Raw genomic sequence first — 115,343 nt, 5'->3', positions numbered from 1 at the left:
ACCGTTTTCTTTGTTGTCTTTAAATTGGATGTCGTATTCTTTATTTCCATTAGGATAAAAGGTAGTAGCTTGGATGTGTTCACCTTGTTTATATAGATGAATAGCCGCTATTTGTTTACCCAAGTAATTGAGGGCCTCTCCGGTATAGGGTTTGTTGGTGTCTTTGCAATAGAATATCCCTTTGATTTCAACCAAATCGTCTAGGGTATATTCTTTTTTATGGCATCCTAGTACAAGGGGTAAACCCATAATAAATAAAGCTATTTTTCTCATTTTTAACGAGTGATAGGGTATAGTTGGTAAAAAATCAAGAGTTATACTGTGCTTTGTAGTTTTGTTCTACTTCTTCATAGGGAACCTCTTTTCTCTCTTCGTTGTAAAAAGTTTCTTTTCCTCCTTGATGTCGGTAGCGATGGAGCTTGCCGTCTTTGTAGTACGTCCATTCATTGCCTAGGGAATCGCCTTTTGAATTGAGCGAACCATCTTCATAATAGCTGATGTATGTATTCAACTGGATGTTGTCTTTGTAATTCGATTCCGTTTGCAATTGTCCATTCTCATAATAAAACCTCGCTTTTCCTTGGCGTTGACCTTCTACGTAATAATATTCATAGTTTAATTGTCCATTGTAAAAATAATACCTCCAAAAACCGTTTTCTTTGTTGTCTTTAAATTGGATGTCGTATTCTTTATTTCCATTAGGATAAAAGGTAGTAGCTTGGATGTGTTCACCTTGTTTATATAGATGAATAGCCGCTATTTGTTTACCCAAGTAATTGAGGGCCTCTCCGGTATAGGGTTTGTTGGTGTCTTTGCAATAGAATATCCCTTTGATTTCAACCAAATCGTCTAGGGTATATTCTTTTTTATGGCATCCTAGTACAAGGGGTAAACCCATAATAAATAAAGCTATTTTTCTCATTTTTAACGAGTGATAGGGTATAGTTGGTAAAAAATCAAGAGTTATACTGTGCTTTGTAGTTTTGTTCTACTTCTTCATAGGGAACCTCTTTTCTCTCTTCGTTGTAAAAAGTTTCTTTTCCTCCTTGATGTCGGTAGCGATGGAGCTTGCCGTCTTTGTAGTACGTCCATTCATTGCCTAGGGAATCGCCTTTTGAATTGAGCGAACCATCTTCATAATAGCTGATGTATGTATTCAACAGGATGTTGTCTTTGTAATTCGATTCCGTTTGCAATTGTCCATTCTCATAATAAAACCTTGCTTTTCCTTGGCGTTGACCTTCTACGTAATAATATTCATATTTCAATTGACCAGAAAAATAATATTCTCTCCAGTATCCGTGTTCCTCATTGTTTCTCAAGCTAAAATCAATTAAGGGTAAACCATTGGAGTAGAATTCCCTTACGCGGATATGTTGTCCCTGTTCAAAACTGTTAATAATTAAATTGACACTGTAATCTGTGGTTTCTCCTGTAAATAGTGTTTGGGTATTCGGAAGATAAAATAAGCCCTTGTTTTTAACCAAATCCTCCATGGTATACTCTTTCTTTTGACAGCTGTGAATTAGCAGTAGGCACAGGAAAAATGCAATAGTATGCTTCATCTTCTTTGTAGAGAAATTTTGTGTTGCGTTTGTACAAAACTGTTTCCTGCACTGGAAAGAAGAGGCAAGGTAACGTAAATATAGAGCTTGCTGTCCTGGCTAATTTTGAAATTAGACAATTTAAACGATTTCATTACTGAAATTCCCTGTTCTACAATCGTTGGTTCAACTAAAGAGTAATCGTTATATAGGTTGTTGTTCATATTGGGATTGAGTAGTAGTACTCTTTTACCATTAGATTGTATATTTTCTTGATACAAATAGCTCAATGTATATCCTTTGAGGTCATTGTTGCCTTTTACAGATACTTGTGCTCGAATATCAACGGTATCATCGTCGTACACGTCGTAGAAGCCATGAACATAAGACGTAAACATTGTTGTTTTAACTCCGCGCTCGGTAGTAGGATTGGGATATTGAAGGTTGAGGGAACCTGCAGGAGATAGTTTAGCAGATCCTTCTTCGGAATGGATAAATCCACTGTGAACGATTCTCTTGGCATCTAGATAGCCAAACTTCGTATTGTACGAAGGCATTTTGTAGGGTAAAGACATTACTTAGTTAGTTAAAGATTTGGATACTAGTGAAGTAGCTTTTTCTAGTAAAAAAACTAGGCTAAGTCACTCTTTTTAGGAGTGTAATTCCTAAAAAGAGTACTACCATTTACCATGCCAAAAAGCATTTATTCTTTCGTTACCATTTGCATGGTTTCTCTGTTGACTTGTTTTAATAAGAGCGTTCGATTGTTTAGAACGCGATTTGCTGAGGTTTCGTCAAAGTGGCGAATCGTATAGAGGGAAACATTCTCGTTATAACTCACGCGGTATTGATCATTTAGTTTTTGACGCAATGCTTCGAAGTGATTGAACTTGTCTTCCACACAAACTGAGAAACTAATTGCCGAGTTTTGAATGACATTAACCTTGATGTTGTATTCACAAAACAATTGAAAGATATCACTGATATTTTGTTCCATGATGAAGGAGAAGTCTTTAGAAGATAGTGAAATCAACAGCTGGTTTTTCTTGACAATGAAGCAAGGAATAGCGGGTTTTAAATCCGCTCCTTTAGAAACTGAAGTTCCCGCAAGAGTAGGGTTGACAAATGATTTTACATAAAGTGGAATTTCCTTTTGACGAAGCGGTTGTAAGGTTTTCGGATGGATAACAGATGCTCCGTAAAAGGCTAATTCAATCGCCTCTTGATAGGAAATTTGCTCTAAGAGTGTTGTATCTTCAAAATAGCGAGGATCTGCATTGAGCACCCCCGGTACATCTTTCCAGATGGTTACGCTTTCTGCATGTAAAGCATAAGCGAAGATAGCTGCTGAATAATCTGATCCCTCTCTTCCTAACGTAGTGGAGAAGCCATTGTAGTCTGACCCTATAAATCCTTGGGTTATATACAATTCTTTTTTGTCTATAGCCTGTGTAATGGCAGCACAAGTGGTGTCCCATTGTACGTTGGCATCGCGGTAGGTTGTGTCTGTTTTGATTAAGTTTCGAGCGTCAATCCATGTATTGTCGATGGCGCAAAATTGTAAATAATGGTGTAAAATTGTGGTAGATAACAGCTCGCCATAGCTTACAATTTGATCATATACAAAATTGTAGTTTGGGGATTTGTTGTTTAATAAAAAAGAAGTTAGCGATTCAAACAAGGCATCCACCGCACCGTATACTGCGTGATTTAAATCGGTGAACAGCCCGTGTAGAATATCAAGGTGATAGGTTTTGACCAGTTCTACAGATTCTGCCAAATCAAATCGATTCTGAAAGTAATTGTGTACGACTACTTCTAACGCATTTGTTGTTTTACCCATCGCTGAGGCAATGAGTAAACTGTCTGCATAGCCCACGGTTCGCAGTACTTGGGCAACGTTTTTTACATTGTCCGCATCTTTAACTGATGCACCTCCAAATTTATATATTTTCATGTCCAACTAATTTGTTATAAAGGCGTGAATCCCTTGCTCATCCATTTGTACGGTGTACCAATCTTCCAATACAGTAGCTCCCGTTTTTTTATAGAAATCAATGGCGGGTGTATTCCAGTTTAAAACGACCCATTCTACGCGTTTGACTTGTTCTTCTTTTGCTATCTCTATTACTTTTTTATACAAGGCTAAGCCTGCACCTGTTCCTCTTGCTTGTTCTGTGACAATCAAATCTTCTAAATGAATGGTTTTTCCTTTCCATGTAGAATAACGGTAGTAAAAAAGTGCCATACCGATAAGTACGTGGTCCTGTTCTGCAACCCATACTTGAAAAAGGGGATGTGGACCAAAACCATCGCGAACAAGATCCTCAACCGTTATAATTACTGCATCGGGCTCTTTTTCAAAGGTGGCTAATTCTTGAATTAATTGTAGTACAGCTGGCATATCAGCTGGAGTAGCTGTTCTAACATTCATCTCTTTTGTTGGATTTATGGTTAATAACTTCGTTTGAATGACAAAATTAACGATATTTGCACAGCAAAATACACAACTAAAGAATCATTTTTCCATGACAACAAAAAGACACCAAACACTAGGGGAGTTTATTATTGACAAACAAGAGGATTTTAAATTCTCATCGGGAGAGCTCTCTCGTTTAATTAACTCTTTACGACTGGCTGCGAAGGTAGTTAGTCATCAAGTAAACCAAGCAGGTTTAGTTGATATTGTGGGGGCTTTTGGTACGGAAAACGTACAAGGAGAACAACAACAAAAACTAGATGTTTACGCGAATGAAGTTTTTATCAACACCTTAGTTAATCGCGAAATTGTATGTGGAATTGCTTCGGAAGAAGAAGATGATTTTATTACTATTCAAGGTAAAAAAGGAGATAACGACAGCAAATATGTAGTGTTGATTGATCCGTTAGATGGATCTTCGAATATAGATGTGAACGTATCAGTAGGAACAATTTTCTCTATTTATCGCCGTGTGACACCTGCAGGAACACCCGTACAAATAGAAGATTTCTTACAAAAAGGTGAAAACCAAGTAGCAGCGGGGTATATTGTATATGGGTCTTCAACAATGTTGGTTTATACAACAGGAGCAGGTGTAAATGGGTTTACGTTAAATCCTGCAATTGGAACGTTCTATTTGTCTCATCCGAATATGAAGATCAAAGAGGACGGAAGTATCTATTCCATCAACGAAGGGAACTATATTCAATTCCCACAAGGTGTAAAAGATTATTTAAAATACTGCCAAGAAGAACAAGGAGATCGTCCGTATTCTGCTCGTTATATCGGTAGTTTAGTTTCCGATATTCACCGCAATATTTTAAAAGGGGGTATTTATATTTATCCAACAAGTACAAAGGCACCAAAAGGAAAATTGAGATTGTTGTACGAATGTAATCCAATTGCATTTATCATGGAACAAGCAGGGGGAAGAGCTTCAGATGGATACCAACGTATCATGGAGATTGAACCAACGGCTTTGCATCAGCGCGTTCCCTTTTTCTGTGGAAGTAAAAATATGGTGGAGAAAGCAGAAGAATTTATGGCTTTGCACCAATAAGATATAGGATACGAAAAAGGGGTTTTACACGTGTAAAACCCCTTTTTTTAATGTTTAAGTTGTTGAATTTCTAGAATAAACTTGTCGATATCGACACCTAAAACTAGAAGAGATAAGGCTTTATTGACAATTAGATCAATATCTCCTGTAAAGCCTAATGCGGCAGTAAACTTGCGTAAAATGTCTTTCTGTTTGGGACCTAAGATATGATTGACATACACCATACGCGCTAAATCATATAAACGCTCGATTCGGTTAATCTCTAAATACGGAGGATTAACGGGGTATTTTTCGGGATTGGCCATGATTTTCTCATAGTCTTCAGCTGAAATATCTAATTTATCCGCTAATTCGTTTAAGAACTTAAGTTCTTCTTGACTGATATCTCCGTCAGCTAAAGCAACGCGTACAATGGAAGCGAAATGCCCTTTGTTACGCTCTTTAAAGTCACTGTCATATAAATCTAAATAAGCCATAATGAGTTCTTTTTTTGTTGTTAATTGGTTTAAGGTGTTAATTAGAAGTAATGTACAAAATTTCTTTAGATAAATGCGTGTATTGATTAAAAAAATAATAGCCCAAAACACAGGTATAAAGAGGGGTTATCACGCTTTTTTATCGGTAGTAATGAATCAATTGAACAACGATTGTGTATTATTTCAAAAGAGGATAGAGAGCCAAGTGAAACTTATGCGTATTTTTGTCGTATATTAAGAGTTATAAAATAGAGGTTTATGTCAAATCCTAAAGTAACTAAGTACGATAAAGCCTATTTGCGTATTGCACGTGAATGGGGACAATTATCGTACTGTAAGCGCAAAAAAGTAGGAGCAATTATAGTCAAAGACCGTATGATTATATCTGATGGATATAATGGAACCCCTACGGGGTTTGACAATTGTTGTGAAGATGAAAACGATCAAACCCATTGGTATGTTTTACACGCAGAAGCAAATGCTATCCTCAAAGTAGCTAGCTCAACTCAAAGTTGTCAAGATGCTACCTTGTATATTACTATGTCTCCTTGTCGAGATTGTAGTAAATTGATTCATCAAGCGGGAATTAAACGCGTGGTTTATGTAGAAGGTTATAAAGATAAGGCAGGAATTGATTTTCTTACGAAGGCAGGCGTTGAGGTTGTTCATATGGAAGATTTAGAGTAGTAAAGGATATGAGAAGAATTTTTTGGCCCCTGATTATTGCAATATCTATTTCACTAGGCGTACTCTTAGGTGGTTTTTTGGTATCCGCCTCTCAACGTACGCAAGGTAATTTTTTTACCAATCACAATAAGTTAAAACTAAATCGATTGCTCGATTTTATTGAGCAAGAATACGTGGACCAAGTGGATACGGATTCTATTGTCGACCGCACGGTTACTACAATCTTGGAACAATTAGATCCTCACTCCGTTTATATTGGAAAAGACCTAATGAAGGAGGTGACGGAATCCATGCAAGGGAGTTTTGTAGGGATTGGGGTGCAATACTATATGTATCAGGATTCGTTAGCGGTGATTAAACCCCTGGAAGGCGGACCTTCCATTCAATCGGGTATTTTAGCAGGAGATCGCATTCTCCATGCTGATCAACATCCGTTATATGGCAAAGAAGTTTCTTCAGACACCGTATCCTCGATACTTCGAGGAGAGAAAGGAACGGCTGTTACACTAGAGATTTACCGTAAAACGACCAAGGAAAGAAAAAATATCGTAGTAAAACGAGAGCCTATTCCCCTAAAAAGCGTGGATATCGCGATAAAATTAGGGAATCAGTATGGCTATATCAAAATCAATCGATTTGCCAGTACAACTTATGAAGAATTTCAAGCAGGGCTACTGCAGCTAATTGAAGAGGGAATTGAAGGACTGATTATTGATCTACGCGATAATAGCGGGGGATATATGGATCAGTCAAGCAAGATCTTAAATGACTTTTTGTCGACGGATCAAACCATAGTTAAAACAATCAATCGAGGAGGACAAGAAAAAGTTACGAAAGCAAAGAGTACTAATTTGTTTACAACAAAGCCACTTTATGTGCTCGTGAATGAAAATAGCGCTTCAGCGAGTGAGATTATTGCAGGAGCTATTCAAGATAATGATCGAGGTACAATTGTCGGTAGACGTACGTTCGGAAAGGGATTAGTTCAACGCGAATTGATGCTAGGAGACGGTTCTGCCATCCGATTGACCACTGCTCGTTATTATACTCCTTCAGGTAGGTCTATTCAAAAGAACTACAAAAATGGTATCGAAGATTATAACAACGATTTCCGTTCTCGTTATGAACACGGTGAGCTGTACGCCGCCGATAGTATTAAAGTTGCCGATAGTCTTCAATTTAAAACACGAGAAGGTCGCATTGTTTATGGGGGAGGTGGAATTGTACCAGACGTATTTGTACCCATTGCCAGAAAACACGGGGAAGAAGCTATTGTAATGATGATGAAATCAGGGATTGTTAGCTACTATGTCTTCCAAGAAATAGATAAAGAACGGCAAAGATATGATACGATGACGGCAGATGAACTCATCGAATACTTACAGGCGGATCAAAAGGAATATAGTGCTTTTAAAGGGTATTTAGAACGCAATAAGCTGTTCTTTAAATTAGATCGCCATAAAGATTTAGTGATGCATTTCCTTATCGCGGAATACCTAAATCAATTGAAAGAACAAAAGGATTATTATGAATGGCTGTTGAAGATTGATCCAATGGTTTTGAAAATTAGCAGTTAGCAGTTAACAGTTAACAGTTAGCAGTTATCGGAAGTTTGTCGGCTAAAACCTATTTTTTCATTTTCTAGAAAAATAATATATTTCAGTAAACTTTACCCATAACAGATAACAGATAACACATAACAGATCATAACAAAAAAAGGGGGAATTTCGAAAAGAAATTCCCCCTTTTTTATATTACCAAATTTTCACTCGATCTTCTGGTTTGATGTAAAGCTTGTTTGTATCTTTAATATCAAATGCTTCGTAGAAAGCATCAACATTTTGCAAAGGAACAAAGGCTCTATAATAACCTGGTGCGTGTGGATCTGTTTTTACTTGATTCTTAACAGCTTCATCACGTGCTTTCGTTCTCCAGATTGTCCCCCAAGAGATAAAGAAACGTTGTTCTGGTGTATATCCGTCGATTAATCCTGGATCACCGTTTTCTTTTAAGTAGATTTTCAATCCGTCGTAAGCTGCGTTAACACCGCCTAAATCTCCAATATTTTCACCTAAGGTAAATTTACCGTCTACAAAAACACCTGGAAGTGGCTCTAAAGCGCTGTATTGAGCAGCTAATTTATCCCCTAAAGTAGTGAAACGCTCTAAGTCAGCATCTGTCCACCAGTTGTTTAAGTTACCATTTTTGTCGTAACGAGCACCAGAGTCGTCAAAGCTATGAGAGATTTCGTGTCCGATAACCGCACCGATACCTCCGTAGTTGATTGCCTCATCTGCTTTATAGTCATAGAATGGTGGTTGTAAGATAGCCGCAGGAAATACGATTTCGTTGTATAAGGGGTTGAAATAGGCATTTACCGTTTGCGGAGACATTCCCCAACGCGATTTATCTACTGGTTTTCCGTAGTCTTCTCTATTTTTTGCTACTTCCCATTTTGATGCATTTCTACTGTTTTCGAAATAGTTTCCTTTATCAGCTGGAGATTTGATATCCATTTTAGAATAATCTTCCCATTTGTCAGGATAACCAATTTTAACGGTAGTAGTTGCTAATTTTTCTAAGGCTCCTTTTTTAGTTTCTTCAGCCATCCAAGGTAAGTTTTTGATGCGCTCACCGAATGCTGTTAATACGTTTTTGATCATCGCCTGTGCCTTGGCTTTCGCTTCAGCTGGGAATTTTTTCTCCACGTATAATTGGCCTAAAGCTTCTCCAATAGTACTGTTTACAACAGCAAGAGCTCTTTCTTCTGCAGGTCTTTGCTCTTTAGCACCTTCTAAAGTTTTAGAATAAAACTCCCAGTTTGCCGTTTCCATGTCTGTAGACAATGTACTAGCATACCCGTTTACTAATGTCCATTTTAAATACGCTTTTACATCATCGATGTTTTTAGCTGATAAAATGTCATTTAAGGCTTTCATGTATTTCGGTTGATCCACAACAACTTTGTCGATGTTTTTCAATCCTGTAGCTGCAAAGTAAGCTGTCCAATCTACTACAGGAGCAATTTTTTGCAACTCTGCAATTGTCATTGGATTGTATGTTAAACGGCTATCACGGCGTTCTACTCTTGTTAAACGAGGTTCAGCCATTTTTGTTTCAATTGCCAATACGCGTTTTGAATCAGCAGTTGCTTCTTCTTTTGACTCACCAGCCATCTCTAACATACGAGCGATGTGAGCAACATATTGTTCGCGTTTTTCTTTCATGTCTGCCTCTTGCAATACATAGTAATCGCGATCAGGTAACCCTAGTGAACCTGCACTCAAATAAATCGTGTTTTCATTTGAGTTTTTCATATCTGCGTATACATACGAAGAGTATAAACCTAGACCACCTTCATCCGCTAAATCGTTGATCAATTTAGTAACGTCATCCGAATTTTGAATCGCGTTGATTTGATCCAAGTATGGTTTTAAAGGAGTTACCCCTACACTGTTACGTGTAGCATCGTCTAAGTACGATTCAAATAAAGCAACCGCTTTGGCTTGATCTGATTTTGCATCTAGATTATGAGCCGCAGCTGCTTCTTTTAAAATAGCTAAAGCGTCTTTATCTGTGTTCTGTCTCAATTCGTCGAAACTTCCCCAACGGGTTCTGTCGTTTGGAATTTCGGTGTTATCATACCACGTACCGTTTACAAAACGGAAAAAGTCATCACCAGGATTTACACTTAGATCCATATACTCCAAGTTAATTCCGTGATTTTCTTGATCTGCAACTTCTTCCGTTTTCTTGCCATCTTTACAAGCAACTAATGAAGCTAGAGCTAGACCAGAGGTTAATAATACTCGTTTTTTCATTTTTATTTCAGTTTTTACTTTAATTCTAGTTTAAACAAAAATAGAAAATATCTTTAGAGTAATTTCCATTTGAGCCTATAAATTGAATTTTTGGAAATAAATCTTCCTTTTTCTTTTGAATTAGCGTGTTTCAATACCTAAATAGCGATGGAGTAGTTCTATTTTTAAAGTGGTGGTTTTAAGCTTGCTTTAACGTATTTATAGGTTTGAATTTGTAAGTTTGTAGGAAACTCAAAAGTATCATGTTTCAATTTTTTAAACGCTATAGATATTTCTTTCTATTTTTCTTTTTGATGAGTTGTGGAATTCTCGTTTTGTTTTACAATGCATTAAAGTATAGAAAGAGTTTGCCCGTGTATACCCCTTCCATGGTTAACCCAGAAATGGTGGATAGTTTAATACAACACGAGGCAAATAAGCAAAAGCATCGCATTGCTCCATTTACTTTTATCAATCAAAATGGAGACACCGTGACCAATAAAGATTACGAAGGTCATATTTATGTCGCTGATTTCTTTTTTACTACTTGTCCAACCATTTGTCCCATCATGGGAGATAATATGGAATGGTTACAAGAAAAGATCAAGGCAGTACCAGGAGTGAAGTTACTATCCCATACCGTAACACCAGATATAGATAGTGTACCTGTGTTAAAAGAATATGCGTTGAAAAGAGGAGTGGATGATGCGGTTTGGAATTTGGTAACGGGTGATAAGCGCGATATCTACTTTATGGCTAGGAATTCTTATTTAGCAGTTAAGACAGGTTCACCGGATGAAATGTACGATATGGTACACACAGAAAATTTTATTTTGGTAGATAGTGAAGGGCGAATTCGAGGGTTTTACGATGGGACGAATCTCGATACCAAAGATCCTGAAAATAAAAATATGCACCAATTATGGGAAGACATTCAATGGTTGTATGAACACGAGAAAAAATCGAAGTAAAAAATCAATAATAGAATAGAAAAAGCCAGGTCGATCTTACACCTGGCTTTTTTTGTATGCTGGCAAAAAAGCTTGAAATAGCAGGTAAATACAAGACATTGATTTAGTAGTATTTGGACTAATTAATCTCAAAATAGTATTCAAATTCTTTTTTTATTCCTTATTTTTGCAATGTGAATTAAATCTAAATAAGGTGAATACAACGTTAGACTTATTGAAAAGAAATGAAAAGGGCGTTATTGCTGATTTTGATATGCATAAAGTACCTTTAAAACTATTAGAAATGGGATGCTTACCTGGTAATCAGGTTGAATTATTAGAGATAGCTCCCTTAGGTGATCCAATCTATTTTTGTATTAATGACACGCATTTGTCTATTCGCAAAGAATTGGCAAGAGAAATTGTGGTTAACTTAGAAGGTAATTTCAAATAGTAGTAGAACGAGTAGATGAAAAAAGATATTAAAGTTGCTCTGATTGGTAATCCTAACGTAGGCAAAACTTCTGTATTCAACGCCTTAACGGGTTTAAATCACAAAATCGGTAATTACCCTGGTATTACCGTTGATAAAAAATCAGGTACAACTAAATTAAACGATGAGGTAACTGCTACGATCATCGATTTACCTGGAACCTATAGCATCAACGCAAGTTCAGAAGACGAGCGTATTGTATTGGATTTATTGTTTGATCCGACCAATGAGGATTATCCTGATGTAGCCGTTGTTGTAGCCGAAATCGAAAACTTAAAGCGAAATTTATTGCTGTTCACCCAAGTGAAAGAACTGGGCTTTCCGACAGTTTTAGCTATTAATATGGCGGATCACCTGGATGAAAAAGGAATTAGCATTCAAGTCGCTGCTTTAGAAAAGAAACTAAACACCAAAATTGTTTTAATGAGTGCCAAAAAGAAATTAGGCATTCAAGAATTAAAACAAGCGGTAGTTGATTATAAGAATTACTCCATTGAACCTTGTTTAAATGCAACGGATGTTGACCCGGATTTCTTTGGAAAATTAGCCTTGACTTTCTCCAACCTTTCTGTATTTAAATTGTGGATGATTTATTCCCAAGATATCACCATTGGAAACATTGGAAAGAAAGATATAGAAGCCAAGGGCATTCACTTATCTGACAGTGAAATCAAAAAATTACAACATAAAAAAACCATCAAGCGCTATCAGTTTATCAATGATACACTGAAAGAAACGTATACGCGAGATACCTCCAAAGCAACTGGATTCCGCACCAAAGTAGATCGTATCTTAACACATAAAGTGTATGGATATTTGATTTTCTTCGGAATCATGATGTTGGTGTTCCAAGCGATTTTCGAATGGTCGAGTATCCCGATGGATTGGATTGATGAGCAATTCTCAAATTTAGGTTCATGGGTACATGAAGTAATGGAACCTGGTAAACTAACGGATTTAATAGCCGATGGTATTGTGCCAGGGATTGGGGGAGTGATGCCGTTTATTCCGCAGATCGCCATCTTATTTATGTTTATCTCCATATTGGAAGAAACAGGCTATATGAGTCGCGTAGTTTTCTTGATGGACAAATTAATGCGTCCGTTTGGTTTGAGTGGAAAATCGGTAGTGCCCTTAATTTCGGGTAATGCCTGTGCAATTCCTGCTATTATGTCGGCGCGTAATATTGAAAACCCCAAAGAGCGATTGATTACGATCTTAGTAACGCCGTTTACGACTTGTTCTGCTCGTATTCCTGTGTATATTATTATCATTGCCTTAGTTATTCCAGAAACGCGTTTATTTGGTTTCTTAAGCTTGCAAGGATTGACGTTGACGTTGTTTTACTTCATCGGATTCCTAGCGGCTTTAGTGTCGTCATGGGCATTGAGTAAGTACATTAAAAGCGAACGCAAGTCGTATTTTGTGATTGAAATGCCGAATTACCGCACGCCAATTATCAAAAACGTCGTAGCGAATATGTACGAAAAGACCAAAGCTTTCGTAGTAGGAGCAGGAAAGATCATCTTCGTCTTATCGATTATCATTTGGTTTTTAGGGGCACATGGTCCTGGAGATAAGTTTGAAAATGCAGAAGAACACATGGCTGAAGTGTATCAAGATAAAGAGGTGTCTGAAGAGGAAATGAGCGAATATGTAGCAAGTTACCGTTTAGAAAACTCGTATATCGGAATATTAGGTAAATCCATCGAACCTGTAATCAAGCCGTTGGGCTATGATTGGAAGGTTGGGATTGCTGTATTGTCTTCTTTTGTAGGGCGTGAAATTTTTGTCGGAGTTTTAGGAACGATCTACAATGTAGGATCAGGAGATGAAAATGACGAAGATGGGCGTATCAAACAAAAAATGGCAGCTGAAGTCTGGCCAGATACAGGAGAAAAGGTATTTACCTTAGCCAGTGGAGTTTCTCTGATGTTTTTCTATGCTTTCGCCATGCAGTGTACCGCTACAGTAGCGATTGTACGAAGAGAAACAAAATCGTGGAAATGGACCATCTATCAGTTGGTCTTTATGACGGTTCTCGCTTATGTGGCGGCGTTTATAGCCTATCAACTCTTAAAGTAAAGCGATATGAATTATCAAGAAATTATCGTTTACGCCTTATTGCTTTTTGCCATCGGTTATTTTGTCAAAAAGAGTTTTGGTAAAAAGAACAACAAAAAAGGTGGAGGTTCTTGTGGGAGCGGAAACTGTGGATGTTCGTAAGGAATATATAGCTTGAGGTTAGCCTCATTAAAAAATAAAAAAGCAGCAATAGACTTGGGTTTATTGCTGCTTTTTACGTTGTAAGGTAATGTGCCATGGGGAAAATTAGTTTTTAGGTTTCTTTAGTTTTTGTAGCGTATGGACAATTTCTAATACCTGATGTACTTCGGAGGAATCCAAAAAGAATTCATCTGCATGTTCTGTACAATGTTGAACGTAGTAGTAAAAGAGTGCGTTGATGCTTTGCGCATAAGAGGCAAAATTGGGGTTGAGGTCATACAACTCTTGCAGTAGTGCTAAGTTGTGGCTATCGTTTTTGGATAGCATGCAGGGTTGAGGTTTTGTGCTCATACTGTTAATAAATAGGAATATTAAAACCCATATGGAGTAGGTGTCCTACGCTATTAACAGCGTTACGGTTGTTTCCAATTCCGTCACCCTACCACATGGGTAGAATCTTGTTCAAATGTCATAGAGTTAATATTTAGGAATACTAAAGGTAACTTTTTTAGCCTATTTATTGGTTTGTAACTTGTTGTTTTTTAGTTTGTTATTTGATTTTTGAACGAGATTTTAGGTTTGGATTTGTTTTGTTAATCTTTTAGTTTTAAGTTGTTCAATGGCTTGTGAAATTAAGTGTAGTATGGTTTGCTGATTTTTAGAGTCTATACTTCTGATAAACAATATTGTATTTGTTGCTTAGCTGATTTTATACTTGTAGCTTTGAAATGAGGGTTTAGTAGAAGGGAATAGGAAGCAATTGATAGTCGAACTTTGGAAGCCTCGAATGGTATGATATGAAAAAAGTAATTTTTATTTTCGGATGTTTTTTCTTCATCAGTTGTTCAACAACTGTAAAAAGAGAACAAGAGCTCATTAATCAAAAAATAGAAGGTTTGTTAGCAATCCATCGGCAATATGCTTTTATGGATTTATACAATAGAGCATTAAAGAAAGAGAAAGAACAGTTTAAGATTCCGTATGATTCCTTATTAGATATATCAAGTATGGAATTGATTTATGATGTCTGTTTAATGGTTGATTTTTATTCTGAGGATCATCCTTCGTATATAGATGAAAACTACAACCGGATAAGAGATAAATGGTTAAAGAAGGATTATAAACCCTATATGCCTTTAGATGATAAAAACCTAAGACCGCATATGACGTTTAGGCGAGCTTTTGATTTTTATGAAAGTGAAGACTTAGCCCAATATATTGATTCATTGCGAACTTTGTTTCGAGAAAAACAGCGAAACAATACGTTGAGAAGCCTTGAGTGTTATGAATCAACCATGAAGTATTGGGAGCAAATGAAAACAGAACGTTGAGATTCTAAAATGATGAAAATAAAAAAGCAGCAATAGACTTGGGTTTATTGCTGCTTTTTACGTTAGTAGAGAATGCATCATAAGAGAAAATTAGTTTTTAGGTTTCTTTAGTTTTTGTAGTGTATGGACTACTTCTAATACCTGATGTACTTCGGAGGAGTTCAGAAAGAATTCATCCGCGTTTTCTGTACAATGTTGAACGTAGTAGCAAAAGAGGGCATTGATACTTTGCGCATAAGAGGCAAAATTGGGGTTGAGGTCATACAACTCTTGCAGTAGTGCTAAGTTGTGGCTATCGTTTTTGGATAGCATGCAGGGTTGAGGTTTTGTGCTCATACTGTTAATAAATAGGAATATTAAAACCCATATGGAGTAGGTGTCCTACGCTATTAACAGCGTTACGGTTGTTTCCAATTCCGTCACCCTACCACATGGGTAGAATCTTGTTCAAATGTCATAGAGTTAATATTTAGGAATACTAAAGGTAACTTTTTTAGCCTACTTATGAGTGTGTAAGTTGTTGTTTTTTAGTGGGTTATTTGAATTTTGAACAAGATTTTAAGGTTTGATTTCTTTTTTTTAAGTAATAGGTGTAGTTTAGACATTAAATAGAAACTGATGCAGAAGATTCTAACCCTATTTTTTTTATTTGTTTTTGCACTCGGGATGGCCCAGAGTAAAAAGGCTGATGTGTATTTTGAAATTCAACAAATAGAAGTTCGCGATAGCACGCTATTACAAGTGAAATTAGTGAACCATTCAAATCAAAATATTTGGCTTGCATTAGATACAATTGTTGAGAATCAAGAAAAGAACTTCTTATCCTATCATGCTTTTTTTAAAGGAAGAAGGATGGGTGAACATTTTCAAGAAGAGACGATTGGTGAAAAATATACAGTTGTTATAACTAATAGAACTAGTTGTGATGATGAAGCATTAAATGTAATGTCTAAAATAGATTCACCTAATTCACTCATCTTATTGGAAAAAGGAAGAAGTATGTTTTTTTCTTATCTTTTTGTTTTAAAAAAAGGGGGAAATTCCAACTATTCGGATTCAAAAGAATATGTTGTGGATACGAATAATAAAAACAAGTACTCGTTTTTTATGTCGTATATTATGGATGATACTTGGATATCTTCTAATGTTGAACCTAATGTAGTAGAGGCGCTTGAGAAGGCCAATTTTGTTCCGTACAACGTGGTTATAAAATCGAATTCGATTCCATATATTTCAAAAAAATAAAAAAGCAGTAGCAAACCTAGGTTTGTTACTGCTTTTACGTTAGAAAAAGATGCATCATAAGAGAAAATTAGTTTTTAAGTTTCTTTAGTTTTTGTAGCGTGTGAACGATTTCCAGAACTTGATGAACATCAGATGCATTCAGAAAGAATTCATCTGCATTTTCTGTACAATGTTGAACATAGTAGTTAAAGAAGGCATTGATACTTTGCAATAAGAGGCAAAATTGGGGTTGAGGTCATACAACTCTTGCAATAGGACTAAGTTGTGGCTATCGTTTTTTGATAGCATGCAGGGTTGAGGTTTTGTGCTCATACTACTTGAATTAGGGAATAAAAGCCTGTAAAGTTTAAGTGTCCTACGCTTCAAGTAGCGTCGCTATTGTTTCCAATATCGCCACCATACAATTACAGGTAAAATCTTTTTTTGTGGTGTAAAACTTGAAATTCAGGAGTACTAAAAGTAGAATAAATTTTATTTTTTTAAAATTGTAACTGTTTGTTTTTTAAGTGGTTATTTGGTTTTTGAGTGAAATTGTTGTTTTAGATATGTTTTGTTGAACTTATTCGAATCTCTGGAATCTATATTAAAAAGAAACTGTATTATAAAATTCATTTTGTTTGTGTAGAATTCATTTTTCATATCAAGACGTTCAAATCAAATGTTCAGATAAAATTCGCAATATGATTTATTTGAATTTCGTTAGAGATTGATTGAGAATATTTGTTTTCATTTAGTAAAATTTTGTGTATAATTTAATGTTATTTGTAATTTTGGGTATTATTAATAGTTTTAATGCCGTTATAGATGATAAAAAATATTTTATATTTCTTATTGCTCATTCTTTTCTCTCATGATCTACTGGGACAAGTGTTTTCTTTAAAGGGAAAAGTTCACAATATGAATGGTTTTCCCCTGTCATATGTTACGGTATATTTATTGTCAAAGGATAGCATTTCTGTAGGACAAACTTATACAGATAGCTTGGGAGAGTTTTCACTGAATCAAGAAAAAGGGAGTTACACATTAAAGGTTTTGTGGTTTAATTCTCCTCCAGTTAGTAGAGACATTGAGTTAAATCAAAATCTTGATTTGGGGGAATTGACTGTAAACGAATCGACTAACCTTGATGAAATAGCAATAATAGTAAAGAAAAAAGTTCTAGAAAGAAAAACAGATCGAATTGTTTTTAATGTTTCTCAATCTATTTATTCAAGTGGATCTAGTGCCTTAGAATTATTAGCAATCACTCCTTTAGTTTCAGTCGATGGGCAGGGAAATGTTTCTATTGTTGGAAAGAACAAGGTTGGAATCTTGGTTGACGATGCAATCCTCTATTTAACTGGAACGGAACTCAATGCATATTTGAAAATGATTCGCACTGAGAATATAGAACGTATAGAGCTAATTACTTCTCCTACTTCTAAGTATGATGCGCAAGGTAATAGTGGGTTAATCAATATTGTATTGAAAAAGAATGCTGAGAAAGGATTTAGTGGTAATATAACTAGCTCGCTTCAACAAGCAACCTATCCTAGTTTTTCGAATGGTTTAACGCTTAATTATCAAGGAAAAAAAATTGGTTCTTCGTTTTCAATAAGACAGTATTATACATCTATTAAAGCACAAGAACGTTATGCTATTATGGCTCAGCAATCTTTGTGGTCTGATGATAGACGCAGAGATTATTACAAGGGGATTGGTGTAGATTTTAGCTTGAGATATGCATTATCTACTAGTACGAAGATTGGAGTTATATATAATTATGGAAAAGCTATTAATACGAAAGATGTTTTTAATCATTCTGTCTTTTATGAAGGTATTGTACCATTAAAGGACCTAACTACTTTGGCTCATCACAGGAATACTAATCCTACACATACATTAAATCTATATTCACAAAGTAAACTATCTGACCGCGATGATTTAGTTGATTTCGGATTTAATTATTTTGAAAGTAATTCGAAATCAACCATTAATCTTACTACGGGTGATTCTTATAAATCGTTAAATAACGATATCATCAAGACTAATTCTGATATTGATTACCAGATTCTTTCAGCTACTGCCGATTTTGTTTTGAATACTAATTGGAGTTTGTGTTCATTTGGTGTGAAATACGCAGTGATGCGCAATAATTCAACTGTTGGATATTTTAATTTGACGGATCAAGGATATCTTATAGATTCATCTAAATCAGCTGTGTTTTCTTATGACGAAAATATTTATGCCGCTTATTTAGATTTCACTAAGACGTTTATTAAATCTTGGGAACTCAAGTTAGGATTGCGGTATGAATATACAATTAATCAAGGTGTTTCAAGATCTGCGGATAAAACAAATAAATCCAACTATTATAATTTTTTTCCTTCCATTTATTTAAAGTATAATGCGAGTGAGTCAGATGTTCTGTATATGTCCTATGCTAAGCGTATTAATAGGCCTAGTTTTAGAGAAGTAGATCCATTTAGATGGTACAGTACACCGACTTCATATTCAACTGGAAATCCGCTACTATTACCGTCTTATAATAACAATTTTGAGTTAGGATATTTGATGCATGATTTTTTATCATTTGACCTTTATTATCAGCAGGTCGTTAACGAGTTTGGTCAAATATCAAATTTTGAAAACAGTGTAGAAGTTTCAACCTATTTTAATTATTACAATCAAGAAAGTATTGGTTTCAATGCGATGTATACCAAATCATGGGTGTATTTTTTGGAACATAATGTTTCTTTTAATTTAGCCTATGTCCGTGCTAATTCGAAGATGAATACTATTATTGGGGAAAAAGGTATTGCTTCGAGCTACTATCTCAATAATACAATAATTCTTAAACCAGAACAAAGGTTTCTATTTGTCAATTATTGGCATAGACTTCCTTCAAAAAAAGGAAATAGTTCACTTCGTAATATGGCTTCATTTGATATAGGAATGAAATTTCTGTTTTTTGAAAAAAAACTTGCTCTAAATATCGCGGTTAATGATCTATTTCAACAGCTTAGAGCTAAAGGCGAAAAAAAATTCAGTGCAAATCAGCAACAGTTTGATAATTATTATGATAGTAGAAATATCACTTTTTCTGCTACCTATACTTTTGGTAAGTCAAAGAATTCCCTAAAAGATAAGACAATAGACTTTGAAGAAACTTCAAGGGCAAGTTGAGAGTGAATGTTTGCAAACCCAATACCAATTAGGATCTTAGTGTTTAAGAATAAAGGCGGTGGATCTTGTGGGAGCGGAAACTGTGGATGTTCATAAAGAAGATATAGCTTGAGGACATCCTCATTTTAAAAAAGATAAAAAAGCAGCAATAGACTTGGGTTTATTGCTGCTTTTTACGTTGTAAGGTGATGTGTCATGGGAAAATTAGTTTTTAGGTTTCTTTAGTTTTTGTAGCGTATGGACAATTTCTAATACCTGATGTACTTCGGAGGAATCCAAAAAGAATTCATCTGCATGTTCTGTACAATGTTGAACGTAGTAGTAAAAGAGTGCGTTGATGCTTTGCGCATAAGAGGCAAAATTGGGGTTGAGGTCATACAACTCTTGCAGTAGTGCTAAGTTGTGGCTATCGTTTTTGGATAGCATGCAGGGTTGAGGTTTTGTGCTCATACTGTTAATAAATAGGAATATTAAAACCCATATGGAGTAGGTGTCCTACGCTATTAACAGCGTTACGGTTGTTTCCAATTCCGTCACCCTACCACATGGGTAGAATCTTGTTCAAATGTCATAGAGTTAATATTTAGGAATACTAAAGGTAATGTCTTTAAGCTGTTTTTTGATTTGTAATTCCTTGTGTTTTAGTTGGTTATTTGAATTTTTAATAATGGTTTGAATAGTTTAAAAAGATACGAAGGTAGTGAAAGGGTGAGATGTAAGTTGTTTGTTGTACAGTTGATACAAACAACGGTCAACCATATTTAGGGATTACCCCATACCTCATAACCGATCACTCATAACCAAAAAAAAGGCTAAGTGATGTTGTCGCATCCTTAGCCTTTGAGTAATTTATTGAATTGTTATTTATTTGTTCTTAGTTGAAAAGTCCTAAAACAAGTGAAGGACATAATCCGAATACCACTACTGCAGCTACTGCGAGTAAACCTACGATAGTGTAGGATAGGGGTACTTGGATTGGTGTTGTTTCTGTTTCTTCCTCTTGCTTAGCAAACATCAAAATGATTACTTTTAAGTAGTAGTAGATACTGATAAACGAGTTGATTACCCCGAAGATCACTAAAGTGATAAATCCGTTTTTCACTGCTTCTGTAAACAAGAAGAATTTTCCGAAGAAACCAGCGAAGATTGGAATCCCTCCCATAGATAATAAGGCAACCGATAAGATAATCGCTAAAAGGGGGTTAGATTTACCTAATCCTTTAAAGTTATTGATATGTTCGTTGTCTTTTCCTTTGGTTACAATTGTTAGTACCGTAAAAGCAGCGATACCTGCAAAAGCGTACGATGTTGCGTAATAGAAAAGATTTGGAGTTGCGCTACCTAAAGCTGTTAGTGCCATCATCATAAATCCGGCATGTGAAATACCTGAGTAAGCTAATAGGCGTTTCATATTATCCTGACGCAACGCCATGATATTACCTACCGTCATGGTTAAGATTGCAATCACAACAATAGCCGTTGTATACTGTGATGGCATTTGGTGTAACAAGTTGATCGATACCTTGTACAACGTAGCAACAGCCGTTACTTTTACCAATGTACTCATCATAGCCGTTGTCAAGTTTGGTGCTCCTTGGTACACATCTGGTGCCCAGAAGTGGAAAGGTACAGCTGCTATTTTGAACAACATACCGATAATCACCATCGTTACCCCTAAAGCATACCAAACAGGCATAGGGTTACTTGTTGTTAACTGTGTAATTTGTGCCAAGTCAAAAGAGCCTGTAGCACCATAGATCAAGGCAATTCCGAATAGAACGACACCAGAAGCGAAAGATCCCAACAAGAAATATTTCATGGCTGATTCGTTACTCTTGATATTGGTACGATCTGATCCACAAAGAATGTATAAGGTAATAGAAAGAATTTCTAATCCCACGAAAAACATCGCCATATTGCCGAAGCTTACCATGGAAATAGCCCCCATGAGTAAGAATAATTTCAACGAAATATAGTCTGATATTTTAGAAAATTGCGTTTGATAAAAATCTTTACTCAAGGCAACTAACAAGATGGTTAGGGCAATAAATAAAGAAGAAAATGCGCTTGAAAATTTCGTCGTTACAATCATATTGTTGTAGTGACCTTCCACCACGTCAATATTGCAAAGCGTGTAACCCAGAATTCCCACGAGTCCTACAATTGTTACAGGGATGATTAATTTTCTCAAATTAATGATCTCTGCTAGTAGAACGATAACCGCTAATACTCCAACTGCTATTAATGTATTCATCTTTTATATTTTGGAATGATGGTTTCAGAATAAGCTGAATCTCAATTGTTATTTAATATAGGATACGATTTCAACCAAACTTGGCGTAATTAAATCGGTAATTGGTTTAGGGTAAACACCAAGGAAAATCACTGTGATGACTAATACACCTAAAACAATTTTTTCGTTTAACGTTACGTCTGTAAAAACTTTGGCATTCGTTTCCCCTAGCATAGATCTTTGGAACATGCGCAACATATAGAAGGCACCGAAAATAATACTTGTTCCTCCGATGATCGCATACCATATATTGATTTGCGATAGACCGAAAAGCAAACTAAACTCACCGATAAAGCTAAATGTTCCTGGTAGACCAATAGAAGCAAAAAGCAAGATCATGAACAGCGAAGCGAATTGAGGTGCTTGTTGGCGAATTCCTCCCATTTCGTTGATTGCTCTAGTTTCAAATCTGTTGTATAAGATCTCAGCAACGTAGAATAAACCTACGATAACGAAACCATGCGCTAACATTTGATATACTGCACCTAGTAAACCATCTAAGGTTAGGGTATACGCACCAGCAGCAATTAAACCAACGTGAGCTAAAGAGGAATAAGCGAAGAAACGCTTGATATTCACCTGTTTTAAAGCAACGATTGATCCGTATACTACGCCGATGATACACAACACTAAAATTGTCGGCATCAAGTCTTTCGCCGCTGAAGGCGTGATAGGCAATTGCCAACGGATAATGGAGTACAATCCCATCTTCAACATAATCCCCGATAAAAGCATCGTTCCAACTGTAGGTGCTTTCTCGTAAGTAGAAGCCTGCCAAGTATGGAAAGGGAAAACGGGAATTTTAATCGCATAAGCTAAGAAGAACGCTAAGAAAATCCAGTATTGCTCTTGGCTTGTTAAGCTTACGTTGTATAAATCTGCTAATAAGAAGCTACCTGCTTTTTGGTATAAGTAAATAAACCCAACCAACATGAATAACGATCCTGCGAAGGTGTAAATAAAGAATTTAAAAATTGCTTTTTTACGTGCTTCGAAGGTATCATTCCCCCATAGTAAAGCGATGAAGTAGATTGGAATTAAAGATAACTCCCAGAAAATATAGTATAAGAATCCATCTGCAGCTAAGAATGTTCCTGTCATAGCAAATGACATAAACATCACTAGTCCGTAGAATAGATTTGATTTTTCAATGTGATTTCCAAAAGAAGATAAAATGATTAGCGGTGTTAACATCGTTGTTAATAAAACAAGGGCTAAAGCTAATCCATCTGCTTTTAGGGCAATGTGAATGTTGGGATTCAAGATCCATTGCGTGGTAAAACCGGCATTTACTCCTGAATTGTGTTGGCAAATGAGGGCAATTGTTTCTACAAATGCGACTAACCCGAATAGCAAAGCAATTTTAGGGGCAAGTGTTTTATTTGCTAAAAACGTAGCAAATGCTCCAACTAATAACGTTAATAATAATATAGTTACGTTCATCTCTCTAAATTATCTTGCAATGAATAAATAATACAACATCAAACAGATTCCAAATACAAAGGCGAATAAGTACAATCCGATATTTCCGTTTTGTGCCTTTTTTCCCTGTAAAGACAATCCGTCTGCTATTTTTCCTAAACCATAAATGGTTTCAGACAATACAACTTCGACAACATCTCTGAAGAATACAGAAAGGGTGTAAATTGGTTTTACAATTACTTTCGTGTAGATTTCGTCAATGTAGTATTTGTTGTATAGTACTTTGTGGAATCCTGTCATTTGTTCATCTGCAGGAGGTAGTTCTCCTTTTTTGATGTATTTGCTATAGGCAATAAACAAACCAATACACGCACCAAGAACAGCAATAGCCATTAGGATGTATTCCGTCGTACCTAAAACGTGTGGATGTGCATTGGCACTGTTCACGATGATGGGCTCTAGATAGCTATTTAACCAACTGTTTCCAGGTAAGCTAATAACTCCACCTACAACAGATAAAATACCCAAGATCCATAACGGAACCGTAATAGCTGCAGGGCTTTCGTGTACGTGATTTTTTTGTTCTTGTGTTCCTCTGAAATTTTTGAAGAAAGTAAGGTATAACAATCTGAACATATAGAACGCAGTCAAGATAGACGCAATAGATCCGATAACGTAGAGTACAGGGTTATGACTGAAAGCCGTCAATAAGATTTCGTCTTTGGAGAAGAATCCTGAGAAAGGAGGGAATCCTGAAATAGCAATCGTTGCTAAAAGGAAGGTCGCATAGGTGGCAGGCATAAATTTCCTTAGTCCCCCCATGTTACGCATATCTTGTTCTCCGCCCATCGCATGGATAACTGATCCAGACCCTAAGAATAAACAAGCTTTGAAGAAAGCGTGTGTTACTACGTGGAAAACGGCGATTTCGTATGCACCAAATCCCACAGCCATAAACATTAATCCCAATTGAGATACCGTTGAGTAAGCCAATACCTTTTTGATGTCCGTTTGCACTAATCCAATAGTAGCTGCAAATAGCGATGTACAAGCACCCACAATAGCAATGATGTTTTGGATATGTGGCGCTAAGTCAAAAACAAAGTTTAATCTTGTGATTAAGAAGATACCAGCAGTTACCATGGTTGCCGCGTGAATTAACGCAGAAACAGGTGTTGGTCCCGCCATCGCATCAGGTAACCACGTGTACAATGGAATTTGAGCACTTTTCCCTACAGCTCCAATAAATAGCGCTAAAGCAGCCCATCCGATCCACGTATTGATTTGGTGGTTTGTACCACTCATCAACGCTTCTTTAATGGTCATATAGTCTAGCGATTGGAATAAGAAAGCCAAGATAAAGACCCCAACTAAAAAGCCCAAATCCCCGATGCGGTTCATGATGAATGCTTTTTTAGCAGCGTCGTTATACGATTGGTTTTTATGCCAAAATCCGATTAGTAAATAAGAACACAATCCAACACCTTCCCATCCGATGAACGTGATTAATAAGTTACTTCCCGTAACTAACACAATCATAAAGAAGATAAATAGATTTAAATAGGCGAAAAACTTCGCGTAGTTCTCGTCATTTTTCATGTAGTTCGTCGAATACCAGTGAATCAAGGTTCCGATTCCGGTAACGAATAACAACCACAACAGCGAAAGTTGATCGAGTAAGAAGCCAAAAGTAACGTTGAAGTTAGCTAAAGCCATCCATTCGAATAGTTCAATTTCAATGGGTTGTTTGGAATTGTTTACTTGAATAAAAGCAAGTAATGAGAGGATAAAAGAAATTAAAACGGCTACCGTTGCGATAATTCCAGAACCATTACCTAATTTTTTCCCGAAGAAAACATTAACCAAAGACCCTAGTAAAGGGACTAATAATAAAAGTAAAATTACGTTTGTATCCATAAGGAATTATCCTTTTAAGTTCTTTAATTTGTCAATATCAATTGCGCCAATATTTCTGTATATCGATACTAAAATCGCTAATCCAACAGCAACTTCTGCTGCAGCAACAGCCATAGTAAAGAAAACAAAAACTTGTCCTTGTGCATCTTGGTGATAGGTTGAAAAAGCGACCATCAACATATTCGCTGAGTTCAACATAATCTCAATACACATGAACATAACGATTGCGTTTCTTCTGTATAATATTCCGAATACTCCGATGCAGAATAATAAAATTGATAAGTAGATGTATTTATCAATACCGATGATTTCAATTACATTTTCCATACTTAGGCTACTTTTTCAGATTTATCTTTTTTAGAAATCAATACCGCTCCAATCATCGCAAGTAATAACAAGACAGCGATCATTTCGAAAGGAACTACATATTCATTCAATAATACTTTTCCTAACACGTGAACGGACTGAAAGTCTTGACCGTGGTTAGCATATTGAAGCTCATAGGCTTGATTTCCTCTTAAAGTGATCGATAACAATAATAAGCCCACTAAACAGAAGGCAATTGTTGCAACAACTTTAGAGACTAAAGGTTTTGATACTTCGTGGCTGATATTTAAATTCATTAACATGATTGTAAATAGCATTAAAATCATAATTGCCCCGGAGTAAACCATAATATGGATCATACCTAAAAACTGGGAGTTTAATAGGATGTAATGACCTGCTATTGAGAAGAAACTAACAACCAACCACAAAGCGCTGTGGATAGGGTTTTTACTCAACAACGTTAACGCTGCACTTCCGAGTGTGATTGTCGAAAGGATGTAAAATAAAATTTCTATCATAATTACGCTTGATTCTGTTTGTTCGTATTAGCAATAGCTGCCTCTAAAGGCATAACCAATTTATCTTTTCCGTAGATAAAGTTTTCACGAGTGATATCTGCTTTGGTAATCTCTCCTGATTTTGTTAAGTAAATGGCTTGTTTAGGGCAAGATTCTTCACATAAACCACAGAAGATACAACGCAGCATATTGATTTCGTAGATTTCAGCATACTTTTCCTCGCGGTATAAGTGTTTTTCTTCCGGTTTGCGTTCCGCTGCTTTCATTGTGATCGCTTCTGCCGGACAGGATAAAGCACATAAACCACAAGCGGTACAGCGCTCTCTTCCTTCATCGTCGCGCATTAGGGTATGTCTACCGCGGTAAACAGGACTGAATGGACGTGTTTGTTCTGGATAAGAGATTGTCACCTTTTTCTTAAACATGTGTTTTAAGGTAACCATCATTCCTTTGAAAATCGCAACCAAATAGATGCGCTCACTCCAAGTTAGTTTCTTGTTCGAAACCATCTTCTTTCTTCCTGATAAAGAATATGTATTAGTTGATGACATGTTTAATTAGTTTAATAGTAAGATTACAACTGCTGTAACGATTAAGTTCAATAATGCCAATGGTATTAAGGTTTTCCATCCTAAGTTCATCAATTGGTCATAACGGAAACGCGGTAAGGTCCAACGCACCCACATATAAACAAAGATGAAGAAAAATATCTTGATGAATAAGGCGAAAATACCCAATACGTTAGCAATATTAACGCCCCAATTTTCTACTGCCCAAGCCATACCTGGATAGTTAAATGCGCCGAAGTATAGCACAGAAATGATCGCAGAAGAGATGAATAAGTTAGAGTATTCCGCGAATAAATAGAATCCCATTTTCATCGAAGAATATTCCGTGTGGAATCCACCGATTAACTCTTGCTCACATTCTGCTAAGTCGAAAGGTGCACGATTGGTTTCAGCGAACGAACAGATTAAGAAGATTAAAAACCCAATTGGTTGATAAAATACGTTCCAGTTCATTCCTGTTTGCTGTAAGGCAATCTCTCTCATACTCATACTTTGTGTTAATAACAACAAAGAAATAAGAGAAAGACCCATGGCAATTTCGTACGAGATCATTTGTGATGCCGCGCGAATACCACTCATTAAGGAGTACTTGTTATTAGAAGCCCAAGCTCCAATCATAATACCATATACACCCACAGATAATACCGCTAGGATATACAATAACCCGACGTTAATATCCGCAGCTTGTAAGATAATTTCTCTGCCAAAGAGCACAAATTTATCCCCCCAAGGTAATACGGCACTGGTCATTAAAGCCAATGTCATTGCCAAGAAAGGACCAAATTTGAATAAAAATCGGTTAGGAGTTGTTGGTTCGTACTCTTCTTTAGCGAATAGTTTTAAACCATCGGCTAAAGGTTGTAACATCCCCCCTTTACCTGCACGGTTTGGACCTAAACGATCTTGTATCCACGCTGCAATTTTTCGTTCTGCTAACGTTGCATACATCGCCATAAGCATGGTGATTGCAAATACAACCACAATAATAACTGCTTTATCAATAATAATTGCTGTATCCATTCTTTACCGTTTTATTCTTTAGATTCGTCCTTTGTCAAAGGAATCGCTTTCATACTGATCTTTTTGCGATCTTGTTCACGTCCTTCTAAAATATGTTTTTCTGTTTTGATCACCACATGATCTAACTTCTTCGTATAGTTGTTTTGGTTGATCACAGAGAATTTTTCGAATTTACGCGGTCCTTCAATTACCCAATCACTTGTTTCTTTGTGGTCAAAACGACAAGTGTTACAGATAAACTCTTCCACTTCGTGGAATTCGTCTTTTCGTGCTGTTACACGTTGAATTTCTTCTCCAAACATCCAAAGGGTTACTTTACCCGAACAAGTAGGGCAGTTGCGATGTGCATTGTATGGTTTATTAAACCAAACACGCGATTTAAAACGGAACGTTTTATCGGTTAAGGCTCCCACAGGACATACGTCGATCATATTTCCAGAGAATTCATTTTCGATGGCTGCGGAGATATAGGTCGAAATCTGCGCATGTTCACCACGACCACATACCCCATGTACGCGCTCGTCTGTTAATTGCTCTGCTGTTTTTACACAACGGTAGCACAGAATACAGCGATTCATGTGTAATTGGATGTTATTTCCTATATTTTCAGGTTCGAAAGTTCTCTTTTCCTCTCGGTATCTCTTTTGTTCTTTTCCGTGTTGGAATGCTAAGTTTTGCAAATCACATTCCCCAGCCTGATCACATACAGGACAATCTAAAGGGTGATTAATAAGAAGAAATTCCGTTACTGATTTTCTCGCTTCTAGAACTCTTGGCGACGTGATGCTCTTTACTTCCATACCATCCATAACTCCTGTTTTACAAGAAGCCATTAGCTTAGGCATCGGACGTGGATCTGCTTCGCTACCTTTAGAAACCTCTACTAAACAAGCTCTACATTTTCCTCCAGTACCCTCTAGTTTTGAGTAATAGCACATTGCTGGTGGAACTGATTCCCCACCAATCATTCTTGCTGCTTGTAGAATGGATGTTCCTGGTTCTACTTCTATTTCATGTCCGTCTATAGTAACTTTCATAAATTGTGCTTTTTAGCTAAAAAATTAGCGTGAATTATTTATTAATCAGGTGTTTTACGCTCGAAAAAGGCTCGTTGACATAGTGATTTCTGTCTTTTACTTTTTCTGGGAATAAAACGTGATATTCAAACTCGTCTCTAAAATGTCTAATAGCAGCAGCAACCGGCCAAGCAGCTGCATCTCCTAAAGGACAAATTGTATTACCTTCAATATTGCTTTGGATGTTCCACAATAGATCGATATCATCCATGGTTCCCTGACCTGTCTCAATGCGGTGTAATACTTTTTCCATCCATCCCGTTCCTTCGCGACAAGGTGAACACTGTCCGCAACTTTCGTGCGCATAGAAACGAGCGAAGTTCCACGTATTTCTCACGATACAAGCGGTATCGTTGTATACGATGAATCCACCAGAACCCAACATTGATCCCGATTCAAAACCACCATCAGATAGGGATTCATACGTCATTAAACGATCTTCTCCATTGGCTGTTTTGTAAATTAAGTGTGCAGGTAAGATGGGCACAGAAGATCCACCAGGAATTAAAGCCTTAATCGGACGATCATCCATCATTCCACCGCAGTATTCATCCGAATTGATAAATTCCTCTACGGTAATCCCCATTTCAATTTCGTAAACCCCTGGTTTTCTAATATGTCCAGAAGCAGAAATTAACTTGGTTCCCGTTGATCGACCTAAACCAATTTTAGCATAATCATCCCCTGAATTATTTACAATCCACGGAATATTAGCTATAGATTCTACGTTGTTTACAACCGTTGGATTTCCCCATAAACCACTTACCGCTGGGAAAGGTGGTTTGATACGAGGATTTCCTCTTTTTCCTTCTAATGATTCAATTAAAGCCGTTTCCTCCCCACAGATATACGCTCCTGCACCACAGTGTACGTGTAAGTCTAAGGAGTAATCCGTACCTAAGATATTCTTTCCTAACCATCCTGCAGCATAGGCTTCTTTGATGGCTCTTTCTAGGGTTTTGAATACCCACATATATTCACCGCGAATATAGATGTACGACAGGTTTGCTCCTAAAGCATAACTAGCCGTAATCATCCCCTCAATCAATAGGTGAGGGATATATTCCATTAAGTATCGATCTTTGAATGTTCCCGGTTCGGACTCATCGGCATTACACACTAAATGTCTTGGTTTACCCGATTTTTTGTCGATGAAACTCCATTTTAAACCCACAGGGAAACCTGCACCTCCACGACCTCTTAGTCCCGATGCTTTTACCTGTTCTGTAATATCATCTGGCGCCATTGTTTTCAATGCTTTCTCCACCGATGCATACCCACCATTTTGGCGGTAAACTTCGTATGATTTTATCCCAGGGATATTGATTTTGTCTAATAATATTTTTGTCGCCATATTACTATTTGTCGTGAAGAATTACTTTTCCTGCTTTACAATCCTCAATGATTTGGTCGATTTTTTCACGCGTTAAGTGCTCTTTGTAGAAATCACCTAATTGCATCATAGGCGCGTATCCACAAGCACCTAAGCATTGAACACCAACCACTGAAAACTGACCATCAGGTGTTGTTTCTCCTGGTTTAATACCTAATTTTTCACAAGCATATTCCATCATATCATCTGCTCCGCGAATGCCACAACATGACGTTAAGCAGAATTCGAACATATACGTACCCATTGGTTTTTGGTTGTACATGGTGTAAAACGTTACAACCTCGTATACTTCGATTGATGTAATACCCAAGATTTCCGCTACCTTATCCATTAGTTCCACACTTAACCAGTTGTCATGTGCATCTTGTGCCGCGTGTAAAACAGGTAAAAGCGCTGATTTCTTTTTGTCAGCAGGGTAGTGGCTCAACAATTCGTCAATGCGTTGTTGAAGTTCCGGTGTGATATTTATATTTTGTTTGTATTTCTTCGTTTCCATGATTTAAGCGTCTAATTCTCCTGCAATGATGTTTAAACTTGATAAAGTAATAATCGCATCTGATAACATACCTCCTCTTACAATGTCATTATACGCTTGGTAAATGATAAAACAAGGTCTTCTGAAATGCAATCTATAAGGCGTTCTACTTCCATCTGTAATCAAGTAAAAACCTAGCTCACCATTACCACCTTCTACACAGTGGTATAATTCAGTTACAGGAACAGGAACTTCACCCATCACAATTTTGAAGTGATAAATTAAAGCCTCCATATTCGTGTAAACATCTTCTTTTGGAGGAAGATAATATTCAGGAACATCCGCGTGATAAGGACCTTCTGGCATTTTATCTAACGCTTGACGAATAATTTTTAAACTCTCCCAAACTTCGGCATTACGCACGCAGAAGCGGTCATAACAATCACCAGAAGTTCCCACGGGAATTTCGAAGTCGAAGTCTTCGTAAGAACAATAAGGGGAAGCTACACGAACGTCGTAATCGACTCCAGCTGCACGTAAGTTTGGTCCTGTGAACCCGTAGTTGATAGCCTCTTCAGCGGAGATTCCACCTACACCTATTGTACGATCCATGAAGATTCTATTTCTAGTTAATAAACCTTCAAATTCGCTCCAAATAGCGGGAAATTCAGCTAAAAACTCATCGATTTTTTTGAATACCGTTGGACTCCATTCTCTTTCGAAACCACCAATACGTCCCATGTTCGTTGTTAAACGTGCACCTGAGATTTCTTCGTAGATTTCGTATATTTTTTCTCTGTATTGAAATACGTATAAGAATCCTGTTAAAGCACCTGTATCTACACCCATTACAGAACTACAGATGATGTGGTCTGCAATACGCGCTAATTCCATGATGATCACGCGCATATATTGTACGCGCTTTGGAATATCAATACCCAACGCTTTTTCAACAGTCATCCACCAAGCGGTATTGTTGATCGGTGAAGAACAATAGTTCAAGCGATCCGTTAATACGTTAATTTGGTAGAAAGGACGGTTTTCGGCAATTTTTTCAAAAGCACGGTGGATATAACCCACAGTTCCCTCTCCATCTAAAACCTTCTCACCATCTAATAAGATAATATTTTGAAAGATACCATGCGTAGCAGGGTGTGTAGGTCCTAAGTTTAAGATTTGTAACTCTGTACCATCTTCGTTAAACTTTTCCTCAATTAGCTTCGCGTATCGCTGTTCCGGTGGTAATAATAAATCTGACATAATTATTGAATCTTACTCCGTTATTAACAATTGTGAATCGTTCTACCAAAGAAGCGATCATCTTTATCTGTTCTTCCTTCGTCTTCCATTGGGAATTCTTTGCGCAAAGGGAAAGATTCCATTTCATCCATATTCAAAATACGTTTCAATTGAGGATGATTCTTGAACTTAATTCCGTAGAAGTCATAGGTTTCTCTTTCTTGCCAGTTGGCAGATTTGAATAGGTCTACAACGGAATCAACCACTGGATTTTTACCGTTTAGATACGCTTTGAAGCGAATTCTGACGTTATCCATCCAATTGTGCATATGGTAAACCGCAGCAAATTGGCGCTCTTCTTCAGCATCAGGGTAGTGAACCCCGCAAACATCTGTTAGAAAGTTGAAGTTCATTGCATCATTTTCTTTCAAAAATTGAACAACGGCGTGAAGAGCATCAGGCGCGACTTCAAAAACGAGCATCTCGTGTTGTTCGTGAAATTCTTTAACCGACAAACCGAATTGGTCGATTAAAGCCTTTTGAATGGTTTGATTATCTAATGCCATAACTATTTACTTTCTATGTTATACGATTTTAATAACTCGTCGTATTCTTTTGTACCACGTCTATAAACTGACTCTGCTTTAACGATCTCATGCAATCTCATCACGCCATCAAGAATCTGTTCTGGTCTAGGCGGGCATCCAGGAACATAAACGTCTACTGGAATAACTTTGTCTATTCCTTGTAAAACAGAATAAGTGTCAAAAATACCCCCTGAAGAAGCACAAGCACCAACGGCGATTACCCATTTAGGCTCAGCCATTTGTTCGTATACTTGGCGTAAAATTGGTGCCATTTTTTTCGAAATTGTACCCATCACCATCAACATATCCGCTTGTCTAGGAGAGAAACTCATACGTTCCGATCCAAAACGCGCAATATCATACGTTGCTGCCATGGTAGCCATAAACTCAATTCCACAACAAGACGTTGCGAAAGGCAAGGGCCACATAGAGTTTGAACGAGCCAAACCAACAACTTCACTCAATTTTGTAGCAAAAAATCCTTCTCCCACATAACCTTCAGGAGCCTCTACTGTTTTATATTTTTTATCGCTCATCTTCCTAGTATTTTAATCCCATTCGAGACCTTTCTTTTTAAATTCATATAATAGTCCAACTAATAACAGGAATAAGAAAATTCCCATTTTAGCAAATCCATCCCAACCCAATTCGTGAAAGTTCATCGCCCAAGGGTAAAGGAATACTACTTCAACATCAAATAAAACAAAGAGAATAGCAACTAAGAAATACTTTACGTTAAAAGGAATACGCGCGTTTCCTAGCGATTCAATCCCACATTCCCACGTACTATCTTTGATTTTTGATTTTTTTCTAGGTCCTAGTTTGCCTGAAACCCATATCGTCATGGACACAAATCCCGCAGCTAGTGCGATTTGCATTAAAATTGGTATAAAATCGAGTTGACTTGATTGCATAAGTACAAGTTTTATATTAGATACAACATACAAATATAGAGTCCTAGATCGTCTTTACAAAGCTTTGGAACTCTTGGTCTTGTGCTAAATGTTTAATATAGCTCAATATGTATTTAGATTAATTATAAATAGTGTATTATAGAATAAAAAAAGCTACCTAACGAGAGTTAGATAGCTTTACTGTAACGGAAAATTATATATATTTTCTTAATCTTCTATCACTTGTACATTAGTGGCGATAAGCCCCTTTTTACCTTGTTCCTCTTCGTAAGAAACGCGGTTACCTTGTTCTACATTCTTTGTTTTTAAACCTGTGATGTGAACAAAGATGTCTTGTTTTGTAGCTTCATTAGTAATGAAACCGAATCCTTTGTCTTCGTTGAAGAATTTAATTACGCCTGTGTGCATTTTAAAAAAATAAAAATATTAGAACTCCAAATATATAGTTTTTTTAGTGTCTAAACGGATTGAATTTGAATTTTTTACTAAAAAATATTTTGGTTTGTACTTTTTCTAATTTTAAGAGCTGATTTTTGCTAAAAAACAGGTGTTTTTATAATGTTTCTACTTTCTGAGCGTATTCATTTATATACCTACTGTTGAACTCTTGTAGGAATAAGTAACCTTGATTGTTTTCTTCATCTGTGATATGTCTGGAGAGATAGTAGGTTTTATTCTTCCATTTGATTATTGCATTTAGATCGATGAATTCTTCAAATTTTGTATCAATTCCTGTCATGTTAACCATTTGGTTTTTTAACTCAAGTGTAGCTAAACCAGAATAAGTGACTTTTCGCTTGTTGTCATTTGGTATTCTTACACGCCATTTGAGTGCATTATCTGTGACAATTTGTGGTTTGGTTCTAGTGTCTGTAATAATTCTATAATTCTTTCCTTCATAAGGTAAATCATCAATTTGGTAATAAGAATCATAGGTAGAGACATCAAGCATCGTTTCAGGATTTATTATTGTTGCTTTTGTAGTTGCTACGAAGTAAGTAGAGAAGAAACGTATGTTGTTGCCCTTCTTATAAGCTCTTGTAACACTAAATGTTGCGTAGTATTGTTGATTCGAATAGGTAATGGAATATAGCTTTATCATGTTTTTTAGAAAGTATTGTGAAGTATTTTGACTTTCTTCAAATGATAATCCGTTATCTCCTAAACCCGGAAGGTTAAAAAGTTTTATACTGTTTTTTATAGTTGGAGTGAAATAACTAGTTTTAGTTACTACTAGGGAATCTGTATTGTTTATAATATTTAAAACAAGAGCAACGTCCATTTTGTTGTCAAAAATAAGAAGTTGATTGTTGGGTAAGACGGTAGAAGTTATAAATGGAGGATTACTCATTAATGAATCTTGAGCTAATATTTGAACCTTTTGATTGTTGTCAAGACTCATGAAAAATTCTTGTCTATCTTCTGCATTTTTGAGTTTTACTCTGATGTCTTTGTCATTATCATAAATTGTTGAATTGGTGTCTATGTAATAGATACCTGAACGACCTTTTAGAAACTTCGAAAAAACTTCTTTGTCATAATATAGGTTGTATCTGAAATTGACTGCATTACCTAATGTTTTTTTTGCATAGGCTTTGTTGTCAGTTATAATATTTACTGTATATGGTTTTTCTTCCTTTACATTTTTGATATAATTGTAAAGCATTGGTATACAATTATCGCAATCATTGGTGGTTAGTAGAATATTAAGACTCTCGAATTCTCCTTTTTCTGTATGAGTTTGTATATCTATTTTTTCTTTTAAATAAAGATCGATCGCTTGATAATCCTGAGCTAGGGTAGAAGAAAAACTTAAAAATGCTATAGTGTATAATAATAACTTTTTCATGGTATTTTGAAGTTAAAAGATTCTATACTTGATAAAAAGACCTCTCTTATTTTTGAAGAGGTCTTTTCTAACGTAACGAACGTTTTATCTTTTTATCATTTCAATGACAAAAGAGGAGGTGTGATTAAAGAAGTCTCCTTTGAATCTTTTAAGTAGACCGGATTCGATAATTTTTGTACCTTCTTTGTAGTAGGATAAAGTTGCTTCTTGTTCTAAGAACATATCAAAAGATTCTTTTGACTTGCTTAAGGGTAGATCACAAGTGCAAGTTAAATTAAAACAATCAACATTACGTGTCCCATCATATGCGACCGTTGATATTACAACCATTTTTCCATTTCCGTCTTTGCTATAAGTTGATGTTGTGGTTGGATAGCCATCCATACTATAACTTTGCGTTTGTGCCCATCCTTTAGTTGAGAAGGACGCACAAAGAACGAGTAATATAAGTGCTAAATTCTTTATAATTAACAAATTTTTATAGTTAAACTTTAGTTAAGTTACTGATTATTAGAGTGCCTGCATTGTATTTAACTTTTGATTAACTTAATTATATGTGAATTGTTTATTAATTGATTAAGTTTATTTTGATTGTTAATAAAAAAAGGCCACCTGCTAGCAGGTGGCCTTTTATATTATAGATGAATTACTATTCTTCTTCTAATGGTTTCATGTGGAATGATTCCATGAAAGCAGTCGTATAATTACCTGCTTTATAATTAGGATCGTCCATCAATTGTCTGTGGAAAGGAATCGTTGTTTTAATTCCTTCGATAACAAACTCATCTAAAGCGCGTTTCATCTTGTTGATTGCTTCTTCTCTTGTTTGAGCCGTTGTAATCAACTTCGCGATCATAGAATCGTAGTTTGGTGGGATAGAGTATCCAGAATACACGTGAGTGTCTAAACGTACCCCATGTCCTCCTGGTGCATGCAACGTTGTAATTCTTCCTGGTGAAGGTCTGAAGTCGTTAAATGGATCTTCAGCGTTGATACGACATTCGATAGAGTGTAATTTAGGCGTATAGTTTTTACCAGAAATAGGCACACCTGCAGCTACTAAGATTTGTTCGCGAATTAAATCGTAATCAATTACTTGTTCTGTGATTGGGTGTTCTACTTGGATACGCGTATTCATTTCCATGAAGTAGAAGTTGCGATCTCTGTCTACTAAGAATTCAATCGTTCCTGCTCCTTCGTATTTGATGAATTCAGCTGCTTTTACAGCGGCTAATCCCATCTTGTCTCTCAATTCATCGGTCATGAATGGAGAAGGTGTTTCTTCTGTAAGTTTTTGGTGACGTCTTTGGATAGAACAGTCTCTTTCTGACAAGTGACATGCCTTTCCGTAAGAATCTCCAACAACTTGGATTTCGATGTGACGAGGGTCAACGATTAGTTTTTCCATGTACATCCCATCATTTCCGAAGGCAGCAGCTGCCTCTTGACGTGCACTTTCCCAAGCTTTTTCGATTTCTTCTTCTTTGAAGATTTCTCGCATCCCTTTACCACCACCACCAGCAGTTGCTTTCATCATGACAGGGTATCCGATTTCTTTTGCTGTTTTCTTAGCGTGTTCTAGTGATTCTAACAATCCGTCAGATCCTGGAACCGTAGGTACTCCAGCTAATTTCATCGTTTCTTTTGCCGTTGCTTTGTCTCCCATTTTCTCGATCATCTCAGGAGATGCACCGATAAATTTTACACCGTGCTCTTGACAGATTTTAGAAAACTTTGCATTTTCAGCTAAGAAACCATATCCAGGGTGAATCGCATCAGCATTTGTGATTTCAGCTGCAGCGATAATGTTGGAAATTTTTAAATACGATAGGTTTGAGGGAGCTGGTCCGATACATACAGCTTCATCAGCGAAGCGTACGTGAAGACTATCAGCATCTGCAGTTGAATAAACCGCCACAGTTTTAATCCCCATTTCTTTACACGTTCTAATGATGCGTAAAGCAATTTCACCTCTATTAGCTACTAATATTTTTTTAAACATCTTCTGAAATTTTAAATTCTAATTTTACTTTTCTTCCTTGCAAGCAGAGAAGGGTTGTCTAATTTCTTAAGATGGGTCAACTAAGAATAAAGGTTGGTCAAACTCAACAGGTGACGAATCGTCAACTAGAATTTTTACGATTTTACCTGATACTTCAGATTCAATTTCGTTAAATAACTTCATTGCCTCAATAACACAAACTACATCTCCAGGTTTGATTACTGTTCCTACTTCTGCGAAAGGAGCTTTGTCTGGTGCTGGCTTTCTGTAGAATGTTCCAATGATTGGAGATTTTACAGTGATGTATTTTGCATCATCTCCTGCTGGAGCGGCAGCTGCTGGAGCTTCGCTTGCAACAGGTGCGGCAGCTGTAGTCGCTACAGGCGCTTGTGGCATAGATTGAGCTACTGGAACTTGTTGGATATACGTTGTTTCAGTGCTTCCTGTTTCTGTCGTTTTGATGGTGATTTTAAAATCATCCATTTCTAATTTTACTTCTGTAGCTCCTGATTTCGCTACGAATTTGATTAGGTTTTGAATTTCTTTAATGTCCATACTAATGTATTGGTTAGTTGTTTTTTCTAAATTAATTAACTATTGTAAGCCCACTTTAAATATATCGATCCCCAAGTGAAACCTCCACCAAATGTAGCAAAAATGATGTTATCACCTTTCTTTAATTGGCTTTCGTAATCACATAATAATAGGGGTAAAGTAGCAGAGGTTGTGTTTCCGTATCTTTCAATGTTCATTAAGACCTTAGATTCGTCTAATCCCATTCGATGTGCAGTTGCATCGATAATGCGTTTGTTTGCTTGATGTGCCGCTAACCAATTCACGTCTGTATGCGTTAAATTGTTGCGTTGCATGATTTTTTCACTCACATCAGCCATGTTGGATACGGCGTATTTGAAAACAGTTTTTCCATCTTGGAACACATAGTGTTGTCTGTTGGCTACTGTTTCGGCGCTTGTAGGTAAAATAGAACCACCAGCGTCAATTTTTAAGTATTCTCTTCCGATTCCGTCACTTCTTAGGTATTCATCCATAATTCCGTAACCATCGGTATTGGGTTCAAATAGTACGGCACCAGCAGCATCTCCAAAGATGATACACGTTGCGCGATCTGTATAGTCAATAATCGAAGACATTTTGTCTGATCCAATTAACAATACTTTCTTGTATTTACCGGATTCAATATAAGCAGAGGCAACAGACATCCCGTATAAGAAGCTTGAACAAGCAGCTTGTAGGTCAAAGGCAAATGCATTTGTAGCACCAATTTGCGTGGCTACATATACCCCTGTGATTGCTACAGGCATATCAGGGGTGGCCGTCGATAATAGTACTAAGTCTATCTCTTTTGGATCTACTCCTGATTTTTGAATTAAGTTTTCCGCAGCTTTGATAGCCATGTGCGAAGTTCCTTTTCCAGGTTCTTTAAGAATTCGTCGTTCTTTAATGCCTGTTCGAGAGGTGATCCACTCGTCGTTAGTTTCAACCATTTTTTCTAAATCTGCGTTGGTCAACTTTGTCTCAGGCAAATAACAACCAACAGCTGTAATGGCTGCATGTATTTTTGTCATATGGTGTTGCTTTACTTTATAAAAACATTCCAAAAAGAAGCGAAAATTACAAAAAAAAAACGAATCGAAGGTTTTTTAAGTCTTAAAACTCGTTCTCTCAGTAAATTTCAACAAAAAAAAACTCTCACACATTGTGAGAGTTTATTGTGTTTTTCAAAAGCTTATGCTTCTACTTCTGTTGTTTTGTCAATTACAACTTGTCCTCTGTAGTAAAGTTTTCCTTCGTGCCAGTAAGCTCTGTGGAATAAGTGAGCTTCACCTGTTACAGGACAAGTAGCGATAGTCGGAGCTACAGCTTTGTAGTGTGTTCTTCTTTTATCTCTTCTTGTTTTCGAGGTCTTTCTCTTAGGATGTGCCATTTTACTATATTATTTATCCGTTAATAGTTTTTTTAATTTTTCCCATCTGGGGTCTATATCTCTTGGATCTGATTCGCTTTCTGTATCTTCTTCCAGCTCTTCTTCCATTTCGTTGTCTTGATCTTCGTCTTCAAATAAAAAGTCAAATTCGTCTTCGTCAAACGCTTCGTCTTCCGCTGCTTCAGGGCTTACTCTCTTGGCAGGGATGGATAAAACAACTAATTCGTAAATGTATTGTGAGAGGTTAATCTCGTACTCATTCATCGGTAGAATTAGTATTTCATCGTGATCGTCATTGAATTCTTCTCCAAATTTGACAATGAGGTTGAATTCATTCTCTATCGGAAGATCGAAGTCTTCATTTGTGACATCACAAGGAACGTTTGCTACTCCTTTTGCCTTAAAGTGCACCTCTAAAAGGGTGGCTTTTTTATTTAAAAGAACGCTAATATTTGCTTGTATACGATTGAAATCATCATACGCATAGTTTTTAAAAAACTCGCTATCTATTTGGTATTCAAAAGTATGTTCTCCATTTTTCAATCCTATAAAGGATATCGAATATGTTTTTTCAGTATTCATCAAATACATGATTTGAGCGTGCAAAGATAAAAAATTATTATTATTACAAGCTAATTATCAAATTTTTTTGTATTATTTTCTTTTTCTTGGGGCATAAGCGGGTTGCTCTTGGCTTCGATATTTCTGTTTCTATTGGTGAAAACATCTAAAGCTAAGTACAAGGCTTCGCGAAAAGAAGTAGGGTCAGCAAGATTTTTTCCTGCAATATCATACGCTGTTCCGTGATCAGGCGAGGTTCTGATTTTGTTTAAACCCGCAGTATAATTCACGCCTTTGCTAAATGAAAGTGCTTTAAAAGGTGCTAAGCCCTGATCGTGATAACACGCAATGACGGCGTCAAAGCTGTTGTAAAGTTGTGATCCAAAAAAGCCGTCAGCTGGAAATGGACCGGAAACAAGGATGCCTTCTTCTGCTAATTTTGTTAGGGTTGGTTTGAGTATTTCTTGTTCTTCTGCACCGATTACTCCTTCATCCCCTGCGTGTGGATTCAGCCCTAAAACGGCAATACGCGGATTGAAAATGTTGAAATCGTTCATCAATGCTTCTCGTACGGTTTTTACCTTTTCCTCGATACGCTTAGGTGTTATAGCCTGAGCAACATCTTTTAGAGGGAGGTGATCCGTTAACAATCCGACTTTTAGATTGTCACTTACTAAAAGCATTAATGCATTGCCTTCCAATTGCTCATTGAGGTAATTGGTATGACCCGGGTGTTGAAATTCTTCTGATTGGCTGTTGTACTTGTTGATTGGCGCGGTAACTAAGATGTCAACTTCTCCATTCTTTAGCGCCTCTGTTGCGGCAACAAATGATTTGATAGCGTAACTGCCTACTACCGGATCGTTTACGCCAAAGTTGATGTTGACGTTCTCTTTCCACAAGTTTAAAACATTTAGTTTTCCGGGAACGATTTGATCTAAACTGTCAATGCCCTGAAAATTTACATTGCTATTGATGTTCTTTTTGATATATGATAAGGGTTTTGAACTACCAAATATAACAGGCGTACAAAGCTCAAGCATTCTATTGTCTTCGAAACATTTAAGGATAACTTCGGGTCCAATCCCGTTTAAATCGCCGATTGAGATTCCTACCCTAACATTTTCTTCTTTATGGCTCATAGTTTCGTATAAATTATTAGTAATTTTGAACACAAATTTAATAAAATAAATGGAGTAATGTTTACAGGAATTGTTGAAGAAATTGCAATCATTGAAAATAGTGTCAAAGAAAAGGAAAATATACACCTTACGGTATCGTGTTCTTTTGTTGAGGAATTGAAAGTAGACCAAAGTGTTTTGCACAATGGAATCTGTTTGACGGTTGTGGCTATAGAAGGGGAGACCTTTACCGTGACGGCGATCAAAGAAACGATTGATGTGACAACTTTAGGAACGTGGACTATTGGGCAAGAGATTAATTTAGAGCGCGGAATGTTAGCGAATGCGCGTTTGGATGGTCATATTGTACAAGGTCATGTGGATGCGGTTGGAACATGTGTGTCTATTGTGGACGCAGAAGGAAGTACGTATTACGGATTTGAATATGATAAACAAATCAAGCACACGACCATATCTAAAGGCTCTATTACTATTGATGGTACGAGTTTGACGGTTGTCGATTCGGGTGTGAATACCTTCAGTGTTGCAATTATTCCCTATACCAAAGCACATACTATTTTTAAACATTATCAAGTAGGAGATAAGGTAAATTTAGAATTTGATGTCATCGGAAAGTACGTGGAAAAGTTGTTGCAGATTAGGAATATTTAAGAAGTTAATGTTAAAAATTCAAAGTGTCTGTTAAGATATATTACATTTGGATGGTAAAATAGTAATATGAGAATGAATGTGCAAAGTCAAAACTTTGTTTCGATGACAGATGAAGAGCTGGTTCAGTTCATCATTCATAATGGAAATACAAGTTTGTTTGGTATCATCTATGATCGTTATGGTCAGAAGGTGTATCAAAAATGCTTGGGGTTTGCGGAGTCCCGAGATGCTGCAGAAGACTTGACGCAGGATGTTTTCGTCAAATTATACCTAAATTTAAAGTCGTTTAGAGGGGAGTCGAAGTTTTCGACCTGGCTTTATTCTTTTACGTATAATCATTGCGTGAACTATTCAAAGTCTATTTTGAAGCGGCAACGAGATAATATAGAATTAAAGGAAGAAGCAATGTATGTTTCTACCGTAGATGAGGAAGTGTCTGATGAAGAGATCTTTTCACTAACCGTGGAAAAGCTTCAAGAAGCGCTTGGTTTAATTGACCCTGAAGATAAAATCGTTTTGTTGATGAAATATCAAGATGATAAATCAATTAAAGAAATCGCGCAGTTACTTGAATTAGGTGAAAGTGCTGTAAAGATGAGATTGCACAGGGCTAAAAAGAAAATTGTGGAATTATATAATTCGTTGTCATAATGGAGAATCCTTTTAAGAAAATACTGCAAGACGAGAAATTGCCGGACTATCTGAAAGATCGGGTAATTGACAATTTGAATTTTATTAAGCTGTCCTTAGATGTTTCTGAACTATATACGGTACAAGTTCCTAAAGTGGTTGAGGCGTTTATGGGAGATGTTGATAGAGAAAAAGAAAAGAAAATAATAGAAAAAATTAAAAAAGAAGATCATGATGGAGAAATTATATAGTTTTGAATATCCTAGTGAAATGATTAATGACGTGATGCACTCGCTAGTCAAAGGTATTTTTGGTTTTCTGCTAATCGCAGGTTATGTACTCCTGTGTTGGTTGTTGTTGAAACTTTTTTCCTATATCCTTCGAAAAGTATTTAAGCTGATTCGCTTGGAAAAAATTCAAGATGGTTTAGATGATAATGAATTCTTAGGCAAAATAAAAATAAGAGTAAAGGTTGATGCAATCCTCCTTTTCTTTGTAAAGGTATTCTTAGTTTTTCTCATGGTTTTGATTGGAGCGGAATTGTTCGGCTTGGAAATCGTGTCTCGTGAAATAGGAAACCTAATGATGTTTGTTCCTAAGTTATTTGTGGCTTTGCTCATTTTTATTGGTGGACTATACTTCGCTTCTTGGATTAAGAAGGTTATTGTTGAAGTGTTGAAAGCAGTTGATTTTGTTGGAGCGCGCATGATCGGAAATATTTTGTTCTATTTGATTTTGATTTTTGTTGTGATTACGACGTTAAATCAAATGGGAATTGATACGTCTATTATTACGAGTAATATCTCTATTATTATAGGTGCAATCTTATTGACAGTGGCACTGTCTTTAGGCTTGGGGGCAAAAGATGTGGTTACAAAGTTGTTGTATTCCTTCTATGCAAGAAAGAATTTAGAGATTGGTCAATATGTGTCTATTGATGGATTGAAAGGTTATGTGATTTCTATTGATAATATCTACCTGTGCTTACTAGTAGAAGGGAAGAAAAACTATATCCCAATTAAGACGGTTTCAGAAAGTCATATTGAAATATTAAAATAAAAAATGCCTTCGGGCATTTTTTTTTGGACAGAGATGAAGGGAAGGGAGAAATGAGGTTTTTTTTTGTTCTTTGCCTTTTGTTAAGTTGTGAGAATTTGACAGCTTTACAAAGTACAAGCCTCGCAAACTAATACAAAAAAAGGTTCGATCTTTTAAAGATCGAACCTTTTTTATAGCTGTATTTTCTCCTTTATCTCATTGAGCTTATAGTTATCTCAATGGGATTGTGTTTTGGTATTCGATGATTATATCTAATTAGAGAAAGAAGAGAGGGGAAAAGGGTGAATTTTTCTTTTTTTGGAAAAATAATCTTTTAATGCGAATTTTTTTCCTCTCTCTTCTTTCCAATCAAAAATTAGTCAATTTTGAACGTCAATACAGAGATTGGTGAATGGTTAACCAAGTCTTCGCTAATACTTCCGTTGAAGAAGTGCGCTAAGCCTGTACGGCCATGCGTAGCGATAGCGATTAGATCTGCGTCTATTTTTTTACAGTAGTTTAAGATTCCCTTTTCTACATTGATGTCGTTGTAGATGCTTAGGTCGAATTCTTTATCTGTGATATCTTCTAAGAATGTTTCTAATGTTTCTTCTGCCACATGTGTAGGTTTGAAGCTATTGGGTGTGTTGACCATTAATAGGTGTAAATCTGCCCCTACTACTTTGTTTAAAGCTAAAGTGCTTTTGAAAGAATCTTTCATTTCGCTTGTAAAGTCAGAAGCAAAAACAACATCTTTAATGCAGTTGTCTTCAAAATCTCCTTTTACTACAAATACAGGTACAGGAGAGGTGCGAACTACTTTTTGCGTGTTAGATCCCACAAAGTACTCTTTCATTCCACTGGCTCCATGAGAACCCATAACGATTAAGTCTGCTCCATTGTGTACCGCTGATTTAGTCACCCCTTGAGAGGTGCGGTCTAAGATTAAGCTAGTAGAAACGGTTAATCCGTCGAATAGCGAATCTAGTGCAATTTGCTGTAATTTTTGTTCCGCTGCGTTTTTGAAAAACATCACTTCAGGCGCAGGTGTACCTTTGCTAATACCATCACTTGCTTCTTGAGGCAAGTCTAAGATGTGTAGTAAGATGATTTCTGCCTGGTATTTTTTTGCAAAATTCACGCCCGCTTTAATTGCGTTTTGTGCTTGTTGTGAAAAATCGGTTGGTATTAGTATTTTCTTCATAATTACGTATAAAAGTGGATTAAGTATTTAACATGTTTTTTTGGTGTTCTAAATTTAAGCATATAATTATCAATACACAAAAGTTTTTATTACTACAAAAAAAATAGTATATTTGCACCGTTATTTATTAAAGAAGTTAAATAATGAGGGGACGTAATGGTCCCCTCTTTTTATAGCATATGACATTTAAAAACAAAGTACAAGAGTTGTTGGATGCGGCTTTAGCTGAGAAGCAAGAGTTGTTTTTGATTGAAATGACAATTTCTCCAGATAATAAAATCATGGTGGTTTTAGATGGAGATCACGGGGTTAATTTGCAGGATTGCATTGATGTAAGCCGAGCTATTGAACACAATTTAGATCGAGAGGAACACGATTTTGGTCTAGAAGTGGCTTCAGCAGGTGCGACATCACCGTTAAAAATGTTGCGTCAGTATAAGAAGAATATGGGTCGAAAAGTGAAGTTAGTCACTTTGGATCAAGAGAAATACGAGGCAACAATAACGGAAGTAAGAGAAGCGTCGATCGTATTACAGTGGAAGGCTCGCGAGCCAAAAGCTGTTGGAAAAGGAAAGGTTACAGTTGAGAAAGAAGCTGTTATACCATTCGAAAATATAAAAGAAGCTAGTATAATAATTTCATTTTAAAAAAATATCAGATGGAGAATAGTGGTTTAGTAGAATCGTTCTCAGAATTTCAAGAGTTAAAATACATTGATCGAGTTACGTTAATGGCCATCTTAGAAGATGTATTCAGAAATGCATTGAAAAAGAAATATGGTGATGACGATAACTTCGATATCATTATTAACCCTGATAAAGGAGATTTCCAGGTTTTTAGAAGCAGAATCGTTGTAAATGACGGGGAAGTAGAAGATGATAAATACGAGATTTCATTAAGTGAAGCAAGAAAGATAGAATCGGATTTTGAAGTAGGAGAAGAAGTTTCAGAAGAGGTGAAATTAGAAGATATTGGTAGAAGAGCAGTATTAGCTTTACGTCAATATTTGAATTCAAAAGTGACGGAGCATGACAATGCTACACTATATAAGCAGTTTAAAGAGGTAATCGGAGAGATTTACGCGGCAGAAGTGCATCATATTCGCCCAAAAGTTGTAATTTTGATGGATGATGAAGGAAATGAGATTGTTTTGCCAAAAGAAAAACAAATTCCTTCTGACTTTTTCAGAAAAGGAGACACGGTGAAAGGGATTATTGAGGCAGTTGAATTGAAAGGAGCAAAACCTCAAATTATCATGTCGAGAACGTCTAACCGTTTCTTAGAAAGATTATTAGAACAAGAAATTCCTGAAATTGGAGAAGATAAAATTTTCGTTAAGAAAGTGGTTCGCATCCCAGGAGAAAAAGCAAAAATTGCTGTTGAAGGATCAGATGATCGCATCGATCCAGTTGGAGCTTGTGTGGGGATGAAAGGATCTCGTATCCACGGTATCGTAAGAGAGCTAGGAAACGAAAATATCGATGTTATCCATTACACTGCTAATACAGACTTGTTTATCAAACGTGCTTTAGCACCAGCAAAAGTAAACAAGGTTGTATTCGACGAGGAAACGAAAAAGGCAAATGTATATTTAGATACAGAAGAAGTATCTAGAGCAATTGGTAAAGGAGGGCAGAACATTAAGTTAGCAGGAATGTTAACGGGATTTGATATCGATGTGATGCGCGAATTAAACCCAGAAGATGACGATGTTGAATTAAGAGAATTCAGCGATGAAATCGACATGTGGGTAATTGAAGAGTTTGCTAAGATCGGATTAGATACAGCAAAAAGCGTGTTGAACTTAAGTGTTGAAGAGTTAATCAAACGCACCGACTTAGAAGAAGAGACCATTCAAGAGGTTCTCCGTATTCTGAAGGAAGAGTTCGAGGATTAAATCGACACTTCTAGGAACAACACAACACAAATAATACACTAAAAAGATAATATGTCTGAAGAAAGAGCAATAAGAATAAATAAAGTTTTAAGGGAATTAAATATTTCTCTAGATAGAGCCGTGGACTTTTTGAAAGGCAAAGGGTATGAAATCGAGGCAACTCCAAATGCTAAGATTTCCCAAGAAGAATTTAACGTTCTTAATAAACAGTTTTCTGCTGATAGAGGGAAGAAGGAAGCTTCTATTGAAGTAAGTGAAGAGAAGAGAAAAGAAAAGGAAGCGCTTAAAGTTGAGCGTGAACGCGAATTAGAAGAAAAGAGAAAACAAGAAGAACAAGCTCGTATCAAGAAAGAACAAGAAATCATTAGAGCCAAAGCAGAAGAGCAAGTTGCGATTAAAACTGTGGGTCAAATTGATCTTGAACCTAAAAAAACTTTAGAATCTTCTTCAGCCATAGTGGATCAAGTAGTGGAGAAAGAAGAGATTAAAGCTGAGCCTGTAAAGAGAGAAGAACCAGTTGCGAAAGAAAGCGTTGCACAAGAAAAAGTAGAGGAGAAAGCGCAAGCAGCTCCTGCTGCTGAGGTTAATGTCGATTCTAAAACTGATTCAGCAAAAAATACGACAAAAAAAGGTGAAACGAAGAAAGTAGCCAATAAAGAATCAAAAGTAAAAGACAAACCTGTGGAAGAAAAGCAACATAAGGAGTCTGCTAAAGTAGCAAACGAAGAAACTAGAGTAGTTGAAGACGACAAGGTTGATGCGAAGTTAGGTGATGAGATCATCAAAACGAACTATCAAAAACTTTCGGGAACTACATTTACAGGGCAAACGATCGATTTATCTCAGTTTGACAAGCCTAAAAAGAAGAAGGAGGAGAAGAAGGACGACAAAAAAGGCAACGTAGCAGGTAGAAATAAAAGAAAGCGTATTGCAAAACCAACGAATGCAGAGGGAACAAATACTCCAAATAATGCTGGAGCAAATGCAAACAAAGCAGGTGGGAATAATGCCAATCGTCCAGGTGGAAATAATGCCAATCGTCCAGGCGGAAACAATGCAAACCGCCCAGGAGGAAACAATGGCAAATTCAATAAAAACAACAACAACCGTAGAAATGCTCCAGTTGTAAAAGCGGAGCCAACGGAAGAAGAAGTTAAAAACCAAATTAAAGAAACGCTTGAGCGTTTACAAGGTAAAGGAAACAGATCTAAAGCAGCGAAGTATCGTAGAGATAAACGCGATGTTCACCGTAAGAAATCGGACGAGGAACAAAGAGCTTTAGAAGCAGGAAGCAAAGTGCTTAAAGTAACGGAGTTCGTTACAGTAGGTGAAATTGCTACCATGATGGATGTGCCTATTACTAAAGTGATCGGAACCTGTATGTCTTTGGGTATCATGGTAACGATGAACCAACGTTTGGATGCTGAAACATTGACTATTGTTGCAGATGAATTTGGTTATGAAGTGGACTTTACAACAGCTGATTTAGAAGAAGCTATTGAAGAAGCACCAGATAGACCAGAAGATTTAAAATCTCGTGCACCTATTGTTACCGTAATGGGACACGTGGATCACGGTAAGACCTCTTTATTGGATTATGTGCGTAAAGCAAACGTAATCGCAGGAGAGTCTGGAGGAATTACACAGCACATTGGTGCATATGGAGTAACGTTAGAGAACGGTCAGCAAATTACCTTCTTAGATACACCAGGTCACGAGGCGTTTACCGCAATGCGTGCACGTGGAGCTCAAGTTACCGATATTGTAATTATCGTAATCGCTGCCGATGATGACATCATGCCACAAACAAAAGAGGCAATCAGTCACGCACAAGCAGCAGGTGTACCAATTATTTTCGCTATCAATAAAGTGGATAAGCCAACGGCTAATCCTGAGAAAATTAAAGAAAAATTAGCGGCGATGAACTTGTTAGTTGAAGAGTGGGGAGGTACATACCAATCACAAGATATTTCAGCGAAACAAGGAATCGGAATGAAAGAATTGTTAGAGAAAGTTTTACTTGAAGCAGAAATGTTAGAGTTAAAAGCAAACCCTGACAAACTTGCTTCTGGTACTGTTGTTGAGGCTTATTTAGATAAAGGACGTGGATATGTATCTACGGTATTAGTTCAAGCGGGTACATTAAGAGTAGGGGATTACCTATTAGCAGGATGTAACCACGGTAAAGTACGTGCAATGCACGATGAGCGTGGAAACTCGGTGAAAGAGGCAGGACCTTCAAGACCAATTTCAGTATTGGGATTAGATGGTGCACCAGGTGCGGGGGATAAATTCAACGTATTTGAAGAAGAGAAAGAAGCTAAACAAATTGCTGCGAAACGCACACAATTGTTACGTGAGCAATCGGTTCGTGCACAAAGACATATTACGTTGGCAGAGATCGGACGTCGTATCGCTTTAGGAGATTTCAAAGAGTTGAACATCATCTTAAAAGGAGACGTGGACGGATCTGTAGAAGCACTTTCTGATTCATTCTCTAAATTGTCGACAGAAGAAATTCAAATCAATATCATTCACAAAGGAGTGGGGGCAATTACGGAATCTGACGTATTGTTAGCGTCTGCTTCAGATGCAATTATTATCGGATTCAACGTACGTCCAATGGCTTCTGCTAAAGTATTAGCAGATAAAGAAGAAATCGATATCAGAAACTACTCGATTATCTATGACGCAATTGATGACTTGAAGGATGCGATGGAAGGTATGTTATCTCCAGAGTTGAAAGAAGAAATTACAGGTACTGCTGAAATTAGAGAGCTATTCAAAATTTCAAAAGTGGGTACAATTGCAGGATGTATGGTTCTTGATGGTAAGATCTTCCGTAGTTCTAGAATCCGCTTAATCCGTGAAGGAGTTGTTATCTATACCGGTGAACTAACTGCGCTTAGACGTTTCAAAGACGATGTAAAAGAAGTATCAAAAGGATATGATTGTGGTATCCAAATCAAAAACTACAACGATATCAAAGAATACGATACAATTGAGGCATTCCAAGAAGTAGAAGTAAAGAAAAAATTGAAGTAATTCAATAAGAGAATAAATCGAAAAAGAGAGACACACAAGGGTCTCTCTTTTTTTATGACAAAATGTCGCTTTTTTTTATTTGGCGCGCCATTTGCTATTCTACTTGATGAACATAAATTGTTGTATCTATGATGATATGGGTTTTTATGATTGCCATGATGGCTGCCAGTTGGTATGTAGGCAATCGTTTACAAACGAAGTTTAAGAAGTATTCTGAGGTTCATTTACAAAATGGCATGAGTGGTGCTGAGATCGCCCAAAAGATGCTTTTTGACCACGGAATTCGCGATGTACGTGTAATTTCTACACCAGGAAGATTGACGGATCATTACAATCCGATAGATAAGACAGTAAATTTAAGTGAAGCTGTATACAATCAACGCAATGCTGCCGCTGCTGCTGTGGCTGCTCACGAGGTAGGGCATGCTGTACAACATGCACAAGCCTATTCGTGGTTAACGATGCGTTCTCGAATGGTGCCTATCTTGGAAGTATCTTCTAAGTTTATGCCGTTCGTGTTGATTGGGGGAGTTCTAATGCTTAAAACCTTTCCTCAGTTACTATTATTGGGAATTGGATTGTTTGCCTTAACAACGATCTTCTCGTTTATTACCTTACCTGTAGAATACGATGCGAGTAATCGTGCTCTAAAATGGTTGGAAGCGAAGCATATCGTAACACCTCAGGAATTAGTTGGCTCTAAAGATGCACTGAAATGGGCTGCAAGAACCTATGTTGTAGCTGCTCTTTCTTCTTTAGGTACGCTGTTGTACTACGTTATGATTTATATGAATCGAAGATAAATAAGTGTTTTTATTATATTTTAATTGTTTTAAAAAGGATTTCCAGTGGAGATCCTTTTTTTTATTTATTCTATTTCGATTAGGAGCGGGATGTGATCGGAGATTTTATTTGCTTCTTGTATCGTGTCAAAATCTTCGAAAAATAAAATCGCTTGGAAGGAAGTAACGGTAAACACTTCTTGTTGAAGGAATATATTGTCGTACTCACTAGCTAAGCAATCGCCGTTGATGCATTTTTGGCGTAGCGATGTCTTTTGCTTCGTAAACGCAGGGGTGTATCCTAGTTTTTTTAGTGGATTGAAAACCGAATGCGATTCAGGCGTATTGAAATCACCTAAGAAGATGAGGTTTTTTTCTTTATAGCGTTCCGGGAAAAACTTCAGGTATTTAATCTCTTTCTCCGGCTGGTGTTTCTTAGGTAAAGCATGTAAGCTAACCAAGGTAAATTCTAAATCTTTATATCGAAAGGTGGCCATATAGGGCTCGCGTTCAATTTCTTCCTGGTAGTTTTGATCAAGAAAGGCTTTTTGTTGTAGCTTGATGTTTTTTGTTTTCCACAAGAAAGCATAGCGCTCTGAGCGATAAGGCGAACTAATGGTTGGATCACTAAGAGCATAATCCCATGTAGCTCCACTTTTTCGGTTGAGTTCTTCTTGTAGGGCAGCAATGGCTTTAGCGCCTGCAGGATTAGTTACTACTTCTTGTATGGCAACGACATCCGCTTGTTTCATAATTTTAGCCATGTAGCTAAGGTGTTCTTCCGTTTTACTACTTCCTATATTTTTTAAATTCCAAGTCATTATTTTAACTTGAGAAAAGAGCAGTAAGGGAACGAATACAAAAAGAAAAACCAAGCAGGTTCTGATCAATGAGGGCATGTTAATTACTTTAGTTTAGGCGTATTATTGTGTAAAATTTAAGGTGATTTGTAAAAAATGAAGTATTTTTACAGCTTGAATATTTGTTTAGAAAAACGGGGCAAAACTAAGTAAAATCCCTTTAAAAGACTAAAGTTATCATCGTGAAAATATTTTCTTCCATTGGTGAATTTAAAACCGATAAAAAAGTTGTTGCAACTTTGGGGACCTTTGATGGGGTTCACATTGGGCATCAAATGATTATTAAAAAACTAGTTGATTCTGCTGAAGCCTTAGGCGCTGAAAGTTTGGTGTTGACCTTCTTTCCTCATCCGCGTATGGTCTTGAAGCAAGATCACGGAATTCGCCTGTTAAATACATTGGAAGAAAAACAAGCGCTATTAGCTGCTCTCGGCTTAGATAACCTTGTGGTGCAAAAGTTCGATTTGGATTTTGCCAACTTAAGTGCTGAAGAGTTTGTTAAACAAGTATTGGTCGATACGTTTAATATTTCAAAAATAATCATTGGGTACGATCATCGTTTTGGAAAAAATAGAACAGCAGATATTCACGATTTAAAGCGCTTTGGGATAACTTATGGGTTTGAAGTAGAAGAAATATCCGCACAAGAAATTGATCATGTTTCGATTAGTTCTACCAAAATTCGCGTGGCTTTAGAAGCTGGAAATATTGCCTTAGCGAATGAGTTTTTAGGGCATGAGTATCACTTTTCTGGAGAGGTCATTCACGGAAAGAAATTAGGACGTACATTGGGATTTCCAACGGCTAATTTTGAAATCTCTGAGTCGTATAAGATGATTCCCCAAAACGGAATCTATGTAGTTGAATCTGAAATAGAAGGTAAACGAGTAAAAGGAATGATGAGCATTGGTATTAATCCGACATTTGCCAATCATCCTCATACAATAGAAGTAAACTTTCTAGATTGGTCGGGCGATTTATATCATAAAACGTTAAAAGTTCGTATCTTGGATCGCATAAGAGATGAACAAAAATTTAATTCGCTCGAAGAACTTGTAGATCAACTAAAAAAAGACGAGCAAGCAACGCGAGCATATTTTGATCGCTATGTGGAAAAAAGCACTGCAACCCGTTGATAATGCACCTTTAATTATATTTAGATTTTTTTTTGGTTTTTTGTTTGCCTGTGAATCCTTTGGTGCTATTGCCACAGGTTGGGTAAGAGAAAATCTCGTTGACGTAAATTTCACCTTTTCGCATATTTATATGGACTTTTTGCAAGTGCTCGTAGGCCCGCAAATGTATGTCTATTTCTTTGTGATGGGATTAGTGTCCCTTGCGGTGATGTTGGGCTATCGCTATAAATGGTCCATGCCGTTACTGACTCTTCTTTGGGCAGGGGCCTATTTCATTCAAAAAACCTCGTACAACAACCACTATTATCTGTTGATGATCATTTGTGTGTACATGTGTTTCCTTCCCGCAGCGTCTTATAAATCGTTAGATGTTAAAGCAAATCGTGTGAAAGAGGAGCATGCCATGCCCCTTTATTTCAATTGGATTTTTATTTTTCAGGTAGGGGTACTGTATATTTATGGAACCATAGCTAAATTTTACCCCGATTGGTTGGATGGTACTTTTACAGCACTGATGTATCAATCCGCCAATATACCAGACGTCTTTAAAAATGTATTTACACAAAAGGAGTTTTATTTAATTATTGCTTACTTGGGAATTGCATTTGATGGATTAATTATTCCCGCTTTGTTGTGGAAACGAACCCGTACTTTGGGATTAATAGCCTCTTTAGTTTTTCATTTGTTTAATTCAGCTACCTTACATATTGGGATTTTCCCTTATTTCGCCTTGACATTTGCTCTTTTCTTTTATCCATCAGATCAAATTAGACGCCTTTTCTTAAAGAAAAAACCAGCGATAGATACTAGTGAACGCTTTAGCTCACCTCAATTAAGTAAACCTGTTTTGGGATTCCTGGCTGTATTTATGTTTTTTCAATTTGCGCTGCCTCTAAGGCAACATTTTATTGAAGGTGATATTCTGTGGACAGATGAGGCACATCGTCTAAGCTGGCGTATGATGTTGCGTTCTAGATCGGGGTACACCTCTTATTTGGTAGAGGATAAAAAAACAGGAGAACGCTTTTTTTATTCAACACAGGAAGTGTTAACCCGTAAACAAGACGCGCGTTTGAATACGTCGGATATGATTTGGCAAATGGCTCAACGCATCAAAAAAGAATATGCCGATCAAGGCAAAGAAGTAGCAGTCTATGCCGATAGCTGGGTATCGATAAACAGAAGAGAATACAGTCGCTATGTCGATGAAAAAGTGGATTTAGCAAGTGTGCCTTGGAATTACTTTAGCCACAGCTCTTGGATTTTGGACAAGCCGTTTTAGGTAGGAGAGATGTTGAGAGGTGAGACCGATCACCGATAACTGATAACCGATAACTGATAACCAAAAAAGCCTCAATATTGAGGCTTTTTATATTTTTCTAGATGGAATGTTCCATCAAAGTAACCATAAGTAAAATAGCTGATCCAATCACCGAGATTGATGTATTTGGATTGCTCATTGAGGTCAATGACCATAGGTAAGTGTCGGTGTCCAAATATGAAGTAGTCATAGTGTTGGCTTTCTAGCTTTCGCTTGGCATACAGGACTAACCATTCTTTGTCTTCACCTAAAAAAGTGACATCTTCATCACCTGAGATCAGTTTGTTTTTAACCGATAGGTATTGTGCAAGACGTACACCAATATCTGGATGTAGCCAATTGAACAGCCATTTGGAAAATCGATTAGTAAACACTTTCTTCATGCGTTTATAGCCCAAGTCTCCAGGTCCTAAACCATCGCCATGACCAATAAAAAAGCGCTTGCCATTGATGGTGAAAATTTGTGGTTCGTGAAAAACGGGAATACCTAATTCGGTTTGAAAATAGTCATTCATCCATAAATCGTGGTTGCCCACAAAAAAATAAATGGGAATGCCTTTGTCTTTTAATTCGGCTAATTTACCTAATACTCGTACAAACCCTTTAGGAACAACAGTTTTGTATTCAAACCAGAAATCGAAAAGATCTCCAAGAATGAATAAAGCCCCCATATCAGCTTCCTTTTCGTTTAACCAAGCGAGGAAAAGTTTTTCTCGAGGTAAGCTCTTTTCACGCGTAGGCGCTCCGAAATGTTGATCAGAGGCAAAGTAAACTCCCTTTGTTGTATCAATTGTAAAACTCACGTTACCCTATAAATTATCAGATTGAAACCATTCTGCATAAGAAGATTCTGTCTCTTGTAAACGCAGGGAATACAAGGCAATGTTCTCCGGTAAACGACTTTTTATCTTATTCGCAAAGTCAATGACCATATTCTCACTTGTCGGTTGATAATCCACTAAAATAACGTGATGACCGCGTTCTTTTAGCTCTTGAGCCAATTCAACATGAGGGGTGTTTTGATTGAATACAGTAGCGTGATCAAATACATCTACGATTTCTTCTTTTACTATTTTTTTTAGATCACTGAAATCAATCACCATCCCAAACTTTACATGAGCTGCATCCGTAATTGGCGTACCAATTACTGTAACACCAAGTTTATAACTGTGTCCGTGTACATTGCGACATTTACCGTCATATCCATATAGCGCATGACCTGTTTCAAAGGTGAATTGTTTTGTAATTCTAATTTTAGACATAACCAAAAATTTTGACAAAGGTAGTCAAAAAATGAGTGAATTCGCCCTTTCTTTTACTTGGTTTTAATTCATGTTATCGAAATTAAAAGAGTCGATAGGAGAGTTGGGCTTTTGCCATAGGGTAGAACCTAAACCAATTCAAGTAAGAGTCTGCTGCTTCGAAGTTGTGTTCTTTTTTTAGCGTTTGATCCAATCGATGACCATTTTGTTTGATGACATAGTCACCTGCAAGTAAGAGACCCATTTCTAGTTTTACTCCGAATCGCTTTTTTGGAATCGCTCTACCAAGACCAATGCCGATATAAGGTTTTACGAAATTCCCGAGGATGAGTTCACCATCTAGTCGTCCATTGGTGATGTCCAGTTTTTGATCGTTGAAGACAAGGTTGGGCCATTCAGCACCCCCTTGTAATTGAGCTGGACTACCGTCGCTATTGGCAATAATTCCATGTGCACTTAAGATGGTCCTACCGAAATATAACCCTGTACTCAAGTAGAGTAATCCTTTTTTTAAAGGGTAGAAATCTAGCAAGAGGTGAACGTGTGTATTCTTGGCGCGTCCTCTCATGTTATAAGCGACATCCTGACCAAAGGCATGATGAAGTGCACCATATGGATCATTGAGTTGAACTGCATGTGTTCGGGTACTATAGTTGAAGGTATTAATTCCCGTACGGATGAAGAACTTGTTGCTAATTGGAGTAGCAAGCTCGACGGAGAAACCGAGACTACTCAGTCCTGTAGCAATAGACAAGTGATTGAGAAAAATGGGGTCATCCGCAGTAGCAGTTGTAGATTGAGCGCAACTGAAAAAAGGACATACGAAAGAGAGGAATAAAATTAAAATTAGATTTTTTCTTTTCATTTTTTCCTCAAAGGTAGAGAAGCAAATACACGACTTAGCGTTAAATCGTGTATTTTTTTTGCTAAGCGATTACTTTTTTTTAAAGGCGTTTAAGGCGTTTATTGTGAACTCGGACAATACTAATCGGCCTGATATCTCAGCGCGTTCAGTTAGCAATTGATCCCAGTCTGCAGTTCCCTCCCAAAAGATATTTTTCATTTCGGTGATGGCTTCTGGATTATAAGCACTCACGCGTTGAGCAAAAGTTTGGAGTTCTAAATCTAAACGATCAATGGTTTCATATATTTCATCATAAAGTCCCTGTTGTTGTGCCCAAGATGCTGTTTTCCATTCATGGGCAGCCAAGGACATCGAAGTGAAAGCCGTTTTACCTATTTTTCTTGATACCGCTGGCTCGATGACAAAAGGACCGATCCCAATAGCGAGTTCTGATAGTTTGATAGACGCTTGCTCTGTCGCAAAACAATAATCGCAAGAAGCAGCTAAACCAACACCTCCACCTACTGTTTTTCCGTGAATACGTCCGATGAATAATTTAGGACTTTTACGCATTGCATTGATTACGTTAGCAAAACCAGAGAAGAATTTTTTACCTGTTGCTTTATCTTGAATAGAAAGCAATTCATCAAAAGAAGCTCCAGCGCAAAAAGCCCCTGTTCCTTCACTTTGAAGAATAATGGTTGTAATAGCCGTAGAAGCGCTTAGTTCCGTTATGGTGTGGGTTAATTCGGCTAGTAAGGTACTAGGAAAGGAGTTACTAGCTGCACTGTAAAAGGTAATTGTCGCAATTTTATCTGCTATAGCAGTTTTTATATAAGCGTTTGTTTCCATATGTATAGTCTTTTGCCAAATGTAAGGATTCTTGTGAAAGCGGTAAAATGTTTCCTCTTTTATGGCGTGTCGTTTCTTTAAAAGACGAGTAGGTCTTTTATTTAGAAAGTGTATAAATTAAAAAAAACAGCCAACTCTTTTTGTGCTTTTTTATGCTTTTAAAATGACAAAATGCGAATAAAATTCAAGAGGTTATTTGGTTTTTTCTTTTTTAAAAAAACAAAGTGTTTTTGATGGAGCAAATAAGCGGTTAGGAGTAGTAAAATAAGCGTTTGTCAAAATTTTTCACAAAATAGAACGAGCTGTATTTTTTCCCGTTTTCGCTGTTTTTTTTCTGTGTTTTATGTCTGTTTAAAACAACTGAATTTAGAGTAAATAGTAAGAATGCGTTAAATAAAAATATAAAAATGAGAATAATGTTCTTATATTAACTTTTTTAGTATGTATTTGTCTTGTAATTAGCTTTATTGATTTAGTAATGATTTTTATTTTTATAAAAAAGAGTGTTATTGTTAATTTGTATGATTGTTTGTTTTGTATCTATATTGTGTAGAAAGTTTGTTATAATTAGATTATTGCTTATTTTTGTATGGATTTTATACATAATTGTGTAAAATAATGAAGATATATTTATACCTTTTACTTCTAAAATTGTGTAAAAGCGAAAAAAAGACGTAAAAAAAATATGTATTTATAAGTATAAAGTACTTTTTACTAGTTTTCTAATAATTTGCTTGGGCTGAGTGAGTTTTAGAAGTTTTACGACTAAAAAGTGTAAAAACAGAAAAAGACCTATAAGAAGAAACAAACTTGTATTTCTGTAGATATTTTAAGTGGGATGCTTGAATGCTACGCAGGATCGATCGAAAAAAATGAATAACAAAAGGCTTTCTGTTCGCTTGGGCTGAGTGAACAGAAAGCAGTACATCGAAAAAAAAGACTGGGCATAGTATACTGAAACTATGCTCAAGCTTTGTTGTATTTTTTATACCCTTTACACGGTTGTAGTAGGGTTCTTCTATTCTGAATTTTTAGTAGATCTTCAATTTATGACACATATGCATGTCGTGCATATCGTTGTCGTGCTATGCATATACACCTTACACGAAAATTTTGAAAAAATAATATGTTTAACACACAACACATGAAAGTGAAAACTACTTTTTCCCTCTTTATGAGGATGTTATTGTTTCTGGTACTCTTGGTACCGTTGGTCCATGGATATGGACAGCATAGGGTCTTTGCGCGTACGCTTGGGTCTTATACAAATGTTGACAATCAAAATAATGCAGTTGATGGTAATCTTACAACCTCTGCAACATTAAACGCAAGCAGTAGTAATGGAGTTCTTGAAGTCAAATTTAATGAGGACATTCAGAGCAATCAGTCGGTTTTTATTAAAGTTAGAGCAGATGATGAAAATAAGTTATTGACGCCACTTTTAGGAGGAACCTTAGGGGGATTATTAGATGGTTTATTAGATGGTTTATTAGGTCATCATGTCTTTACAATTGAGGCTTACCATAATTCGACATCTGTTTTATCAGAGACCTCAAATACCTTAACTCAAAACAGTCGCTTGAGAATTGTGCAAGATAAAAATGGAGATTTTCTTATTTTGCTAAATGCACCATCGGCTTTTAATAAAATAAAAATTAGCAATTCAAATAAGGGGTTACTTACTTTACTCACCACGGCAAAATTAGATGTTTTTGGAGCGTTTTATGATACTGGTAATTATACTAGATGTGAAAAACCAGTGGGAACTTCTTATGATTCCCAAGGAATTGAAATTTCTCTTTTAAAAGGGTTGGTAAAGAATGAATTCCATAAAGCCATTGATAATGATGTAGATACTTATTCAACATTGAAAACAGGTGATTTATTGAATGTAAATGTTGGAGGATATATTTCTCAATATTTTTACTTTTCTAATTTATCGAACGCTGAAGACACGTTTAATATTAAAATTGGTACTCATTCAGATTCAGGTTTAATTAACGTAGATTTAATTAATTCCCTAGAAGTAAGAGCTTATAATGGCTCTGAAGTAGTGTACACCCGCGTACTAAAGGGTGGGCTGCTAAATGGAACGGATATTTTAGGTCTACTTACAGGTGAGGCAACAGGTATATTAACTTTTGCTCCTGGTAAAGCGTTTGACAAAGTTGAAGTTCGCGTCAATAATACAGTAAATGTTGGAGTCTTAGAAGGAGGTGTGCGTATTTACGATGTAGAGCGTTATGACGGAGCTACTTGTATTAATGCAAATGTAGATGTGCCAGATCCAACACAAGTTCCTTTTGAAACAGCGAGTTGTGCTACTTCTTTAGTAGATTTCCACAATGTGGATTTTGCAACGAATGTGTTAGACAATAACAATGAAACTTATGCAACGCTTTATGCGGATGCAGGTGTTTTATTGTCTTCACCTGCCTCAAAAGGAATGATTCACATGGCATACGGATCAAGTGTTTCTGCGAATACAACTTCTTATATTCGAATTCATACAGATTCTGAATTATTAAGTGGGTTACTTGGTGGAACACTCGGAAAATTTGTAAATGGTATTGTCGGTTCCTTACTCGGCAACCACTACTTTGAAGTAGAAGCATTGGATGGTGTAACAGCAACGTCTACTGTTGTGGCAAGTGCATCAACCCAAAATGGAATTTCTTCTCAAACAGGAGGAAAAATGAAGATTGTACAAGATAAATTAGGACGCTATTATATTGCCTTTACACCTAATCAGTCCTACCGTAGTATTCGCATCACAAATCGAGTGACGAGTATTTCAAATGGAGAAATGCGTACGTTGAAAGTGTACAATATGTGCCGTGAAATCGGAACTGATTTATGTTTCCCTCCACAGTTCACTTCTTATGATGAATCAGGGTTGAACCTAAGTATTGCTAAAGAAGCAGGAGTAATCAATCCATATTATGCAATTAGTGGGAACTCTTCTCAATATTCTGAAATTAGCACGGGTACAGTTTCTGTTGCTGGAATCGTTAAACAAGCAATTTACTTTAATAAACCTTCTCAAGTTGGAGATCAACTAAAGGTTCGTTTGCAATTGAATTCACCTAGTTTATTGTCTGCAGAATTATTAGGTGGTTATAAAATAGTTACCTTCTTAGGTGACCAACAAAAAGAATCATTCACGCTTCAACAAGGATTGATTAACAATCTAAATGCGTTGAATTTACTTCAGTCGGGGGGGATTCAAACCTTGACTTTTGATACAGCGCAAACCTTTGATCGCGTTGAAATTCAAGTAGGAACAACAGTAAGTGCATCACTTGTATCAAGTATTCGCTTGTACGATGTTAAACGTGTAGGGGCTACTTGTCCTGAAACAACTACTCCTTCTCCTTTTATCGCTCCAGTTTGTGCAACCAACCTCTTGGAAGCAAGTAACGCTAATGATATCGATAACCTATTTGATGATAACTTTGATTCTTATGCAACCTTGCAATCGGGATCGGGTATTTTATTGGGACTTGGAAATAAATTTGAAGGGTCCGTAGAGCTAGGATATGACGCTCCTGTGCCAGCAAACACAACTTCGTATGTTCGCGTGGATTTTGAAGATGCTGAATTGAATAAATTACTGGGCGGAAGCTTAGGGAATTTGCTTTCTGGTGTATTGAATGGATTGGTATTTGGCAAACACGATTTTGAAGTTGAAGTGAAAGATGCTCAAGGAGCAATCATTTTAAATGCCGGAACACGTGAAACATCTTCTTCTACTAGTAATGGGAAAATTAGAGTTGTTGTTGATAAATTAGGTCGTACCTATTTAGCGATTACACCGACAAGTGCTTATAAATCAGTTCGTATTATTGATAAAACTAATAGTGCACTAGGTCTTTTAGCACAACCAAATAGCATGAGTGTCTACGGAATGTGCTATGAAACTGCTTCAGAGGCTTGTGTTGCTCCATTCGTTACTTCATTTGAATATGAGGGAGTTAGTTTGGATGTGACAGATTTAAGCGGTGGTGGAGTACAATATCCAGAACGCGCCATTGACGATAATTCTACGGATGGCTCACAAATGAGTTTGGGTACGATCAACGTAGATGGAAGTGTAAAACAATGGTTTTATTTTAACTCGCTCTCTGAAATAGAGGATGTAGCCAACATTCGATTGAAAACAGGTACTGGCGCTATTGCAGTTCCTTTGTTGGAAAAATTAGAAATTAAAGCCTACAGAGGAGATACGTTTGTGGATCAACTGAATTGGAATAATGGCTTATTAGAAGGAACTGAAATTGCTAATCTATTAGGAACAGGATCTCTAGTGGATATCCCTTTTAAACCAAATGGTCAATATGATCGCATTAGCGTTGGATTAAAAAGTATGGTTAATGTTGGCGTGCTTTCAGCTCTTGAAATTTATAAAGTTGAAAGACTTTGTAGTCCATTTGGATCGGATCAAAACTTAATATCGTGGAAATCATACAAAGTAAATGATAATGCTGCTACTAATACTGTATCAGGAGGAGAGCAAATCGAATATACGATTCACGTGAAAAACGTTGGTTCAACAGTAGTTAATCAATTTTCACTGTTTGATCGAATCCCTGTAGGTACATCTTTTGATACTGATTTTTCCAATGGAACGTTGTCTGTTACTAGAGATCTAATAACCTATAATTTCTCCGGTACGATGACACCAGGAAATGAGCAAAGATTTGTTTTCACCGTGAATGTGAACCCTACATTAGAGGGGATCTTACAAATCAAGAATACCGCTTATACTAAAGAAGAGGGAAGCATTATTTCATATCCTTCCTTCCCTCCAGTGGATAATATCAACCCTACTGAGCCAGATGTAACAAAGAGCCCAGGAACAATCATCAGAGTAACGCACAATACGACATTACCAAAGGCGATTATCACTTCAGATCAAGCCAATGCGTTATGTTCAGAAACAGAATTTACGTTAGACTCTAATAAAGGACCAGCCGAGGCAGATACCTACCAGTGGTATGTAGATGATAGAGTGATAGATGCAACAATGGCAGGGTCGACCAATCCGAATTACGGAAAGGAAAGAACATTAACAACAAATTATCCAGGTAATTATACGGTTGTTTATACAAAAGGAGCCGAAGTTTCAGTTCAATCAGATCCTTTTGTTGTGACTCAACTTTCTACACCTGAAATTTCGTTTTCAGGAAGTCAACGTATTAATGTAACTATTCCAAGAGATCAAAATGCAGTAACGGTAACCTTGCCAACAGCTACTGTTGTGGGAGGAAATGGAACTATAAAATGGTATAATCATAATGCTGTAGAATTTGCTGGTACATCAATAGAATTTACGACACCTGGGGTTTATACCTTAACTGTAGTGGCAACTTCGGGTACTGGATGTGAATCGTTTGAGAATGTAATGATCACGGTTTATGATGATAGTTTATGTCCTCCAACGATAGAAAGAGTATACGCTACGGGTTCATCAAGCTGGGGATCTATCATCACGGGAGGAGTTAGTGATACAGCTAACACCATCGATGGAGATCCAACCACGCATTCAACATTAACAACAGGTATTGGACTTTTAGGAATCGGTACCGTATGGCAAAACATCAATTTTGAAGAAGAAGTGGCTGCGGGTACTCCTGTGACCATTAAACTTGGAAAACAATATAGCGGGTTGATGCTAGCTGGAGGGATCTCTGTGGTAGGATTAGATGCTGATGGTAATACCATCGGAACATTAAAGTCCGTTCAAGGGGGGCTATTAGATTTATTAGCCGCGGATAATGTGGTTGAATTTACTTTCGTGCCTTCGAATAAGAATGGACCTCAAAAGTATAAAGGAGTTCGCGTTTCTCAGGGATCTTTGTTGAGCGTTGCTCAAATCGCTAAGGTTTATCATGTCTATCACACGAAAAATGTAAGTGCATTTTCGCCTGAATATTGTGAACCAGTTTCAGATAATGTACATCCGGCAGTACTAGATGTATTACATGGAGTACAAGATTTAGGTATAGGTGCAGCAAGTGCTACGGCTTCTGTAGTCAATCCATGGAATGCCGTGGATGGCAATCTCGAAACGTATGCTATGATAGTTAGAGGTGTTGCGGTATTGAATGCAGCCAGTTTAACCGTAGTCTTCAAACAACAAGCCATGCCAGGTGATAAATTACACATTGTAACAGAAGTTCCTGGAAACCCTATTTTGAGTTTAGAATTGATTAAAGGATATAAGATTCAACGCTATTTAGGGGATCAAAAAGTAGGAGAAGAGATTGATGGTAGTAGTGGTTTTCAATTCCTGGATTTAAAGTTACTCGGATTGGGATACCGCAATAAGTATAAAATGGTCATCCAAGAAATTGACCAACCGTTTGATCGCGTGAAAATCTCATATGGAAGTGTCGTAGGGGTATTAGGAAACTTTACCAAAATCTATGAAGTAACGGTGGCGCCTCGAGTGGATGTGGGAATTGATATCGAAGAGGAATATTTAAACCTATGTAGAGGTGGCATATTAACGATTAAAGCAAAAGATAATTGTTCTACCTATGAGGTTTATGCCGAAGAAACAGGGGGTACGCCCCTGCCAACAGAAGGGGAAAATAACTTCAGAATACCTTATCATTTGCCTGAATATCAGGATGAATTACCAGAGAATGCTGGTTTAGGGCCAAAATACAGTGTTGTCTATGTACAAACCTATAGAAATGGCTGTGTTATTGGTAGAAGACTACCTATTCGCTTAACATTAAAGAACTGTTCAGTAAAATCAAACCTGAACGTCACACAAAAAATTAAATAAAGAATACATAAGAATAAAAAATATCAGTTAAAATGAAAAAAATCACATTATTAGCAGCAGTTTTAGGAGCATCGTATTTTGCAAATGCTCAAGTTGGTATCGGAACTCCAACACCAGCTACTTCTACACAGTTAGAAGTAAAAGCTACAGACAAAGGTATTTTGATTCCTCGTGTTGCATTAACAGCAATTAATGTATTTGACCCCATTAAAGGAGCACAAGAAGAAAGTTTATTAGTATACAATACCAATGAAGTAAAAGACAATGCAGGTGTTATCACTTTGGCAAAAGGATTTTACTATTGGACAAATAACGAGTGGAATAGAATCGTTGGTAAAGCTGAGTTAGACACAGTAATTGAAAACTTAGGCGATAATATTACCAATATTGAAGGCGATATTGAAAATTTACAAGCTGTAATTAACTACATCCTTCCTTCAAATCCTTCAAATGATGATACTGCACCACAAACACATACTACAGTAGTGTATGAAGGAGGTAAATTTTATACCGTAACATACGACACGGTTAATAATAAGTACACAAGAGGAGAAATCAATTTTGAGGATCTAGTAAACGGAGTTGAAACGAAAACATTCATGAAAGAGGTAATCGTGAACAACAAAGTAGTAGGTGTAATTTATTTTTCTGAGCAAACGATTCTTGATTGGTTAGCAGCAGATGATGCAAATACAGTAGCTAACATTCTAGATAATGCTCCGGGGGCAGTATTTATCGATGTAAAAGGTACGGTAGTTAAGAACATTCAAGAAATCCTAAACTCATCAACTACGATTCAAGAAGGCGATAAAACGTTTACTTCTGTTGTTGAATATTTACAGTATATCACTCAGTTCTCTGATGGAAATGTAATCTATACTGAAATTGAAGATCCAACCGATGCAACAAAGAAAATTTGGGTATTCCAATATTGGGATGGTACAGCGTACCAAACAATTGATATTCAGGATTTAGTAAGAGAAACAGAAACACCTACACAAATCAGACGCTCTGAAGTGGTGACAAGTGGAACATTACCGGCTTTTGAAGCGGTTCGTACGGCACCAGTAGCAGGAGATGTAAAACAAGGTGAAATCTTCTATGAGTACAGTGCTGAAGGAGATCAGAAAGATTATATCAACATGACGGAAGACATCTTAAACTCAATCAACAATAACGAAGAGATTAAGAATGCGATTACAAATGTGTTGAACCAAGGGGGGAACGTTTACTTTGGAGATCACGATGGAGATGACGCAACTCCTCATGTATTCTATCAAGTGATTACCGATTCTACTGGAACAAAAACGAATAAAGAAATTGAATTACCAGCCTCTTTCTTGGTTAACTTGATTAAGAAATTCAAAGACATCATCAAACAAGAGCTAGGTGACCACATCACAAACGAAGGTGATACCGTTTACACGGGAGATACCTACAATGGACACAAAGTGTATTTAGGGAAAGGTGCAACAACAATCGAAGAATATTCTGCGATTGCTAGTCCTGTAGCACTAACCTTAGCAGATAGTGTGAACATTAGACAGGTATTGTCAATAAAACTGCTTACAACAGCAGGGCATATTGTTACTTCTAATACAACAGACGTTGTAATAAATGGAAATAAGATTGCCTTTAATATCGGTGTGGGTAATCAATATATGATGTTGAAACCAGGTGCTTACGAAGTTGTTGTTGAATTCACTTCAAATGAAGAAGTAGAACTATAATTTAAATTAATCAATAGCGAAATGATGGGGAACTAGGAGGGGACCCCAAGCCCCATCATTTTAAATTTAAACAAAACAATAAGATGAAAAAGATATATTTAGGTTTTTTATTTTCGGTATTGAGCACTGTTGCTTTTGCTCAAACAAAAGTAGGAGGATCTCCTAAGATTAACCCGGATGCTATGCTTGAAATTGAGGCATCAACTAAAGGATTGCTATTGCCGAGATTAGAGTTGGATAGTACAACAAATGCTCATCCTCTGACTGATCATGTTGCTGGTATGACCGTTTACAACATCAAAAGACAAAATGATGTTGTGCCAGGATTTTACTATAATGATGGTACGAAATGGCAGCAGATGGTAACTTCAGATAATAAAGCAGTGAAGTTTTTCTACATGCCTTCCATTGTTTTTAATACGGAAACAAATGGCGCTGGAAACAAAGATTTGTACCAAGAATATGTGAATCAATTTACGTTAGCGGGTAATACCGCTAGTAGCATTGGAGCACCTGCTGTAATACCTCATTTTCCAGAAGCAACTGATTTATACTACTACGTAACAGATTACGATACAACGGTGTTTTCGAACATCGTCATTCAGGAAGATGGAAAAATGACATATGAGGTAATTGGAACGGGTAATCCTTACTCGATGATGAATATTGTTTTCGTTGTTAAAGAGTAAGGAGGGATGAAAATAAACCACAAAATCTTGCTTGGCTCTTTGGTCATGACGGGTGGTTTAGCGTTTGGACAAACCGTTAATTACGGCGGTTTGTACATTATGCCTAATACAGAAGTGGCAACGCTATTCTCCTTGGAAAACAAAGAAAACGGCATGGTGTTTAACAACGGTACGTTGTATGTACACCGAGATCTGACGAATAACGGACTATTCGATTTCAGAGAAGAAGGCAAACTGAAAACATCAGGAAAAACGATTTTTACATCCGATCAAAAACAAGCCATCGATGGTAGTCAATTGATTCGTTTCAATCACCTTGAGTTTAATAATGCAACGGCGGAAAGTGCTTTTTATGTCGCAAATGAAATTGCAGCAAAAGGTGATGTTGATTTCGTTGAGGGTATTGTAACGATAGACGCGGAAAAAGGAGCTTTTGCCTTTTTAAAAGGAGCAAAGGCGAACAAGGCAACAGACGGAAGTCACGTCGATGGAACAGTGGATAAAGTTGGTAATGAAGCGTTTACTTTTCCGATCGGAAACAAAGGATACTATCGTGCTGCTTCGATCACTGCACCTGATAAAGAAGACGTCTATGTTGGTGCTTATCAGTATGACGATCAGGCCTTTTTTAAAGCACATACTAATGCCTCTGGGGTCATTAACACTTTAAATACAAAGGAGTATTGGTATGTTAGCAAAGGAAGTAAGGAAGAAAAGAACGTCATTCTGGAACTGACTTGGGATGAACGTACGACTGCAGCAGAAGTGCTAAACAGCCCAGAAACAGATTTGCACATTGTCCGTTGGGATGAGGAGAAAAAAATATGGGTAGACGAAGGTGGAATTGTAGATGTCAGTGCGCGTCGTATTACGACTCCCACATCGGTGAAAGGTTTGGGATACTTTACCTTGGCAACCGTAAAGACAGATTGGTTGCTAGAAGGTGATGTTGTGATTTACAATATTGTTACAGCTGATGGCGATGGAGTCAATGACTATTTCCTTATCGACAATATTCAGCGATTCCCAAACAACAGCGTTCAAATCTATAATAGATGGGGAGCAAAAGTCTTCGAAACTAGAAATTACGACTCAAACGGAAATGTATTTGATGGGTATTCTAAAGGAAAAATGACGCTAAATGATAGCGAAAAACTTCCTTCAGGAACCTACTATTACGTGATCGTTTATGAAGTAGTAAAAGATGGAGTGTCGAGAACGATTAAGAAAGCCGGGTATTTACATTTAGAAACAAATTAATAATAAGGATGAAATTTATAAACAAACTCAAAAAAGTTGGTATAGCCTTAGTATTAATAAGTGCTGCTCAACAAGGTTTTGCTCAACAAGAACCGCAGTTTGCCCAATACATGTACAATACGTCTATCTATAATCCCGCTTATGCTGGGAATAGAGAAGTATTAAGTTTATTTGGAAACTATAGAACGCAATGGGTAGGATTAGACGGTGCGCCTAAAACAGCCAGTTTTTCTCTTTCTACACCTATTAACGATTCCAATGTTGGAATTGGATTCTCTTTTGTCAATGAGAAAATCGGGATCATGGACGAGAATAATGTCGCAGTAGATGTTTCCTATAAAGTAAAACTAAACCACCACTATCAGTTGGCATTTGGATTAAAAGCATCAGCCGATCTATTAAATGTCGACTATGCTAAAGGGCATCCTTTTGATCCTTCAGATGTGAATATTCAAGAAAATATCACCAATAAATTTACCCCTAATATCGGTGCGGGAGTTTATCTCTATTCAGATCGTTCCTACTTGGGGTTGTCTGTACCTAGTTTCTTAGAAACACATCGTTATGATGACAACGAGGTGACAACTATGAAACAACGCATGCAGGTGTATTTAATGGGGGGATATGTATTTGAAATCAATCCTGATGTGAAGTTCAAACCGGCTTTCTTGATGAAAGCAGTACAAGGGGCGCCTTTACAATTGGATGTAACAGCTAACTTTTTGTTTCTTGACAAGTTTACAGCAGGAGTTGCTTATCGTTGGGATGCAGCAGTTAGCGGATTAGTCGGATTCCAGATTAATGAAACGCTGTTTGTAGGGTATTCTTACGATGCGGATACATCCAAATTGCGTCATTACAACAGTGGATCGCATGAGTTCTTCTTGCGTGCTGATATTTTTAATCGATACACGAGAAAAACTTCTCCGCGTTTCTTCTAACCTAAAGATGATAAATTATGCAAAAAAGATTAATGACTTTACTCGTTTTATCTTCCCTCGCGTTTACAACATCTGTCGGATGGGCTCAAGAAAAACGCGAGAATAAAGCAGATCAAAGATTTGAAAAATACGAGTATATCAATGCTATAGAAATCTATGAAAAAGCAGTTGAAAAGGGATTCAAGAGTGTAAACACCTTGCAAAAACTTGGAGATGCTTATTATTTCAATGGAAAGCTGGTGGAAGCGAACAAATGGTATGAAGAACTGTTTCAGTTTGCCACAACCAGTCAAGCGTCCATAGAATCAGAGTACTACTATCGCTATGCGCAAACGCTACGCGCAATGCAACAGTATGAGGAGGCAGATGCCTATACGGCTAAGTTTACTGCTATGGAACAAAGTGATTCTCGTGCTCAATTGTTTGAGGCAAACAAGAGTACTTATAGAGGCGATATTGAAAAGCGCTCTAATCGGTATGAACTAGGTACTTTAGAATTAAATAGTGCGTATTCAGATTACGGTGCTACAATCTATAAAGGGCAATTGATTTATACCTCGGCAAGAAATTCAGCTGAGGTTTCGGGTAACAAAGTACACAAGTGGACCAATGAGGCCTACACGAGTTTGTATGCTGCTACAATCAATAACGACGGGAGCTTTGAGGATCCTCAATTGTTTTTGCAACAAGAGGATCAAACGATTAATCAATCCACTGCGGTTTTTACTAAAGATGGAAATACGATTTATTTTACCCAAAATGCTACAGCCATTAAAGATGATGTGCAACAAAATAGATACAAAAATGCTTTGCTGCAGTTGTTCAAAGCTACTCGAATGGAAGATGGTTCTTGGGGCAAACCGATGGCATTGACGATTAATGATCCTAAGGCAAACAATGCACATCCCGCATTGACTCCTGATGATAAATGGCTGTACTTTGTTTCGGATCGAAGTGGGTCAATCGGACAAAGTGATTTGTTTCGCGTTGAAATACTCGCCGATGAAAGTTTTGGTACTGTAGAAAATGTAGGGAAGCAAATTAACACAGAAGGAAGAGAAACATTTCCGTTTATTTCTAGTGATTATATGCTGTACTTCTCTACAGATGGCCGACCTGGTTTAGGTGGATTAGACATCTTTATGGCTAAGATTCATGTCGATGGTTCTTTTGGTACAGTTGCCAATATTGGCGAACCCATGAATAGTCCAAGCGATGATTTTGGCTACTATTTTGATCCAAAAGCAAAGAAAGGTTTCGTTAGTTCTAATCGAGCAGGAGGAACAGGAGGAGATGATATCTACTTTGTACAAGAGAAGAAAGAGATCATTTGTAAACAACATATTGAAGGTTGGGTATTCAATGCCTCTACCAGAGCGTCTCTAGCAGGTAGTACGATCACCTTGTATGATGCAACGTATACGGTTCTGGATAGTATTCAAGCTGATGATCAAGGAAAATTTGCACTTGCGGATTTAGATTGTGGTAAAAAATACCGTCTAAAAGCAGAAGCAGTAGGATTCCAAACCAAGGAAATTGCTCAAACAATGAGTTTTGAATTACAGGCTGTCAACCAAGTGGAAATTGGACTTGATCCTGTACAAGAAATCATCACAGAAGACGACGATTTGTTCAGAAAATTGAAATTACAACCGATTTATTTTGATTTTGATAAAGCGAATATCCGTCCGGATGCCGCAGCAGAATTAGCGAAGGTAGTTGAGGTATTAAAGCTATATCCAAACATTAACCTAGATGTTCGTTCGCATACGGACAGCAGAGGTAATGACACGTACAATATGAAGTTGTCTGATCGCCGAGCAAAATCAACCCTGAAGTGGATGATTGATCAAGGTATTGATCCAGATCGTCTCACAGGAAGAGGATATGGAGAAAGTCAATTGATTAATGCGTGTACAAACGGAGTCCCTTGTTCCAAAGAACAACACCAAGAGAATAGAAGAAGTGAATTTATTATTGTGAAAATGTAAGTTCAGGGCCGCTATAAACAACAAATCTTAATTCCCATTAGGGCTACTTATTTTGAGTAGCCCTTTTTTTATTTTTCAATTCTATAAAAAAAAGCTCTATTTGGAGCTTTTCGTTTTATACTTGTTCAATATTAGGAGGGGGATCTACTAGTGTTATATATGGATTCGAATGGATGACAGGTTGGTAGAAGTACTGCTTGTGTGAAAGATAAAGGCGCTTTGTAGTTTGCGCTTGCTCTGCTGTTTGTGCAATAAAGAATGTTTCACAGCTAATGTTAGTCGCTTTACAGCTTTTACTTTTGGTGGTTTTCTCCGCATGGTCTGCGGAAGAATTTCCTAACTGATATACATACATAGTGGCAATCGGACAAAAGGAAACCTTCGACTCACAATCCTGTTGGGTGAAAAAATTAACCTTTTCTGCACCTAACAACACAAATAGGAGACACAAAAATTGGGCGATATGTCGATTGTACTTCATCATGAATAACGCAAATATATTTAGTTTTTGGAAATAGACTCGTCTTTTTAGGTAAAGTTTAGGAAGGAAAAAGAATGAAAACGCATTCTACCTCTTAAATAATTGGATCGCATAATCACGATCCAAAGGCATAAGTACTTGTAAAAAAAAATGTTTCCTGATAAAAAGCTAGGGCACAATATTTGTTTATAGAGTATAAAAATAGTGGGTTTTCTAGTTCCTGCTATTTAGTGTGCTTTCGTCTTGTAAAACGACAAATAAGACGAGTCAATCTTGCCTTTTAGTCATAAATCCATAGTAGAATAGCTGTTTTTTGCTAGCGATCTAGAGCATAGGCTATCCTTTATGAAAGTTTAAACAAATTAATTTCAAAAAGATGATATATGAGATATTCATTGTTAAGTGATACAAAAAATTGGATGAGTTGTATCGAAGATAGTAAGAGCATTGCTCACATGTCAATACCAGGAACTCATGATAGTTGTGCCCGAAAAGGGCAGTCTGGACAAGCTCCAGGAATTGATAATTATGTTGCTGCGCAGAATGCTGACTGTACCATAAAAAAACAATTGGAAGATGGCATTCGCTATCTCGATATAAGATGCTGTGTAATTGATGGCGTATTTACTATTCATCATGGGCAATTTTATCTGAACATTAATTTCGGAGATGTGCTGATTCAGTGTTTAGATTTCTTGGCTGCAAATAGTTCTGAAACTATTATTATGAGAATTAAACAAGAAAATTCTTCGGCTTCAGATGAGGAATTTCTGACTGTTTTTAATACGAAATATGGCGAATACCATAAAAACATGTATTTAGAATCCTCTATTCCTAACCTAGGAGACGTAAGGGGAAAGATAGTGGTTCTTTCTAATGTATATAATGTTCCAGGAATACCTTATAGTTCAATTAAAGTACAAGATGATTACTTTGATACATCAGTATCGAGTAAGAGAGGGAAGATTGCTAGCTTGGCTATTGAATCTGCTAAAGCAAATAGAAATAACAGTAATCCTTCTTTATACCTAAATCACTGTAGTGCAACAAAACCCCCCTTGTCGAGTCCCAAGTCATTTGCAGGGGTATTAGTACCAGCTATTACCCGTGATTTTAAAGAGGGGTTGGCTGCAGGGGAGGTAGATAATTCTCGCAACGAAGCGCCGCATATCGGTATAATTGCCATGGATTTCTACACCAGCGATTTAGTTGCTGAGATACTAAAAAGAAACGAAAATAAGTACTGTAAAGAGCTCCCTATTTACTCGATCTGTAACAATTACTATGGGCAACATTACTTTTATGCTTCCTTATATATGGATACTGCTATGAAAAGACGACAGGTGTTTGGTTGGGAGCCAGGAGGTAAGGTTACTAATGGTTTTTGGATGTTAATTCCATCTGAGAATACGAATGAATACTATATCTTTAATACCTATTACAAGGAATTTTTATACGCTAGCTCATTTGTTACAGACAACAGGAGAACGGTTTATACCTGGATTGATGCGGTGCCAACTGTCGAGAGTAGATGGACTATAACCAATGGTAATATACACAATGTTCATTACGCTTGTAATCTTTATGAAAGTAGTCTGTCTTTTTCTTCTGATCGAAAACTTGTTCCTTGTTGGGCCCCAGGTGTAAGTGTATTACAAGATACGTGGAATTTGGTATTGGAGAACAAATCGTTGTGATGTTAGGTGCGGATTAGAATCTGTGGTATCAGTATTTATTTAGCAGTAAAGCATTAGCCTTACTCAATTGTCCTCCATTCACAAAAAACAAAAAACACTTGAGAAGAATAGCTGTTGGGAAATGGACTCGCTGATAATACGGCTGTCGTTCATATGATTTTTGACCTCTTGTGTGCCTCTTATGAAGTTGAGGTATTGAGAGAGCTGTATGAAGAAAGTTTTAAGAATGCGAAAGTCAAAACGAGGGGAGTGAAAGGGAGTGAATACGAAGTGGATTACATTTCATTCTTAGCTGTGGATATTGATCTACCTACTACCTTTTTACTTTATAGCGCTGATGGAAACGATAGAGAGCAGAAAATCAATCAGATTTATAGGGATTCACTCTTATACAAATTGCTCCATCAAGACTAAGAAGTGAAATACAGGATTGAGAGTGAATTTGGGCTAGCTTTGATTTAGAAGGAAGTAATCAAGCGGATTTGTAGTTTGTGTGTATAAAAAAGTAATAAAAAAAGACTTAATCTCTCGATTAAGTCTTTTTACCTTGTAGCGAAGACGGGAGTTGAACCCGTGACCTCAGGGTTATGAATCCTGCGCTCTAACCGACTGAGCTACCTCGCCATATATTGGACTGCATTATTTTGTTAATGCGAGTGCAAATATAGAACAAATTACATACAATGCAAGGCTTAAACGCTCGATTTTATTTAGACTTTTAAATTTTAACATATATTTTTTAGACCTATAGCGCTATCCTGTTTGTAATCAATAACTAAGGATATATCCTATAATGCAGTAAAAAATATAGAATTGCAACTAGAGCGCCTACACTTTCGGTTGAATCATTTTCCCAACAGTATAGTTTAACCCAAAAGCGGAAATCAAAAAGATAGATCCCATAACAATCCACAATACATCATAACTAAAATAGGAAACGAGTTTTGTACCTAAAATAGGAGAGATGATGAATCCAACGGCAAAAGTCAAGCCGTTTACTCCCATATAGGAGCCTTTACTGCTGTCATCTGCACGCATAGCCGTTACCGTTGAGGTATAAGGGAAGATCAACATTTCCGATACACTTAATAGGGTAATGGATAAAATGATGGATACAATACTATAATCCAGAAGGAAAATTAAAAAGGCAAAAGGAGCAACTAGCGCACCATAAAAAATTGTTTTTTGAGTAGTCAAATGACGTTCTGCTAAATGTACTAATAGCATTTCTGTCAAGAAAATCAACAATCCACTGTACCCCAATACGAGTCCAATTTGAAACTCATCCAAACCTCCTACTTTTTCATAGAAAATAGGTAAGGTGCTAAAAAGTTGTAAAAAGGCGATGGAATATAAAGTACAGAAGAAACTGTAAAACAAGAATAATCCATCTTTATAAGGGGATTGGCGTTTCGTACCTGATGAACCTAGGGAAATATCTTGATCCTCGTCAATCGATACCGTTGGCTTAGGGTTTTCTTTGCGTCCTTTGAAGAAGTAGATGAATACAACTGCTGCGAAAAAAGCAGCACCCGCATTGATGTAAAATAATAAGGCATAAGAAATGGCAGCTAACATTCCACCCATAGCCGGACCAATGGAAAATCCAAGGTTAACCGCCATGCGGTTTAAGGAAAAAGCGCGCGTAATATTTTCAGGTCGTGCGTATTTTGTAATAGCAACAGAGTTGGCAGGACGAAACATTTCACTGATGGTACTTTGAACAAAAATCATCAAAGCTAAACTAATGACAGAAGTAAAGTGAGGCAGTAAAATGAACATAGGAATACTTCCAAGTAAACTCAAATACTGTAGTTTGTAGTTGCCGATCTTATCCGTAATCCAGCCACCCAACATAGAACCCGTCATCGAACCAAGTCCATAACAAGCTAACACATAACCCGTTTGTTCATCTGTAAAATGGAGTTCTTTAGTCATGTAAACACCTAAGAAAGGAAATACCATCGATCCAGCTCTATTGATTAACATGACAATGGCTAACATCCAAGATGCTGAGGACAAACCTCGATAAGAGTCTAGATAAATTTGGTATATTTTTCTCATAAAGCGTTTAATCTATATAATCAGGGTTTGGGTTTTTCTTTTTTTAGCTCCTCAGCTTCTCGCATGGCGTTGTAATACGCCGCTCTACTCAAAGGTTCATATTCTTCCGTCTCACCAAGCATAACAATATCTTCACTCGCTGCTTTTCGGTAGCTATAGTGAGCCAAGTTACCAGTGCGTGTACATACCGCGTGTACTTTAGTGACATATTCAGCAGTAGCCATCAATGCTGGCATTGGTCCAAATGGATTTCCCTTGAAGTCCATATCCAAACCCGCAACGATAACGCGAATACCTGAATTAGCCAATTCGTTGCAAACGTGAACAATCTCCGCATCGAAGAATTGGGCTTCATCGATCCCTACAACATCACAACCACTCGCTAAGATTCGAATGCTATCCGCAGTGGGAACAGGCGTCGATCTTATCTCATTCGCATCGTGTGATACTACGTATTCATCGTGATAACGCGTGTCTACGGCAGGTTTAAAAATTTCGACTTTTTGTTTGGCAAATTGCGCTCTTTTCAATCGGCGAATCAGTTCTTCCGTTTTTCCAGAAAACATTGATCCACAGATTACTTCGATCCATCCAAACTGCTCTTTGTGATTAACAGGAATTTCTAGAAACATTTTGTAATTTTCGGGCTGAAACCAGTAGTTTTTTTGTTACTTTGTGAAGGACAAATTTATCAAAAAAAGCTTGTATAATTTACTAAATGAAATTAAAAGTTATGAAGAAAGTCTTAGAGGCAGAGTTGTTGAGCATCGTTCATCGCGTATTGCAGATGAAAGATACGGATGTGGATAAGTTGTATGTTGAAGCAAAAGAGCTATATGAAAAGCTTCAAATTCTAAAATTTTACCAAGATAACCTAGCGTTAGGACTTGTAAAAGACATCACTGAAGATCAATTAGTAGAAAAATTAAGTGGGTTGGCGTTTGTGGATACAGCCAAGCAAGAAACAGGAGCTGTTGAGCAACCTTGGATTGAAGAAGAGGAAATGCGATCTCAGATTCCCGCGGATTTAATCGTTGAAGATTATCCTATTGTTGTAGAGGCTGAAAAAGAAACGGTCGTTCATTTCGAATCGTTTACGGAGGCTAAGGAAGAACAAGCAACCTTAGAGGAAGAAAGGACAGAAGAAGAGCAAGATAAATTTGAATCCGAAATCAAAGAAGAAGAGGAAGTCCAAGAACAACCTCAGTATAGTGATAAGTTGCTAGCAGAGGAGGAGATCACAGAGGAAGCTGATATTGAGATGGAAGTGGCACATGCCATCGAGGAAGAGGAACTTGAAATCACTTTTGAGGAAGAGGAAGAAGATGAGGAAGAAGAAATGAACACAGACGAAGATACCTTGCCATCTTTTGAAGAGGAAGAATTAGCAGGTCAAGGGGGAGCGGAAGTATTAAACCCCTCGACTTTTGAATTAGAAGAAGAGAAAATTGTAGAAGAAGATGTTTTTGTGTCTTTAACTACTGATCAAAGAGAAGATAATCCCTTTGAAGGATTCGATTTTGGGGAAATAGAGTTCATTCGCGTGGAAGATATTGCAAAAGAAGATGCGATTATAGTAGACGACCACATGTTTGAACGCCTTGGAACAGAACAACCTACAGCGACAGAACAACCTACAGCAACAGAAGAAGTACAAGATACAACTAGTTTCTTCGCACAACAAGAAGTTGAGCAAGAAGAGAAGGGAGAGACTCACACAAAGGAAGAGGAAAAAGCGGAGAATCAGCAAAATATGCTGTTTAACTTGGATCAAGTATCCGTTAGAGAGCCTCGCATTGTCAAGAAATCAATCAATGATATTTATCGCGGTACGATCATGGTAGGATTAAATGATCGCATTGCCTTTGAGAAGCATTTGTTCTCTAATAGTTCAGAAGATTTTAATCGCGTGTTGTCTCAATTGAACACGGTGAGTACATTTGATGAAGCAAAGAGTTTTGTAGAACACTTGGTGAAGCCAGAATACAACAACTGGGAAGGAAAAGAAGAATATGCAGAGCGCTTTATGGCGCTAATAGAAAAGCGTTTCGAATAAGATTATGGGGAAATTATACGTTGTACCAACTCCGATTGGCAACTTAGAAGATATGACCTTTCGTGCCATTAAGGTATTAAAGGAGGTCGATTATATTTTAGCAGAAGATACGAGAAATAGTGGCAAGTTGTTGAAGCACTTTGAGGTGAATACGCCCATGATGAGTCATCACATGCACAACGAACACAAAACCGTAGAAGGTTTAGTGAAACGGATGCAAACTGGCGAATCGTTTGCTTTAATTTCGGATGCAGGAACACCTGCGATATCTGATCCAGGTTTTTTACTGACGAGAGCCTGTATTGAAAACAACGTCGAAGTAGAGTGTTTACCTGGAGCAACGGCCTTTGTGCCTGCTTTAGTTAATAGTGGATTACCCAATGATAAATTCGTGTTTGAAGGTTTCTTGCCCGATAAGAAAGGACGTCAAACGCGTTATTTGCAATTAGCGGAAGAAACACGAACGATGATTATTTATGTCTCTCCGCACAAATTGGTAAAAACGCTAGGAGAGTTTCAAACTTATTTTGGTGGTGATCGCATCATCTCTGTTTCAAGAGAACTGTCTAAATTACACGAAGAAACCGTAAGAGGTGAGGTGGTGGAAGTACTCCAACACTTCGAAGAAAAACCCCCTAAAGGAGAAATTGTTGTCGTAGTGGCAGGAAAGAAATAAAAAGGAAAAGGAGTTGTAACTGTAAAAGTTTAACTCTTTTTTTTATGTACTACTAGTGATGTTGTTCTACGGATCAGTGCCAATTGCACAAGATAAGTCTCTTGAAAAGGCGTGCGTAAAAACTAAAACTAAGTTTTGTTGCCGTTTTTTATTCTGTTATAGAGGGGTATATTAGAAAAAACGTCCCCTGATTTACCTTAATTATTAACGTTTCGAAAAGGTTAATCCTTAATATTTTTTGATACATTTGATAAAAATGAGAATAAATGATGTCACATAAAGTTACCACTACTTGGTTAGAGAATATGCAATTTGAATCAACGAATCCAAGTGGAGAAACCATGCGAATTGATGCTGGACCAGAAAATGGAGGAGATAATAAGGGTTTTAGACCCAAAGCGTTGATGTTGTCTGCATTGGCTGGTTGTTCTGGCCTGGATGTAGCCTCTTTAATCAAAAAAATGAGATTGGATGTAACCGATTTCAAAATTGAAACAGAAGGAAAATTAACAGAGGAAGATCCTGCTGTTTATCATACCGTTATTGTAGATTACCACTTTTATGGTCCTAATTTAGATGAGGCCAAGCTTAAAAAAGCAGTGGATCTATCGGTCGAGAAATATTGTGGGGTAATGCATATGTTTACGCAGTTTGCGAAAGTAGAAACCAATATTTATTACCATAAAGGACAATAATGCGGTGGACATTAAAAGAGATAAAAGATCAAAAAAGCGTTAATCATTTAGTTCAGGTGTTGGGGATTGAGCCTGTTTTAGCTCAACTTCTCGTTGATCGAGGGATTACCACCTACCAAGAAGCAGAACGTTTTTTTCGTCCCTCTTTGGCTGATTTACATGATCCGTATTTGATGAAAGATATGGATAAAGCGGTAAATCGGATAGAGGAAGCTATTTCGAATGAGGAAAAAATAATGGTTTTTGGCGATTATGATGTGGATGGAACGACGGCTGTAGCGTTGGTGTATTCGTATCTCCAATCCTATTATCCTGACGTAGATCGCTATATACCGGATCGCTATAAAGAAGGTTATGGTGTTTCTTATCAAGGGATTGATTATGCTGCAGCTAATGGTATTCAGTTGATTATTGCACTAGATTGTGGAATCAAATCCATTGAGCACGTAGAGTATGCCAAGCAAAAAGGAGTAGATTTTGTTATTTGCGATCATCACTTGCCTGGAGAACAAATTCCCAATGCAGTAGCAGTATTAGATCCAAAACGAGAGGATTGCACTTACCCCTATGATGAATTGTGTGGTTGTGGAGTAGGATTTAAATTGGTACAAGCGCTGGCTGCTAATCGAGGGTTGACCATCGAGGATTTGATTCCTTATCTCGACCTTGTTGTAACCGCTATTGGAGCGGATATCGTTCCAATCACCGGGGAAAATAGAGTGTTAGCCTTTTTTGGTTTGAAGGTAATCAATAGCAAGCCAAGACCAGGTATTCAAGCCTTGCTTAATGTGTATAAGCAAAGCAGCTACACGGTTAGTGATCTTGTTTTTAAAGTTGCACCCAAAATCAATGCTGCAGGAAGAATTCAGCATGGTAATTACGCCGTGGACCTGTTAACGCGTTTCTCCATAAGAGAAGCTGAAGAAACGGCACAAATGATTATTGCCTTTAATGAAGAACGCAAAGTATTAGATCAAAATATAACCGAAGAGGCTAAAAGTCAGATTGTTGAAAACAAAGAAATCAATAGTAAATCAACTGTTGTTTTTCAAGAATCATGGCATAAAGGTGTTATTGGTATTGTAGCTTCTCGCTTAATTGAAACGTATTATCGGCCAACGGTTGTGTTTACGGCAAGTGGAGATGTGTTAGCAGCTTCTGCACGTTCAGTGAAAAACTTTGATTTGTATGCTGCTTTAGAAGCGTGTTCAGATGAGTTAATTCAATTTGGTGGACATATGTATGCTGCTGGAATGACGTGTAAGAAAGAGAACTATCACAACTTTAAAACAAAATTTGAGGCAGTGGTTTCAAGCACGATTCAAGAACGTGACTTGATTCCAGAAGTGGAAATAGACGCGATTTTAAATTTTGGAGAGATCACGCCGAAATTCTGTCGTATCTTAAGACAGTTTGAACCTTTTGGCCCAGAAAATATGAGTCCTGTGTTTTTGACCAAGAATGTGTATGATACAGGATATGCCCGCGGACTAGGAGCTAATCAAGAGCACTTAAAAATGTACGTGAGACAACGAGGAAATCTAGACAATGGTTTTAGTACCATCGGTTTTTCTTTCGGTAAATTTTTGAATGAGATACAAAACCGCGCTTTTTTCGATTTAGTTTATTCGATTGAAGAGAATGAGTGGAAAGGAGAAGTGAATAATCAGTTGCAAATTAAAGATATGCAGTTGGTGTAGAGTAAAAAAGAGTAACCAATATATAATTTTTATTTTTTTAAAATGAAAGTAGCAGTAGTAGGCGCTACCGGAATGGTAGGAGAGATTATGCTAAAAGTCTTAGCAGAGCGCAATTTTCCAATAACAGAATTAATACCTGTGGCTTCCGAACGATCAGTGGGAAGTGAGATTGTATTTAAAGGAAAAAAGTTTGTAGTACAATCAATAGCCGAAGCTGTCAAGATGAAACCGGCAATTGCACTTTTTTCTGCAGGAGGGTCTATTTCTTTAGCATGGGCACCAAAATTTGCTGAAGTTGGTACGGTAGTTATTGATAACTCCTCAGCATGGCGAATGGATCCGACTAAAAAACTAATCGTTCCGGAGATTAATGCATCTAGTTTGACTAAAGCAGACAAGATTATTGCCAATCCAAATTGCTCAACGATTCAGCTAGTGATGGCATTAGCCCCACTACATGCAAAATACAACGTCAAACGCGTGGTTGTTTCGACCTATCAATCCATTACAGGGACAGGAGTGAAGGCAGTGAAACAATTAGAAAATGAATATGCAGGTGAAAAAGGAGAAATGGCGTATGCTTACCCTATTCACCGCAATGCAATTCCGCATTGTGATGTATTTGAAGCCAATGGATATACTAAAGAGGAAATGAAGTTGGTCAATGAAACAAAGAAAATTTTAGAAGATGACACGGTTTTAGTAACAGCGACAGCCGTGCGAATTCCTGTTGTTGGCGGACATAGTGAAGCGGTTAATATCGCTTTTGAACGCGATTTTGAAGTAGAAGATGTGCGTCGTCTCTTACATGAAACGCCAGGAATTGTTGTACAAGATAATTTAGATACCAATACGTATCCTATGCCTATTTATGCTCAAGGAAAAAATGAGGTTTTTGTTGGGCGTATTCGCCGTGATGAAACGCAACCAAATACCTTAAATATGTGGATTGTCGCTGATAACTTACGAAAAGGAGCAGCAACAAATACCGTTCAAATTGCAGAGTATTTAATCGCTCATGGACTAGTATAAGGAAAGGAATAGCAGATAAAAAAGGTCAACTAGCATGTTAGTTGACCTTTTTGTTTACAATGGAGGTCCTTTTGAGATGGATTTTTATCCTTTTGGGATAAAAATCAATAAATGTGAGGAAGTAAACAAGATGGAACTTGGTTTTTTCACTACATTAGTGACCAACAATAGTTGATACTATAAGTAACTGTAGCGCAAGTTTACTTACTTTCTATTGTATCTTTTGGGGAATTGATACGTAGTGCACACTGAGTAAATAGACTTGTATTCGAGATATTAAAGTTCGTGGTATGAAAAAAATTTTGTTAGTAGACGATCATCCTTTAATTGTTGAGGGATATCGAATGGCTTTGCAAAGTAATGAGACATTTGCTCAATTTTTTGTCTTTGACAAAGCCTTTGATTGTACAGAAGCAAAACAAAAAATTGATCAAGCAAATGAGAGAGGAGAACCGTATGAACTAGCGCTTGTCGATTTTTCACTTCCCAAAGGACCAAATTCGGCTTGGGAAGATGGAGGTGATATTATTCGGTATATCAAAAAGGAAATGCCTTCTTGCCGAACGATCACAATCACAGGACGTACGGAAATATTGACTATTTACGAAATTGTAAAAAATATTCGACCAACGAATATTATCGGCAAAAATGAAATAACACCTCAAGTACTCCTAGATTTTGTGCGTGCAGTGCTTAGAGGTGATTCTTTTCAAAGCCCATTAGTCAAACAATGTTTAGAAGAAATGGTACATAAAGAAGTGATGTACGACGATTACAATCGAGCGATATTAATTTTGTTAGCCAAAGGACATAAGCTCATTGATTTAGAACGTCATATACCTTTATCTGCTCCAACAATAAAAAAGCGAATTGCTAAAATTAAAGTTGCTTTTGGTTCACCTGATTCAGCTACTTTAGTACAAGAAGCGATTAAACAAGGGTTTGTTTAAAAAAAGGCTGCTCTCCTGAACAGCCTTTTTTACTTAGTTTTTGAGGAAATCCCTCAATACATACTGAAGAATTCCATCATTTTTATAGTATTCAATTTCAATCAAAGAATCAAATCGAGCTAAGGCTTGGAATTTAATTACCTGATTTGCTTCGTTTGTGGCAGTTACTTCTACAACTTTATGTGGAGTAAGGTTCTGAGCTAATCCAGTAATGGTATATGTTTCTCTTCCAGTTAACCCTAAACTTTCCGCTGATTGGTTAGGCATGAATTGCAAAGGAGCGATGCCCATTCCAATTAAGTTACTGCGGTGGATGCGTTCAAAACTTTCTGCGATAACGGCTTTGATCCCCAGTAAATAGGCTCCTTTGGCAGCCCAATCACGGGAAGAACCACTACCGTATTCTTTTCCTGCAAGAACAACCAATGGTGTTTCTGTTTCCTTGTATTTCATGGCTGTATCGTAAACTGTTAACGATTCATTTGTGGGAAAGTAAGTACTGTATCCTCCTTCGCGCTGTGCAACTTTGTTTTTAATGCGCACATTGGCAAACGTACCGCGCATCATCACTTCGTGATTTCCACGTCTCGATCCATAGGAGTTGAAATCTTCTGGTTTAACCCCTTGAGAAAGAAGATATTTTCCAGCAGCAGATTCTTCGTTAAACGATCCGGCTGGCGAGATATGGTCTGTTGTTACAGAGTCGCCTAGGTAAAGTAAGACTCTAGCACCGTTGATGTCTGTTAACGGTTTAGGCTCTTTAGGTAAGTGCTCGAAAAATGGAGCATGGCGAATATAAGTTGATGCTGGATTCCATTTAAAACTAGCTCCTGTTGGTACTTGTAGGTTCTTCCAGTTCTCTTCGCCTTCGAAAATTTGATCGTAAACTTCTTTAAAGTCCTCTCGTTTTAAGGAGTCGTTAATTACTGCTCTAATCTCCTCATGTGTAGGCCAGATATCTCTTAGATAAACCGGCTCACCATTGGGGTCGTAATCCAAAGGATCTGTCAGTAAGTTGATGTCAACACGTCCTACTAGAGCGTAGGCAACAACCAGCATAGGAGACATCAAGAAGTTCATTTTGACTTGTGGATGCACCCTTGCTTCAAAGTTTCGATTCCCTGATAGTACGGAGGCTACTACAAGATCTCCTTGTGTGACTGCCGCTGCAATAGGCGCTGGTAGTGGACCACTATTTCCAATACAGGACGTACAACCATAACCAACCGTGTGGAAACGCAAGGCTTCTAAATCTTCCGATAAGCCAGAGCGGTCCAAGTAATGCGTTACAACTTTTGACCCAGGGGCTAAACTCGTCTTTACCCATGATTTTGTGCGCAATCCACGTTGTATCGCTTTGCGAGCAACTAGTCCTGCACCAATCATTACTTCTGGATTTGATGTATTTGTACAGCTCGTAATAGCAGCTAAAACAATACTACCATCACTGACTACATATTCTTTGTTTTTCTGTTTGATGCGTACTGCATGCATCGCCTCTTGGACAACTTCTGTTGGTTGTTCTGTTGTTGCTTCTCTTTGTTTATAGCTATACTCCGTTCCAGAACCTCCTTCAGATAACCAAGCTGATTCACGTCTATCTTTGATCGCTACATAGGCGCGATTGTACTCTTCTTCTAATAACGTAGAGAACGTTTGGTCTAATTCGCGTACGAGAATTTTATCTTGAGGGCGTTTAGGGCCAGATACCGTAGGTTCAAGTGTATTCAAATCAACTTCTACAACAGCAGAATAAACAATATCTTCTTTTCCTGTTCTCCACAACAGATTCTCTTTGCAATATTCTTCGACCAATTGTACGTGCTGTTCTTCTCTATTGGTTTGACGCATATAGTGTAAAGTTTGATTGTCGATAGGGAAATACGTTACCGTACAACCAAATTCGGGAGACATATTAGAGATTGTCGCTCGATCTGTCACGGATAAATGATCCAATGCATCACCGAATACCTCGACAAATTTTCCTACAACACCCTGTTTGCGCAACACTTTAGTAATAGATAGTACCATATCCGTTGCTGTTGCGCCTTCTGGAATTTTACCAGTTAGTTTCAGCCCTACAACCTCTGGGCAAGTAAAGTAAATGGGCTGACCAAGCATCGCAGCTTCCGCTTCAATTCCTCCTACACCCCAAGCAATTACCCCAATTCCATTGACCATTGGGGTATGAGAATCTGTTCCTACTAAGGTATCAGGAAATAACCAACCATCTCGATTGATGACTCCTTTCGCGAGATACTCTAAATTTACCTGATGGCAAATACCCATCCCAGGAGGAACAACAGTAAAGCCTTTCAATTCTTGTTGTGCCCATTTGAGCAATTCATAACGCTCTGCGTTTCGCTCATATTCTTTGGTTACATTTTCTTTATAGGAATAATCCGTTCCGTAGTAGTCAACTTGTACAGAGTGATCAATAACAAGATCGACGGGAATAGCTGGGGTAATCTTTTCTCCATCTTTCCCTTGACGTACATATTCTGCACGTAAGGAAGCAAGGTCTACAACACCAGGTACACCTGTAAAATCCTGCATTAATACACGAGCAGGTTTGAAGGGAATATCTTTATCTGTGGGTTGCGGTTGCCAATTGACTAACGTATCAATATGCTCATCCGTAATAGCAAATCCGTCGTGATTTCTCAATACATTTTCTAAAAGAATGCGAATTGAAAAAGGCAAGCGATGGATATCTTTGCCTTCATCCTGTAGCTTTTTCAGCGAAGCTATTTTGTAATTTCTCATAATTGTTAGTTTTTCCCAATTTACGAAAAAAAAGTGGTTTTTTCTGTCTTAAAAGGAGGTTAATTCCTGATTTAAAGCTTAAAGGGGAGGAAGGCGTATGATAATTGTCATTTTTATATAGGAGGAGAAGATCTACTTTTACCTCACTAAAAAGATTGGTTATGATAATCGAACAAATTTATACCGGATGCATTGCTCATGCTGCATATTATCTATCAAGTAATGGAGAAGCGGCAGTTTTTGATCCGCTGCGCGATGTGCAACCGTATATTGATCGAGCCGCAAAAGATAAAGCGTCGATTAAGTATGTATTTGAAACCCATTTTCACGCGGATTTCGTTAGTGGACATTTGGATTTAATGCAAAAAACAGGGGCTCAGATCGTATTTGGACCTACTGCATCGCCGAATTATGATGCGATTATTGCTACAGATAACCAAGTTTTTTATGTAGGTAATATAAAAATTCAAGTATTACATACGCCTGGTCATACCATGGAAAGTAGTACGTATTTGATTTTTGATGAATCAGGGGAGCCACATGCTATTATTACGGGAGATACCTTATTTATTGGTGATGTTGGGCGACCTGATTTAGTACAATTAGTTCAATCAGAATTGACACAAGAAAAATTAGCAAGGCATTTGTATCAATCACTACGCCACAAAATTATGCCACTACCTGATCACTTAATTGTGTATCCTAACCATGGAGCAGGGAGTGCATGTGGTAAGAACATGAGTAAGGAAACAACAGATACGTTGGGGAATCAAAAAAAAACCAATTATGCTCTTCGTGTTGATATGACGGAAGATGAATTTGTAGAGGAGTTGCTTACTGGGCTGGCTACCCCTCCTCAATATTTTCCGAAAAATGTCTTGCTCAATATAGGGGGATATGAACAACTTGATCAAGTATTGGATCGTGCTTTTAAACCTTTGACGTTGGAGATGGTTGACGAGATGGTCGAAACAGGCAATGTTCTACTACTCGATACGAGATCACCCCAAGATTTTGCTGTGGGATTTATTCCCAATAGTATCAATATCGGTCTTAACGGTCCGTTTGCCGTTTGGGTAGGGGAATTGATACAAGATTTACAACAACCTCTTATTTTGATTACCGATCCAGGGAAAGAAGAAGAGAGTATGATTCGCCTTTCTCGTGTGGGATATGATCATACTGTAGGCTTTATTGAGGGGGGGATTGACACCTGGAAAAAGGCTAATCGTCCATTCAATACCATTCCTCGTTTAGAAGCTCAGCAGTTTGATACCTATGTTCAAAGTGAAAAACCAGTTCTATTAGATGTTCGAAAAGAAAATGAATATCGCTCTGCACATTTAGTAGAGTCAACCTTTATTTCCTTAAATGAATTAGCAGAAAAGTGGAATAGCCTAGATAAAGAAAAAACACAAGTCGTGTATTGTGCTGGAGGTTATCGCAGTATGATTGCAGCCTCAATCTTACGTGCAAATGGATTTTTAAAAGTAGTAGATGTAATTGGAGGCTTTCAAGGTTTAGCACCTGTTACCACTTTGGATCAAACAGCTTTTGTTTGTCCGACTTCCATGTTGTAAGAAAAGCAGGTAGTTGTTTATTGGTTTAATTATTCTCTTCAATAGAATAGTTAAGTTAGTTATTATGTTTTTAGTTTAAGGCAGCTCTCTTGGTTTAGGGAGCTGTTTTTTTAGTGGTCTATGGTGCGAAAGGTGAGGTTAATTCTTGGGTGTTGTACTAGTTTTGTGGGAGGTAATCGATGGAGCCAAAACGTTTGTGTTTCGTCTTTCATAACGAGCAAATGACCACTAGCTAAAGTGAAATCTACTTTTTCTTGGGTTGATTTGTGTTTGAATGAAAATTTTCGCGTCGCACCTAAGCTCAACGAAGCAATAGCACCGTTCTTCTTTAAGTCTTTTTCTCCATCACTGTGCCATGCCATACCTTCATTTCCATCGTGATATAGGTTGAGTAAGCAGGAGTTATACGTCTCTCCAGTTGCGTTTTCAATGCGCATTTTGAGTGCTATTAATTCAGGTGTCCAGGGTAAAGCAAATCGCGTAACCTTGGAGTAGGTATAAGGGAAGGGATGAGAACCATACCAAGCGACCTTTCTCTTTGTGCTAATTCTTTTGCCAAAAATAATAGCTTCGTCATTTTTCCATTCGATGTGTTGTAGGAGATGATCAAAGTAGAAATTAGCCTCTTCTGTGGTTAGAAGAAAACCGTAAAAGTGTACCGTTCCATTGTAGGGCAAGTAGTTGTGTTGCTCGTTGTCTGACGTGTTAAATAAGTCCATGTACTACTCTTTATTCTCTTCCTTTTTTGCGTAAACTTGAACACCTTCCCACCCAATAAGGGCTGTTTTTCGCGTCGCTCCCCACATATAGTTGCCAAAGAGACCTGTAGATTGGATTACGCGGTGACAGGGAATTAAAAAAGCCACAGGATTACTTCCAATAGCTGTACCAACTGCTCTTGAGGCTTTAGGGTTGTCAATGGCTTGTGCAAGTGCTCCATAGGTGGTTAGTTCCCCCATGGGAATAGCCAACAAGCTTTGCCATACTTTGAGTTGGAATTCTGTACCTTTTAGGTGTAGCTTAATTTGTTTTAAATCAGGGTTTTTACTTTGAAAAATCTGCAAAGCTTGAAGTTGCAGCTGGTCCGTTTGAGGAACAAATGTAGCCTGTGGAAATTTAGCTTTGAGTTCCTGTAATGCCAAGGTTTCCTCTGTGATAAATACGAGGTGACAAATACCTTTAGCTGTCGATGCAATCAAAATCGGACCAAAGAGAGTCGAGGCAAAGCTGTAGCAAATGGTGAGTTGTTGTCCGCCATTTTGATATTCTGCAGGACTCATCCCTTCTAAAGTGATAAATAGATCGTGTAGGCGACTTGTGCTGGATAACCCCGTTTCATATGTAGTATCGAATAGCGAAGCCTGTTGTTCCTTTAGCAACCACTTGGCATATTCTAAACTTGTGAATTGTAAGAATTTCTTCGGACTTGTACCTGCCCACTCTGTAAACAAACGCTGAAAATGCGCGGGGCTTAAGTTCATAGCATGGGCGACCTCGTCCAAGCGAGGTTGTTGCTTGAAGTTTGCTTGTATATACGCAATGGCTTCTGCTATACGCGTGTAGTTTATGGTTTCTTTCATCAGGGCATGGGGCATTATGATTTTTAATCAAGGAACAAATATCACGCTATTTACGCAGTTATAAAATCCGAAACGTGCTAATTTTTGAAGCAAATGATCAATGAAAAAGCCTGAGGATCACTCAGGCTTTTATTGTATTTAATCTATTTCTTTTTTTGTAAATCATAGAGATCCAAACGTCTGTCTTTCATGATGCGAACGCTACCGTGTTCGTGAAGCTCTTTGAGCAAGTCAAGGTTGACATCGACAATTAAGGTCATTTCTGTGTTTGGTGTTGCTTCTGCTTTTACTCCATTGGTAGGAAAAGCAAAGTCAGAAGGAGTAAACACAGCTGCTTGAGCGAATTGAATATCCATGTTGTTTACTTTAGGTAAGTTTCCAACACATCCTGCTATGGCTACATAACACTCGTTTTCAATAGCACGAGCAGCAGCACAGTTGCGAACACGTGTATATCCATTTTGTGTATCTGTTAAAAACGGAACAAAGAGAATTTCCATACCTTCTTCTGCTAATAGACGAGGGAGTTCAGGGAATTCCACATCGTAACAAACGATAATTCCAATTTTTCCACAATCGGTATCAAACGTCTGAATAGCAGATCCTCCTTGCATTCCCCAATAGTGTACTTCGTTTGGGGTAATATGTATCTTAGAGTACATTTCATATGTTCCATCGCGTTTACAAAGGAATCCCACGTTGTACAGTGTCCCATCAATTATATAGGGCATACTACCAGAGATGATGTTGATGTTGTATGAAATGGCAAACTCCTGAAAACGCTTGCGGATTGGCGTCGTATAACGTGCAAGTTCACGAATAGAATCTGCCTCCGACAAGTGGTTATATGCTGCCATTAAAGGCGCGGTAAACAGTTCTGGAAACATGGCAAAGTCACTTTCATAATCCGAAACGGCATTGATGAAAAATTCTGCCTGATCAAAGAACTCCTCTAGGTCGTTAAAAGGACGCATTTGCCATTGGATTAATCCCAAACGAACCACACTCTTTTTGGTGTTGATTAACTGTACATCCTTTTCGTAGTAAATGTTATTCCACTCCAATAAAACGGCATAATCTTTCGATTCTTTATCGCCATCTAAGTAGTTGCGCATCAAGCGAACCATGTGAAAATCATTCGACATTTGGAACGACATCACGGGGTCGTTAATTTCTTTTGCTCTTACTTTTTCTAAGTATTGCTTAGGGGTCAGTTCACTTGCATATTTTGCGTATTTGGGAATTCTTCCTGCAAATACAATAGATTTTAGGTTGAGTTGCTCACATAATTCTTTACGAGCATCGTATAAACGACGCCCTAAACGCAAGCCTCTGTATTTGGGATGAATGAATACGTCAATCCCATACAGAACATTGCCTTCTGGGTTGTGTGTACTAAACGAAGAATAGCCTGTAATCTGGTCATAATTGTGGGTAGACATTGCCTTTTTCTCATCGATGATGATTGAAAGTGCAGATCCAACAACAATATCATCCACCAAAACAACCAACTGTCCTTCGGGGAAAATACTCAATAGGTTTTCAATCTCACTCTTATTCCAATACGGATCTTCCATACCCGTATAAGACTCAAGCATTGAATTTTTAAGCTCCAAATAGTCATCTAGTTGAAGATTGCGAAGTTCAATCTTGTTAATTGTAGTATCCATGAATTTTTTATTGCAAATTACAAATAATACTTTTAATAAGTAAATATTCTAGGCGGTAAGTGTAGGTTGTTTCTTGCATTTGGTGCGTTTTTTGCTAAAAAAACTAATAGTTTATTTCTAATTTTTTTAAAACAAATCTATTATGAGTTCATTGCGAAATCGCGTTCAATTAATTGGGCGAGCAGGTCAAGATGCTGAAATTATTGTTTTTGGTAAGGAAAAAAAAAGGGCTACGTTCTCTATTGCAGTTAATGAATTTTATTACAACGACAAAGGAGATAAGATTGAAAATGTCCAATGGCACAATGTAGTAGTATGGGGTAAATTAGCTGACGTCGCCGAAAAATACGTGATTAAGGGCAAAGAGGTTGCCATTGAAGGTAAGCTAGTTAATCGCTCGTATGAAGACAAAGAAAATAAGAAAAGATACATTACAGAAATCGTTGTTTCAGAATTGCTTTTCTAAAACTGTATCTCCTTTTAAAAAGGAAAGTAGGGGTTGTTTTACCGTAGAAATAACCTCTCTTTTTCTAAAAAGACTTATCTTGCTCCAGATTAATTTAAATGGAGAATCTTTTGAGCCAAATATTAGTAATAGAAGACGATGTTCGCGTTGCTGAATTGCTTCAACGTAGCTTGCAAGAACAAAACTTTGCTGTGGATGTTGCCTATGATGGGTATATGGGGAGAAAACTCGCCCTACAGAGAAAATACCAATTAATCATTACAGATGTCATCCTACCTAAGATTAACGGCATTGATTTGTGTAAAGAACTCAAAATGACTGTACCCAATACACCGGTTATCATGCTCACTGCATTAGGCACAACCGATGATAAAGTAGAAGGGTTTGATGCAGGGGCAGATGATTACCTAGTTAAACCTTTTGAATTAAGAGAACTCTATGTTCGCATTCGCGCACTTCTTAAACGTTTTGAGAATGCAACTGAAATAAATAGTCATATTCTAAAATATGCCGATTTGGAAATTGATCTGAATCAGAAGAAATTTAAACGGGCAGAACAAGAAATTCACTTAACGCCTAAGGAGTTTAATTTGATGCAGTTTATGATGGAGAACCCTGAACGCGTTTTATCTCGTGCGGAAATTTCTGAGAAAGTTTGGGATACCCATTTTGATACCGGAACAAATTTTATTGATGTTTATATCAATTATCTCAGAAAAAAAATAGAACTTGATGCTACGAATAAATTGATCCACACCAAATCGGGTATGGGATTTATATTGAAGAGCAATGAGAATTAAAACGAGACTTAGCTTATTGTTTACCCTGTTGGTAGCCTCTATTTTGTTGGTGTTTGCCAGTGTTATTTATTGGTCCTCCTCTAAGAGTAGAGAAATAGAGTTTTACGAAGAGCTTGAAAAAGAAGCCATCACAAAGGCGAAGCTGGTTTTAGAGGCTCAAGTAAAACCCACGACGCTACACAAGATCTACCTCAATAATAGCGAAATTATCAACGAAGTAGAGGTGGCACTCTATGACTACGATTTTAATTTACTGTATCACGATGCAGTGGAAATCGATCGAGTGAAAGAAACAAAAGAAATGATCCACTCCATTATTGAGCGTGGGAGTATGCATTATACCCAAGAGGATTGGCAAGTGATCGGGATGAAGTATTCGTTTGGTGATCGCAATTATATTATTACGGCTACTGCCTTTGATGAATACGGCTACACCAAATTGCAAAATCTCTTTGTGACCATTGTGGTCCTAGTTGTAATCTCTCTTTTAGTGATTTATTTTGTCGGATTATTTTTCGCCGATAAAGTACTCTTGCCCATCACCAAAATGAATGATGAGGTAAATAAAATAACCGCAACAAATTTAGATTTGCGCATTAGCACAAAGAAAAATAAAGATGAGTTAGCTGCTTTGGGCGATACCTTTAACGAAATGCTCAACCGCTTAGAAAACTCTTTTGATTCTCAAAAACAATTTGTTTCCAATATCTCTCATGAGCTACGGACACCTCTAGCTGCTATTATAGCCGAACTAGAATTGGCCTTGAGCAAAGAACAAGATCAAGCATACTATGTTCAAACGCTACAAAATGCCTTGAGCGATTCTCAAAAAATTGTGCGATTATCTAATAGTTTATTGGATTTTGCTAAGGCTAGTTATGATCCAACCGAAATCGTTTTTAAACCGGTTCGCGTAGATGAAGTAATTATCGACGCCTGTCAGAAATTGCAGCGGATGAATGCCTCTTATAAATTTAATTTTGTCATTGATGAATCAATCAGCAGTGAAGAAATGATGGTGGTTAATGCAAATCCATACCTATTAGAAGTAGCTTTAGTCAACTTATTGGAAAATGCGTGTAAATTTTCCGAACACAATGCCTGTACAATTCAAGTATTATATCTCGATTATCGATTGAACATTCAAGTGATTGACAGGGGGATAGGTATTGAACAAGAAGATTTAGACTCTATTTTTACCCCCTTTTACAGAGGACAGAATCAAAACTACAAGGAGGGGAATGGCATTGGATTGCCCTTGACCAATAAAATTATTAATCTACACAAAGGTACCTTACAGGTCGTATCAAAAGTGGGTGAAGGAACTACATTTACCATCCAACTATAAATAGGAAAAAGCGTTTACGATAAGTAAGCGCTTTTTTTTTTCTAATAGAATTCTAATTTTTTTCTAAAGGCTTTCTAATAGCCTTCAGCGCCCATAACACCTACTTTTGTCCCATCAAAAAAATAGATGATGGACACAGAATCCTTTGTAACGAAAGAATGTTAATCATCCTGCTGATTGTTGCTCATAACATTTGTTTACATGAAGTAGGAGTAAAAAAAATGAAGTTATGGCAATTACAGTATTTATTTTAAGATTATTACTTGCTTTTATATTAGGGGCATTGATTGGTGCTGAACGTCAGGTTAGACAAAAAAGTGCAGGATTGCGAACCAATACATTGGTTTGTATTGGAGCAGCGGGATTTGTGTTGATGTCGTATCAAATTGGGGGAACTGCAGTAGGGCGCGTCGCTTCGTATGTTGTAAGTGGAATAGGTTTCTTAGGAGCAGGCGTGATTATGAAGGATGGATTCAGTATCCGCGGTTTGAATACAGCAGCGACAATTTGGTGTTCAGCTTCAGTTGGCTCCATGTGTGGGGTAGGATTATGGAAAGAGGCTGTTGTAATGACCGTTTTAATCGTTTGTGCTCACCTTTTACTACGTCCAATTGGCAATTTGATGAATAAAATGTCCTTTGAAACAGAAGGCGATTCCTCTGAAGTGTATTATGAAATTATTGTCGGTTGTAAAGAGAAAGTAGAAAATGATATAAGAGTTATGGTACTCAAACATCTGAAAGCGCAAAAAGAGCTGCAAATGCGTTCGTTGAAGAGTTCAGATAACGGTAACCCCGCGTTTTCTTACCTCAAGTTTGAGGTGTATTGCATCGGACGTAAAGACGATATTCTAGAACAGATTGCACAAAAAGTTTCCTTGGAATTTGGTGTATCTGAAGTTTCATGGGAGTTAACTACGTACTAATCTTTAAAAACAGCAAGTCATGAGAACAATGAAGTATGAACACAGCAGTTTTCGAAAAATCGCCGAAGATTTTAAAGGGTTAGATCAAATGATCAAAATGCTCCCTGTGCTAAAGAAAATGCCCGTTATCGATGTAAGTGAAGCAATGTCTTTGATGAATACACAAGATTTATTAGTCATCTTGAGAGAGTTTCCCTTAGAACATCAAGCTCAAATATTTGCCGCTTTTCCTTTGGTGAAACAATTGTCTATTTTTCAACAATTGAGCATGAAGCGTTTCTCTCGTTTATTTGAACAAATGCCTTCAGAAGATCGAGCAGATTTGTTTCAAATTTTAACCCAGCAGGAACAAATCGACTTATTGCCTTTTCTAACTAAACAAGTACGGGAAAATGTGTTAGCCCTCAGTTCTTATCCTGAAGATACAGCAGGTGGAATTATGAGTACGGATTTCGCAACTGTCTCTAAGACAATGACTTGTTTTGAAGCAATTCACAAAGTACGACAAGATGCGCCCTCTAAAAAGACCATCTACTATATCTATGTGGTTAATGAAGATCAAACGCTTTTGGGTTTTATCACCTTAAAAGATTTGATTATTGCCGAACCACATCAGTTAGTTGAGGAGGAGCTTCACTGCGATTTTGTCTTTGGTTATGTAGATGAAGATAGTGAAGAAGTAGCTGCAAAAATTGACAAGTACGAATTAGTCGCACTGCCGATTCTCAATCGTAAAAAACAAGTAGTCGGTATTGTAACACATGATGACGCTTTAGATATTATTCAAGCAGAGCATACTGAAGATATGCAAAAGTTTATGGGGGTTATGGGAAGTAGTGAAGATGCCGATTATGTCCAAACTACGATTTTAGCTCACTTTAAGAAACGCGTATTCTGGTTGGTGACCTTAGCGATCGTAGGGTTAATTTCAGGTCTAATCATACACAGTTTTGAAGGTGCACTTGCTCAGATGGTTATTCTTGCCTTGTATATGCCTATGGTAGCGGATTCAGGAGGAAATGCAGGAAGTCAGTCAGCAACTGTTGTTGTTCGGGCACTAGCGTTGGGACAAATTACGGTTAAGACGTGGATGAGTGTATTGTGGAAAGAAACGAGAATTGCTTTGTTATTAGCCTTGTGTTTGGGACTACTAGCCTTTGGTAAAGTAGCTTTTCTCAGCTGGGAGACGGATAGCACTGAAACTTTTTCCCTATGGACCGTCGGTGCTGTAATCGCTTTCGCGTTGTTCTTACAGGTTGTCTTTTCTACCGTAATCGGAGCTGCTTTACCGTTGCTTGTCAAAAAAATGGGGGCTGATCCCGCCGTTGTCGCTAGTCCAGCTATTCGAACAATCGTCAATATTATTGGGTTGTTAATTTACTTTGGACTAGCCGCTTATGTTTTCGATCTACACTAATACAAACAAGAAGAAAATCAATATTTCTTCACTAAACTAAATAAAATGAAAAAAGGGCGTTTTCGCTGTGATTTGACACCTTATGGATAAAGAATAGCTGTTTTATATTGTTAAATAAACGTAATATTTTATTCATATAATGAGAATTGTGAATTAAAAATTCGTAAATTAAGAAAATATTAGAAAGTAAAAATTTAAAATAAACATAATGGCAAAAAAAGTACAAATAGCAGGAGTTTTAGGCTTGAGTATCTTAATGAGTTTTTGCTCGGATAAAAAGGAACAAACCAGTGATGTTGCTCAGTATCAGGTGAACAATAAAGTCATTTCCTTATCGGCAGATTCAAATCTAAAAAGCAGAATTAAAGTCACACAAGTAGAGGAAGAAGACTTCACTTTTGATTTAGTCACTGCAGGTTTAGTAAAGGCAATACCGAACCATTATGCGGAAATTGCCTCTCCTTTTTCAGGAAGGATTATCAAATCATTCGTCAAACTAGGTCAAAAAATAGGTGTTAATCAACCGCTATTTGAAGTTTCATCACCTGATTATTTTGAGGCACAAAAAGATTATTTTGACTCTAAACAGGAGTACAAACAAACTTCGTTGAACCTCAAGCGACAAGCAGATTTATTGGCGAATGGGGTTGGAGTGCGTCAAGAGTATGAAGAAGCAGAAACAGAGCACTCAATGGCAAAAGCTGCTTTTGACAATGCAACAGCGGCGATCAAAATATACAATGTTCAACCTTCTTCTTTAATTTTAGGGCAACCGCTCATTGTGCGATCGCCTATTGAAGGTGAGGTATTGGAAAACAATATTGTATTGGGACAATACATCAACGAAGATGCAGATCCGGTGATTAAAATCGCTGCACTAAATAAAATTTGGATTGTGGGAAAAGTTAAAGAAAAAGACATTCAACACTTAACGAAGCTCAACAAAGTGCAAGTTGAATTGTCTGCTTATCCCGATGAACCTATCGTAGGAACGATTTATCATGTCAATGAAATTGTCGATGAAGAAACGAGAAGTATTGATGTTTTGATTGAAGTAGATAACAACAAGCGCATCCTAAAACCAGGAATGTACGTGAATGTGCGATTTATCGATCAACCAGAAAAAGTAATTTTAGTGCCTTCAAGAGCTGTTTTACAAGGAGAGGATGACTCTTTTGTATTTGTTGAAGTAGCTCCCAATGAGTACACGCGAAAAAATGTAACCATTGGTGGTGTTTCAGGTAATCAAACCGTGATTTTATCGGGCTTAGAGAAAGGCGATAAAATTGTAAGTGAAGGAGGGATTTACCTTCCTCAATTATAGTAATCCACTAAAAACAGCAAAAAATGAAAAAATCAATAATAGATACAGCTATACACAAAAGATGGCTTGTTGCTGCTTTGTTTGGCTTACTGTGTATCTTCGGTTACTATTCATGGAAACAACTGTCTATAGAAGCCTATCCAGATATCGCAGATACAACCTCACAGGTGGTTACACAAGTGCCTGGATTAGCAGCAGAAGAAATCGAATTACAAATTACCATTCCCATTGAACGCGCCCTAAACGGAATGCCGGGGATGCATGTGATGAGAAGCAATAGTACGTTCGGACTCTCTATGATTACGCTTGTTTTTGAAGATGGGGTAGACGACTATTTTGCTCGTCAGCGTATTCAAGAACGCCTTAATGCTGTGGAATTGCCCTATGATGCTATTCCTGAACTCGATCCTTTAACCTCTCCTATTGGAGAAGTATATCGCTACATCATTGAAGGTGATGGTTATAGCTTGAGAGAGTTAACCGATATTCAAAACTTTATTATCATCCCCAAACTAAATCAGGTCTCAGGTGTAGCAGAGGTAACGAATTTCGGAGGAATTACAACGCAATTCCAAATCGAATTAGATCCGCATAAATTAGAACAATATGATTTATCCCTTAGTGATGTAACAGAAACAATCGAAGAAAATAACGTGAATTCTGGAGGAAGTGTATTAACACGTGGGGATTTAGGGTATGTTGTTCGCGGAATTGGGCTAGTCAAAGATTTGGAAGATTTAGGAAAAATAGTTGTTAAAGCAGATAACGGAATTCCAATTTTCTTGAAAGACTTAGGTCGCTTAAAATACGGAAATGTAGAACGCAAAGGAGTGTTGGGCTATTCGGATAAAGAGCGAAATTACTCCGATAGTATTGAGGGAATTGTTCTGTTGTTAAAAGGAGAAAATCCGTCTATTGTATTGGAGAAAATTCACCACTATGTAGATGAACTAAACAATGAACTTTTACCAGAAGGGGTTAAGATTCACACCTTCTTAGATCGCACAGATTTAGTTGATACAACATTGCATACGGTTTCGACAACGTTAATCGAAGGAATTAGTTTAGTAATTATTGTATTAATTGTTTTCTTAGGTAGTTGGAGAGGTGCTTTACTGGTAGCTATTACAATTCCTATTTCTCTTTTATTTGCATTTATCTTGATGCACTTCACGGATATTCCTGCAAACTTATTGTCCTTAGGGGCGATTGATTTCGGTATTATTGTCGACGGAGCTATCGTTATGATGGAGTCTATCCTCAAGAAGCGAGAAGACAATCCGAAGGAAGAATTAAAGGAAAAATCAATTGCACAGCGTACCAAAGAGGTAGCTAAACCTGTTTTTTTCGCCACAATTATCATCATTACAGCGTATTTACCGCTTTTTGCTTTTGAGCGTGTTGAAAAGAAATTGTTTACCCCGATGGCCTTTACTGTTGGATTTGCCTTACTAGGTGCTTTGTTAGTGGCCTTGTTTTTAATTCCAGGATTGGCGTATGCGGTGTATAAAAAGCCGAGAAAAATATACCACAATAAATGGTTGGAAAAGTTAACGGCATTGTATCATAATCGCATCGAAAAGATTATGAAAAATCCGAAACAAGTGTTCTTACCTATTAGTATTGTACTAGTTGTTACCATTGGATTAACGGTAAAAGTGGGGAAAGACTTTTTACCGCCATTGGATGAAGGGTCTATTTGGTTGCAAGTAACGCTGCCACCGGGAATTTCGTTGGAGAAATCTAAAGAAATGAGTGATACGTTGCGCGCAAGAACGATGAAGTATGAAGAAGTGACGTATGTGATGGTTCAGGCAGGACGAAATGACGATGGAACGGATCCTTTTACACCTTCTCATTTTGAGTGTTCGATCGGAATTAAACCGTACAAAGAATGGCCAAGAGGAAAGACGAAAAATGATTTAATTGAAGAATTAGCGGCAGAATACGAATCACTACCAGGGTTTACCGTTGGATTTGCTCAGCCGATGATTGATGGAGTAATGGACAAAATCTCAGGAGCACACAGTGAATTAGTGGTAAAAGTATATGGGGAAGATTTTCATGAAACTAGACGCATCGCCAATGAGGTTTTAGGAACATTAAAAACAGTAGATGGAGCAGTAGATTTGGCGATCGATCAGGAACCACCACTTCCGCAATTGCAAATTCACGCCAACCGTGATAAGATTGCACAGTATGGATTGAATGTAGCGGATGTGGCAGAGTTAATTGAAGTGGCTATCGGTGGAAAGGCAATTTCTCAAATCTTTATCGGAAACAAGGTGTATGACATCAGCGCCCGTTATACAGAAGAAAGTAGAAATACACCCGAGAAAATAGCCAACCTTATGTTGACCTCAAGTACAGGTGCTAAGATTCCTCTTTCACAAGTAGCGGATGTAAAAACAAGTACAGGTGAAAGTACAATCACCCGTGAGATGAATAGACGTCACCTAACGGTAAAGCTAAATGTTCGAAACAGAGATTTAGGTTCTTTACTTAAAGAAGCTCAACAAAAGATAGAAGAAAATATTACCTACGATCACAATAAATTTCACATTGAATGGGGTGGACAGTTTGAAAACCAACATCGCGCATATAACCGTTTGGCTATTATTGTACCGTTGACCTTGTGTTTGATGTTTGTTCTATTGTACGGTGCTTTTGGTCAATTTAGACAAGCAGGTTTGTTGATGGTGGTGGTTCCCTTGGCGTTATTTGGAGGTATGTTAGCCTTGAACGTGAGAGGGATGTCTCTAAACGTGTCTTCAGCCGTAGGGTTTATTGCCCTGTTTGGAGTGGCGATTCAGAATGGGGTGATTATGATTTCCCATATCAATGACTTGCGCAAAAAAGGACATGCTTTACTAGAAGCAGTCTTGTTAGGTGCTGAACAGCGATTCAGGCCTGTATTGATGACCGCAACCGTAGCTATTTTGGGATTATTCCCTGCGTCTATGGCAACGGGTATTGGTTCGGATGTACAGCGCCCTTTAGCAACAGTTATCGTTTATGGGTTGTTATTCGCAACTATTTTAACGCTGTTTGTCCTACCTGCGTTGTACTACCTTATGGAACGCAAATGGGGGAAAGACAGCGACTTTGTAAAAGTAGAAGAAACAGAAGAAAACTAGCATTGAGATGAATAGGTTTAAAAAATATATTAGTATAAGTGTTCTCGCTATGTTTTGTGGAAGTGCAATGTATGCTCAAAATGGGCATACAGAGCAAGCCACAACAAAAAGCACACTTACCTATAAGGAGTTTCTATCCAGAATGATAGCAAACAACTTGGGCTATGCTGCGGAAAAATACAATATCAATATTGCAGAAGCAGAAGTGCAAGCAGCTAAAGCATTTCCCGATCCTGAATTGAGTATCGGTTGGGCAGATAATCAGCAAAAACGCATGCAAATGGGCTATGGTTTTGAGGCAGAATTGTCTTGGGACTTGGAACTAGGAGGCAAGCGAAAAGCAAGAAAAAACTTGGCGAATGAACAAAAGATTTTAGCTGAATTAGAACTGCAGGAATTTTTCCACACCCTGCGTGCTGAATCGACAATTGCGTTCTTGGAAGCTATGCAAAATAAGATGTTATACGACATTCAGAAAGACTCTTATGAATCTATGCTGCAAGTGGCTCAATCTGACAGCATTCGCTATTCTTTGGGACAAATCAGCAAGGTTGATGCCATTCAGAGTAAGCTTGAAGCAAAGTCGATGTTGAATGATTTACAAGATGCTGATGATACATGGGAAAATAGCTTGATGGAGATACGAAATATCATTAGTGTGAAACGAGTGGATTCTGTCTATTTACCAATGGGAGATTTCAGTCAATTTGTGCGTTTGTTTGCGTTAGAAGACTTAATTGTTACGGCACAAAATAATCGAGCAGACTATTTGGTTGCGCAACAAAATAGCGTGGTTGCAGGAAAGCAAGTGGCATTAGCACGTGCAGAACGCGTAATTGATTTAGGGCTCAACATCGGAGTGGAAAACAATTCTTTCGTTAAAAATGCAGTGGCACCTACACCTGGAAATACTGTGGTAAAAGCGGGAATTTCTGTTCCTTTAAAATTTTCCAATCGACGTGAAGCAGGATTAAAGACAGCCTTGTATGAAGAACGTCAAGCTGCCTTGGAATACGATATGGTGGAACTCGAACTGGAAAAGGAGATTACACAAGCCTATCGAAACTACTTAACCAAGCAGAAACAAATTCAGCGTTTTGAAAATGGAATGTTAGAAGAGGCGAAGCAAGTGTTTGAAGGAATCAAATACAGCTATCAACGTGGAGCAAGTAGCTTGTTGGAAGTATTGGATGCACAGCGTACGTATAATGAAACCCAACAAGCGTATGCGGAAACCTTGTTCGGCTATGCAGAGTCGTTGGTAGAGTTAGAGAAAGCAGTTGGAATTTGGGATATTGATTTTTAAGAAGGGAAGTATGAAACACATTATTTTTAGTTTATTAGTATTAACTGGGCTTTCTATGAAAGCGCAGGACTTCAAGGAAGATCTAAAAGGAAAAACGTCGCTTAGTGTAAAAGCAGGATGGTTACAATCTACACTAAAAGGAGATGATGTCAAGGCATTAACCCTAGATGGCAAAATAGATAAAAGAAATAATTTCTTTGTAGGAGTTAGTGTAGATAATAGTATAGGAACTTACTTTGGATTGAAACATGAGTTGTTTTACCAAAATTACGGAGCAGATTTTAAACGAGCGTTAGACGATCATACGTTTAATGCAACATTGGAAATGCACAGTTTGCGCTTAAATCCCATCAGTCCAACAGTTAAGATTGGCGGATTGCAAGTGTATGCAGGACCTTATATCAATATGTTGTTGTACTCTTCGATTACTTCAGTTGATGAAGATGGTAGAACCTATAAAGACCACGGAATCTTTGGCTCAACAGAAGACGATCAAGAAGATAGTAAGTACCTCCAAAAGATGGATTATGGTATTACGGCAGGAATTGAGTATCAGTTCAAATTCGGCTTGATTCTGGGAGCTCAATATACGCGTGGATTTGCGTCTATTTTTGACAACTCCAATACGTTTGGAGTAGAAGAAAATCAGGGAGCTAATGACTTTAAAATCTACAATGAGAATGTTGGTGTTTATGTAGGATATCGTTTTTAGTAGAGAATAAATTGCTTATGAAAATGGAAAAGGAAACCGAAAGGTTTCCTTTTTTATTTTTTGTACCAAATTCTCCTAATGATGCATGCCTAACTCGTAGGAGAAATATAGCATAAGAGAAACTAATGGGCTGTTTTATAGCTTCCAACTAAAGTACCGCCACCAGAACAATAGTAAGATAATACTCCTCGGTCACTTTCATTTACAGTATCAATGTGTAAGGCTCCTTCTTGGAGAGAAAAGTTTACTGGAACTTCTTGCAAGATCGCTTGATATGTGTGGTCATTTAATTTGGTTGCTACCGTTTCTAAAGAACAGGTAGGTTTTTTAATATCTTCTCTCGATGTTACGAGAATAGCAACTTGATCTTGATCTAAGCTCGATAGGTTGATTTTTACCCAATCAGATCCCTCCTCTTTTGTAGCATATCCTTCTGATACAAAAGTTAGGTTCATCGGTTCTGCGTTTGACTCCTCGGTAACTTGAGTTGCTTCCGTTGATACAGGAGCAACGGTAGGAACTTCTTTAGTTCCTTCTTTACAGCTCGTTAAAAGATAACCAGATGTTAAGGTTAGGGCTACTGCGATTAAAATTTTTGTTTTCATGGCTTTTTTATTTTTTTGTATAGAGTAGAATATTACAATATTCCTTTAATTTCGGATAACTTTTTAATGGAGCTAAAGTTCTCGTGTACAACGGCATGATCAATGTGCTCATGTAACCATGTGGTATGAAAGGGAACGTGCACGGCATACGCTCCTAACTCCAAAACAGGTAATACGTCAGAACGCAAAGAGTTTCCAATCATGATGAACTCCTCCGGTTGTACATCCAAGCGCTGAAGTAATTTCTCATAATCGATTTTCTCTTTGTCTGTCATTACTTCAATATGGTGAAAGTAAGAACCTAATCCCGACTTGTGTAATTTGCGATGCTGATCTTTTAAATCTCCTTTTGTTGCGACAACAAGGCGATATTTTGCTTGTAATTCTTGAAGAATGTCCTCTACGTCGTCTATTAATTCTACCGGTTTGGTTAATAGTTCCTTGCCTATCTTGACAATTTTATCAATTATTTTTGGGTTTAACGTCCCTTTTGAAATAATTTCAGCTGATTCAATCATCGATAAAGTGAATCCTTTGATGCCATAGCCATACAACGGTAAATTATCTACTTGTGTTTTAAAGAGGATTTGAGAAATACTTTGATGGGTAAGATAATCTTCCAGTAAAATACAGAATTGTTGTTCTGCTTCTCTAAAAAAAGGTTCATTGATCCAGAGCGTATCATCTGCATCAAATGCAACCACTTTAATTTTATTCATGTCGAGTTGTTATTATGAGCCTAAAGATAAGTAAAGATTAGGCTTGTACCACGGAGTCTAAGATAAAATTAGCAGTTCCCATCCCGTTTTTTTATGGTTAGATATCTTTTCGAATTCGACTTAAGCTCACTTGGGTAATCCCCAAATAGGAAGCGATATATTTTAAGGGAACTCGTTGAATGATAGTAGGGAAATTTTTAATTAAGTCTTTGTAGCGTTCTGTGGCAGACAGTAAATCACGTGAAATAATTCGCTTTTCGACGCGCATCAATTCTTTTTCCGCTAGCTTGCGTCCAAAATTAGCAATGTGAATATCCGTTAGATAATACTTACTCAACTCATTGACATTGACTTGATACAGTTCACAATCCACCAACAATTCTATACTCTCATAGCTTTTCTGATTCTCAACGTAGTTTTTCATCGAGAGAATAGTACTCCCTTCTTCTCCAAACCAAAAGGTGATTTCGCCTTCTTCGTGGGTAGAAAAGGCACGGACAACCCCTTTTTTAATGAAGTAAATATGGTGTTCAATTCGATCTGCTTCAAGTAAAATTTCACCTTTCGGTAGATGCAATTCACTGCATAACCCCTTTAGCGCAGTTAAAGACGGCTCAGGTAAAGGATAAATGGCGGTAAGAAGCTGTTCAATATTCATTGTATGACTAAATGAGTGGAATCAAATTCATCGAGAAACAAAGATACGCTATTCACAGCGAAAAGGAAGAAGCAGAATGAAAACAAGTCGTTGAACTTCTTTTTAAAATTAAAAGAATATTTATTGATATTTAATGCTGAGGTAATATGAAATTCAGACAAAAAGGTTTTATTTGTCAAAATCATTTTTTTTTAGTAGTTGGATATACTAACAAACTTTAAGACAGGAGATGTTTTCTATGTTGAATGACTTTAATAGCTTTGTAAGACCCTATTAATTACTATAATAACACCCAAATAAATAGTTTAAAATGAATGTTAAGTCAACTGTAATTACAGTAATAAGCTGCTTTTTTTCGCTTGCTCTTTTGGCTAGTGAAAAGATGGAAAAACCCAAATTGGTCGTAGGTCTTGTTGTGGATCAAATGCGATGGGACTACTTGTACCGCTATTATGATCGCTATAGTGAAAATGGATTTAAGCGTATGTTAAATGAAGGTTTTTCGAGTGAAAATACGTTGATTGACTACGTTCCAACGTATACAGCGATCGGTCATAGTACAATCTATACCGGTAGTGTACCCGCAATTCACGGGATTGCAGGTAATGACTTTATTATCCAAGCAACGGGACAAAATATGTATTGTACGCAAGATGACAGTGTACAAGCTGTTGGTGGAGAAGGAAAAGTAGGACAACAATCACCGAAGAATTTATTGGTGTCTACGGTTACAGATCAACTGAAGTTGGCAACTAACTTTCAATCTAAAGTAATTGGTATTGCCATTAAAGACAGAGGGGGAATCCTTCCTGCAGGACATTTTGCCAATGCTGCTTATTGGTTAGATGGAAAAACAGGCGATTGGATTACGAGTACGTATTATATGACTGAATTGCCAAAATGGGTAAAGAGTTTTAATAAGGAGAAAATAGTAGACCAATACTATAAACAAGGATGGAATACACTATATCCAATAAATACCTACCGATTGAGTACGGCTGATGACAATTCGTACGAGGAAGTGTTTAAGGGTGAAAAAACACCAACATTCCCACGTGATTTAGTCAAGCTAAAGAAAGACAATGGATATGAATTAATCAAGAGTACACCTCAAGGGAATACCTTAACACTTGATTTTGCAAAACGCGCCATCGAAAGTGAGAAACTGGGGAATAACCCTGCTCAAGTAACGGATTTTCTAGCGGTTAGTTTGTCTTCTACGGATTATATCGGACATCAATTTGCGATTAACTCTGTTGAAATAGAAGATACGTATTTGCGTTTAGATCGCGATATTGCGGATTTCTTAACTTATTTGGATCAGAATATTGGAAAGGGAAATTATACCTTGTTTTTAAGTGCAGATCACGGAGCAGCACATAATCCAAAGTTCTTCGCGGATCAAAAAGGAAATTCAGGCTACTTTGATACTAAAGTAATTCGCAAAGAATTGAATGAGCAGCTGAATCGTAAATTTGGTGTGGCGGATTTGATCAAAAGTTTGGCTAATTATCAAGTGCACTTGAATTATGAGGTGATGGATAAAAATGATGTGGAGGAAGATGAAGTTATCGCTGCTGCAATCAAACTATTGAAAAAAGTAGAAGGAGTAGCGTTTGTAGTCGATATGAATGAGGCGGCAGAGTCGTCCGTGCCACAAATGTTAAGAGAGCGCATTATTAATGGATATAACTTTAAGCGTAGTGGAGCTATTCAAATTATCTTGGAACCACAGTGGTTTAGTGGTTCTAAAGATGGAAAAGGAACTACCCACGGAAGTTGGAATTCTTATGATGCTCACATTCCTGCAGTTTTTATGGGGTGGGGAGTTAAACAAGGAAAAACAACACGTCAAACACATATGACGGATATCGCACCAACGATTGCTCAAATCTTGAAAATTGAGTTTCCCAATGGTAACATCGGAACGCCTATTCACGAAGCAATCAAAGAATAGTAAAAAGAACAATAAAAAAGAAAACGTCTTTAGTTAAAAACTAAGGACGTTTTCTTTTTTTAGTAGATGTAATTTTTGCGTGACAAATGAGAATTATGTTTAGCTTTGGGCATACAAAATACTATTTATGAAAAAAAGATATTTATTGTTTGGTTTTATCTTTTCGATGAGTGGGGTATTACACGCTCAATATAAAACACTTACAAAGACAGATGCCAATGGATTTACCTATGAATATGTAGAAAATGATCCAGCCAAGGCTCGTGTTTACACACTGCAAAATGGATTAAAAGTTTATTTGGCACAGAACCACGATGAACCGCGAATTCAAACGTATATTCCTGTGCGTACAGGATCAAATAACGATCCAGAAGATAGTACAGGACTAGCGCACTATTTAGAGCATATGTTGTTCAAAGGGACATCTAAATTAGGAACCGTTAACTGGGAAGTTGAACAAGTGTTGATCAAGAAGATCTCGGACTTATACGAACAACACAAAAATGAAACAGATCCAGAAAAGAAAAAAGCAATCTATAAAAAGATTGATGAGGTTTCAAAAGAAGCGTCTCAGTACGCAGTGGCCAATGAGTACGATAAATCAGTGGCTTCGATTGGTGCAACGGGAACCAATGCTCATACTTGGTTTGATGAAACGGTGTATAAAAATGTCATTCCTTCTAATGAATTAGAAAAGTTTTTAATCATTGAACAAGAGCGTTTTTCTCAATTGGTATTGCGTTTATTCCACACAGAATTAGAGGCAGTATACGAGGAGTTCAACCGCGGTCAGGATAATGATTATTGGGCAACGCATGAAAAAATGATGGCGTTGTTATTTCCAACTACACATTACGGAACGCAAACGACAATTGGTACCTCTGAGCACCTGAAGAATCCTTCAATGGTAGCCATTCACAACTATTTCGATCAGTATTATGTACCGAATAATATTGCTGTAGTATTAGTAGGAGATATCCAATTTGACGAGACCATTCAACTGGTAAATAAGTATTTCGGTACCATGAAGAAAGGGGTTCAGCCGAAAGAATATGTCGCAGTAGAACAGCCTATCCAAGGAATTAAAACCGCAGAAGTATTCAGTCCACAAGCAGAACGCGTGGAAATGGGCTTCCGTTTGGGTGGAGCAAAAACACAAGATGCACTCTATGTAACCATGATTGATATGCTTTTGAGCAATGGTCAAGCAGGTTTGATTGATTTAGATATCAATCAAAAACAAAAAACATTGTATGCAGGAAGTTCTTCTATGATCATGAAAGATTATTCGGTTCATGGATTGACGGGGATGCCAAACGATGGACAAACCTTAGAAGAGGTGAGAGACATCATGTTAGAGCAAATCGAAAAGATCAAAAAAGGGGACTTTGATGATTGGTTGTTGCAAGCAGTAATCAATGAGCTGAGAAAGAACACGATGATGGCTTTAGAAGACAATGATGCGATGGCAACAGGAATGTATCAAGCTTTTATTCAAGGTAGATCATGGGAAGATGTTGTAAGTGAAATTGACCGCATGGAAAAAATTACCAAAGCGGATATTATTCGTTTTGTTAAAGAAAACTACAAAGACAATTACGCGATTGTGTACAAACGCCAAGGAGAAAACAAAGATTTAGTTCGCGTTGAAAATCCTGGAATTACGCCAATCGACTTAAATAGAGATAGCGAATCTGCGTTTTATAAAGCGCTGAATCAAGTAGCAGTAAAAGATATTCAACCGGAATTTGTCGATTTCAATCAAGCGTTGAAAAGAGAGAAAATAGGGAAGATTAACGCGACGCTGTACAGTATTGAAAATGTTACTAATGATTTAGCAACGGTAACGTATATCACACCAGTAGGATCAGATCACGATAAAAAACTAACCTTGGCGTTAGAGTATTTGGATTATATCGGAACGTCTAAATATTCGCCAGCGGATATCCGCAAGGAGTTTTACAAGTTGGGGGTAAATTATTCGTTGAATACAGGAATCGATAAATCGTATATTACGATTTCGGGTCTAAAAGAAAATATTCCAGCGGGAATTAAATTATTAGAACACTTGTTGACGGATGCGAAAGCTGATCAAGAGTCATATAATAATTTAGTCGATCAAATCTTAAAATCGCGTTTTGATGCAAAATCTAGTAAAAGTGGAATTCAACGTGCGTTGAACAGCTACATTGTTGCAGGAAATCAGTTGAGTCGATTTAAAGATATTTTGAGTGAAGCGGATTTGAAAGCAATCAAACCAACAGAATTAGTTGGTTTACTACACAATTTCTTCGATTACAACCAAGAGGTGTTCTACTATGGAAATGATTTAGCAACGGTGAAAAAAGCCATCGTAGCGGATCACAACTTAGGAAAAGGCAAAACAACACCTGTAAAGAAAGTTTATGCAGAACCTATGACAGACGGAACAGTTTACTTTGCTCCCTATGATATGGTACAAGCAGAAATTTCGTACCGCGGGAGAGAAAGTAAGTTTGATAAAGACTTGTTAGCTACTTCAAGTGTATTCAATAGCTACTTTGGAGGTGGAATGGCTTCTGTTGTTTTCCAAGAGATTAGAGAATCTAAATCGTTGGCATATTCAGCTTATGCATACTACATAAATGCTGGGAAATTAGACAAGTATAATTATGTGATGGCTTATGTAGGAACACAAGCAAACAAATTGCCACAGGCAGTTGATGCAATGATGGACTTGATGAATGATATGCCTCAAGCGCAAAATCAGTTTGAAAATGCGAAAAACTCTGCATTGAAAAACATTGCAACACAACGTTATACTAAAGCGCAAATTTTCTACTACTGGTTAAGTTTGCAAGAAAAGGGAATTAACTACGATATCAACAAAGATATTTACAGACAAACACAAGACATGCAAATGTCGGATTTAGTCAATTTCTTCAACCAACACGTAAAAGGAAAAACGTTTAACGTTGGACTTTTAGGGAATAAAGAAAACTTGGATTGGGAAGCCGTTAAAAAATTCGGAACCATCAAAGAATTGACATTAGAAGATTTATTCGGATATTAATAAAAAAGCCAACTGAAAAGTTGGCTTTTTTATTGGAGATAGGAGAGAAGCGGAATGAATGTCTCTAACTATCGTTGACCATTTTTTATTATAAACGTTATTAGTAGGGCTCATCATAATCAGCAAAACTATATCAAGCTTAAAAAAAGATACAATAAAGCGTAAATTATTACTAGTTGCACATCTATAGAAGTATTAGACTTAGTTTGTTTGAGGTGTGTCCATAGTGTGTCCATGGTGTGTCCATAGTGTGTCCATTAAAATGATGGTTTTAATAGACACACTATGGACACACCATAGAGGTAAGGTTGACTCATATCGAAGATAACCCATCTATAGTCAGTGTCTGGTAGAAGTGAATCAAACACTAAGTCAAAATATGAATCTAGTGAGAGAATGAAGAATCTCTTGTTAAAAAATTAATCTTTTTTAAAATGGGAAATTCACTTCTTTCCTCTTTCCTCTCTCTTCTTTTCTCTTTACATTTTATCTATTCCCGCTAAATACTCCAATGCTTTTTTAATCGATTTAACTTGATCAAAAGACAACATTAAACGCAAGCCATTTTTTGTCTCTTTTTCTCTCATTTTGCACAAGTGCGAGCTCTGTTGTATAAAGGTTAAGACTTGTCTAAACTTTGGAGAGGTATAAAAACCTGACTTTTGATCTCCAATGAAGTAGCAAATCATTTTACCTTGTTTTAGAATCACTTTTTCAATACCAAGGTTACTAGCATGCCATTTGATGCGCAAGCTGTCTAAAAGCGCAATAGCTTGTCTCGGTAGAGGGCCAAAACGATCGATTAAACGTTGTTCGTATGTTTGTAGAACATCTTCGGTTGCAATTGCACTTAATTCATTATATAAGTTTAAGCGCTCTGTGATATTGTTGACATATTCATCTGGAAATAGAATTTCGAAATCTGTATCAATTTGACAATCGCGTACAAAAACTTTGTTTTCTTCTTTGTTTTCTTCCAGATAAAGATCTTTAAACTCATTCTCTTTCAACTCTTCAATGGCTTCTTGCATGATTTTTTGGTACGTGTCAAAACCAATCTCATTGATAAAGCCGCTTTGTTCTCCTCCTAAAATGTCCCCTGCGCCTCGAATTTCTAAATCTTTCATCGCGATATTGAATCCACTGCCCAAATCGCTAAATTGTTCTAATGCTTGAATTCTCTTGCGTGCTTCTTCTGTCATGGCAGAATACGGAGGACAGATAAAGTAACAAAATGCTTTCTTATTACTTCGTCCAACACGTCCGCGCATTTGATGTAAATCAGACAAACCAAAGTTGTTGGCGTTGTTGATTAAAATGGTATTGGCATTGGGAACATCCAATCCACTTTCGATAATTGTGGTCGCTACTAAGACATCAAATTCACCATCCATAAAGGCTAACATGAGTTCTTCCAACTTCTTGCCATCCATTTGTCCATGACCCACACCAACTTTAGCATCGGGAACCAAGCGTTGAATCATACCCGCAACCTCGCGAATATTTTCAATTCGGTTGTTGATGAAATATACTTGTCCACCGCGTTCTAGTTCATAAGCAACTGCATCGCGTATGATCTCCTCATTAAATCCTACGACATTTGTTTCAATAGGATAGCGGTTGGGTGGGGGAGTTGTTATAACAGATAAATCACGCGCCGCCATCAAAGAAAACTGAAGTGTTCTCGGAATAGGCGTTGCGGTGAGGGTTAGGGTATCTACATTTTCAGAAATCGTTTTCAGCTTGTCTTTTACCGCTACACCAAATTTTTGCTCCTCATCGATGATTAATAATCCTAAGTCTTTGAATACTACGTTTTTATTGACCAATTGGTGTGTTCCTATGATGATGTCGATTTGCCCCGCCTCTAAGTCTCGTAGAATATCACTTTTTTGTTTAGCAGTTCTAAAGCGATTGATATAACTCACGCGAACAGGCATATCTTTTAATCGTTCGGAAAACGTTTTGAAATGCTGAAAGGCCAAGATCGTTGTAGGAACTAAGATAGCTACTTGTTTGCCATTGTCGACCATTTTAAAAGCAGCGCGAATTGCTACTTCTGTCTTCCCGAATCCAACATCTCCACAAACCAATCGATCCATCGGACGGTCTAATTCCATATCCGCTTTTACCTCTTGTGTCGCTTTTAATTGGTCGGGTGTATCTTCATATATAAAAGAACTTTCTAATTCGTGTTGTAGGTAACTGTCTGGTGCACAAGAAAAGCCTTGTTGTGTTCTTCGTTTGGCATACAGTTGAATCAAATTAAACGCAATGTTTTTAACACGCGCCTTTGTTTTGGTTTTTAAGTTTTTCCAAGCAGAAGACCCCAATTTGTGTATTTTGGGAACTGCACCATCCTTGCCGTTGTATTTGGCAATTTTGTGTAAAGAGTGAATACTGACATACACAATATCATTATCTGCATAAACCAACTTGATCGCCTCTTGTGTTTTGCCTTCTACCTGTATTTTTTGTAGTCCTCCAAATTTTCCAATCCCGTGGTCAATATGCGTAACATAATCGCCAACACTCAGCGAATTGATTTCCTTAAGGGTAATAGTTTGCTTTTTCGTATACCCGTTTTTTAAGGTAAACTTGTGGTATCGTTCAAAAATTTGATGATCCGTATAGCAAGCGATTTGTTTTTCCTCATCAATGAATCCTTCGTAAATAGGCGTAACAATCGTCTTGTATTGTTGAACGACTTGATTTTGATCTTCGTCTCGTATGGCCTCAAAAATATCTTTGAAACGACGTGCTTGATTCTCATTGGCACAAAACAAATAGTTGGTATACCCTTTATCTGAATTGTCATTTAAATCGCGTACCAAGAGATCAAACTGTTTGTTGAACGAGGGTTGTGGTTTACTGTGAAAAACGTAAGTTTTACTCGGTGTGATGTGATGATTTTCTGAAAGTTCGATATAATTGAATAACTCAACTTGTTTTAAGAACACATCGCCGTTTAAAAACATCTGATTCGGATCAGAGTACTTGAGTTCTTTGTTTAGCTTCTCAAAAATAGTATTCGCTTTTTCAAAGTTGCGATTTAATTGATCGACAACAAAAGCCGTATTTTGAGTGAGAATGACTGTTTTTTCAGTGATATATTCCAAAAAACTCTCCCTTGTTTCGGCCGTAAATTTATTTTCCACATTGGGAATAATCGTAATTTTTTTCTGCTTTTCTACAGACAGTTGTGTCTCGACATCAAAAGTTCGAATACTGTCGATCTCATCGCCAAAAAACTCAATGCGGTAAGGATTGTCGTTCGAAAATGAAAAAACGTCGATGATTCCACCACGCACAGAAAATTCTCCAGGCTCAGCTACAAAATCAACGCGTTTAAAATTGTATTCAAATAGGGTTTCATTGACGAAATCAATGGTTAGTTGATCGCCTATTTGCACCTTTAACGTGTTTTTTTCCAGTACTTTTTTGGTCACTACTTTTTCAAAAATAGCTTCCGCATAAGAAACAATAAGAGCAGGTTTTTTACGCGAACTAATGCGATTGAGCACTTCAGCACGAAGTAGTATATTAGCGTTGTCTGTTTCTTCAATTTGATAGGGACGACGATAGGATCCCGGGTAGAAGAGTACATCCTGTTTGTTTATAAAGTGTTCTAAATCATTTAGATAATAAGCGGCTTCTTCTTTGTCGTTAAAAATTAAGAGCATAGGAAGCTCCGCTTGTCGGAAGATACTCTCCACTTGAAAGGATAATGCTGATCCAACAAGGCCTTTGAAAAATATAGGTTGTCGACTATTTAATAAATCATGTACAACCTGTTTGGTTTGTACAGCCTCATTAAAATATTGTTTTAGTTCCATAATTACTGTTCTTCTTCTGGATTTGCATTTCGCGTTTCGTTTCTCAATTCTTCCATTTCCTGTAACATAGCCTCTTCACCCTCTTGTTTGGCATAGTTTTGACGGACTAAGTTTTCTTCCATCATGCGCATAATATCATCCAAGCTAATTTGGATGTTGTGCAGCCATTCGTCTACTTTCTCTAAATTGACAGGGTCCAAGTTGACATACATATCTAAATTCTGAAATGAATTGAGTAAGGTGGTATATCGCGTTTGAATATCAGGTGTGTTGAGCTGAGTTGGATACGATTGATACGTGAGATTCTCGGCAATTTCACTCAGGGTAGTTGCTTTTTTTTGAAAGGCACCAATGGTTGAAACGGGGCGTAATTTCACCTCGTTGATGAGGTTGGTCCAAGGTTTCCATTCTTCTAATATAGGCGTTAACTCTTTCGATGCTTTTGGAATTTTGAATTTCCATTCCTTCATCAAATGACTAAATACGCTATCGTTATACTGCTGTATCTTTGCCTGTTCTATCGCACTGTTGTCTATTTCTTTCTTACAAGAAGTCAGACACAAACCAACAACAAGAAGTAGAATCATCCCAATATTTTTCATATGCTTGAATTTCAAAGCTCAAATTTACGAATGTTATTGAATTTATTTGGCTTGCTTTGCGATAAACCATAGCGAATTATACGCCATAGTGAGGAGAATAGGATGAGTATTTAGTTGTTAACGTATAGAAATGTGGGTTTTTGCATTGATTTATTGTTTTGCAACGGTTATATTTGTGCAACTAAATACAACATAAATGGGAACCAAAATATTGATTATTGGAGCTTGCGGACAAATTGGCTCTGAACTTACGTTAAAATTGCGCGGTATCTATGGAAATGAGCATGTTATTGCTTCAGATATTAGAGAAGGAAATGAGGCTTTAATGAGCACAGGACCCTTTGAAATTTTGAATGCAATGGAGTTTGAGTCGGTTGCTCAAGTTATAGAAAAGCACCAAGTGGACGAAGTTTATTTAATGGCTGCTTTATTGTCTGCAACAGCAGAAAAAAATCCAGCTTTTGCTTGGGACTTAAACATGAATTCACTGTTTCACGTTTTAAACCTAGCCAAAGAAGGGAAAATTAAAAAGATATTTTGGCCTTCTTCAATTGCTGTATTTGGACCTACAACGCCTAGAGAGAATACTCCTCAATACACCGTAATGGAACCGAGTACCGTATACGGTATTTCTAAACAAACGGGTGAACGTTGGTGTGAGTATTACTTCAACAAATATGGAGTAGACGTGCGCAGTATTCGATACCCTGGTTTGATCTCTTGGACAACGCCTCCAGGTGGTGGGACAACGGATTATGCGGTCGATATCTTTTACAAGGCCATCGAAGATAAACACTATAACTGTTTTTTATCGGAGAAAACTGGTTTGCCTATGATGTATATGGATGATGCATTAGATGCTACTGTGGGAATCATGCAAGCGCCAAGAGAATCAGTTAAAATTCGCTCTTCTTATAATTTAGGAGGAATTTCTTTTACACCAGAAGAAATTGCTGCAGAGATTACCAAACACATCCCTGATTTTACAATAACCTATGAACCAGATTTCCGTCAAGCTATTGCTGATAGCTGGCCTGCAAGTATTGACGACAGCAGCGCACAACAAGATTGGAACTGGAAACACAAGTATGACTTATCTTCTATGACGGAGGTCATGCTTGAAAACTTAGGAAAAGTTTTAAAGAAATAAATACCCCTTTTTTTTAATTAGGGAGTAAAGCTATAAGAGAACAGTGATAAACAGTGGTTTATCGCTGTTTTTTTTTGTATTTTATTTTTTCCAAGTAGCAAGCTCACCAATCACCAAACAACAATTGTGCTATTTCTTGCGCAATTTGGTAAAAACTAAGTGATATAAAGAAACAACAATAAAAGCAAATCCGATTAAGATCACTAGGGTACTGATAGTCGTATTGATGATTTGTGTTGCCTTTAAGATTAAGCTTAGTGCGAATAGGAGTAATCCGATGGTTAGTAATTTTACATTTTTATCCATGACAAGTATCTAATTTGATTCCTGCAAAGATAAACCTTATCTTGAAAAGATCATTTTTTCATTTTTTTTCTACTAGCAGTATATTTCTCTTTGAATGGTAGTATAGTGCGTTGAAAAAAAGAAATTTCTCTTTTTTTTGTGAAGAGGAGGGATTAGTTGGGGTGATGTTGTAATTTTATAAGACAAAAAAAGTTAAGTATGAAAATAGAAATCGAAAGTACTGTAGAAAAGGCGCAAAAAGCCTTCGAACAATGGCGTGCCTTGTCGATGGATACGCGTATCCTGTATTTGAAAAAAGTAAAGGAAAAGCTTTTGGCGAATAAGGTGGTTTACGGAGAGATGATCACGCGCGATATGTTTAAGCCCTTGAGTCAATCCATAGCCGAGGTAGAAAAAAGTGCAACGCTAATAGACTACTATATTGAGGAAGGAAAGCGTATTTTGGAGGGGAGAACGATAAAGACGCGATGGTCAGAAACGTATATTGTACACGATCCAATGGGGGTAATTTTAGGTGTAATGCCTTGGAATTTTCCTTTTTGGCAAGTTTTTCGCTTTGCTATACCCACGTTATTAGCGGGGAATACTGTTTTGTTGAAGCATGCGAGTAATGTACCTCTAGCTGCCAAAGCATTAGAATCTTGCTTTTTTATTGACGGATTTGAACAAGTGTATTTTAGTCTATTCATGCCAGGGAAAGAGGTGGAAGAGGTTATTGCTCATCCTGTAGTTAAAGGTGTTTCCTTGACAGGTAGTGAGCCTGCCGGAAGTGCAGTGGCGCAAAAAGCAGGTAGTTTAATTAAACCAGTTCTTCTGGAGCTTGGCGGGAGTAATGCTTTTATTGTTACAGCAGAGGTTGATCTGGAGAAAATCATTCCTGTAGCCGTACAAGCGCGTTTTCAAAATACAGGTCAAAGTTGTATCGCTGGGAAGCGATTTTTAGTTCACCATTCTCTTTTGGAGGAATTTTCACATCGATTAGTGGAAGAAGCTCAGCAATTGAAACAGGGCGATCTGATGCAACTCGATACTAGAATAGGGTTAATGGCACGCGAAGATCTCGCTATCGAGCTAGAAACGCTGTTAAATGATTCCGTTGCAATGGGTGCTCGTGTACTATGTGGTGGAAAGCGCGATAAAAACTGGTTCGAACCAACAGTTGTAGTCGATGTGACGGATCAAATGCCCGTGTTTACACAAGAGACATTTGGTCCATTAGCTGTTGTTGTTGGGTTTGATACCCTAGAAGAAGCTGTTGCAAAGAGCAATGATTCTCGCTTTGGTTTGGGTGTATCTATTTTTGGCAAAGATATTGAGAAGCTAAGACCGTTGATCCATCAATTCGATGATGGAGCTGTCTTTATTAACGAAATGGTGATCTCCGATCCTCGGGTTCCGTTTGGGGGAAGTAAGTTCTCCGGAATTGGTCGTGAGATGTCTGAAGAGGGGTTGTTGGCTTTTGTCAATAAAAAGACAGTAGTAATTAAGTAAGAAGTTTAATATACGGTTTGGTCTATGAATGAGTTGATGGACACCTTTGTGAAGTTTTGGTTGGCAATTGAATTTGTCAATGTGATTGAGTTTTTTGGTACTATTGCCTTTGCTATATCTGGAATTCGCTTGGCTTCGGCTAAGCGTGTGGATTGGTTTGGTGCTTTTGTTGTGGGATTTGTTACCGCTACAGGTGGTGGGACGCTTAGGGATTTGTTGTTGGGTGTAACTCCTTTTTGGATGTTAACTAGCGTTTACGTTTGGTGTACAATCGTTGCGTTAATGCTTGTGATTATGTTTCCCCAAAAATTAATTCGATTAAATAATACCTTTTTGTGGTTTGACAGTATTGGATTGGGCTTGTTTGTGGTTGTGGGTACAGAGAAAACGCTGGCTTTAGGGTATCCTTTTTGGGTGGTAGTTATCATGGCAACGGTTACAGGTGTGGTAGGAGGAATGATTCGCGATACTTTAATCAATGAGATTCCCGCAATTTTTAGGCAAGAATGGTATGCCTTAGCGTGTATTTTTGGGGTTTGTATCTACTATATGCTCCAAGCAATTGAATTAGATCCTGTTCTTGTGCAAATTTCTACTGCAGCTTCTGTTTTTGTAATTCGTTTGATAGCAACTCGTTATCGCTTAGGATTGCCTACCCTTAGGGGAGAGAGCTGAAAAAAGTAAGTTTTTTTGTATAAAATATTTGCAAAAAGCAGAAAACACACTATATTTGCATCGCAATAAAGGTAACACATCTTCCTCCTTAGCTCAGTTGGTTAGAGCATCTGACTGTTAATCAGAGGGTCCTTGGTTCGAGCCCAAGAGGGGGAGCAAAGCAAAAGCTTTAAACGTGTAACCTTTAGGTAGGTATAAAATACCTTCCTCCTTAGCTCAGTTGGTTAGAGCATCTGACTGTTAATCAGAGGGTCCTTGGTTCGAGCCCAAGAGGGG

General features: G+C 37.4%; 102 protein-coding genes and 2 tRNA genes (1 of these 104 running past the window's edge). 50 read left to right on the top strand and 54 right to left on the bottom strand.

The genetic code is table 11. The features are described 5' to 3' along the window. The 6 genes from ACPDG9_RS02440 to ACPDG9_RS02415 all read right to left on the bottom strand — a co-directional run. On the bottom strand, window positions 1-273 hold the 5' portion of the coding sequence (locus ACPDG9_RS02440; protein ID WP_430526222.1) for a toxin-antitoxin system YwqK family antitoxin. Its footprint begins 342 nt before the window's first position; the window shows 273 of its 615 coding nt (coding positions 1-273); the start codon lies at window positions 271-273; its stop codon lies off the left edge, out of view. A gap of 34 nt (window positions 274-307) precedes the next feature. Next, a complete protein-coding gene (locus ACPDG9_RS02435; protein ID WP_430526221.1) occupies window positions 308-922 on the bottom strand; it encodes a toxin-antitoxin system YwqK family antitoxin in 615 nt (204 codons plus the stop codon). 34 nt (window positions 923-956) lie between these two features. Next, window positions 957-1,565 (bottom strand): toxin-antitoxin system YwqK family antitoxin, encoded by a 609-nt coding sequence (locus tag ACPDG9_RS02430; RefSeq protein ID WP_430526220.1) that lies wholly within the window; start codon window positions 1,563-1,565, stop codon window positions 957-959. Next, entirely contained in the window at window positions 1,562-2,119 is a 558-nt protein-coding gene (locus ACPDG9_RS02425) for a hypothetical protein (protein WP_430526219.1), read from the bottom strand. The genes ACPDG9_RS02430 and ACPDG9_RS02425 overlap by 4 nt, the downstream gene beginning before the upstream one ends. A 128-nt stretch (window positions 2,120-2,247) precedes the next feature. Continuing rightward, on the bottom strand, window positions 2,248-3,501 hold the full coding sequence (locus tag ACPDG9_RS02420; protein WP_430526218.1) for an aspartate kinase: 1,254 nt from the start codon (window positions 3,499-3,501) through the stop codon (window positions 2,248-2,250). Window positions 3,502-3,507: 6 nt separating this feature from the next. Further along, the gene (locus ACPDG9_RS02415; protein WP_430526217.1) at window positions 3,508-3,978 is read right to left on the bottom strand and encodes an N-acetyltransferase family protein; all 471 of its coding nucleotides are present in this window, start codon (window positions 3,976-3,978) and stop codon (window positions 3,508-3,510) included. Window positions 3,979-4,072: 94 nt separating this feature from the next. Between ACPDG9_RS02415 and fbp the strand changes: the two genes are divergently transcribed. Further along, window positions 4,073-5,083: a class 1 fructose-bisphosphatase gene (gene fbp / locus ACPDG9_RS02410; RefSeq protein WP_430526263.1), complete on the top strand. Its 1,011-nt coding sequence runs from the start codon at window positions 4,073-4,075 to the stop codon at window positions 5,081-5,083. Between the two features lie 47 nt (window positions 5,084-5,130). Here the strand turns inward: fbp and ACPDG9_RS02405 are convergent, their stop codons facing one another. Continuing rightward, complete coding sequence (locus ACPDG9_RS02405) at window positions 5,131-5,670, bottom strand: TerB family tellurite resistance protein (protein ID WP_430526216.1); 540 nt, start codon at window positions 5,668-5,670, stop codon at window positions 5,131-5,133. Window positions 5,671-5,817: 147 nt separating this feature from the next. On the opposite strand from ACPDG9_RS02405, the gene ACPDG9_RS02400 reads away from it, so the two are divergent. Together ACPDG9_RS02400 and ACPDG9_RS02395 are read left to right on the top strand one after the other, a co-directional pair. After that, complete coding sequence (locus tag ACPDG9_RS02400) at window positions 5,818-6,246, top strand: deoxycytidylate deaminase (protein ID WP_430526215.1); 429 nt, start codon at window positions 5,818-5,820, stop codon at window positions 6,244-6,246. An 8-nt stretch (window positions 6,247-6,254) separates the two neighbouring features. Continuing rightward, entirely contained in the window at window positions 6,255-7,823 is a 1,569-nt protein-coding gene (locus tag ACPDG9_RS02395; protein ID WP_430526214.1) for a S41 family peptidase, read from the top strand. 177 nt (window positions 7,824-8,000) lie between these two features. On the opposite strand, the gene ACPDG9_RS02390 is transcribed toward ACPDG9_RS02395, so the two are convergent. Continuing rightward, window positions 8,001-10,067, bottom strand: coding sequence for a M13 family metallopeptidase (locus tag ACPDG9_RS02390; RefSeq protein WP_430526213.1), 2,067 nt, complete (start codon window positions 10,065-10,067; stop codon window positions 8,001-8,003). Between the two features lie 242 nt (window positions 10,068-10,309). On the opposite strand from ACPDG9_RS02390, the gene ACPDG9_RS02385 reads away from it, so the two are divergent. From ACPDG9_RS02385 to ACPDG9_RS02370, 4 genes are all read left to right on the top strand, one after another. Continuing rightward, on the top strand, window positions 10,310-11,017 hold the full coding sequence (locus ACPDG9_RS02385; protein ID WP_430526212.1) for an SCO family protein: 708 nt from the start codon (window positions 10,310-10,312) through the stop codon (window positions 11,015-11,017). 193 nt (window positions 11,018-11,210) lie between these two features. After that, on the top strand, window positions 11,211-11,450 hold the full coding sequence (locus tag ACPDG9_RS02380) for a FeoA family protein (RefSeq protein WP_430526211.1): 240 nt from the start codon (window positions 11,211-11,213) through the stop codon (window positions 11,448-11,450). Window positions 11,451-11,465: 15 nt separating this feature from the next. After that, on the top strand, window positions 11,466-13,574 hold the full coding sequence (feoB, locus tag ACPDG9_RS02375) for a ferrous iron transport protein B (protein WP_430526210.1): 2,109 nt from the start codon (window positions 11,466-11,468) through the stop codon (window positions 13,572-13,574). 6 nt (window positions 13,575-13,580) lie between these two features. Then, window positions 13,581-13,715 (top strand): FeoB-associated Cys-rich membrane protein, encoded by a 135-nt coding sequence (locus tag ACPDG9_RS02370; RefSeq protein ID WP_182649571.1) that lies wholly within the window; start codon window positions 13,581-13,583, stop codon window positions 13,713-13,715. Between the two features lie 105 nt (window positions 13,716-13,820). Here the strand turns inward: ACPDG9_RS02370 and ACPDG9_RS02365 are convergent, their stop codons facing one another. Next, window positions 13,821-14,042, bottom strand: coding sequence for a hypothetical protein (locus ACPDG9_RS02365; protein WP_430526205.1), 222 nt, complete (start codon window positions 14,040-14,042; stop codon window positions 13,821-13,823). A 470-nt stretch (window positions 14,043-14,512) separates the two neighbouring features. Here ACPDG9_RS02365 and ACPDG9_RS02360 point away from each other — a divergent pair, with 470 nt between their 5' ends. Further along, the gene (locus tag ACPDG9_RS02360; protein WP_430526209.1) at window positions 14,513-15,046 is read left to right on the top strand and encodes a hypothetical protein; all 534 of its coding nucleotides are present in this window, start codon (window positions 14,513-14,515) and stop codon (window positions 15,044-15,046) included. A 90-nt stretch (window positions 15,047-15,136) separates the two neighbouring features. On the opposite strand, the gene ACPDG9_RS02355 is transcribed toward ACPDG9_RS02360, so the two are convergent. Further along, window positions 15,137-15,358, bottom strand: coding sequence for a hypothetical protein (locus ACPDG9_RS02355; RefSeq protein WP_430526208.1), 222 nt, complete (start codon window positions 15,356-15,358; stop codon window positions 15,137-15,139). Between the two features lie 306 nt (window positions 15,359-15,664). Between ACPDG9_RS02355 and ACPDG9_RS02350 the strand changes: the two genes are divergently transcribed. Next, complete coding sequence (locus ACPDG9_RS02350; RefSeq protein ID WP_430526207.1) at window positions 15,665-16,291, top strand: hypothetical protein; 627 nt, start codon at window positions 15,665-15,667, stop codon at window positions 16,289-16,291. A gap of 936 nt (window positions 16,292-17,227) precedes the next feature. Continuing rightward, window positions 17,228-19,456 carry a TonB-dependent receptor domain-containing protein gene (locus tag ACPDG9_RS02345; RefSeq protein WP_430526206.1) on the top strand — a complete coding sequence of 743 codons (2,229 nt, stop codon included), beginning with the start codon at window positions 17,228-17,230 and terminating at the stop codon, window positions 19,454-19,456. A 204-nt stretch (window positions 19,457-19,660) separates the two neighbouring features. Here ACPDG9_RS02345 and ACPDG9_RS02340 read toward each other — a convergent pair whose 3' ends face one another. The 24 genes from ACPDG9_RS02340 to pdxA form a co-directional block, all read right to left on the bottom strand. Beyond that, window positions 19,661-19,882 (bottom strand): hypothetical protein, encoded by a 222-nt coding sequence (locus ACPDG9_RS02340; RefSeq protein ID WP_430526205.1) that lies wholly within the window; start codon window positions 19,880-19,882, stop codon window positions 19,661-19,663. A gap of 448 nt (window positions 19,883-20,330) precedes the next feature. Further along, entirely contained in the window at window positions 20,331-21,710 is a 1,380-nt protein-coding gene (locus ACPDG9_RS02335; RefSeq protein WP_430526204.1) for an NADH-quinone oxidoreductase subunit N, read from the bottom strand. A gap of 48 nt (window positions 21,711-21,758) precedes the next feature. Continuing rightward, the gene (locus ACPDG9_RS02330; protein ID WP_430526203.1) at window positions 21,759-23,192 is read right to left on the bottom strand and encodes a complex I subunit 4 family protein; all 1,434 of its coding nucleotides are present in this window, start codon (window positions 23,190-23,192) and stop codon (window positions 21,759-21,761) included. Window positions 23,193-23,201: 9 nt separating this feature from the next. Then, window positions 23,202-25,088 (bottom strand): NADH-quinone oxidoreductase subunit L, encoded by a 1,887-nt coding sequence (nuoL, locus tag ACPDG9_RS02325; protein WP_430526202.1) that lies wholly within the window; start codon window positions 25,086-25,088, stop codon window positions 23,202-23,204. A gap of 6 nt (window positions 25,089-25,094) precedes the next feature. Next, window positions 25,095-25,415: an NADH-quinone oxidoreductase subunit NuoK gene (nuoK, locus tag ACPDG9_RS02320; protein ID WP_410878012.1), complete on the bottom strand. Its 321-nt coding sequence runs from the start codon at window positions 25,413-25,415 to the stop codon at window positions 25,095-25,097. A gap of 2 nt (window positions 25,416-25,417) precedes the next feature. Further along, a complete protein-coding gene (locus ACPDG9_RS02315; RefSeq protein WP_182649555.1) occupies window positions 25,418-25,933 on the bottom strand; it encodes an NADH-quinone oxidoreductase subunit J family protein in 516 nt (171 codons plus the stop codon). A gap of 2 nt (window positions 25,934-25,935) precedes the next feature. Then, window positions 25,936-26,484, bottom strand: coding sequence for a NuoI/complex I 23 kDa subunit family protein (locus ACPDG9_RS02310; protein WP_002989009.1), 549 nt, complete (start codon window positions 26,482-26,484; stop codon window positions 25,936-25,938). 6 nt (window positions 26,485-26,490) lie between these two features. After that, window positions 26,491-27,522 (bottom strand): NADH-quinone oxidoreductase subunit NuoH, encoded by a 1,032-nt coding sequence (nuoH, locus tag ACPDG9_RS02305; protein WP_430526201.1) that lies wholly within the window; start codon window positions 27,520-27,522, stop codon window positions 26,491-26,493. Between the two features lie 11 nt (window positions 27,523-27,533). After that, a complete protein-coding gene (locus tag ACPDG9_RS02300; RefSeq protein ID WP_430526200.1) occupies window positions 27,534-28,559 on the bottom strand; it encodes a 2Fe-2S iron-sulfur cluster-binding protein in 1,026 nt (341 codons plus the stop codon). A 34-nt stretch (window positions 28,560-28,593) separates the two neighbouring features. Then, window positions 28,594-29,952, bottom strand: a complete 1,359-nt coding sequence (gene nuoF / locus ACPDG9_RS02295; protein ID WP_430526199.1) for an NADH-quinone oxidoreductase subunit NuoF — start codon at window positions 29,950-29,952, stop codon at window positions 28,594-28,596. Between the two features lie 4 nt (window positions 29,953-29,956). Next, on the bottom strand, window positions 29,957-30,487 hold the full coding sequence (gene nuoE, locus ACPDG9_RS02290; protein WP_430526198.1) for an NADH-quinone oxidoreductase subunit NuoE: 531 nt from the start codon (window positions 30,485-30,487) through the stop codon (window positions 29,957-29,959). 3 nt (window positions 30,488-30,490) lie between these two features. Beyond that, complete coding sequence (locus ACPDG9_RS02285) at window positions 30,491-31,726, bottom strand: NADH-quinone oxidoreductase subunit D (RefSeq protein ID WP_430526197.1); 1,236 nt, start codon at window positions 31,724-31,726, stop codon at window positions 30,491-30,493. 23 nt (window positions 31,727-31,749) lie between these two features. After that, entirely contained in the window at window positions 31,750-32,271 is a 522-nt protein-coding gene (locus tag ACPDG9_RS02280; RefSeq protein ID WP_430526196.1) for an NADH-quinone oxidoreductase subunit C, read from the bottom strand. A gap of 2 nt (window positions 32,272-32,273) precedes the next feature. After that, window positions 32,274-32,828 carry an NADH-quinone oxidoreductase subunit B gene (locus tag ACPDG9_RS02275; protein ID WP_060875509.1) on the bottom strand — a complete coding sequence of 185 codons (555 nt, stop codon included), beginning with the start codon at window positions 32,826-32,828 and terminating at the stop codon, window positions 32,274-32,276. A 12-nt stretch (window positions 32,829-32,840) separates the two neighbouring features. After that, a complete protein-coding gene (locus ACPDG9_RS02270) occupies window positions 32,841-33,206 on the bottom strand; it encodes an NADH-quinone oxidoreductase subunit A (protein ID WP_182649541.1) in 366 nt (121 codons plus the stop codon). A 207-nt stretch (window positions 33,207-33,413) separates the two neighbouring features. Beyond that, complete coding sequence (locus tag ACPDG9_RS02265) at window positions 33,414-33,614, bottom strand: cold-shock protein (protein WP_182625872.1); 201 nt, start codon at window positions 33,612-33,614, stop codon at window positions 33,414-33,416. A 145-nt stretch (window positions 33,615-33,759) separates the two neighbouring features. Continuing rightward, window positions 33,760-35,055: a hypothetical protein gene (locus tag ACPDG9_RS02260; protein ID WP_430526195.1), complete on the bottom strand. Its 1,296-nt coding sequence runs from the start codon at window positions 35,053-35,055 to the stop codon at window positions 33,760-33,762. Window positions 35,056-35,139: 84 nt separating this feature from the next. Next, a complete protein-coding gene (locus ACPDG9_RS02255) occupies window positions 35,140-35,439 on the bottom strand; it encodes a hypothetical protein (protein WP_430526194.1) in 300 nt (99 codons plus the stop codon). 265 nt (window positions 35,440-35,704) lie between these two features. Continuing rightward, entirely contained in the window at window positions 35,705-37,057 is a 1,353-nt protein-coding gene (gene accC / locus ACPDG9_RS02250; protein ID WP_430526193.1) for an acetyl-CoA carboxylase biotin carboxylase subunit, read from the bottom strand. A 66-nt stretch (window positions 37,058-37,123) separates the two neighbouring features. Beyond that, the gene (gene accB / locus ACPDG9_RS02245) at window positions 37,124-37,612 is read right to left on the bottom strand and encodes an acetyl-CoA carboxylase biotin carboxyl carrier protein (protein WP_430526192.1); all 489 of its coding nucleotides are present in this window, start codon (window positions 37,610-37,612) and stop codon (window positions 37,124-37,126) included. Between the two features lie 35 nt (window positions 37,613-37,647). Further along, window positions 37,648-38,643, bottom strand: a complete 996-nt coding sequence (locus tag ACPDG9_RS02240) for a beta-ketoacyl-ACP synthase III (protein ID WP_430526191.1) — start codon at window positions 38,641-38,643, stop codon at window positions 37,648-37,650. 161 nt (window positions 38,644-38,804) lie between these two features. After that, a complete protein-coding gene (gene rpmF / locus ACPDG9_RS02235) occupies window positions 38,805-39,002 on the bottom strand; it encodes a 50S ribosomal protein L32 (protein WP_133711474.1) in 198 nt (65 codons plus the stop codon). 9 nt (window positions 39,003-39,011) lie between these two features. Beyond that, window positions 39,012-39,584, bottom strand: coding sequence for a YceD family protein (locus tag ACPDG9_RS02230; RefSeq protein WP_430526190.1), 573 nt, complete (start codon window positions 39,582-39,584; stop codon window positions 39,012-39,014). A gap of 50 nt (window positions 39,585-39,634) precedes the next feature. Then, entirely contained in the window at window positions 39,635-40,705 is a 1,071-nt protein-coding gene (gene pdxA, locus ACPDG9_RS02225) for a 4-hydroxythreonine-4-phosphate dehydrogenase PdxA (RefSeq protein WP_430526189.1), read from the bottom strand. 57 nt (window positions 40,706-40,762) lie between these two features. On the opposite strand from pdxA, the gene ACPDG9_RS02220 reads away from it, so the two are divergent. The 4 genes from ACPDG9_RS02220 to ACPDG9_RS02205 all read left to right on the top strand — a co-directional run bounded on the left by ACPDG9_RS02220 (window position 40,763) and on the right by ACPDG9_RS02205 (window position 43,045). Then, window positions 40,763-41,356 (top strand): riboflavin synthase, encoded by a 594-nt coding sequence (locus tag ACPDG9_RS02220; RefSeq protein WP_430526188.1) that lies wholly within the window; start codon window positions 40,763-40,765, stop codon window positions 41,354-41,356. Window positions 41,357-41,422: 66 nt separating this feature from the next. Next, window positions 41,423-42,007, top strand: a complete 585-nt coding sequence (locus ACPDG9_RS02215) for an RNA polymerase sigma factor (protein WP_430526187.1) — start codon at window positions 41,423-41,425, stop codon at window positions 42,005-42,007. Next, window positions 42,007-42,237, top strand: a complete 231-nt coding sequence (locus ACPDG9_RS02210; protein WP_430526186.1) for a hypothetical protein — start codon at window positions 42,007-42,009, stop codon at window positions 42,235-42,237. Before ACPDG9_RS02215 ends, ACPDG9_RS02210 begins: the two co-directional genes overlap by 1 nt. After that, entirely contained in the window at window positions 42,218-43,045 is an 828-nt protein-coding gene (locus tag ACPDG9_RS02205; protein ID WP_430526185.1) for a mechanosensitive ion channel family protein, read from the top strand. The genes ACPDG9_RS02210 and ACPDG9_RS02205 overlap by 20 nt, the downstream gene beginning before the upstream one ends. A gap of 355 nt (window positions 43,046-43,400) precedes the next feature. Here the strand turns inward: ACPDG9_RS02205 and ACPDG9_RS02200 are convergent, their stop codons facing one another. Then, a complete protein-coding gene (locus ACPDG9_RS02200; RefSeq protein ID WP_430526184.1) occupies window positions 43,401-44,228 on the bottom strand; it encodes a universal stress protein in 828 nt (275 codons plus the stop codon). Between the two features lie 179 nt (window positions 44,229-44,407). On the opposite strand from ACPDG9_RS02200, the gene rimP reads away from it, so the two are divergent. The 4 genes from rimP to ACPDG9_RS02180 all read left to right on the top strand — a co-directional run bounded on the left by rimP (window position 44,408) and on the right by ACPDG9_RS02180 (window position 49,973). Continuing rightward, entirely contained in the window at window positions 44,408-44,875 is a 468-nt protein-coding gene (gene rimP / locus ACPDG9_RS02195; RefSeq protein WP_430526183.1) for a ribosome assembly cofactor RimP, read from the top strand. A gap of 11 nt (window positions 44,876-44,886) precedes the next feature. Further along, window positions 44,887-46,125, top strand: a complete 1,239-nt coding sequence (nusA, locus tag ACPDG9_RS02190) for a transcription termination factor NusA (protein ID WP_430526182.1) — start codon at window positions 44,887-44,889, stop codon at window positions 46,123-46,125. Between the two features lie 51 nt (window positions 46,126-46,176). Next, on the top strand, window positions 46,177-49,170 hold the full coding sequence (infB, locus tag ACPDG9_RS02185; protein ID WP_430526181.1) for a translation initiation factor IF-2: 2,994 nt from the start codon (window positions 46,177-46,179) through the stop codon (window positions 49,168-49,170). A 131-nt stretch (window positions 49,171-49,301) separates the two neighbouring features. After that, window positions 49,302-49,973, top strand: a complete 672-nt coding sequence (locus ACPDG9_RS02180; protein WP_430526262.1) for a zinc metallopeptidase — start codon at window positions 49,302-49,304, stop codon at window positions 49,971-49,973. A gap of 65 nt (window positions 49,974-50,038) precedes the next feature. Here the strand turns inward: ACPDG9_RS02180 and ACPDG9_RS02175 are convergent, their stop codons facing one another. Beyond that, entirely contained in the window at window positions 50,039-50,851 is an 813-nt protein-coding gene (locus tag ACPDG9_RS02175; RefSeq protein WP_430526180.1) for an endonuclease/exonuclease/phosphatase family protein, read from the bottom strand. A 143-nt stretch (window positions 50,852-50,994) separates the two neighbouring features. Here ACPDG9_RS02175 and ACPDG9_RS02170 point away from each other — a divergent pair, with 143 nt between their 5' ends. Continuing rightward, complete coding sequence (locus ACPDG9_RS02170; protein WP_430526179.1) at window positions 50,995-51,948, top strand: bifunctional riboflavin kinase/FAD synthetase; 954 nt, start codon at window positions 50,995-50,997, stop codon at window positions 51,946-51,948. Beyond that, window positions 51,920-53,230 (top strand): HTTM domain-containing protein, encoded by a 1,311-nt coding sequence (locus ACPDG9_RS02165; RefSeq protein WP_430526178.1) that lies wholly within the window; start codon window positions 51,920-51,922, stop codon window positions 53,228-53,230. Before ACPDG9_RS02170 ends, ACPDG9_RS02165 begins: the two co-directional genes overlap by 29 nt. A gap of 71 nt (window positions 53,231-53,301) precedes the next feature. On the opposite strand, the gene ACPDG9_RS02160 is transcribed toward ACPDG9_RS02165, so the two are convergent. From ACPDG9_RS02160 to ACPDG9_RS02145, 4 genes are all read right to left on the bottom strand, one after another. Further along, window positions 53,302-54,072 carry a UDP-2,3-diacylglucosamine diphosphatase gene (locus tag ACPDG9_RS02160; RefSeq protein WP_430526177.1) on the bottom strand — a complete coding sequence of 257 codons (771 nt, stop codon included), beginning with the start codon at window positions 54,070-54,072 and terminating at the stop codon, window positions 53,302-53,304. Window positions 54,073-54,078: 6 nt separating this feature from the next. Continuing rightward, window positions 54,079-54,531, bottom strand: a complete 453-nt coding sequence (locus tag ACPDG9_RS02155) for a 6-pyruvoyl trahydropterin synthase family protein (protein WP_182649326.1) — start codon at window positions 54,529-54,531, stop codon at window positions 54,079-54,081. An 82-nt stretch (window positions 54,532-54,613) separates the two neighbouring features. Further along, window positions 54,614-55,396 (bottom strand): hypothetical protein, encoded by a 783-nt coding sequence (locus ACPDG9_RS02150; RefSeq protein ID WP_430526176.1) that lies wholly within the window; start codon window positions 55,394-55,396, stop codon window positions 54,614-54,616. Between the two features lie 69 nt (window positions 55,397-55,465). Beyond that, a complete protein-coding gene (locus tag ACPDG9_RS02145; protein WP_430526175.1) occupies window positions 55,466-56,227 on the bottom strand; it encodes an enoyl-CoA hydratase/isomerase family protein in 762 nt (253 codons plus the stop codon). Window positions 56,228-57,371: 1,144 nt separating this feature from the next. Here ACPDG9_RS02145 and ACPDG9_RS02140 point away from each other — a divergent pair. The 6 genes from ACPDG9_RS02140 (at window position 57,372) to ACPDG9_RS02115 (ending at window position 69,634) form a co-directional block, all read left to right on the top strand. Then, entirely contained in the window at window positions 57,372-63,023 is a 5,652-nt protein-coding gene (locus tag ACPDG9_RS02140; protein ID WP_430526174.1) for a DUF11 domain-containing protein, read from the top strand. Between the two features lie 32 nt (window positions 63,024-63,055). Then, entirely contained in the window at window positions 63,056-64,753 is a 1,698-nt protein-coding gene (locus tag ACPDG9_RS02135) for a hypothetical protein (protein ID WP_430526173.1), read from the top strand. A gap of 83 nt (window positions 64,754-64,836) precedes the next feature. Then, window positions 64,837-65,442, top strand: coding sequence for a hypothetical protein (locus tag ACPDG9_RS02130; protein ID WP_430526172.1), 606 nt, complete (start codon window positions 64,837-64,839; stop codon window positions 65,440-65,442). A gap of 6 nt (window positions 65,443-65,448) precedes the next feature. Further along, window positions 65,449-66,702 (top strand): gliding motility-associated C-terminal domain-containing protein, encoded by a 1,254-nt coding sequence (locus ACPDG9_RS02125; RefSeq protein ID WP_430526171.1) that lies wholly within the window; start codon window positions 65,449-65,451, stop codon window positions 66,700-66,702. Window positions 66,703-66,710: 8 nt separating this feature from the next. After that, window positions 66,711-67,643, top strand: coding sequence for a PorP/SprF family type IX secretion system membrane protein (locus ACPDG9_RS02120; protein ID WP_430526170.1), 933 nt, complete (start codon window positions 66,711-66,713; stop codon window positions 67,641-67,643). A gap of 17 nt (window positions 67,644-67,660) precedes the next feature. Then, entirely contained in the window at window positions 67,661-69,634 is a 1,974-nt protein-coding gene (locus tag ACPDG9_RS02115) for an OmpA family protein (protein WP_430526169.1), read from the top strand. Window positions 69,635-69,749: 115 nt separating this feature from the next. Here the strand turns inward: ACPDG9_RS02115 and ACPDG9_RS02110 are convergent, their stop codons facing one another. After that, a complete protein-coding gene (locus ACPDG9_RS02110) occupies window positions 69,750-70,118 on the bottom strand; it encodes a hypothetical protein (protein WP_430526168.1) in 369 nt (122 codons plus the stop codon). Window positions 70,119-70,498: 380 nt separating this feature from the next. On the opposite strand from ACPDG9_RS02110, the gene ACPDG9_RS02105 reads away from it, so the two are divergent. Both ACPDG9_RS02105 and ACPDG9_RS02100 read left to right on the top strand, forming a co-directional pair. Next, entirely contained in the window at window positions 70,499-71,812 is a 1,314-nt protein-coding gene (locus ACPDG9_RS02105) for a phosphatidylinositol-specific phospholipase C domain-containing protein (RefSeq protein ID WP_430526167.1), read from the top strand. 114 nt (window positions 71,813-71,926) lie between these two features. Beyond that, window positions 71,927-72,226 (top strand): hypothetical protein, encoded by a 300-nt coding sequence (locus ACPDG9_RS02100; protein ID WP_430526166.1) that lies wholly within the window; start codon window positions 71,927-71,929, stop codon window positions 72,224-72,226. Window positions 72,227-72,362: 136 nt separating this feature from the next. Here ACPDG9_RS02100 and ACPDG9_RS02095 read toward each other — a convergent pair. The 3 genes from ACPDG9_RS02095 to ACPDG9_RS02085 form a co-directional block, all read right to left on the bottom strand. Then, window positions 72,363-72,436, bottom strand: a tRNA-Met gene (locus ACPDG9_RS02095). Between the two features lie 204 nt (window positions 72,437-72,640). Continuing rightward, window positions 72,641-73,876, bottom strand: coding sequence for an MFS transporter (locus ACPDG9_RS02090; protein ID WP_430526165.1), 1,236 nt, complete (start codon window positions 73,874-73,876; stop codon window positions 72,641-72,643). Between the two features lie 20 nt (window positions 73,877-73,896). Next, window positions 73,897-74,508, bottom strand: coding sequence for a thymidine kinase (locus tag ACPDG9_RS02085; protein WP_430526164.1), 612 nt, complete (start codon window positions 74,506-74,508; stop codon window positions 73,897-73,899). 101 nt (window positions 74,509-74,609) lie between these two features. Between ACPDG9_RS02085 and ACPDG9_RS02080 the strand changes: the two genes are divergently transcribed. The 6 genes from ACPDG9_RS02080 to ACPDG9_RS02055 all read left to right on the top strand — a co-directional run bounded on the left by ACPDG9_RS02080 (window position 74,610) and on the right by ACPDG9_RS02055 (window position 80,985). Continuing rightward, the gene (locus ACPDG9_RS02080) at window positions 74,610-75,932 is read left to right on the top strand and encodes a hypothetical protein (RefSeq protein ID WP_430526163.1); all 1,323 of its coding nucleotides are present in this window, start codon (window positions 74,610-74,612) and stop codon (window positions 75,930-75,932) included. A 4-nt stretch (window positions 75,933-75,936) separates the two neighbouring features. Further along, the gene (gene rsmI, locus ACPDG9_RS02075) at window positions 75,937-76,608 is read left to right on the top strand and encodes a 16S rRNA (cytidine(1402)-2'-O)-methyltransferase (protein WP_430526162.1); all 672 of its coding nucleotides are present in this window, start codon (window positions 75,937-75,939) and stop codon (window positions 76,606-76,608) included. A gap of 269 nt (window positions 76,609-76,877) precedes the next feature. Then, the gene (locus ACPDG9_RS02070) at window positions 76,878-77,303 is read left to right on the top strand and encodes an OsmC family protein (protein WP_430526261.1); all 426 of its coding nucleotides are present in this window, start codon (window positions 76,878-76,880) and stop codon (window positions 77,301-77,303) included. Then, window positions 77,303-79,003 (top strand): single-stranded-DNA-specific exonuclease RecJ, encoded by a 1,701-nt coding sequence (gene recJ / locus ACPDG9_RS02065; protein ID WP_430526161.1) that lies wholly within the window; start codon window positions 77,303-77,305, stop codon window positions 79,001-79,003. Before ACPDG9_RS02070 ends, recJ begins: the two co-directional genes overlap by 1 nt. A 42-nt stretch (window positions 79,004-79,045) precedes the next feature. Then, complete coding sequence (locus ACPDG9_RS02060; protein WP_430526160.1) at window positions 79,046-80,035, top strand: aspartate-semialdehyde dehydrogenase; 990 nt, start codon at window positions 79,046-79,048, stop codon at window positions 80,033-80,035. A 290-nt stretch (window positions 80,036-80,325) separates the two neighbouring features. After that, the gene (locus ACPDG9_RS02055) at window positions 80,326-80,985 is read left to right on the top strand and encodes a DNA-binding response regulator (protein ID WP_430526159.1); all 660 of its coding nucleotides are present in this window, start codon (window positions 80,326-80,328) and stop codon (window positions 80,983-80,985) included. Between the two features lie 33 nt (window positions 80,986-81,018). On the opposite strand, the gene acnA is transcribed toward ACPDG9_RS02055, so the two are convergent. Continuing rightward, window positions 81,019-83,751 (bottom strand): aconitate hydratase AcnA, encoded by a 2,733-nt coding sequence (acnA, locus tag ACPDG9_RS02050; RefSeq protein ID WP_430526158.1) that lies wholly within the window; start codon window positions 83,749-83,751, stop codon window positions 81,019-81,021. Window positions 83,752-83,912: 161 nt separating this feature from the next. Here acnA and ACPDG9_RS02045 point away from each other — a divergent pair, with 161 nt between their 5' ends. Further along, window positions 83,913-85,331, top strand: coding sequence for an MBL fold metallo-hydrolase (locus ACPDG9_RS02045; RefSeq protein WP_430526157.1), 1,419 nt, complete (start codon window positions 83,913-83,915; stop codon window positions 85,329-85,331). Between the two features lie 110 nt (window positions 85,332-85,441). Here ACPDG9_RS02045 and ACPDG9_RS02040 read toward each other — a convergent pair whose 3' ends face one another. From ACPDG9_RS02040 to ACPDG9_RS02030, 3 genes are all read right to left on the bottom strand, one after another. Further along, window positions 85,442-86,050, bottom strand: coding sequence for an alpha-ketoglutarate-dependent dioxygenase AlkB family protein (locus ACPDG9_RS02040; protein WP_430526156.1), 609 nt, complete (start codon window positions 86,048-86,050; stop codon window positions 85,442-85,444). 3 nt (window positions 86,051-86,053) lie between these two features. Continuing rightward, entirely contained in the window at window positions 86,054-86,911 is an 858-nt protein-coding gene (locus ACPDG9_RS02035; RefSeq protein ID WP_430526260.1) for a methylated-DNA--[protein]-cysteine S-methyltransferase, read from the bottom strand. 143 nt (window positions 86,912-87,054) lie between these two features. After that, window positions 87,055-88,581, bottom strand: coding sequence for a GNAT family N-acetyltransferase (locus ACPDG9_RS02030; protein ID WP_430526155.1), 1,527 nt, complete (start codon window positions 88,579-88,581; stop codon window positions 87,055-87,057). Window positions 88,582-88,723: 142 nt separating this feature from the next. Here ACPDG9_RS02030 and ACPDG9_RS02025 point away from each other — a divergent pair, with 142 nt between their 5' ends. From ACPDG9_RS02025 to ACPDG9_RS01985, 9 genes are all read left to right on the top strand, one after another. After that, the gene (locus ACPDG9_RS02025; RefSeq protein WP_430526154.1) at window positions 88,724-89,047 is read left to right on the top strand and encodes a single-stranded DNA-binding protein; all 324 of its coding nucleotides are present in this window, start codon (window positions 88,724-88,726) and stop codon (window positions 89,045-89,047) included. 98 nt (window positions 89,048-89,145) lie between these two features. Then, the gene (locus tag ACPDG9_RS02020) at window positions 89,146-89,847 is read left to right on the top strand and encodes a response regulator transcription factor (protein ID WP_430526153.1); all 702 of its coding nucleotides are present in this window, start codon (window positions 89,146-89,148) and stop codon (window positions 89,845-89,847) included. Beyond that, window positions 89,837-91,195, top strand: coding sequence for an ATP-binding protein (locus tag ACPDG9_RS02015; RefSeq protein WP_430526152.1), 1,359 nt, complete (start codon window positions 89,837-89,839; stop codon window positions 91,193-91,195). The genes ACPDG9_RS02020 and ACPDG9_RS02015 overlap by 11 nt, the downstream gene beginning before the upstream one ends. 229 nt (window positions 91,196-91,424) lie before the next feature. Beyond that, window positions 91,425-92,120, top strand: a complete 696-nt coding sequence (locus tag ACPDG9_RS02010) for an MgtC/SapB family protein (protein WP_430526151.1) — start codon at window positions 91,425-91,427, stop codon at window positions 92,118-92,120. Between the two features lie 19 nt (window positions 92,121-92,139). Next, entirely contained in the window at window positions 92,140-93,537 is a 1,398-nt protein-coding gene (gene mgtE, locus ACPDG9_RS02005; RefSeq protein WP_430526150.1) for a magnesium transporter, read from the top strand. Between the two features lie 208 nt (window positions 93,538-93,745). After that, window positions 93,746-94,861, top strand: coding sequence for an efflux RND transporter periplasmic adaptor subunit (locus ACPDG9_RS02000; protein ID WP_430526149.1), 1,116 nt, complete (start codon window positions 93,746-93,748; stop codon window positions 94,859-94,861). Window positions 94,862-94,884: 23 nt separating this feature from the next. Then, complete coding sequence (locus ACPDG9_RS01995) at window positions 94,885-97,998, top strand: efflux RND transporter permease subunit (RefSeq protein ID WP_430526148.1); 3,114 nt, start codon at window positions 94,885-94,887, stop codon at window positions 97,996-97,998. 7 nt (window positions 97,999-98,005) lie between these two features. Next, a complete protein-coding gene (locus tag ACPDG9_RS01990) occupies window positions 98,006-99,304 on the top strand; it encodes a TolC family protein (RefSeq protein WP_430526147.1) in 1,299 nt (432 codons plus the stop codon). Window positions 99,305-99,314: 10 nt separating this feature from the next. Next, window positions 99,315-100,016 (top strand): outer membrane beta-barrel protein, encoded by a 702-nt coding sequence (locus ACPDG9_RS01985; RefSeq protein WP_430526146.1) that lies wholly within the window; start codon window positions 99,315-99,317, stop codon window positions 100,014-100,016. A gap of 122 nt (window positions 100,017-100,138) precedes the next feature. Here the strand turns inward: ACPDG9_RS01985 and ACPDG9_RS01980 are convergent, their stop codons facing one another. From ACPDG9_RS01980 to ACPDG9_RS01970, 3 genes are all read right to left on the bottom strand, one after another. Continuing rightward, the gene (locus tag ACPDG9_RS01980; protein WP_430526145.1) at window positions 100,139-100,621 is read right to left on the bottom strand and encodes a hypothetical protein; all 483 of its coding nucleotides are present in this window, start codon (window positions 100,619-100,621) and stop codon (window positions 100,139-100,141) included. A gap of 32 nt (window positions 100,622-100,653) precedes the next feature. Then, on the bottom strand, window positions 100,654-101,340 hold the full coding sequence (locus ACPDG9_RS01975; protein WP_430526144.1) for an HAD family hydrolase: 687 nt from the start codon (window positions 101,338-101,340) through the stop codon (window positions 100,654-100,656). A gap of 97 nt (window positions 101,341-101,437) precedes the next feature. After that, window positions 101,438-101,998 carry a Crp/Fnr family transcriptional regulator gene (locus ACPDG9_RS01970; RefSeq protein WP_430526143.1) on the bottom strand — a complete coding sequence of 187 codons (561 nt, stop codon included), beginning with the start codon at window positions 101,996-101,998 and terminating at the stop codon, window positions 101,438-101,440. Window positions 101,999-102,308: 310 nt separating this feature from the next. On the opposite strand from ACPDG9_RS01970, the gene pafA reads away from it, so the two are divergent. Both pafA and ACPDG9_RS01960 read left to right on the top strand, forming a co-directional pair. Continuing rightward, on the top strand, window positions 102,309-103,955 hold the full coding sequence (gene pafA, locus ACPDG9_RS01965) for an alkaline phosphatase PafA (protein ID WP_430526142.1): 1,647 nt from the start codon (window positions 102,309-102,311) through the stop codon (window positions 103,953-103,955). Between the two features lie 127 nt (window positions 103,956-104,082). Then, window positions 104,083-107,007: a M16 family metallopeptidase gene (locus tag ACPDG9_RS01960; RefSeq protein ID WP_430526141.1), complete on the top strand. Its 2,925-nt coding sequence runs from the start codon at window positions 104,083-104,085 to the stop codon at window positions 107,005-107,007. 479 nt (window positions 107,008-107,486) lie between these two features. On the opposite strand, the gene mfd is transcribed toward ACPDG9_RS01960, so the two are convergent. Together mfd and ACPDG9_RS01950 are read right to left on the bottom strand one after the other, a co-directional pair. After that, window positions 107,487-110,843, bottom strand: a complete 3,357-nt coding sequence (mfd, locus tag ACPDG9_RS01955) for a transcription-repair coupling factor (RefSeq protein WP_430526140.1) — start codon at window positions 110,841-110,843, stop codon at window positions 107,487-107,489. A 2-nt stretch (window positions 110,844-110,845) separates the two neighbouring features. Further along, complete coding sequence (locus ACPDG9_RS01950) at window positions 110,846-111,445, bottom strand: hypothetical protein (RefSeq protein ID WP_430526139.1); 600 nt, start codon at window positions 111,443-111,445, stop codon at window positions 110,846-110,848. 196 nt (window positions 111,446-111,641) lie between these two features. Here ACPDG9_RS01950 and ACPDG9_RS01945 point away from each other — a divergent pair, with 196 nt between their 5' ends. Then, on the top strand, window positions 111,642-112,595 hold the full coding sequence (locus ACPDG9_RS01945) for an NAD-dependent epimerase/dehydratase family protein (RefSeq protein ID WP_430526138.1): 954 nt from the start codon (window positions 111,642-111,644) through the stop codon (window positions 112,593-112,595). 129 nt (window positions 112,596-112,724) lie between these two features. Here ACPDG9_RS01945 and ACPDG9_RS01940 read toward each other — a convergent pair whose 3' ends face one another. Continuing rightward, window positions 112,725-112,901, bottom strand: coding sequence for a hypothetical protein (locus ACPDG9_RS01940; RefSeq protein ID WP_430526137.1), 177 nt, complete (start codon window positions 112,899-112,901; stop codon window positions 112,725-112,727). Window positions 112,902-113,099: 198 nt separating this feature from the next. Between ACPDG9_RS01940 and ACPDG9_RS01935 the strand changes: the two genes are divergently transcribed. From ACPDG9_RS01935 to ACPDG9_RS01925, 3 genes are all read left to right on the top strand, one after another. Further along, complete coding sequence (locus ACPDG9_RS01935; RefSeq protein WP_430526136.1) at window positions 113,100-114,392, top strand: aldehyde dehydrogenase family protein; 1,293 nt, start codon at window positions 113,100-113,102, stop codon at window positions 114,390-114,392. A gap of 24 nt (window positions 114,393-114,416) precedes the next feature. Beyond that, window positions 114,417-115,067, top strand: coding sequence for a trimeric intracellular cation channel family protein (locus tag ACPDG9_RS01930; protein ID WP_430526135.1), 651 nt, complete (start codon window positions 114,417-114,419; stop codon window positions 115,065-115,067). An 82-nt stretch (window positions 115,068-115,149) separates the two neighbouring features. Next, window positions 115,150-115,223, top strand: a tRNA-Asn gene (locus ACPDG9_RS01925). Window positions 115,224-115,343: the final 120 nt, after the last annotated feature.

The organism is Myroides sp. C6-3 (genome assembly GCF_050522425.1).
Lineage (GTDB): Bacteria > Bacteroidota > Bacteroidia > Flavobacteriales > Flavobacteriaceae > Flavobacterium.
Note: the sequence above shows the minus strand (reverse complement) of the source record. Positions and strands in the feature narration are given on the sequence as shown.

What these genes read in the sequence shown, in the direction of transcription:
- ACPDG9_RS02120 (WP_430526170.1), top strand. Translation starts at nt 66,711, where the DNA reads ATGAAATTTATAAACAAACTCAAAAAAGTTGGTATAGCCTTAGTATTA.
- ACPDG9_RS02425 (WP_430526219.1), bottom strand. Translation starts at nt 2,119, where the DNA reads ATGTCTTTACCCTACAAAATGCCTTCGTACAATACGAAGTTTGGCTAT.
- ACPDG9_RS02150 (WP_430526176.1), bottom strand. Translation starts at nt 55,396, where the DNA reads ATGAAAAGAAAAAATCTAATTTTAATTTTATTCCTCTCTTTCGTATGT.
- ACPDG9_RS02215 (WP_430526187.1), top strand. Translation starts at nt 41,423, where the DNA reads ATGAGAATGAATGTGCAAAGTCAAAACTTTGTTTCGATGACAGATGAA.
- ACPDG9_RS01945 (WP_430526138.1), top strand. Translation starts at nt 111,642, where the DNA reads ATGGGAACCAAAATATTGATTATTGGAGCTTGCGGACAAATTGGCTCT.
- infB (WP_430526181.1), top strand. Translation starts at nt 46,177, where the DNA reads ATGTCTGAAGAAAGAGCAATAAGAATAAATAAAGTTTTAAGGGAATTA.
- ACPDG9_RS02415 (WP_430526217.1), bottom strand. Translation starts at nt 3,978, where the DNA reads ATGAATGTTAGAACAGCTACTCCAGCTGATATGCCAGCTGTACTACAA.
- ACPDG9_RS01975 (WP_430526144.1), bottom strand. Translation starts at nt 101,340, where the DNA reads ATGAATAAAATTAAAGTGGTTGCATTTGATGCAGATGATACGCTCTGG.
- feoB (WP_430526210.1), top strand. Translation starts at nt 11,466, where the DNA reads ATGAAAAAAGATATTAAAGTTGCTCTGATTGGTAATCCTAACGTAGGC.
- ACPDG9_RS02025 (WP_430526154.1), top strand. Translation starts at nt 88,724, where the DNA reads ATGAGTTCATTGCGAAATCGCGTTCAATTAATTGGGCGAGCAGGTCAA.
- ACPDG9_RS01940 (WP_430526137.1), bottom strand. Translation starts at nt 112,901, where the DNA reads ATGGATAAAAATGTAAAATTACTAACCATCGGATTACTCCTATTCGCA.
- ACPDG9_RS02090 (WP_430526165.1), bottom strand. Translation starts at nt 73,876, where the DNA reads ATGAGAAAAATATACCAAATTTATCTAGACTCTTATCGAGGTTTGTCC.
- ACPDG9_RS02435 (WP_430526221.1), bottom strand. Translation starts at nt 922, where the DNA reads ATGAGAAAAATAGCTTTATTTATTATGGGTTTACCCCTTGTACTAGGA.
- ACPDG9_RS02240 (WP_430526191.1), bottom strand. Translation starts at nt 38,643, where the DNA reads ATGACAAAAATACATGCAGCCATTACAGCTGTTGGTTGTTATTTGCCT.
- ACPDG9_RS01960 (WP_430526141.1), top strand. Translation starts at nt 104,083, where the DNA reads ATGAAAAAAAGATATTTATTGTTTGGTTTTATCTTTTCGATGAGTGGG.
- ACPDG9_RS01950 (WP_430526139.1), bottom strand. Translation starts at nt 111,445, where the DNA reads ATGAAAAATATTGGGATGATTCTACTTCTTGTTGTTGGTTTGTGTCTG.
- rsmI (WP_430526162.1), top strand. Translation starts at nt 75,937, where the DNA reads ATGGGGAAATTATACGTTGTACCAACTCCGATTGGCAACTTAGAAGAT.
- nuoK (WP_410878012.1), bottom strand. Translation starts at nt 25,415, where the DNA reads ATGGAAAATGTAATTGAAATCATCGGTATTGATAAATACATCTACTTA.
- ACPDG9_RS02365 (WP_430526205.1), bottom strand. Translation starts at nt 14,042, where the DNA reads ATGCTATCCAAAAACGATAGCCACAACTTAGCACTACTGCAAGAGTTG.
- ACPDG9_RS02010 (WP_430526151.1), top strand. Translation starts at nt 91,425, where the DNA reads ATGGCAATTACAGTATTTATTTTAAGATTATTACTTGCTTTTATATTA.
- ACPDG9_RS02255 (WP_430526194.1), bottom strand. Translation starts at nt 35,439, where the DNA reads ATGGATGGCTATCCAACCACAACATCAACTTATAGCAAAGACGGAAAT.
- ACPDG9_RS01935 (WP_430526136.1), top strand. Translation starts at nt 113,100, where the DNA reads ATGAAAATAGAAATCGAAAGTACTGTAGAAAAGGCGCAAAAAGCCTTC.
- ACPDG9_RS02135 (WP_430526173.1), top strand. Translation starts at nt 63,056, where the DNA reads ATGAAAAAAATCACATTATTAGCAGCAGTTTTAGGAGCATCGTATTTT.
- ACPDG9_RS01930 (WP_430526135.1), top strand. Translation starts at nt 114,417, where the DNA reads ATGAATGAGTTGATGGACACCTTTGTGAAGTTTTGGTTGGCAATTGAA.
- ACPDG9_RS02180 (WP_430526262.1), top strand. Translation starts at nt 49,302, where the DNA reads ATGATATGGGTTTTTATGATTGCCATGATGGCTGCCAGTTGGTATGTA.
- accC (WP_430526193.1), bottom strand. Translation starts at nt 37,057, where the DNA reads ATGTTTAAAAAAATATTAGTAGCTAATAGAGGTGAAATTGCTTTACGC.
- ACPDG9_RS02370 (WP_182649571.1), top strand. Translation starts at nt 13,581, where the DNA reads ATGAATTATCAAGAAATTATCGTTTACGCCTTATTGCTTTTTGCCATC.
- ACPDG9_RS02265 (WP_182625872.1), bottom strand. Translation starts at nt 33,614, where the DNA reads ATGCACACAGGCGTAATTAAATTCTTCAACGAAGACAAAGGATTCGGT.
- acnA (WP_430526158.1), bottom strand. Translation starts at nt 83,751, where the DNA reads ATGAGAAATTACAAAATAGCTTCGCTGAAAAAGCTACAGGATGAAGGC.
- rimP (WP_430526183.1), top strand. Translation starts at nt 44,408, where the DNA reads ATGACATTTAAAAACAAAGTACAAGAGTTGTTGGATGCGGCTTTAGCT.
- ACPDG9_RS02140 (WP_430526174.1), top strand. Translation starts at nt 57,372, where the DNA reads ATGAAAGTGAAAACTACTTTTTCCCTCTTTATGAGGATGTTATTGTTT.
- ACPDG9_RS02420 (WP_430526218.1), bottom strand. Translation starts at nt 3,501, where the DNA reads ATGAAAATATATAAATTTGGAGGTGCATCAGTTAAAGATGCGGACAAT.
- ACPDG9_RS02125 (WP_430526171.1), top strand. Translation starts at nt 65,449, where the DNA reads ATGAAAATAAACCACAAAATCTTGCTTGGCTCTTTGGTCATGACGGGT.
- ACPDG9_RS02340 (WP_430526205.1), bottom strand. Translation starts at nt 19,882, where the DNA reads ATGCTATCCAAAAACGATAGCCACAACTTAGCACTACTGCAAGAGTTG.
- ACPDG9_RS02230 (WP_430526190.1), bottom strand. Translation starts at nt 39,584, where the DNA reads ATGAATACTGAAAAAACATATTCGATATCCTTTATAGGATTGAAAAAT.
- nuoH (WP_430526201.1), bottom strand. Translation starts at nt 27,522, where the DNA reads ATGGATACAGCAATTATTATTGATAAAGCAGTTATTATTGTGGTTGTA.
- recJ (WP_430526161.1), top strand. Translation starts at nt 77,303, where the DNA reads ATGCGGTGGACATTAAAAGAGATAAAAGATCAAAAAAGCGTTAATCAT.
- pdxA (WP_430526189.1), bottom strand. Translation starts at nt 40,705, where the DNA reads ATGAGCCATAAAGAAGAAAATGTTAGGGTAGGAATCTCAATCGGCGAT.
- ACPDG9_RS02015 (WP_430526152.1), top strand. Translation starts at nt 89,837, where the DNA reads ATGAGAATTAAAACGAGACTTAGCTTATTGTTTACCCTGTTGGTAGCC.
- ACPDG9_RS02045 (WP_430526157.1), top strand. Translation starts at nt 83,913, where the DNA reads ATGATAATCGAACAAATTTATACCGGATGCATTGCTCATGCTGCATAT.
- ACPDG9_RS02110 (WP_430526168.1), bottom strand. Translation starts at nt 70,118, where the DNA reads ATGATGAAGTACAATCGACATATCGCCCAATTTTTGTGTCTCCTATTT.
- ACPDG9_RS02115 (WP_430526169.1), top strand. Translation starts at nt 67,661, where the DNA reads ATGCAAAAAAGATTAATGACTTTACTCGTTTTATCTTCCCTCGCGTTT.
- fbp (WP_430526263.1), top strand. Translation starts at nt 4,073, where the DNA reads ATGACAACAAAAAGACACCAAACACTAGGGGAGTTTATTATTGACAAA.
- rpmF (WP_133711474.1), bottom strand. Translation starts at nt 39,002, where the DNA reads ATGGCACATCCTAAGAGAAAGACCTCGAAAACAAGAAGAGATAAAAGA.
- ACPDG9_RS02145 (WP_430526175.1), bottom strand. Translation starts at nt 56,227, where the DNA reads ATGGAAACAAACGCTTATATAAAAACTGCTATAGCAGATAAAATTGCG.
- ACPDG9_RS02350 (WP_430526207.1), top strand. Translation starts at nt 15,665, where the DNA reads ATGCAGAAGATTCTAACCCTATTTTTTTTATTTGTTTTTGCACTCGGG.
- accB (WP_430526192.1), bottom strand. Translation starts at nt 37,612, where the DNA reads ATGGACATTAAAGAAATTCAAAACCTAATCAAATTCGTAGCGAAATCA.
- ACPDG9_RS02360 (WP_430526209.1), top strand. Translation starts at nt 14,513, where the DNA reads ATGAAAAAAGTAATTTTTATTTTCGGATGTTTTTTCTTCATCAGTTGT.
- nuoF (WP_430526199.1), bottom strand. Translation starts at nt 29,952, where the DNA reads ATGGCGACAAAAATATTATTAGACAAAATCAATATCCCTGGGATAAAA.
- ACPDG9_RS02205 (WP_430526185.1), top strand. Translation starts at nt 42,218, where the DNA reads ATGATGGAGAAATTATATAGTTTTGAATATCCTAGTGAAATGATTAAT.
- ACPDG9_RS02385 (WP_430526212.1), top strand. Translation starts at nt 10,310, where the DNA reads ATGTTTCAATTTTTTAAACGCTATAGATATTTCTTTCTATTTTTCTTT.
- mfd (WP_430526140.1), bottom strand. Translation starts at nt 110,843, where the DNA reads ATGGAACTAAAACAATATTTTAATGAGGCTGTACAAACCAAACAGGTT.
- ACPDG9_RS02165 (WP_430526178.1), top strand. Translation starts at nt 51,920, where the DNA reads ATGTGGAAAAAAGCACTGCAACCCGTTGATAATGCACCTTTAATTATA.
- ACPDG9_RS02390 (WP_430526213.1), bottom strand. Translation starts at nt 10,067, where the DNA reads ATGAAAAAACGAGTATTATTAACCTCTGGTCTAGCTCTAGCTTCATTA.
- ACPDG9_RS02315 (WP_182649555.1), bottom strand. Translation starts at nt 25,933, where the DNA reads ATGATAGAAATTTTATTTTACATCCTTTCGACAATCACACTCGGAAGT.
- ACPDG9_RS02280 (WP_430526196.1), bottom strand. Translation starts at nt 32,271, where the DNA reads ATGGCATTAGATAATCAAACCATTCAAAAGGCTTTAATCGACCAATTC.
- ACPDG9_RS02330 (WP_430526203.1), bottom strand. Translation starts at nt 23,192, where the DNA reads ATGAACGTAACTATATTATTATTAACGTTATTAGTTGGAGCATTTGCT.
- ACPDG9_RS02260 (WP_430526195.1), bottom strand. Translation starts at nt 35,055, where the DNA reads ATGAAAAAGTTATTATTATACACTATAGCATTTTTAAGTTTTTCTTCT.
- ACPDG9_RS02395 (WP_430526214.1), top strand. Translation starts at nt 6,255, where the DNA reads ATGAGAAGAATTTTTTGGCCCCTGATTATTGCAATATCTATTTCACTA.
- ACPDG9_RS02285 (WP_430526197.1), bottom strand. Translation starts at nt 31,726, where the DNA reads ATGTCAGATTTATTATTACCACCGGAACAGCGATACGCGAAGCTAATT.
- ACPDG9_RS01995 (WP_430526148.1), top strand. Translation starts at nt 94,885, where the DNA reads ATGAAAAAATCAATAATAGATACAGCTATACACAAAAGATGGCTTGTT.
- ACPDG9_RS01980 (WP_430526145.1), bottom strand. Translation starts at nt 100,621, where the DNA reads ATGAAAACAAAAATTTTAATCGCAGTAGCCCTAACCTTAACATCTGGT.
- ACPDG9_RS02030 (WP_430526155.1), bottom strand. Translation starts at nt 88,581, where the DNA reads ATGGATACTACAATTAACAAGATTGAACTTCGCAATCTTCAACTAGAT.
- ACPDG9_RS02020 (WP_430526153.1), top strand. Translation starts at nt 89,146, where the DNA reads ATGGAGAATCTTTTGAGCCAAATATTAGTAATAGAAGACGATGTTCGC.
- ACPDG9_RS02130 (WP_430526172.1), top strand. Translation starts at nt 64,837, where the DNA reads ATGAAAAAGATATATTTAGGTTTTTTATTTTCGGTATTGAGCACTGTT.
- nuoE (WP_430526198.1), bottom strand. Translation starts at nt 30,487, where the DNA reads ATGGAAACGAAGAAATACAAACAAAATATAAATATCACACCGGAACTT.
- ACPDG9_RS02275 (WP_060875509.1), bottom strand. Translation starts at nt 32,828, where the DNA reads ATGAGCGATAAAAAATATAAAACAGTAGAGGCTCCTGAAGGTTATGTG.
- mgtE (WP_430526150.1), top strand. Translation starts at nt 92,140, where the DNA reads ATGAGAACAATGAAGTATGAACACAGCAGTTTTCGAAAAATCGCCGAA.
- ACPDG9_RS02400 (WP_430526215.1), top strand. Translation starts at nt 5,818, where the DNA reads ATGTCAAATCCTAAAGTAACTAAGTACGATAAAGCCTATTTGCGTATT.
- ACPDG9_RS02430 (WP_430526220.1), bottom strand. Translation starts at nt 1,565, where the DNA reads ATGAAGCATACTATTGCATTTTTCCTGTGCCTACTGCTAATTCACAGC.
- ACPDG9_RS02000 (WP_430526149.1), top strand. Translation starts at nt 93,746, where the DNA reads ATGGCAAAAAAAGTACAAATAGCAGGAGTTTTAGGCTTGAGTATCTTA.
- ACPDG9_RS02055 (WP_430526159.1), top strand. Translation starts at nt 80,326, where the DNA reads ATGAAAAAAATTTTGTTAGTAGACGATCATCCTTTAATTGTTGAGGGA.
- ACPDG9_RS02085 (WP_430526164.1), bottom strand. Translation starts at nt 74,508, where the DNA reads ATGTTTCTAGAAATTCCTGTTAATCACAAAGAGCAGTTTGGATGGATC.
- ACPDG9_RS02355 (WP_430526208.1), bottom strand. Translation starts at nt 15,358, where the DNA reads ATGCTATCCAAAAACGATAGCCACAACTTAGCACTACTGCAAGAGTTG.
- ACPDG9_RS02080 (WP_430526163.1), top strand. Translation starts at nt 74,610, where the DNA reads ATGAAGAAAGTCTTAGAGGCAGAGTTGTTGAGCATCGTTCATCGCGTA.
- pafA (WP_430526142.1), top strand. Translation starts at nt 102,309, where the DNA reads ATGAATGTTAAGTCAACTGTAATTACAGTAATAAGCTGCTTTTTTTCG.
- ACPDG9_RS01990 (WP_430526147.1), top strand. Translation starts at nt 98,006, where the DNA reads ATGAATAGGTTTAAAAAATATATTAGTATAAGTGTTCTCGCTATGTTT.
- ACPDG9_RS02210 (WP_430526186.1), top strand. Translation starts at nt 42,007, where the DNA reads ATGGAGAATCCTTTTAAGAAAATACTGCAAGACGAGAAATTGCCGGAC.
- ACPDG9_RS02105 (WP_430526167.1), top strand. Translation starts at nt 70,499, where the DNA reads ATGAGATATTCATTGTTAAGTGATACAAAAAATTGGATGAGTTGTATC.
- ACPDG9_RS02270 (WP_182649541.1), bottom strand. Translation starts at nt 33,206, where the DNA reads ATGCAATCAAGTCAACTCGATTTTATACCAATTTTAATGCAAATCGCA.
- ACPDG9_RS02040 (WP_430526156.1), bottom strand. Translation starts at nt 86,050, where the DNA reads ATGGACTTATTTAACACGTCAGACAACGAGCAACACAACTACTTGCCC.
- ACPDG9_RS02155 (WP_182649326.1), bottom strand. Translation starts at nt 54,531, where the DNA reads ATGTCTAAAATTAGAATTACAAAACAATTCACCTTTGAAACAGGTCAT.
- ACPDG9_RS02060 (WP_430526160.1), top strand. Translation starts at nt 79,046, where the DNA reads ATGAAAGTAGCAGTAGTAGGCGCTACCGGAATGGTAGGAGAGATTATG.
- ACPDG9_RS02310 (WP_002989009.1), bottom strand. Translation starts at nt 26,484, where the DNA reads ATGTCATCAACTAATACATATTCTTTATCAGGAAGAAAGAAGATGGTT.
- ACPDG9_RS01970 (WP_430526143.1), bottom strand. Translation starts at nt 101,998, where the DNA reads ATGAATATTGAACAGCTTCTTACCGCCATTTATCCTTTACCTGAGCCG.
- nusA (WP_430526182.1), top strand. Translation starts at nt 44,887, where the DNA reads ATGGAGAATAGTGGTTTAGTAGAATCGTTCTCAGAATTTCAAGAGTTA.
- nuoL (WP_430526202.1), bottom strand. Translation starts at nt 25,088, where the DNA reads ATGGATACAAACGTAATTTTACTTTTATTATTAGTCCCTTTACTAGGG.
- ACPDG9_RS02070 (WP_430526261.1), top strand. Translation starts at nt 76,878, where the DNA reads ATGTCACATAAAGTTACCACTACTTGGTTAGAGAATATGCAATTTGAA.
- ACPDG9_RS02035 (WP_430526260.1), bottom strand. Translation starts at nt 86,911, where the DNA reads ATGAAAGAAACCATAAACTACACGCGTATAGCAGAAGCCATTGCGTAT.
- ACPDG9_RS02200 (WP_430526184.1), bottom strand. Translation starts at nt 44,228, where the DNA reads ATGAAGAAAATACTAATACCAACCGATTTTTCACAACAAGCACAAAAC.
- ACPDG9_RS02335 (WP_430526204.1), bottom strand. Translation starts at nt 21,710, where the DNA reads ATGAATACATTAATAGCAGTTGGAGTATTAGCGGTTATCGTTCTACTA.
- ACPDG9_RS02220 (WP_430526188.1), top strand. Translation starts at nt 40,763, where the DNA reads ATGTTTACAGGAATTGTTGAAGAAATTGCAATCATTGAAAATAGTGTC.
- ACPDG9_RS01985 (WP_430526146.1), top strand. Translation starts at nt 99,315, where the DNA reads ATGAAACACATTATTTTTAGTTTATTAGTATTAACTGGGCTTTCTATG.
- ACPDG9_RS02300 (WP_430526200.1), bottom strand. Translation starts at nt 28,559, where the DNA reads ATGAAAGTTACTATAGACGGACATGAAATAGAAGTAGAACCAGGAACA.
- ACPDG9_RS02175 (WP_430526180.1), bottom strand. Translation starts at nt 50,851, where the DNA reads ATGCCCTCATTGATCAGAACCTGCTTGGTTTTTCTTTTTGTATTCGTT.